Source organism: Streptococcus infantis (assembly GCF_047463275.1).
GTDB classification, from domain to species: domain Bacteria; phylum Bacillota; class Bacilli; order Lactobacillales; family Streptococcaceae; genus Streptococcus; species Streptococcus infantis_AF.
Window position 1 is genome coordinate 173,014 of sequence record NZ_JASHEE010000004.1, and the last position, 86,601, is coordinate 259,614.

At 39.6% G+C, this 86,601-nt stretch carries 81 protein-coding genes, 1 tRNA gene and 1 pseudogene; 64 read left to right on the top strand and 19 right to left on the bottom strand.

All coding sequences use genetic code 11. From position 1 onward, the window contains the following. Positions 1-253: 253 nt before the first annotated feature. The 5 genes from QM923_RS07315 to esaA all read left to right on the top strand — a co-directional run bounded on the left by QM923_RS07315 (position 254) and on the right by esaA (position 9,405). On the top strand, positions 254-739 hold the full coding sequence (locus QM923_RS07315; RefSeq protein WP_414291403.1) for a type VII secretion protein: 486 nt from the start codon (positions 254-256) through the stop codon (positions 737-739). After that, positions 708-965 carry a ubiquitin-like protein gene (locus tag QM923_RS07320; RefSeq protein ID WP_414291404.1) on the top strand — a complete coding sequence of 86 codons (258 nt, stop codon included), beginning with the start codon at positions 708-710 and terminating at the stop codon, positions 963-965. The genes QM923_RS07315 and QM923_RS07320 overlap by 32 nt, the downstream gene beginning before the upstream one ends. Beyond that, positions 955-2,091, top strand: coding sequence for a type VII secretion protein EssB (gene essB, locus QM923_RS07325; protein WP_414291405.1), 1,137 nt, complete (start codon positions 955-957; stop codon positions 2,089-2,091). Before QM923_RS07320 ends, essB begins: the two co-directional genes overlap by 11 nt. After that, positions 2,084-6,523, top strand: a complete 4,440-nt coding sequence (gene essC / locus QM923_RS07330) for a type VII secretion protein EssC (RefSeq protein ID WP_414291406.1) — start codon at positions 2,084-2,086, stop codon at positions 6,521-6,523. The genes essB and essC overlap by 8 nt, the downstream gene beginning before the upstream one ends. 143 nt (positions 6,524-6,666) lie before the next feature. Then, on the top strand, positions 6,667-9,405 hold the full coding sequence (esaA, locus tag QM923_RS07335; protein WP_414291407.1) for a type VII secretion protein EsaA: 2,739 nt from the start codon (positions 6,667-6,669) through the stop codon (positions 9,403-9,405). Positions 9,406-9,477: 72 nt separating this feature from the next. Here the strand turns inward: esaA and QM923_RS07340 are convergent. Further along, positions 9,478-9,885 (bottom strand): annotated as a pseudogene (locus QM923_RS07340) (transposase); the annotation flags it as partial. Between the two features lie 624 nt (positions 9,886-10,509). On the opposite strand from QM923_RS07340, the gene QM923_RS07345 reads away from it, so the two are divergent. From QM923_RS07345 to QM923_RS07355, 3 genes are all read left to right on the top strand, one after another. Further along, positions 10,510-11,799, top strand: a complete 1,290-nt coding sequence (locus tag QM923_RS07345) for a hypothetical protein (RefSeq protein WP_004250748.1) — start codon at positions 10,510-10,512, stop codon at positions 11,797-11,799. 9 nt (positions 11,800-11,808) lie between these two features. After that, positions 11,809-12,897, top strand: coding sequence for an AI-2E family transporter (locus tag QM923_RS07350; RefSeq protein WP_004250750.1), 1,089 nt, complete (start codon positions 11,809-11,811; stop codon positions 12,895-12,897). 761 nt (positions 12,898-13,658) lie between these two features. Beyond that, positions 13,659-14,003, top strand: a complete 345-nt coding sequence (locus QM923_RS07355) for a lipopolysaccharide assembly protein LapA domain-containing protein (protein ID WP_004250751.1) — start codon at positions 13,659-13,661, stop codon at positions 14,001-14,003. Between the two features lie 701 nt (positions 14,004-14,704). Here QM923_RS07355 and QM923_RS07360 read toward each other — a convergent pair. The 4 genes from QM923_RS07360 to QM923_RS07375 all read right to left on the bottom strand — a co-directional run bounded on the left by QM923_RS07360 (position 14,705) and on the right by QM923_RS07375 (position 17,558). Then, the gene (locus QM923_RS07360) at positions 14,705-15,220 is read right to left on the bottom strand and encodes a DUF308 domain-containing protein (protein ID WP_414291408.1); all 516 of its coding nucleotides are present in this window, start codon (positions 15,218-15,220) and stop codon (positions 14,705-14,707) included. 218 nt (positions 15,221-15,438) lie between these two features. Continuing rightward, on the bottom strand, positions 15,439-15,855 hold the full coding sequence (locus tag QM923_RS07365; protein WP_414291454.1) for a helix-turn-helix domain-containing protein: 417 nt from the start codon (positions 15,853-15,855) through the stop codon (positions 15,439-15,441). Between the two features lie 96 nt (positions 15,856-15,951). Then, positions 15,952-16,024: transfer RNA gene (locus tag QM923_RS07370), tRNA-Lys, on the bottom strand. A gap of 262 nt (positions 16,025-16,286) precedes the next feature. Then, positions 16,287-17,558, bottom strand: coding sequence for a replication-associated recombination protein A (locus QM923_RS07375; protein WP_414291455.1), 1,272 nt, complete (start codon positions 17,556-17,558; stop codon positions 16,287-16,289). A gap of 115 nt (positions 17,559-17,673) precedes the next feature. Here QM923_RS07375 and QM923_RS07380 point away from each other — a divergent pair, with 115 nt between their 5' ends. The 5 genes from QM923_RS07380 to QM923_RS07400 are packed head-to-tail and all read left to right on the top strand — an operon-like array spanning position 17,674 to position 20,654. Next, positions 17,674-18,144, top strand: coding sequence for a DUF3013 family protein (locus QM923_RS07380; RefSeq protein WP_075229765.1), 471 nt, complete (start codon positions 17,674-17,676; stop codon positions 18,142-18,144). 9 nt (positions 18,145-18,153) lie between these two features. Further along, the gene (locus tag QM923_RS07385; protein ID WP_414291409.1) at positions 18,154-18,582 is read left to right on the top strand and encodes an NUDIX hydrolase; all 429 of its coding nucleotides are present in this window, start codon (positions 18,154-18,156) and stop codon (positions 18,580-18,582) included. Continuing rightward, positions 18,579-18,980, top strand: coding sequence for a hypothetical protein (locus QM923_RS07390; RefSeq protein ID WP_036758379.1), 402 nt, complete (start codon positions 18,579-18,581; stop codon positions 18,978-18,980). Before QM923_RS07385 ends, QM923_RS07390 begins: the two co-directional genes overlap by 4 nt. Then, positions 18,959-19,909, top strand: a complete 951-nt coding sequence (prmA, locus tag QM923_RS07395) for a 50S ribosomal protein L11 methyltransferase (protein WP_004250761.1) — start codon at positions 18,959-18,961, stop codon at positions 19,907-19,909. The genes QM923_RS07390 and prmA overlap by 22 nt, the downstream gene beginning before the upstream one ends. 1 nt (position 19,910) lies before the next feature. Then, positions 19,911-20,654 carry a 16S rRNA (uracil(1498)-N(3))-methyltransferase gene (locus tag QM923_RS07400; protein ID WP_414291410.1) on the top strand — a complete coding sequence of 248 codons (744 nt, stop codon included), beginning with the start codon at positions 19,911-19,913 and terminating at the stop codon, positions 20,652-20,654. A gap of 311 nt (positions 20,655-20,965) precedes the next feature. On the opposite strand, the gene QM923_RS07405 is transcribed toward QM923_RS07400, so the two are convergent. Beyond that, a complete protein-coding gene (locus QM923_RS07405) occupies positions 20,966-21,730 on the bottom strand; it encodes a (S)-acetoin forming diacetyl reductase (RefSeq protein WP_004250763.1) in 765 nt (254 codons plus the stop codon). Between the two features lie 270 nt (positions 21,731-22,000). Here QM923_RS07405 and QM923_RS07410 point away from each other — a divergent pair, with 270 nt between their 5' ends. Continuing rightward, positions 22,001-22,669 carry an MIP/aquaporin family protein gene (locus QM923_RS07410; RefSeq protein WP_004250764.1) on the top strand — a complete coding sequence of 223 codons (669 nt, stop codon included), beginning with the start codon at positions 22,001-22,003 and terminating at the stop codon, positions 22,667-22,669. Positions 22,670-22,890: 221 nt separating this feature from the next. On the opposite strand, the gene queF is transcribed toward QM923_RS07410, so the two are convergent. The 7 genes from queF to QM923_RS07445 all read right to left on the bottom strand — a co-directional run bounded on the left by queF (position 22,891) and on the right by QM923_RS07445 (position 26,434). Continuing rightward, positions 22,891-23,382: a preQ(1) synthase gene (gene queF, locus QM923_RS07415; protein WP_000082589.1), complete on the bottom strand. Its 492-nt coding sequence runs from the start codon at positions 23,380-23,382 to the stop codon at positions 22,891-22,893. 18 nt (positions 23,383-23,400) lie between these two features. After that, a complete protein-coding gene (queE, locus tag QM923_RS07420) occupies positions 23,401-24,117 on the bottom strand; it encodes a 7-carboxy-7-deazaguanine synthase QueE (protein WP_006153171.1) in 717 nt (238 codons plus the stop codon). Beyond that, entirely contained in the window at positions 24,110-24,553 is a 444-nt protein-coding gene (queD, locus tag QM923_RS07425) for a 6-carboxytetrahydropterin synthase QueD (protein ID WP_000464566.1), read from the bottom strand. Before queD ends, queE begins: the two co-directional genes overlap by 8 nt. Then, positions 24,553-25,206, bottom strand: coding sequence for a 7-cyano-7-deazaguanine synthase QueC (gene queC / locus QM923_RS07430; protein ID WP_414291411.1), 654 nt, complete (start codon positions 25,204-25,206; stop codon positions 24,553-24,555). Before queC ends, queD begins: the two co-directional genes overlap by 1 nt. A gap of 202 nt (positions 25,207-25,408) precedes the next feature. Continuing rightward, entirely contained in the window at positions 25,409-25,723 is a 315-nt protein-coding gene (trxA, locus tag QM923_RS07435) for a thioredoxin (RefSeq protein ID WP_001029581.1), read from the bottom strand. 14 nt (positions 25,724-25,737) lie between these two features. Next, the gene (locus tag QM923_RS07440; protein WP_004250771.1) at positions 25,738-25,959 is read right to left on the bottom strand and encodes a DUF4649 family protein; all 222 of its coding nucleotides are present in this window, start codon (positions 25,957-25,959) and stop codon (positions 25,738-25,740) included. A 100-nt stretch (positions 25,960-26,059) separates the two neighbouring features. Beyond that, entirely contained in the window at positions 26,060-26,434 is a 375-nt protein-coding gene (locus tag QM923_RS07445) for a MarR family winged helix-turn-helix transcriptional regulator (RefSeq protein WP_414291412.1), read from the bottom strand. 180 nt (positions 26,435-26,614) lie between these two features. On the opposite strand from QM923_RS07445, the gene QM923_RS07450 reads away from it, so the two are divergent. Beyond that, entirely contained in the window at positions 26,615-26,989 is a 375-nt protein-coding gene (locus QM923_RS07450) for a CidA/LrgA family protein (protein ID WP_235083450.1), read from the top strand. After that, complete coding sequence (locus tag QM923_RS07455; RefSeq protein WP_414291413.1) at positions 26,986-27,681, top strand: LrgB family protein; 696 nt, start codon at positions 26,986-26,988, stop codon at positions 27,679-27,681. The genes QM923_RS07450 and QM923_RS07455 overlap by 4 nt, the downstream gene beginning before the upstream one ends. Positions 27,682-27,750: 69 nt before the next feature. Here QM923_RS07455 and QM923_RS07460 read toward each other — a convergent pair whose 3' ends face one another. Genes QM923_RS07460 through QM923_RS07470 form a run of 3 tightly spaced genes read right to left on the bottom strand, consistent with a single transcriptional unit; the run spans position 27,751 to position 29,562 of the window. Next, the gene (locus QM923_RS07460) at positions 27,751-28,482 is read right to left on the bottom strand and encodes a hypothetical protein (RefSeq protein ID WP_414291414.1); all 732 of its coding nucleotides are present in this window, start codon (positions 28,480-28,482) and stop codon (positions 27,751-27,753) included. 15 nt (positions 28,483-28,497) lie between these two features. After that, entirely contained in the window at positions 28,498-29,193 is a 696-nt protein-coding gene (locus QM923_RS07465) for an ABC transporter ATP-binding protein (protein ID WP_006154572.1), read from the bottom strand. A 3-nt stretch (positions 29,194-29,196) separates the two neighbouring features. Beyond that, positions 29,197-29,562 carry a GntR family transcriptional regulator gene (locus tag QM923_RS07470; RefSeq protein WP_006149409.1) on the bottom strand — a complete coding sequence of 122 codons (366 nt, stop codon included), beginning with the start codon at positions 29,560-29,562 and terminating at the stop codon, positions 29,197-29,199. A 142-nt stretch (positions 29,563-29,704) separates the two neighbouring features. On the opposite strand from QM923_RS07470, the gene nrdR reads away from it, so the two are divergent. From nrdR to QM923_RS07590, 24 genes are all read left to right on the top strand, one after another. Beyond that, positions 29,705-30,178, top strand: coding sequence for a transcriptional regulator NrdR (nrdR, locus tag QM923_RS07475; RefSeq protein ID WP_004250782.1), 474 nt, complete (start codon positions 29,705-29,707; stop codon positions 30,176-30,178). Beyond that, the gene (locus QM923_RS07480) at positions 30,179-31,348 is read left to right on the top strand and encodes a replication initiation and membrane attachment family protein (protein WP_414291415.1); all 1,170 of its coding nucleotides are present in this window, start codon (positions 30,179-30,181) and stop codon (positions 31,346-31,348) included. Beyond that, positions 31,349-32,245, top strand: a complete 897-nt coding sequence (gene dnaI, locus QM923_RS07485) for a primosomal protein DnaI (protein WP_414278403.1) — start codon at positions 31,349-31,351, stop codon at positions 32,243-32,245. It begins immediately after the preceding gene. After that, positions 32,242-32,955: an NADPH-dependent oxidoreductase gene (locus QM923_RS07490; protein ID WP_414291416.1), complete on the top strand. Its 714-nt coding sequence runs from the start codon at positions 32,242-32,244 to the stop codon at positions 32,953-32,955. The genes dnaI and QM923_RS07490 overlap by 4 nt, the downstream gene beginning before the upstream one ends. Positions 32,956-32,968: 13 nt before the next feature. Then, positions 32,969-34,279: a ribosome biogenesis GTPase Der gene (der, locus tag QM923_RS07495; RefSeq protein WP_004250788.1), complete on the top strand. Its 1,311-nt coding sequence runs from the start codon at positions 32,969-32,971 to the stop codon at positions 34,277-34,279. A gap of 192 nt (positions 34,280-34,471) precedes the next feature. Beyond that, on the top strand, positions 34,472-35,311 hold the full coding sequence (locus QM923_RS07500) for a TPM domain-containing protein (protein WP_414291417.1): 840 nt from the start codon (positions 34,472-34,474) through the stop codon (positions 35,309-35,311). 38 nt (positions 35,312-35,349) lie between these two features. Further along, positions 35,350-35,943: a LemA family protein gene (locus QM923_RS07505; RefSeq protein ID WP_414291418.1), complete on the top strand. Its 594-nt coding sequence runs from the start codon at positions 35,350-35,352 to the stop codon at positions 35,941-35,943. A 178-nt stretch (positions 35,944-36,121) separates the two neighbouring features. Then, entirely contained in the window at positions 36,122-38,635 is a 2,514-nt protein-coding gene (gene secA, locus QM923_RS07510) for a preprotein translocase subunit SecA (protein ID WP_414291419.1), read from the top strand. An 80-nt stretch (positions 38,636-38,715) separates the two neighbouring features. Continuing rightward, positions 38,716-39,747, top strand: coding sequence for a 3-deoxy-7-phosphoheptulonate synthase (locus tag QM923_RS07515; RefSeq protein ID WP_414291420.1), 1,032 nt, complete (start codon positions 38,716-38,718; stop codon positions 39,745-39,747). Position 39,748: 1 nt separating this feature from the next. Further along, positions 39,749-40,780 (top strand): 3-deoxy-7-phosphoheptulonate synthase, encoded by a 1,032-nt coding sequence (locus tag QM923_RS07520; protein WP_414291421.1) that lies wholly within the window; start codon positions 39,749-39,751, stop codon positions 40,778-40,780. 45 nt (positions 40,781-40,825) lie between these two features. Beyond that, the gene (acpS, locus tag QM923_RS07525; protein ID WP_414291456.1) at positions 40,826-41,188 is read left to right on the top strand and encodes a holo-ACP synthase; all 363 of its coding nucleotides are present in this window, start codon (positions 40,826-40,828) and stop codon (positions 41,186-41,188) included. Beyond that, entirely contained in the window at positions 41,178-42,281 is a 1,104-nt protein-coding gene (gene alr, locus QM923_RS07530) for an alanine racemase (protein WP_414291422.1), read from the top strand. Before acpS ends, alr begins: the two co-directional genes overlap by 11 nt. Positions 42,282-42,305: 24 nt before the next feature. Further along, on the top strand, positions 42,306-44,321 hold the full coding sequence (gene recG / locus QM923_RS07535; RefSeq protein WP_414291423.1) for an ATP-dependent DNA helicase RecG: 2,016 nt from the start codon (positions 42,306-42,308) through the stop codon (positions 44,319-44,321). 310 nt (positions 44,322-44,631) lie between these two features. After that, on the top strand, positions 44,632-45,615 hold the full coding sequence (locus tag QM923_RS07540; RefSeq protein WP_414291424.1) for an acetylxylan esterase: 984 nt from the start codon (positions 44,632-44,634) through the stop codon (positions 45,613-45,615). A gap of 347 nt (positions 45,616-45,962) precedes the next feature. Continuing rightward, the gene (locus tag QM923_RS07545; RefSeq protein WP_414291425.1) at positions 45,963-49,871 is read left to right on the top strand and encodes an SIALI-17 repeat-containing surface protein; all 3,909 of its coding nucleotides are present in this window, start codon (positions 45,963-45,965) and stop codon (positions 49,869-49,871) included. Between the two features lie 291 nt (positions 49,872-50,162). Further along, complete coding sequence (locus QM923_RS07550; protein WP_006152943.1) at positions 50,163-50,861, top strand: N-acetylmannosamine-6-phosphate 2-epimerase; 699 nt, start codon at positions 50,163-50,165, stop codon at positions 50,859-50,861. Between the two features lie 116 nt (positions 50,862-50,977). Next, entirely contained in the window at positions 50,978-52,309 is a 1,332-nt protein-coding gene (locus QM923_RS07555; protein WP_414291426.1) for an ABC transporter substrate-binding protein, read from the top strand. Positions 52,310-52,541: 232 nt separating this feature from the next. After that, entirely contained in the window at positions 52,542-53,408 is an 867-nt protein-coding gene (locus QM923_RS07560) for a carbohydrate ABC transporter permease (protein WP_414291427.1), read from the top strand. Between the two features lie 16 nt (positions 53,409-53,424). Continuing rightward, positions 53,425-54,264 (top strand): carbohydrate ABC transporter permease, encoded by an 840-nt coding sequence (locus tag QM923_RS07565; RefSeq protein WP_004250812.1) that lies wholly within the window; start codon positions 53,425-53,427, stop codon positions 54,262-54,264. Positions 54,265-54,519: 255 nt separating this feature from the next. After that, entirely contained in the window at positions 54,520-54,972 is a 453-nt protein-coding gene (locus tag QM923_RS07570) for a NanQ anomerase/TabA/YiaL family protein (protein WP_414291428.1), read from the top strand. Positions 54,973-54,991: 19 nt separating this feature from the next. Continuing rightward, a complete protein-coding gene (locus QM923_RS07575; RefSeq protein WP_004250816.1) occupies positions 54,992-55,642 on the top strand; it encodes a YesL family protein in 651 nt (216 codons plus the stop codon). A 163-nt stretch (positions 55,643-55,805) separates the two neighbouring features. Further along, on the top strand, positions 55,806-56,723 hold the full coding sequence (locus QM923_RS07580) for a dihydrodipicolinate synthase family protein (RefSeq protein ID WP_006149428.1): 918 nt from the start codon (positions 55,806-55,808) through the stop codon (positions 56,721-56,723). A gap of 15 nt (positions 56,724-56,738) precedes the next feature. Beyond that, positions 56,739-57,623, top strand: a complete 885-nt coding sequence (locus QM923_RS07585; protein ID WP_414291429.1) for an ROK family protein — start codon at positions 56,739-56,741, stop codon at positions 57,621-57,623. A 312-nt stretch (positions 57,624-57,935) separates the two neighbouring features. After that, a complete protein-coding gene (locus QM923_RS07590) occupies positions 57,936-64,850 on the top strand; it encodes an alpha-L-fucosidase (RefSeq protein WP_414291430.1) in 6,915 nt (2,304 codons plus the stop codon). 113 nt (positions 64,851-64,963) lie between these two features. On the opposite strand, the gene QM923_RS07595 is transcribed toward QM923_RS07590, so the two are convergent. Further along, positions 64,964-65,815, bottom strand: coding sequence for a MurR/RpiR family transcriptional regulator (locus tag QM923_RS07595; RefSeq protein WP_414291431.1), 852 nt, complete (start codon positions 65,813-65,815; stop codon positions 64,964-64,966). A 192-nt stretch (positions 65,816-66,007) separates the two neighbouring features. On the opposite strand from QM923_RS07595, the gene pbp2b reads away from it, so the two are divergent. The 24 genes from pbp2b (at position 66,008) to rpsI (ending at position 84,467) form a co-directional block, all read left to right on the top strand. Then, complete coding sequence (pbp2b, locus tag QM923_RS07600) at positions 66,008-68,050, top strand: penicillin-binding protein PBP2B (protein ID WP_414291432.1); 2,043 nt, start codon at positions 66,008-66,010, stop codon at positions 68,048-68,050. 10 nt (positions 68,051-68,060) lie between these two features. Further along, a complete protein-coding gene (recR, locus tag QM923_RS07605; RefSeq protein WP_036753812.1) occupies positions 68,061-68,657 on the top strand; it encodes a recombination mediator RecR in 597 nt (198 codons plus the stop codon). Positions 68,658-68,860: 203 nt separating this feature from the next. Next, on the top strand, positions 68,861-69,136 hold the full coding sequence (locus QM923_RS07610; RefSeq protein WP_414291433.1) for a TIGR04197 family type VII secretion effector: 276 nt from the start codon (positions 68,861-68,863) through the stop codon (positions 69,134-69,136). Positions 69,137-69,139: 3 nt separating this feature from the next. Continuing rightward, positions 69,140-69,496 (top strand): hypothetical protein, encoded by a 357-nt coding sequence (locus QM923_RS07615; protein WP_414291434.1) that lies wholly within the window; start codon positions 69,140-69,142, stop codon positions 69,494-69,496. Beyond that, positions 69,487-71,082, top strand: coding sequence for an LXG domain-containing protein (locus QM923_RS07620; protein ID WP_414291435.1), 1,596 nt, complete (start codon positions 69,487-69,489; stop codon positions 71,080-71,082). Before QM923_RS07615 ends, QM923_RS07620 begins: the two co-directional genes overlap by 10 nt. A 14-nt stretch (positions 71,083-71,096) precedes the next feature. Then, complete coding sequence (locus QM923_RS07625; RefSeq protein ID WP_414291436.1) at positions 71,097-71,723, top strand: hypothetical protein; 627 nt, start codon at positions 71,097-71,099, stop codon at positions 71,721-71,723. Further along, on the top strand, positions 71,720-72,337 hold the full coding sequence (locus tag QM923_RS07630) for a hypothetical protein (protein ID WP_414291437.1): 618 nt from the start codon (positions 71,720-71,722) through the stop codon (positions 72,335-72,337). Before QM923_RS07625 ends, QM923_RS07630 begins: the two co-directional genes overlap by 4 nt. Further along, positions 72,334-72,963, top strand: a complete 630-nt coding sequence (locus QM923_RS07635; RefSeq protein ID WP_414291438.1) for a hypothetical protein — start codon at positions 72,334-72,336, stop codon at positions 72,961-72,963. Before QM923_RS07630 ends, QM923_RS07635 begins: the two co-directional genes overlap by 4 nt. Further along, complete coding sequence (locus QM923_RS07640) at positions 72,960-73,574, top strand: hypothetical protein (protein WP_414291439.1); 615 nt, start codon at positions 72,960-72,962, stop codon at positions 73,572-73,574. The genes QM923_RS07635 and QM923_RS07640 overlap by 4 nt, the downstream gene beginning before the upstream one ends. Further along, a complete protein-coding gene (locus tag QM923_RS07645; protein ID WP_414291440.1) occupies positions 73,571-74,200 on the top strand; it encodes a hypothetical protein in 630 nt (209 codons plus the stop codon). The genes QM923_RS07640 and QM923_RS07645 overlap by 4 nt, the downstream gene beginning before the upstream one ends. Beyond that, positions 74,197-74,814: a hypothetical protein gene (locus QM923_RS07650; RefSeq protein WP_414291441.1), complete on the top strand. Its 618-nt coding sequence runs from the start codon at positions 74,197-74,199 to the stop codon at positions 74,812-74,814. The genes QM923_RS07645 and QM923_RS07650 overlap by 4 nt, the downstream gene beginning before the upstream one ends. After that, positions 74,811-75,440 (top strand): hypothetical protein, encoded by a 630-nt coding sequence (locus QM923_RS07655; protein ID WP_414291442.1) that lies wholly within the window; start codon positions 74,811-74,813, stop codon positions 75,438-75,440. Before QM923_RS07650 ends, QM923_RS07655 begins: the two co-directional genes overlap by 4 nt. A 51-nt stretch (positions 75,441-75,491) precedes the next feature. Next, positions 75,492-76,019 carry an adaptor complexes medium subunit family protein gene (locus QM923_RS07660; RefSeq protein WP_414291443.1) on the top strand — a complete coding sequence of 176 codons (528 nt, stop codon included), beginning with the start codon at positions 75,492-75,494 and terminating at the stop codon, positions 76,017-76,019. 179 nt (positions 76,020-76,198) lie between these two features. Further along, the gene (locus QM923_RS07665) at positions 76,199-76,825 is read left to right on the top strand and encodes a TipC family immunity protein (protein WP_414291444.1); all 627 of its coding nucleotides are present in this window, start codon (positions 76,199-76,201) and stop codon (positions 76,823-76,825) included. Between the two features lie 98 nt (positions 76,826-76,923). Continuing rightward, positions 76,924-77,529, top strand: coding sequence for a hypothetical protein (locus tag QM923_RS07670; RefSeq protein WP_414291445.1), 606 nt, complete (start codon positions 76,924-76,926; stop codon positions 77,527-77,529). A 49-nt stretch (positions 77,530-77,578) separates the two neighbouring features. Continuing rightward, entirely contained in the window at positions 77,579-78,109 is a 531-nt protein-coding gene (locus QM923_RS07675; RefSeq protein WP_414291446.1) for a hypothetical protein, read from the top strand. 181 nt (positions 78,110-78,290) lie between these two features. Then, positions 78,291-78,923 carry a hypothetical protein gene (locus tag QM923_RS07680; RefSeq protein ID WP_414291447.1) on the top strand — a complete coding sequence of 211 codons (633 nt, stop codon included), beginning with the start codon at positions 78,291-78,293 and terminating at the stop codon, positions 78,921-78,923. Between the two features lie 39 nt (positions 78,924-78,962). Then, on the top strand, positions 78,963-79,451 hold the full coding sequence (locus tag QM923_RS07685) for a hypothetical protein (protein ID WP_414291448.1): 489 nt from the start codon (positions 78,963-78,965) through the stop codon (positions 79,449-79,451). Between the two features lie 102 nt (positions 79,452-79,553). Then, a complete protein-coding gene (locus QM923_RS07690; RefSeq protein WP_414291449.1) occupies positions 79,554-80,597 on the top strand; it encodes a D-alanine--D-alanine ligase in 1,044 nt (347 codons plus the stop codon). A 53-nt stretch (positions 80,598-80,650) separates the two neighbouring features. Further along, a complete protein-coding gene (locus QM923_RS07695; protein WP_414291450.1) occupies positions 80,651-82,024 on the top strand; it encodes a UDP-N-acetylmuramoyl-tripeptide--D-alanyl-D-alanine ligase in 1,374 nt (457 codons plus the stop codon). Then, complete coding sequence (locus QM923_RS07705; protein ID WP_462217786.1) at positions 82,011-82,622, top strand: NUDIX hydrolase; 612 nt, start codon at positions 82,011-82,013, stop codon at positions 82,620-82,622. The genes QM923_RS07695 and QM923_RS07705 overlap by 14 nt, the downstream gene beginning before the upstream one ends. Positions 82,623-82,743: 121 nt before the next feature. Beyond that, entirely contained in the window at positions 82,744-83,442 is a 699-nt protein-coding gene (locus tag QM923_RS07710; protein WP_414291451.1) for a YwaF family protein, read from the top strand. Positions 83,443-83,609: 167 nt separating this feature from the next. Then, on the top strand, positions 83,610-84,056 hold the full coding sequence (gene rplM, locus QM923_RS07715) for a 50S ribosomal protein L13 (RefSeq protein WP_001044624.1): 447 nt from the start codon (positions 83,610-83,612) through the stop codon (positions 84,054-84,056). Positions 84,057-84,074: 18 nt separating this feature from the next. Further along, on the top strand, positions 84,075-84,467 hold the full coding sequence (rpsI, locus tag QM923_RS07720; protein ID WP_002893764.1) for a 30S ribosomal protein S9: 393 nt from the start codon (positions 84,075-84,077) through the stop codon (positions 84,465-84,467). A 671-nt stretch (positions 84,468-85,138) separates the two neighbouring features. On the opposite strand, the gene QM923_RS07725 is transcribed toward rpsI, so the two are convergent. Beyond that, positions 85,139-85,609 carry a hypothetical protein gene (locus QM923_RS07725; protein WP_000252743.1) on the bottom strand — a complete coding sequence of 157 codons (471 nt, stop codon included), beginning with the start codon at positions 85,607-85,609 and terminating at the stop codon, positions 85,139-85,141. A gap of 214 nt (positions 85,610-85,823) precedes the next feature. After that, positions 85,824-86,444 carry a hypothetical protein gene (locus QM923_RS07730; RefSeq protein WP_414291452.1) on the bottom strand — a complete coding sequence of 207 codons (621 nt, stop codon included), beginning with the start codon at positions 86,442-86,444 and terminating at the stop codon, positions 85,824-85,826. Positions 86,445-86,601 lie beyond the last annotated feature (157 nt).

Below are 86,601 nucleotides of genomic sequence, written 5' to 3' on the forward strand. Positions count from 1 at the left end.
ATACAAGAGTTTAACTTGTATTTAGGTGTGTTTTTAGAGATTGCAGAAGTTAGAAGGATATTCTTTTTAGTGAGTCAGATTATTTGCAAATATGTCTACTTGAACAATTGAATATTAAGTCAATTCATGATAAACTTAAATAAGATATCTAAGAAGGAGAAATTATCATTAAAATGGTGAAATTACTGGTAATTTAAGTTCTATTAAAGAATCTATTTACCGGATCTTCTATAATAGAAAGCGTGATGAAGTATTGAAAAAAATAAGTCAACTATTTATGCTATTTTCACTCCTATGTTTGTTTTTTATAGGTACAAAAGCCTTTGCAAAAGAGGGGGCATTAGAATTTAAAACGGATTCAGTAACTCAAAAAAAACAACGATCGCAGGGGAATGAAATTGAGCATATTTATGCACCGAATTTATTCATGGATAGAATTGAACAGGAAGCAACGAAGTCTAAGACAAATGCTCAAGAAATGATTAAAACTGCTAATCAATCAAACTTTAGAAAAAAAGAAATTGTAAGTGGGGATGGTTTAGATACAAAGGTATACCGCCAAGCTCTGTTTAAGAACTACCAAGTTGCTGACAATATAAAAGTGGATCAATCGGAGTCGGAAACAACAATGTTTTGGTCAATTATAGGTCTTGTCGTGTTTGTTGCAACAATGATTATCAGTGGAATCTATTTAGGAAGGATTTTTCATGGGGGAAGGTTATTTAAACTCAACGGTTAGATATAAAGATAAGGAAATAGATATTCGTTTTTCAAAAAAATTAACATTAAAAGATGTTAAGGATTTGATATGTTCAAATCAACTAGATAAGTTTTTATCCATTCACAGAGAGGATTGGCATTTGGATATTCGAGGGAAACTATTACAGATAGAACAACATAGAGCATTAGAGGAGTATCCATTAGGCGATGGAGATGTGTTGGAGGTGATAATAAATGACAGATAAAATTGAAATTAAACATAGCGAGGAGAAGGTTAAGGTCATTTTGTCTCCAAACCAATTTTCGCGTCTAAAAATAGATACGATAGAAAATTATGTGGATGCTACTGTGACTTTAGAAGACAACGGGTATTTAACATTGCTATATCAAAAACCTAAGCTTTCTTATAGTCTTAAGGATCTTATCGCTGAAGATTTGTCAGAAGTTAAGCGTTTAGAATTGGCTCAAAAGATGGAATCAATTTCATTTTCTGAGCATAATTTTAAAATACCTTTTATCCATCCCAAAAATATATTTTTACAAGGAAGTGTTGTTAAGATTCTCTATTTTGGTTTAGAAGGAATTATGGAACCAATTCCTTATACTTCAGAGACTTTTTTAATGACCTATAAAGCTCTAATAGTTTCTATTTTAAGACCAAAACTTGATTTCGAGTTGCTGGTTAATGGAATTGCGGCTATAAGTGATTCACTAGTACAAGATATTGTGGCCTGTGAGTCTTATGATGATGTCATAAAATATATCCATGAAGCTTATGATAAAGCTTATCAGGAGGAAAAAAAGAAAAAGATAGCCGTTTCAAAATTGACTTGGCGAATCTTATCAATTGGAATAGGGATTTTTTCGGTAGCAACGATTACTTTGGGTGTGCTAGCAGCATATTATCATTTTTGGTCCAATCCTATTCAAAAAGCAACAATAAATGCACAAAGTCATTTTATTAATAAGCAGTATGACAGTGTAGCAGATGACTTGCAAGGAGTCGCTGTCAATCGTTTAAGTAAGGAAGCCAAATTTGTATTGGCATCAGCTTATGTTCGCTTGGATAATTTGTCTGAAGAACAGAAGTCAAGTGTTTTAAATACAATTACTCCCTCTAGTGAAGATAATCTTTTAGATTACTGGATTTATCTTGGAAAGGGAGATTATAAAAAATCTCTAGATTTAGCTCAGAACATTGGAGATGATCAATTGACCCTTCACGCCTATACGAATCTATATGAGCAGACCCGTGAAGACAAGAACATGAATGGTGCTGAAAAACAAAAGAAATTAGGTGAATATCGTAAGGAAATTGAAGAGCTCTCTAAAAAACTAGGGGTTAAAGTGGGTAATAAGAAAGATGAGTAAGGAAGAAAAAAGTTTTATTGAAAATATTGAGAAAGATTCCGCATCTAGAAAAATGTCAAGTAAAATCAATGTACTGATACTTGGAGATAGGTTTTCTTTGCTCACCTTTACAGAAGGAGATAGTACCGAAGAACAAGGCCTTTCTTTTAATATCAGAGATAATAATGTCTACATTAATGAAAGAAAGTTAAATATAGGGAAGAATATTCTAGGAGATAAAAAAGTCTATGTGATTCAAGAAGCTGAAAATATCATTGATAGTTATATGCTTCCTCCTACTCAAGATTTTGTAATCTCAAAAGAAAAAGAAGCAGATTTACAAATTCAATCAAATTCCTATGTTCTGTTTTCTAATGGAAAAGTCAATGTATTTCCTAATGGTGAACCATGTTACCTTAATGGTCAAGTGATTTCTTCAGATATTCTTTCGGAATTCAAACGAGGAGATAGTCTTTTTATAGAGAACTACTATATAGTATTTTTAGACAATCAATGGAAGGTCTCATCCTTTTTTGGAGAACCGCAATTTAATAGTCATTCTGTATTGCTAGAAGATAAGAAATCAATTTATCCATCTAATTTTCCGATCTATCGTCGAAGTCCTCGTGTACTTCCAACTATTTATGATAAGAAACAGAGGGTAGAAAAACCCAAAGCTCCTCCTACAAAACCCAAAAATGCTATTTGGCGAGCTATCGTTCCACCAATAGGAATGGTTGCACTGTCAGGATTAGTTGTAGTTTTGATGGGAAGAAATGCAATCATGATGCTTAGCATGGGTGGAATGAGTATCCTGACAGCAGCGTTTTCAATCACGAGTTATTTTTCTGACAGGAAAGAATATAAACAAAATGAGATTACTCGACTTGAAGATTATGAAGCTTATCTACTAGAACAAGTTTCGACATTACAAAAGCACTATGCAGAAGAGAAGGAAATTCTATTTTACCAACAACCCAATATAGAAACGTTGATTGAAATGATTTTGAATTACGATGAGCGCATTTATGAACGGTTGCCATTCAATGAGGATTTTATGACAGTTTCTCTTGGATTGGGGGATATTGATAGTCAGCTTAAAATCGACTACAGTAAGGATTATTTGACCAAAGATAAGTTGACAATCTTTTCTCAGGATTTATTGAAGACTTATGAGAAACAAAAGGGTGTTCCTATCACGACCTCGCTGGCTGGGAATATTATTGGACTTGTTGCCAAACATGACATGGGTCAATTGTTTATCCAACAACTTTTGCTACAAGTCGCAACTTTTCATTCCTATCATGATGTGATATTCGTTAATGTGACATCTCAGGAAGACTATGATAAGATATGGGAAAAATGGAGATTCTTACCTCATTTCCATCTACCGATGATTAATGTTCGTGGATTTGTTCATGATGATCGAACAAAAGATGCCGTATTGACAAGCCTTTATCAAGTATTGCAGTCTCGTTTTCAAGAATCAGATAAACAGAAAAAAACTTTTTTACCTCAGATTGTTATTGTCGTTTCAGATGACCGTTTGTTGTCTGGTCACGTAATTAATGAAAGTCTCTCTAAACCAGATTTGGCTTCTTATGGAGTGACAGTCATTTGGGTAAAAGAGAGTCGTCGTCAATTGCCTGAAACAGTAACGACTCTGGTCGATCTCAAAAATGGAGATACAGCGACTTTAATTAATAATGCAGGTTTGTATGTTAACCAAGACTTCACGCCTTATCCAATGCAAAATAATTATGAAGTTGCAGTTCGTTGCTTAAGTAATCTTATTCATGAAGAAACTCAGAAAAATGCTCTACCTGATGCGATTACATTCTTAGAACTTTATAACGTAGAAAAAGTAAATGATTTAGATATTGCTAGTCGATGGGGTCAAGGTGATACATCTAAGAGTCTGGCAGTTCCACTTGGTGTGCGAGGGAAAGATGATATTGTCCAATTAAACTTGCATGAACGTGCCCATGGTCCTCACGGACTTGTTGCAGGTACTACAGGATCAGGTAAGTCCGAGATATTACAATCCTATATGTTATCCTTAGCATTAAATTTTAGTCCAGAAGATATTGGTTTCCTTCCAATTGACTTTAAGGGTGGAGGGATGGCAAATTTATTTAAAGATTTGCCACATCTTTTGGGTGTTATCACTAACTTAGATGGTGCAGGGATTCAACGTGCCTTAGCATCTATACGTGCAGAATTACGAAAACGTCAACGCTTATTTGGTAGATTTGGAGTTAATCATATTAATGGTTATACAAAACTTTATAAGGAAGGGCGTTTAGGAATAGAGGGTGATTTTCCAACAGAACCTCTACCACATCTATTTTTGATTTCGGATGAGTTTGCTGAGTTAAAACAAAATGAACCTGAATTTATGACAGAACTCGTATCTGCAGCCCGTATTGGACGTTCTTTGGGAATCCATTTAATCTTAGCAACGCAAAAACCTTCAGGGGTTGTCAACGACCAGATTTGGTCCAACTCTCGCTTTAAGTTGGCTTTAAAAGTAGCAGAAAAAGCTGATTCAAATGAGATTATTAAAACACCAGATGCTGCAAGTATTACGCAGCCAGGTCGTGCCTATTTACAAGTTGGGAATAATGAAATTTACGAACTCTTTCAATCTGCTTGGAGTGGTGCGCGCTATGCACCTAGTGAGGAAACTAAAAGCGAAGAAATTGACAATCGTATTTGGATAATCAATGAATTGGGGCAGTATGAACTAGCGACTACAGATTTATCATATGCAGAAGAAGAGAAGGTTAGTATCACTCCTAATGATGACAAGACAGAACTAGATGCGGTCGTTGAATATATTGCTCAATATGCAAAAAGTATTGAACTTCGCATGCCTACAAAACCGTGGTTGCCTCCTCTGGAAAATGAACTTATTTCTCCTATTTTAGATACTAAATGGACGGATAAAAAACATCATAAGGCACCTTTTGCTTTAATGGATATTCCTTCAGAACAGGCTCAACATGTGTTAGAGTTTGATATAGTGGAGTTTAGTCATAGCCTAATCTATGGTTCACCAGGATTTGGAAAGTCACAAACTCTCCAAACGATTGTGATGAACTTTGCCCGACTAAATAGGCCTGATCAAATGCATTTTAATTTATTTGATTTTGGAACAAATGGACTATTCCCTCTAAAGGGGTTACCACATGTCGCAGATATTGTATCATTAGATGAACCAGAAAAACTATTGAAGTTATTAAAGACTGTACAAAATGAAATCCAAAAACGTCGAGATTTATTAGCTGAATATGGTGTAACCTCTATTGAACAATACGAGCAAAAAACAGGGAAATCAATGCCATTTATTTTAAATGTGGTAGATTCTTATGATACTGTCCGTGATCATTCGCTAGAAAATTCTATTGAGGCTACTTTCCATCAAGTATTGCGAGAGGGTGCTAGCTTAGGAATCTATCTGATAGTAACAGTTCTTAGAAATACTTCCATGAAGATTAGTATGAGAAGTAATTTCGCTACACAATTAGTCTTGTACTTAGTGGATAAAGATTCCAAGAAAGATATTATCGGATTTGATGCTCTAGCTGATCAGGTTATTCCGGGTCGTGGGCAAATTAAGCTAGAGGAACCGACTCGTTTCCAAGTTTACCTTGCAACGGAAGGAAATTCAAACCTTGAGCAGTTGCAAAATCTGGAAAATGCAATTGAACTAATGGATAAGGAATGGGTAGGTCCTCGACCAGAACCAATACCGATGCTTGCAAATGAAATTACATTTGAAGATTTTGAGAATGATAGAACAGTCAAAGAAGAACGCCAAAAACTCAATATTCCAATTGGATATGACAAAGAAACAACATTAGTACGTTCTATTGAACCAATGAATCATGACTTTATCCTTCTTATGGATGATACACCATCTCAAACCTATAGTCTTGAACGAACAATTCTATCAGCTTTTGCTGAATTGTCAGGAAAGGTCAATCGCGTTGTAGTAGATACCGATGGTCGATTTGAAGGTATGAGTGAATATTTTGATACTAGAATTGAGGAATCATCAATTGGTCAATTCCTTAATGAGTTGCTAAGTATTATCCAATCTGGTATTCGAAGAGAGCAACCAATGTTCGTTTATCTACCAGATATCAACTTGACTGGGGATAAGATTACATTGATGGATAAAGAAGTGAACACTCTGTTTACCAAAGCTTCAACGGTTAATATTCATTTAATTTTCCATGGATATCAAAGTGGTGTTCTTTCTAAATATACACCATTCTTCAAACGACTTCGTCAGAATGTTCCAATGGGAACCTTCGGTACAATTTTCAATGAACAAAAGGTTGTTCCAGGTCGTACTGTCTATAATGAACCTTTGGTTGAACTTAATGAGACACAGTTCTTTATCGGAAGAAATGTTTATCGTATAAGGATACCACAAGATAAATAAAAAAATACAAAATAGTTTTTAAATATGATATAATGTAATGTGTTCTTTAAATGTGTATTCTTGATTGCACACTAGAAATCTCATCGAAAATAGTTTAGGATTTTTATGAGGTTTTAACAAATATTTTAGGAGAAAAAGACATAATGAGTATAAAAAGTTTTAAAAATACTTTTCTTGGCAAAGCTTTGATTATCCTATGTTTGATAATCGCAGCAAGTATTCTCATCTTTATGAAACAATCAGATAGAATTTCGTTTGCTTTGGGAAGTAAAGAAAAGACACACATGCGTATTGGTATTGTCAATCAGGATGAAGGGGAACAGTTTAATAGTACTCAATACAATTTTGGTGAAGATTTTACAAAATTACTTGCAAAGGATGAGAACAAGAAAACTAGTTGGAAAGTTATGTCTAGAGATCAGGCAGAAAGTCAATATAAGGATGACTCTCTAGAAGCTATTATTTACATTCCAAAAGATTTTTCGCACAATATTCTTCAGTTATCGAGTTTTAATCCAGAAAAGGCCAAAATAACATATAAAGTAAAAGAATCAGTGGATAAAGAGCAGTCACTTGAGATGGCTCAGCAAGTTGGAGAGTATGTAAATACCTTGAATCAAGAAACGATTCGTTTGTATTTTACAAGTGTCATTAACAATCTAGATAGTGCTAAACGCCAAATGAATACAATTGTGAGTGATGGATCAGATATTTTTGACTCATTGAATACTTCAATCTCCCAGCCTGCCGAGAGAAGTATACAATCACTAGATACTATACCAACAATCGCTGAAGGTGTACAGTCTTCTAATAAAACATTTGAAGAGTCTGTAGCTAGTTTCAAAAAATCAACCGCAGATTTATTAAATAATAATGCGGAGTCCTTGCTTGGACAGACAGATCCAATTTTAAAATATAAGGAAGCTCAAAGCCAGGTTACAAATCATAATGCACAGGTTGCAAGTAACTTTGCAAAAGCACAATTTGATAAGGATAATGAGTTATATCTTAATCTTTATAAGAACCTAAATGGCTACTTATATAATTTAGGGAACAGAGAATCATCAGCTGGATCAAATGAATCTGAATCTTATTTAGTTCGTTTAGAGAAGAGTATCAATGCCTACAATAAAAAAGTAGAAGCTTCTCAAGAACAAATAGCTCAATCTCGAAAAGACTTGGAAACCTTGAAAGCCTCTCTTGAAGCTTCTCGACTACAAGTTGCTCAGAACTATTTTGATGGAACAACAGTTGATACGTCGTCCTTTGCTGAAAATGATGCTGAGATTTTAAAAGCACTTGATTCTGCTATAGATAAAAATAGTGTACGACAAGCTTTAGCTAAGCAAGTAGTATCTACCTTATCTAATTCAGATCAATTACCTGGAGATTATGATAATCAAGTTAATAGTACAATTGCTTCTATTAGTGTTAATTCTGCTGATTACGTAGCTTTATTTGCTAAACTAAAAGAGTTGGGAGTATTAACAGATACACAAATCAGTGCTTACAGTTCAAAATTAGACCTACTAGCTCAGTATGCTAGTGTTAAAGGTTCTACAACTGGTTCAATGCCAGCCTATAGTTTTATTACAGTGGCGAATGATGCATTACCGTCATCTGAAACCAAAACGATTTCAATGTCACATGTCTATCCTACTGTGACAAATGAAAGAAATGGAGCTAATAAATATACCGCTACTCCAATTCGCGTAACCAATATTCAGTTGCAAGGTATTAAATCAGCTACGATAGTTCCAAGTAAAGATACAATTTTAGAACCAACAGATCTTCAACTTCAAATTCAGTATAGTCCTAGCTTTGGTCTTAATACGATTTCATTTGACTTAGAAGTTGGTAACGAAAAAATACCATTACAATATACCTTCTATTTTGATAAGAACAAGGGAAGTAATGCATTAGTTCAGACAGATTTATCTAATATTTTTGAACAACTGTCTCGTATTGATACAGCGGCGACAACTATTAAGAATATTTATGGTAGTCCATCGTCATCAACTACTATTGATATCTCAAACCCTGCAAAAGACTCTGTTGCAAAAATGTATGGTAATATCTCGACTTCTACTGTGGCTGAGAAATTGAAAGAGGATGATGTCGATAAATATCGACAATCAGGAATTGATTTATATGCTAAATTGAGTAAACAAATCAATCAACTGAATTTACAAGCCTCTTCTCTTCCAAAACTTGAAAAATCAGAATTACCGAATGATTATTTTGCTACAACGATTGATGAGTTATCTAACTGGTATGAATCAGCTACTAATAAACTAAATGAAGAGTATGAGGTATGGAAGAATAATATTCCACAAATCTTGGAAGTTTCTTCAACAAGTTCAGGGGTTGGATTATCAGCTACTACAGTTTATACAACTGAAGATACAAGTAACGGTCTACTTGATATTGTTACAGGGCTTTCTTCAAACACTAAAAATATTTCTGAAACCATTACTGCTAATGGGGATAAAATCGGATCTATGGATGCACAATTTACTAGTCTAGCAGAACAATCTAAAAAAGTTCAGGAAGAAGTGAAGCTAGTACGCCAAGAAACGGAAACGGTCATCAAGAACCAGAGCAAGAATATCGAGGAGGGTACGGAATTTAATAAAAACTTCCAAGGAGTACTATCAAACGCACGCTCTAATGGTACAGATAATCAGGCTGTTTTGAACTTTTTGTCTAATCCGATTATAACTGAAAAGACTAACCAATCTAGTGTATTGTCAACTACACCAATCTGGATATACTTACTTGCATTTTTACTGTTTACAAATATTGCTACTGGTCTTATAGTTAGAGAATATATTCGTAAGCGTAGAGATAAGAGTGATGAAACAGTGGAAAAATTTGAGTAGATAGTTTTCTAGTTTATGCCGTTGATTTCTTAAAGTTGAAAGTACTGAAATAAAAAATATTATAGAGAGAATCTAATTGATTCTCTCTTTTTTGATGTTCAAAGTAATGAGAAGTCTAGTTTTGAAGTTGTCAAAGTTGCGGAAGTCAAAAGCATTTCGCTTGATGACTTTGATGATATTATTGATCGCCTCTAGTTTTGCGTTTGAGAAGGGAAGCTCCAGTACGTTCATGATTTTGTCCTTATCTTTCAAAAAGGTCTTAAAAATAGTTTGAAAAATAGGAACTATAGAAGAAATTGTTTCTTCAATAAGATCAAAGAAATGGTCAGCTTGTTTCTCTTGAAAATGAAAGAGTATGAGTTGATAGAAATCATAGTGGTGTCTAAGTTTTTGAGAGTAGGAAAGCAGTTTTTCGAGAATTTCTTTATTTGTCAAGTGTAATCGAAAAGTTGGGTGATAAAATCGTTTATTAATCGTTTTTCAGTGCTAGGACTACACAAAAAAAAGCCTTGTAAATCAAGGCTTTTTCCTGTTGTTTAGATGCCCCCTGCAGGCTCTTTGAAAGAAACTTAGAAAAATCTAAAATGAAATTATTTCAAAATGGGGTAAAAGCAAAATTTCCCTCCCTACTTTCTCAATTATTCCTAATTTTAGTTCCAAAAAGCTTCAATTCATAATCTAATTATAATATGGGTAATGGGTACTATCTTATTACATTCAGATTTTTGTTCTTTTCAAAGCGTTATGAGGACTTGAAACTTCTTTTATGATTTTTAATTAGTAAAATGTTGAACTATAGTGAGTATTGTGTCATAATAGATAGTATATAAATCATTAATAGAATAGAAATAATATTTTCTTACCTTTACAAGTAGTATTGGTTAGACATTTTTTCGTCTCAATTGTACTTATCTCTCAAGTTTAGCTAGTTTTTATAAGCTCTGTTTTCGAATCAATAAAACAAATTTTAGAAGTGCATAAGACAAGATGGTGACATTGCTACAGTCAGTCGCCATGTCTTGCTGGCACAGGCTGTTTGTGCCGTCAGCTATTTACCAGTCAATTTGATCAAAGGGCTTAATTATTATTTTTGAAAGGTCTTTTATGGAAAAAATTCTTTCTTTAGGTCTGACAGGTAAGAAATTACTTGTTCAGGGTTTCTTGTTTGTTCTGCTAGGTCTTATCTTGATGGTCACGGGAACTTGGTTGCCAGTGACGGTTATTCGACTGGTTCTGTTTTTAGCTTGGATAGCAACGGTCTTAGATTTAGTATTACGTATTTTCAAAAAAAGTCAGTCAACGGACACCTTGGGAGTTGCACTGGTTAAATTGTTAGTGATGGGATATTTGCTAGGCTCGAATCTTGCTACTGATGTGCCAATTTATATTTTGGCTCTTGTGATTGGAATTTCTCAGATTTTTCATGCTAGTATCAACCTTGTCACCTATGTTCTCTACCGCAAAAACAAAATTCGACCTCGTTTTCGTTTCTTACTAGATGGTCTCGTACTAGTTTTTCTTGGTGGGACTAGTCTTTTGTCCTCTACAGGAAATTCTGTCTTTCAACTCTTTGTATTAGGGGCTTATTTTTTCCTTTATGGTGTGTCCAATATCCGTGATGGTTTCTTGTTTGAGGAGGAAATTGGGAAAAACCATCTCAAACGTCGTGTCAGAATGAGCTTACCTATTGCCCTAGCCGCTCTCATCCCTGCAAGTACTTTAGCAAAAATCAATAAATTCATGCAGGAAAATGCTGATGAGGAAGAGGAAATCTATCTTGGAATGGTGAAGTTTGGTAAGACAGCAGATCTTGAAATTTTCGTTCATACAGCGGAGACTTCTCTATTTTCAGCTATTGGTCATGTGGACCTTTGTTATCAAGGACGTGTGATTTCTTATGGAAACTATGATCCGTCATCTGAGACCTTATTTGGTATGGTTGGAGATGGTGTTTTATATTTTTGCGACCGTGATAAGTACATTGACTTATGTAAACGGGAGAGTCAAAAAACGCTATTTGGTTACGGAATAGATTTGACACCGGAAATGGAAGAAGCGGTTCAGGAAAAATTAGCTGAATTAAAACAACTAACGATTCCTTGGGAGCCAAGCGCAGATAAAATTAAAACGGAAGATGGTAAGGAAGACTACACCTACGCTTATAAAATCAGACATGAGACGGATGGGGAACTTTATAAATTTATCAAATCTAAGTTTAAATCCTACTTTGTCTTATCTACAAACTGTGTGCTCTTGGCTGATACCATAGTCGGTCAGGCTGGCACCGATATCCTCTCACCCAAAGGATTTATCGCTCCAGGAACTTACCAAGCCTACCTTAATCGAGAGTTTGAAAAACCAAATAGTATAGTCGTATCTAAACATGTTTATTAAGGAGAATTTATGAACTTAGTAAAAAAATACACCCCGTTAATACTTTTTATAGGGCTGGTTGCTCTTGTAATTCTGAATGCATCGAGCTTTATATCAGGAGCAATCTCTCTCTTTGATGTAATATCAACCTTGATTTATGGTGCTGTTATTGCTTTTGTGCTCAATGTTCCCATGAAAAAAATTGAACAGTACTTAGTTAAATTGAAGGTAAAGGCAGAGTTGCGTCGTCCGATTGCCATGGTACTTGTTTTCCTAGCTCTTATCTTAATCGTGATTGCTCTTTTGGTTTTGGTGCTGCCAACCCTAGCCCAGACTATTAGTCAGCTGGGAACAGTCCTTTCAACAGTCCTTACTCAACTTGGGAAATTGCTAGGCAGCTCGGAATTTGTAACCAAAGACATGTTGTCAACTATCGTATCAGGAATTCAGGGACAGTCTAGCTCTATTAGCCAAGCTTTGATAGGTTTTTTATCAGGTCTGACTAGTAATATCGGCAATATTTTTTCAAGTTTGATGAATGCCTTTTTGATTATAGTCTTCACCTTTTTATTTTTATCCAGTAAGGAACATTTGGCAGCGATGACGAGTCGACTTCTAAAAGTTTTTCTTCCAGAGAAGGTGGTGATAAAGTTGACTTACATTGGACAAGTAGCACTAGAGACTTATGACCAATTTTTGATGAGTCAGCTGATTGAAGCAGTTATCATAGGAGTTATGATAGCGGTTGGTTACAGCGTGTTTGGGATACCCTATGGAGTAATGACAGGTATCTTTGCAGGAGTGCTATCGTTCATTCCTTATGTAGGGCCTATGATTGCTTGTGTTGTGGGAGCGATTTTTATCTTCACAGTGAGTCCTACTCAAGCCTTACTTTCTCTTCTTCTATATCAAGTTATACAGCTGATTGAAGGAAACCTTATTTATCCTAGAGTTGTAGGTCAGTCTATTGGTTTGCCAGCCCTTTTCACGCTTGCGGCTGCTAGTATTGGAGGCAATCTCTTTGGCTTACTTGGGATGATATTCTTTACACCCATATTTGCTGTTATCTATCGATTGGTTAAAGAATTTGTCGTTGCAAAGGAAAATCAGGTAGATTGAGAAAGACTGAATTTAATAAGATATACTAAGAAGAGAGTGAAAGATTCTCTTCTCTTTTATTTCTAAATGACTTGCTCTTGTTCTGTTGCGAAAATTTATGAATTCATAATAGCCCATTTTAATCTCTATGCGGATTGGCCATGTAATATGGGCACAAATTAGTATAGTTTAGTTAATTATAGACTAGCTCTGTACTGTAAAAAACAGTTGGTCTTATCAAATATTGCTAGCAATTGATTGAGAATAAATGATAAGTTTGATAAGGTTGGAAAACCTTTATAATGATTTGCTACAAAAAGTTATTTGACATCAAAAAAGTCTTGGTTTCAAGGCTTATTCCTGTTGATTTAGATGCCCCCTACATGAATTTGTAAGAACTTTTCATATTGAAAATAAACAAAAATGTTGAAATATAGCTGATTTTAGGGAAATACTTTTAGGTATTTTCAATGTCAGGATTTAAAAATGGGGCAAAAGTGGGGCAAAAATAACGAATGACTCATATAGGTTTCCTATTTGGTTTGAAAACCTATAATACCTAATGATTATGCTATACTAGATATATAGTGTTGTTATAAATAAATGTCAGTGCGAGATCAAATCGGGATACTGTCAATAATTATGTGTAAATACTCAAGTAGAGTTACGGAGTGTTAATCAAATAATTATTGACAGTATCGAATTTTTCTGGTAGAATGGCTTCGGTTAATGTCTAAATGTTGTGTAGTTTTCTATCAACATAGTCAGGAGGAAAGGAACTTATGCTAAAAAAATTTAATGAATTGTCACTGAAAGATAAGGCTTATCTAATTGGCGGTTTGATCTTATTAGTCATTGTGATCTGCTTTGGTCTGCTCAATCGTCAAACAGTAACTGTCAGTCTTGTCTTTACACAACTATCTGCTTCCTTGATTTTGGTGATTTTTACTTGTCTAGTAATCGGAATCATTGCTGGTAGTGTTATTGGTATTAGCTATCACCATAGCAAGACTCAAGATCTGAGAAGCCGCATTGCTGAAGCAGAAGCGACTATCAATATAAAAGACAAGGAGCTTGTCCAGTACGAGGAACAGGTGCAACAATTAAAACAGGAAGCCAAACAATAAGTGTAGAAATCAAAAAGTTCCAGAGTCAGGTGAGACTTTGGAACTTTTTTGGGATAAGAGTGTCCCGTCTTAACAGAGCAGGTGTTTATTAGCAAGGATGAAGTCGATAAACCGTTGGCTGGCTAAGGGAAGAATACTCCTATCTGTAAAAGCAATAGAAAAAGGTCGGCAAATAGGTGGTTTGGTACTGCGTTGGACAATATTATAATTGACTTTCCGACTCAGAAAGATGCAAAAGATTTTCAGTTATTTTTCATTACACAAGTTAATGAAAAATAAACATATGTGGCTTTCGTGTTAGATAAAGACCTTATTTTAATTTATTCTAACTATTCTCAGGATAACGACATGAATTTGTAAGAACTTTTCATATTGAAAATAAACAAAAATGTTGAAATATAGCTGATTTTAGGGAAATACTTTTAGGTATTTTCAATGTCAGGATTTAAAAATGGGGCAAAAGTGGGGCAAAAACGAATGACTCGTATTTTGTTTGAAAACCTATAATACCTAATGATTATGCTATTCTAGATATATAGTTTTGTTATAAATAAATGTCAGTGCGAGTTCAAATTGGAGAATAAAATGGAAAAACAAATTTCTACGTAGAATGGAATGCGAAAAAGTGATAATTAAAGAGACGAAAAAGCTGAGAATATGATTTCCCAGCTTTTTTGAATGCGATAGAAATAGCAACTAGACTATCTACGAAAGACATCAATAATGTAGGTGAAGCCAGTAACTAAAAATGAAAAGGCAATGACATAAACGACAAAGACACCTGTAGCCACTGGATTGAACAGAATCACTAGACCTAGTAAAAATTCAAGCAAGGCTACCCACATGATATTGCTACCAATAATAGGGAAAATCAATCCTAGACGATTGCCTTTAAAGAAAGCAATAATGGCTTCTACAATTAACCAAATTCCTACAATGGTCGGAATGACGACCGGCAGGGTCACAAAGCCATAAGCAACGAGGTAAAGAGCTAAGAGAAGACTAACAAATCCTTGGAAAAGATAAACAGGTGAGCGAAGCTCTTTTGGTGCAGAGAAATAGCCTAAAATAGCTGCTATAGAAGAAACCAGTAAACCAAATGAAATCCACCAGCTGTAAGCAACAAGATTAGCTACTGGGTTTGTAAATAGGAAAAGTCCTAAAAGGACAAAAACAACTCCTGCAAGGAATAGCAGTAAACGATTAGAAAATTTCATTTCAATACCCCCTATATAGTATAGTTTTCTAATAAAACTATTGTACTTATTTTTATAGAAAATGTCAATAAAATAAATAAACAATTTGGAAGTTTCAGTCTGACTTACAAAAAGAAAAGGAGTTTTCACTCCTTTTCACAGATTGAAGACAAAGTCCTTATAAAAGTGTCTTCTAAAGATTTTAACTTCAATCTGAAGCGAGGTTATCCTCGCTTTTTCTATTTATCAAACAATTCCTTATTTTCAATTAAGAGTTCTAGTGGAGATTTATCCCTTGCTTCAATAAAACCAGGTTCATATTGGTTATGAAGTGTTCTTTTCTGAGAAGTTGGATCAATATACAACTCTTTTCCATCTTCTGTGTATAGTTGGTTGCCTCTTGTTAGGTAAAGTAAATCCTCTAAGTACTGTCCATCAGTATGTAGGAAATGCTCGATGTATTTAACAGCTTTTAAGATTTCACTTACTTTATCAGAGTATTCATTAGATTCAAGAACACTCTTTTCTAACTCAATCTCTTTACTCGTTCCAAAGAGTTGGGTTGGAGTTGCATTAAAATATTCCGCTATCTTATCCAAATTTGCAAAGGTAGGATAGCTTTTTTGTTTTTCATAATCAGAGATGTCTGGAAAGATTGCTCATAAAAAAAATGTGGGGCAAATGATGGGGCAAATCAGTTATAGACAAGCAAAAAAGCCTTATAAATAAAGGCTTTTTCCTGTTGATTTAGATGCCCCCTACAGGGCTCGAACCTGTGACCCATAGATTAAGAGTCTACTGCTCTACCAACTGAGCTAAGGAGGCAAATAAAAAGCTGTATTGGTGCCGAAACTTCACGGTTTGTATTGAACCCGCGCAATTAAGCAGGTGGGCAACTCGCTCTAACTGAAGCTGTTTCCGTGTGAGACGGCCTACATGCTGTTAGAAGACTTTTGTTTCCCTAATAATACAAAAAATAGTCGGTCAACACTTAAATGTGAAGTCGTACACCACAGCGTTTCTATGATTATATGATACCACTTTTTCAAAAAAAATCAAGGGAAAATTAAAAATTTTGAAAAGGATTTCATAAGTTTCGTAATTTATCAATGGTTTCCTTGCGTTGAGCCAGGGCACGTTCGTATTTTCCACTATCTTCTGGTGAGAAGTAGCTATGGTTGCGGATTTTTTCTGGCAAGTACTCTTGTTTGACCCAGTGACCTGGGTAGTTGTGTGGATAGAGGTAGTTTTGGGCATTGCCTAGTTCCTTGCTACCGCTATAGTGACCATCTCGCAGGTGACGTGGGATTGGTAGGTGACCGGATGTTTTAAGGTCAGCTAGGGCCTTATCCATAGCCACATAGGCTGAGTTGGACTTGGGTGAAAGTGCCAGATCAATGACGACATTGGCAATGAGGATGCGGGCTTCGGGGAATCCGATCCTTTGGGCAGCATCTAAGGCAGTTACGGTATGAATCTGGGCTTCAGGATTGGCCAAACCGATATCTTCATAAGCAATCACAGTCAAACGACGAGCTAGGCTAGGAAGGTCACCAGCCTCTATCAAGCGAGCAGCATAGTGGAGACTAGCGTCCACATCTGAACCGCGAATAGACTTTTGAAGGGCAGAAAGGACATCATAGTGTCCGTCTCCATCCTTGTCCATAGTAATGTAACTCCGTTGCAGACTATTTTCCATGATGTCAAGCGTGATATGACGTATACCTTTGTCAGTAGCTGGAGTGGAGAGAACTGCCAAGTCCAGCGAGTTAAAGGCAGAACGGAGATCTCCGTTGGTCGATGTTGCTATAAAATCAAGGGCATCCTCATCTAATTCAACAGGGAAATCAAAACCACGTTCAGGATCTGTCAGGGCTATTTGAATGGCCTCTTTAACATCTTGGTTAGACAAGGGTTCCAACTCAAAAATCTGAACACGACTGCGGATGGCTGGAGTGACAGAAAAGAAAGGATTTTCAGTTGTCGCCCCGATCATGATGACCAGTCCACTTTCTAGGAGAGGCAAGAGGAAGTCTTGCTTGGTCTTGTCAAGACGATGAATCTCGTCTAGTAGCAGTACAAGGCCACCTGAGAATTTAGCTTCTTCAGCAATTTCTTGGAGACGTTTTTTACTATCAACAGTTGCATTGAAGGTTCGAAAGGCATATTTGGTCGTTCCAGCGATGGCCGAAGCGATACTGGTTTTTCCGATACCCGGAGGCCCATAGAGAATCATGGAAGACAGGCGGTTAGCCTCTACCATGCGGCGGATGATTTTTCCTGGGCCTACCAGATGCTCTTGACCGATGACCTGGTCGATGGTTTTGGGGCGCATACGAAGCGCGAGATTGTCTGGCATAGCAGTCCTTTCTAACATGGATTTTCTGATACGAATGTGGTAATATGGTAGTATCTATTTTAGCATATTTCCGAGTATTCGGGGCGATTTAAGAGTCGTATAGAAAGAGGACAACATGGCAACATACGGATTTTTAGATGTTTTACAAGAAGAGTTGGACAAGAACTTTCCTTTTGACTATGAGATTAGCTGGGACAAACGCAATCATGCAGTTGAAGTGAGTTTTCTGCTAGAGGCGCAAAATCCTGCAGGAGTGGAGATGCTAGATGAGGATGGAGAGGTGTCATCAGACGATATCCTCTTTGAAGAAGCGGTGCTTTTTTATAACCCTGCCAAGTCAACAGTTAATGCAGAAGAGTATCTCACAGTCATCCCTTATCTGCCGAAGAAAGGTTTTTCTCGTGAATTTTTAGCTTATTTTGCACTATTCCTCAAAGATACTGCAGAGGTTGGACTAGATGCCCTCATGGACTTTTTGGAAGACCCAGAAGCAGAAGAATTCGTCATGGAATGGAACCAAGAAGTCTTTGAAGAAGGGAAAGTCGGTTTGGAAGAAGGAGAGTTTTACCCTTATCCGAGATATTAGGAGTCTAGCATGGAGCTAGAGATTTCTGATTTCACAGGCTGCAAGATTGCCTTACTTTGTGGAGATAGTGTCCTAACTATTCTGCGTGATGACAAGCCCAGCATTCCTTGGCCCAATATGTGGGAGTTGCCAGGTGGAGGTCGTGAAGGGGACGAAACTCCTTTTGAGTGCGTAGCGCGTGAAGTTTTTGAAGAGTTAGGGATTCATCTAACTGAAGATAACCTGCTTGGGAGTAAGGTCTACCCAAGTATGCTTTTTGAGAGGAAGCAGTCGGTCTTTATGGTTAGTCAGTTAAGTCAAGAACAATTTGACAGTATCGTCTTTGGAGATGAAGGCCAGGGCTATAAATTGATGAGCATTGAGGAATTTTTGACATCCAGTCAAGTAGTTCCGCAGTTGCAGGGTAGATTGAGGGATTATTTGGAGGAAGTGAAATGATTTTTGCGATTGCAACAACCACGTTAAACAAGGAAGTTAAACGCAAACTAAAAACTGGACAATACTCTAGGGAAGAAGCTACATTCATTTACATGGAATATTTAAAGTTAAAGAAGCAGAGAGAAAGTGGTACGAAAGTAGCTGGGATCTCTATGGCTGTTATTTGGGGATTAATGCTTGTTTTACCCTTACTGAGTGGTGAAGGTCTCGTACTGCCCCTTTCAGTACATTTTTTATTACTGCTACTGCTTGCAGGAATTGTTCTATTTGTTTATTATCTTATGTTTGGTATTTTTAAACAGCAGATTCATAGCGCAATGAAAGAACACTATACAGATGTGATTGAAGAATTTAAGAAGAATAAGGAAAATACAAAATGGAAACATGGCAAGAGTTAAAAGTAACGGTTAAGCGTGAGGGAGAGGAATTAGTTTCCAATCTCTTGATCGAGTTAGGCGCCCAAGGGGTAGCGATCGAAGACAGCATGGACTATGTGGGAAATGTCGACCGTTTCGGTGAGATTTTCCCTGAGGTCGAGCAGCAAGAAGAAATCGTGGTGACTGCCTACTACCCTGACACAGTTGATGTAGCAGCGGTGGAAGCGGACTTGCAAACTCGTCTTGCAGAATTGACCGACTTTATGGATCTGGGTGAGGTTAAGATTGGCACGACTGCCTTGGCTGAGGAAGACTGGGCAGATAATTGGAAGAAATACTATGAACCAGCTCGTATCACCCATGATTTGACTATCGTTCCGTCTTGGACAGACTATGAGGCGACAGCTGGAGAAAAGATTATCAAGCTAGATCCAGGGATGGCCTTTGGGACAGGAACGCATCCGACGACCAAGATGAGTCTCTTTGCCTTGGAGCAGGTTCTTCGCGGTGGAGAAACAGTCCTGGATGTAGGGACAGGTTCAGGCGTCCTTTCTATTGCTAGCTCGCTTCTGGGTGCCAAAGAAATCTTCGCCTATGACTTGGACGATGTAGCGGTTCGTGTCGCTCAGGAAAATATTGAACTCAATCCTGGCATGGAAAATATCCATGTAGCCCCAGGTGATTTGCTCAAGGGCGTGGAGATTGAAGCTGACGTCATCGTGGCCAACATTTTGGCGGATATCCTTATTCATCTGACAGAGGATGCTTATCGCTTGGTCAAGGACGAAGGCTATCTCATCATGAGCGGGATTATCAAGGACAAGTGGGACATGGTGCGTGAGTCAGCTGAGTCAGCTGGATTTTTCCTTGAAACTCACATGATTCAAGGAGAATGGAATGCCTGTGTCTTCAAGAAAACCAAGGATATTTCAGGTGTGATTGGAGGCTAGCATGCAGCAATATTTTGTAAAAGGCAGTGCAATCTCTCCTGTCACTATCGAGGACAAGGAAACCAGCAAGCATATGTTTCAGGTCATGCGCCTGACAGAAGATGATGAGGTGACCTTAGTCTTTGATGATGGCATCAAGCGTTTGGCGCGCGTGGTCAATGTAGAAGCCCGTCAGTTGGAGCTGATTGAGGAATTAGCAGACAATGTAGAACTGCCAGTTCAAGTGACCATCGCATCGGGCTTTCCCAAAGGAGACAAGCTGGAGTTCATCACTCAGAAAGTAACAGAACTTGGTGCTAGTCAAATCTGGGCCTTCCCGGCTGACTGGTCAGTCGCCAAATGGGACGGTAAGAAATTGGGTAAAAAGGTCGAAAAACTAGAAAAAATCGCCCTTGGAGCGGCCGAGCAAAGCAAGCGGAATCATGTCCCTAGCATTACCCTTTTTGAAAAAAAAGCAGACTTTCTAGCCCAGTTCGACCAGTTTGATCGTATCGTGGTGGCCTATGAAGAGTCGGCTAAAGAAGGCGAAAGCGCTGCTCTTGTACAAGCTGTGAGTGGTCTTGAAAAAGGAGCTAAACTGCTCTTTATCTTTGGTCCAGAAGGTGGCCTTTCACCTGCGGAAATCGAAAGTTTTACAGCCAAGGGAGCGGTCCTTGCAGGACTTGGTCCTCGCATCCTACGAGCCGAAACAGCGCCACTTTATGCCTTATCTGCCATAAGTGTTTTGCTTGAATTGGAAAAATAAGAGACTATGAAAAAATCACCTAGAAAAGGTGTTTTTTTATGCTCTTGAAATGGCGCGTGAAAGAGTCAATAAACGTATCCATGGCGGCAATGGAAACTTTGATTTTTTGATGATTTCGCAGAAAAAATGGATATCCAAACTGTTCCTAATCTTGTGTTCTATTAAAAAAGGGCAAATCACACTATTTAGAGCAGGAGAGTATTTCTTGTCTTGAAGAAAGATTGTTTTCACTAACAAAAAAATGACTCTGGAAATTGAAATCGTAGAGATGATAAAAGAGGTTGGATTATTTTCCAACCTCATTTTTTATCTTAATGGAATTGCATACCACCATCGACGATAATGGTTTGACCTGTAATGTAGTTTGAATCTGGTCCAGCAAGGAAGCTAACCGCTGCAGCGACATCTTCTGGCTCAGATAGGCGTTTCAATGTAATATCTTTTGCGAATGTTTGCATACCCCATTCGTCGTCTTTTCCTGCATTTTTCCCAACTTCGTGAGCGATATCATACATCATTGGTGTTTTAACGATACCTGGAGCATAAGCGTTAACAGTGATGCCTGAGTCAGCTAAATCACGCGCCAATGTTTGAGTAATACCACGAACAGCGAATTTTGTACCACCATAAACAGTCAAGTTTGGATTTCCAACAACACCTGCTTGAGAAGTAGCGTTGATGATTTTACCACCGTGACCAAGTGCTTTGAATTGAGCTTGAGCAGCTTGTGCGCCCCAGATTACCCCACCGACGTTAATAGCAAAGGTACGATTGAACTGTTCTTCTGTAATCGTATCTAGAGGTGTAGTCGGAGCGACACCAGCGTTGTTTACCACAACGTTCAAGTCTCCGAAATGGTCTACAACTTTTTGGAAAGCTGCAGCAACCTCCGCTTGTTTAGACACATCTGCTACAACAGCTAAAGCATTCTCTGCTGACAACTCAGCAACTGCTTTTTCAGCTGTTTCAGCATTGTAGTCTAATACTCCAACCTTAAAACCATCTTGGACCAAGCGTTTTGCGATTGCAAAACCGATTCCTTGACCTGCACCTGTAACAATAGCTACTTTAGACATATGATTCCTCCTTTGGTATCCGTGATACCATTTAAACGTTCATAAAAGAACAGCAAAGGGTTATAAGTGAGTTGTGATAGACTCTAAAAGAAGTCCTATCGCTTTTTAGTATACAACTTTGTGAAATTTTTGTCAAACAAAGACTGTTTTTTAGAAAAATAAAACTATCGTGTAAAAGGGGAAAGCGCACGATATTTTCCAAGCACTTTTCTTGAAACCCTTTCCTTCTTCTGATAGACTAATACATAGTTTGAAAAAAGGAGACTTAACATGAAAAAATTTGTTGCTGAATTGATCGGTACTTTTATGCTTGTGTTCATCGGAACAGGAGCTGTTGTTTTTGGAAATGGTGTTGAAGGTCTTGGACACCTTGGAATTGCTCTTGCCTTTGGTTTGGCAATCGTAGTTGCAGCTTTCTCAATCGGAACTGTTTCAGGTGCTCACTTGAACCCAGCTGTTTCTATCGCTATGTTTGTTAACAAACGTTTGTCATCTTCAGAACTTGTAAACTACATCCTTGGTCAAGTAGTCGGTGCTTTCCTTGCATCAGGATCTGTGTTCTTCCTCTTGGCAAATTCAGGTATGTCAACTGCAAGTCTTGGTGAAAATGCCTTGGCAAACGGTGTAACTGTCTTTGGTGGTTTCTTGTTTGAAACAATCGCAACATTCTTGTTTGTTTTGGTGATCATGACTGTAACTTCAGCAAGCAAAGGAAATGGCGCAATCGCTGGTTTGGTGATCGGTTTGTCATTGACAGCTTTGATTCTAGCTGGCTTGAACATCACTGGACTTTCAGTAAACCCAGCTCGTAGCTTGGCTCCTGCTGTATTGGTAGGTGGCGCAGCTCTTCAACAAGTTTGGATTTTCATCCTTGCACCAATCGTTGGTGGAGTTCTTGCAGCCCTTGTTGCTAAAAACTTCCTTGGAACTGAAGAATAATTCAACTAGATTGAAAAAAACCTACTCTCCATCTTGGAGGGTAGGTTTTTTTCGTATTATACTCTTCGAAAATCTCTTCAAACCACCTCAGCTTCCATCTGCAACCTCAAAACAGTGTTTTGAGCTGACTTCGTCAGTCTTATCCACAACCTCAAAGCAGTGATTTGAGCAGCCTGCGGCTAGTTTCCTAGTTTGCTTTTTGATTTTCATTGAGTATGAGTTTAGCGGTTGTCAATTTTCTCTGGATAGAGGTCATGTTGGAAGAGGCGTTGTTCTGCCAATCCTTCATACTTGGTTCCAGGTCTACCGTAGTTGTAGTAGGGGTCGATTGAAATGCCACCGCGAGGTGTAAATTTTCCCCAGACTTCTAAATAGCGAGGGTCTAGCAAGTTGACCAAGTCTTTCCCGATAGTGTTGATACAGTTTTCATGAAAATCTCCATGGTTTCGGTAGCTAAAGAGGTAGAGTTTGAGGGATTTTGACTCGACACAGAGCTTGTCAGGAATGTAGGAAATATAAATAGTTGCAAAGTCTGGCTGAGCAGTGATAGGACAAAGTGAGGTAAATTCAGGGCAGTTGAACTTGATGAAATAGTCATTTTCCACATGACGATTGTCAAAGGATTCGAGGACTTCGGGTTGATATTCGAAAATGTAGTTGGTTTCTTTGTTGCCGAGGAGGCTGAGGTTTTTCATTTCTTCTTGTTGTGACATGATTTTTTCTTTCTAATCTTAAACACCACGTTGGTTGTCGTAGAGGAGGGTATGGAGTTGAGGAAGGACGCGGACATTGCCCCAGCTATCGTCGGCAGCGACACGTTCCCAGAGTTCTTTGAGGCGGTCCAGTTGGTCTTGGACAATATTGCCTGTAGCCTTGGGCTCAGGATTTCCCGCTGATAAGAAGATGACATCTGGTTGGTAGCGTTCTTGAATACTTTTGGCAAAGGCTAGATCTGCATCATCAAAGACAGGGATTTTAAAGGTGACTTTGTCTGGGTCTAGTTGGGAAACGATAAAGTCCAAGGTCTCAAAGTTGACTTCCATCTTGGAGGAAGGAGGCTTAGGACTCAGAGTGACTTGGTCGATATCTTTTAACCAATTTTGCCAGCGAGATCCCTGGGTTTCAACGGCAAGAGTGACACCACGTTTCTTGAGTTTGGTGACCAATTCTGCCATGTTGGCTGCTAGGATAGCAGGATTTCCCCCAGATAGGGTGACATAGTCGTAGCTTCCTAGTTTATCTAATTCAGCGATTACTTCATCAGCTGTCATGCGAGTTGGTTTTTCAGAACCATCCCAAGTAAAGGCGGAGTCGCACCAGTCGCAGTGGTAGTCGCAACCAGCAGTGCGGACAAACATGGTTTTCTGGCCAATAGCTCGACCTTCACCTTGAAAGGTAGGCCCAAAAATTTCTAGAACTGGTAGTTTGAGGACACGTTCCTTAGTCATCTAACCACTCCCGTCTAAACTCTGCAAAGGCAGTCGGAGTTTCATAGAGGCGAACATATTCCAAACGGAGACCGCGCTCGTCTGGCAACTCTTGGCTCATGGTTTGGAAAATCCAGTAAACCATATTTTCAGCAGTCGTATTCATGTAGGGCAGGGTTTCATTGAGATAGCGATGATCCAAGTGGGGCTCTAAGTAGTCCTTGTAGATAGCTTTGATGTCTCCGAAATCGTAGGTCATACCTCTATCATCTAAAAATCCACTGACAGCGATTTGCAGATGATAGGTGTGACCGTGTAGGGATTTGCATTTTCCTTCATAGTGAAAGAGGTGGTGGGCAGCATCGAAGGTAAATTCTTTTGAGACTAAGGTTCTGTGAGGATTGTAGACAAGAGATTCCCCAGTTTCTTGTTTGATTTCTTTGGGGGCAAAAAACATCAGGCCTCTCCTTTCTGAGAGAGATAAACCTCTAAACCATGTTGGCGTAGATGGCAGGCAGGACAATCTCCGCAACCAGTACCGATAATCCCATTGTAGCAGGTCAAGGTCTTCTCACGAACGTAGTCAAAGGCACCGAGTTGGTCAGCTAATTCCCAAGTTTCAGCCTTGTCTAGCCACATGAGAGGCGTTTGAATCACAAAGTCGTAATCCATAGCAAGGTTGAGCGTGACATTGAGTGATTTGACAAAGACATCCCGACAGTCAGGATAGCCTGAGAAGTCTGTTTCGCACACCCCTGTCACGATATCCGTAATTCCACGCTGTTTGGCAAGGACTGCCGCAAAGGACAGAAAGAGATGATTGCGACCGTCAACGAAGGTATTAGGAACCTCTCCTTCTTTTTGCTCAATTTCTAAATCTGAAGTCAAGGCATTTTCAGTAATTTGTCCTAGCAGAGACATATCTAGGATATGATGACGAATTCCTTGTTCATCAGCGATTTCTTTGGCCACTTGAATTTCTAAATGGTGGCGTTGGCCGTAGGCAAAGGTAACGGCTTCGACCTTTTCATAGTGTTGCTTGGCCCAGAAAAGGCAGGTTGTTGAATCTTGACCGCCACTAAAGACGACCAAGGCTGATTGACGTTTCATAGTACTCCTTCCAAAATGGGAAATGTTCAGAGCACGCAAAAAGCTCCCCAGAGGGAGCTAAAAAATACCAAGTAAAGGTTTTTTTTAGCGATGGCATGTCCCAAACATCGTAATATTCTAGTTACAGTCTAGCATATTTTTTTAAAAATGGCAAAGGGCAAGAAAAAAGAGACCAAATGAATGCACTTGGTCTCTCTTTTGATTAGCTTAATTCAGCAACGATGGCTTTGATTTGTTCTGCAGTGTGGACACCAGCCACTTGTTTAACAACTTGTCCATCTTTCTTGAAGAGAAGAGTAGGGATAGACATGATACCAAATGCACGAGCTGTGTTTGGATTTTCATCAACGTCCATTTTAACGATCTTCAAGACATCTTCTGAAAGTTCTTCAGACAATTTGTCCAAGATTGGACCTTGCATACGACATGGACCACACCAAGTAGCCCAGAAGTCTACCAAGACCAATCCGTCTTTAGTTTCTTGTTCGAATGTTGCATCTGTAATTGCTTTTGCCATAGTATTTCTCCTTTTTAATTATATTGGCTTAAATCTTGTTTCATGAGATAGAAGAAAACATCTCCATAAGTCCCATGGTAGTCCAAATCATGTCCCTTGTAGGTTACTTTTTGGACAGGGTAGTAGTCTGCGACACCAATCAGGCAGGCATGTTGAGAACGTTCAAATTCTTCGTATGACTCGAAGGTCATGGTTCTCTCTTGCTTGCTGGCATCAAGATAAGTGATTTCAATCATAGGGTTCTCCTTTGCTAAATCATATCTTCATTTTACTCCTTGGAAAAAGGAATGTCAAGAAAATTGCTTGCGCACGCAAGTTTTTTGTAAAAAATTAAAATTACCAGTCTGTATTTGTAGACAGGCTTTCTTCTACAGCTTTTTGTAGATAGGCAAGAGTTGTCTGACCCTCCTTAGTGAGGCAGATAAAACTAGCTCGCTTATCCTGGTCACAACATCTCCGACTAAGTAAAGCACAGTTTTTGGCTTCTAGGCGTGCCACCATTCGTGATACGGCACTTGGACTCAGATGGAGTTTGTTAGGCAGGTCAATCTGTCTCAAAGACTTTTCTTGAGCCTGATTTAAAAAGTGCAAGAGATAGAATTCTTTGAGCGTTAGGCTTTGGTCACTCTGCTCAGCAATCGTTTGCTCTAAAAGAGCTTCTAGCTCTACTTGTCGGCGGTTGAAGTCAAACCATTTTTCTAAGTAAGTCATATCAATCTCCTTTCTATATGGTAATTATAAACAGATTTGCCTATCTGAGATGCTTGCGCACGCAATTAGTATACAACTTTTTAGATGAGATAGCAAGAAGGAGGTTTCTTGTGTATTTCCTTGAAATTTTCTGAAAAAAGAGTAAACTGGTATGCAGAAAGTCTATTTGTGGAGTATACGATGAAGTTATATGTTCAGTTAATGATTCTCTTTGTCATTTCGTTGATTGGTGAGGGAATTTCCGTTCTTTTTCATTTACCTATCCCTGGAAGCATTATTGGTTTGATTATTTTATTTTTGGCCTTGCAGTTTAAGTGGTTGCGGGTACGTCATGTCAACATGGTTGGGAATTTTCTCCTAGCTAATATGACCATTCTCTTTCTACCTCCTGCAGTTGGGATTATGGAGAAATTTGATGTGATTGCTCCCTATTTATTGCCCATTGTCTTGATTGTCTTTTTTGCGGCAGTCATTAATATCATCTTGATTGCGTTGGTTGTTCAATTTATCAAAAAGCGTTATGAAGGTGATTACGAAGAAAGAGGTGCCAAATGAGCGAATTTGTATCCAATCCACTTTTTGGGATAGCCTTGTCAATCCTAGCTTATCTCGGAGGGATGATTATCTTTAGACGCTACCCTCATCCTCTGACGACTCCCTTACTGCTAGCAACCTTGTTTATCATAGCATTTCTGAAAGTGACGGGTATTTCTTACGCTGCCTATTATCAAGGTGGGGTTTATCTGAATAACCTGATTGTTCCTTCGACAGTAGCACTCGGGATTCCTCTTTATAAGAGTTTTCACCTCATGAAACATCATGTTAGAAGTATTCTACTCAGTAGTTTCCTTGCTGTTGTTGTAAATACAGTTTTTACAGCTTTAGTTGCAAAATTTTTCGGTATGGATTTCTTCTTGGCGATTTCGCTTTTCCCAAAGTCTGTAACGACGGCAATGGCGGTTGGGATTACGGATAAACTTCAAGGGATTACGACAATTACCTTGGTCGTAGTAGTGGCGACTGGTATTTTGACCAGTGTTATCGGACCAACACTTTTGAAATGGCTAAAAATTGATGACCCAGTAGCTGTTGGTCTTGCTCTTGGAGGAACTGGTCACGCAGTCGGAACGGGGACAGCCTTTCGCTATGGACCAGTTGCAGGTGCTATGGGAGGACTAGCCATCGGTGTCACCGGTATTCTCTATGTATTTGTAAGTCCCATCGTAGCAGGTTTGATATTGAGTTGAGAAATAAGAATGTTATATTTCTTTGTGTAAAAAGAAGCCCCTAGCTTTATTTGCTAGGGGCTTCATTCATTATTGTAAGTTTACTTTGTTCTTTAAAATATAGTAGGTTCCGAGATAGAAGCCGACGCTAAGGATTAAGTCTTTGAAAATTTCAAAGGATAATACCCAATTGTAGTCGAAATCGATGCGAAGATTGAGAGTGACAAAGCCAAGAACAACTTGGATGGCGATGTAGGCGACGACCGCAAGAGCTGTACGGTATTCATTAAAGAGTTGACCGATAGAGATAGACAAGTAGATACAAAGAATACCTGCAAGAGTGTTAAAAATATAGGAAATCAAGGCTAACCAGAAATCATCTGTATAATTTTTTAGCATATACTCGGCAAAGTTGGATATGAAGGCGTCTGGTTGAATCATAGCAATGATAATGTAAAGACTCAAAAGAAAGACTACTGTACTTGATAAAGACCAGACAAAAGCTCCAAGGAGTTTAGAGGAGAGAATCTGGTGCTCAGATACTGGCAGGGTGAGGGTTAAATAGCCACGACGATCATAAACGCTTCCTTTAAATCGTTGAATAATCAAAATCAAGGTTGAGATGCCCAAAGTAATAACCAGACCCCCAAAAACCAGAGATAGAAAGACTAACATGACAACGCCCTTGTCTTGATAATAGGTGCTTGAGAGGGTGCTGCCCTGAATTCCTATGATGACAGAGAGGGAGAGTACAGCAGCATAGAGGGCTAAAAACCATTTGTTGACATTTTTAAATTCATAACGAACTAAATTCCAAAACATAAGAATCTCCTTTAACTAGGCTTTGAATTCGTGACGGAAGAGCTGGTCGATAGACTCTCCTGATTCGTAGCGAATATCATCCACATTTCCTTGACGGACGACTTTTCCGTCCTTGAGGAAGACAATCTCATCCAAGATTGGTTCGATGTCTGAAATCAAGTGAGTTGAAATCAAGACAGTCGAAGTTGGAGAGTAGTTGTTGATGATGGTGTTCAAGATATAGTCACGAGCTGCAGGATCGACACCACCGATTGGTTCATCAAGGACGTATAGACGAGCATCACGACTCATGACAAGGATCAACTGAACTTTTTCTTTATTCCCTTTTGAGAGTTTCTTGAAACGGCTATTCTCGTCGATACCAAGGTCACGAAGAAGACCTTGAGCACGTTCCAGATTGAAATCTTTATAGAAGGTCTTGAAAAAGGTAAGAGCTTCTTTGACCTTCATCTGTTCGTTGAGATAGGTCGTATCAGGTAGATAAGAAACGATAGCCTTAGTTGCTGGGCTTGGTTCCATGCCATTGATGAGGATACGCCCTTGCTCTGGTTGGAGTAAACCGTTGATTAGTTTAATCAGGGTTGTTTTTCCGGAACCGTTTGGGCCAAGGAGACCCACAATCTTTCCTGCCGGGATTTCAAGGGAAACATTTTGAAGAGCAGGGCTTGCTCCATAGAATTTTGAAACATTTTCAAATGTTAACAAGGTCATAGTCTAAACTCCTTCGATATAATCTCTCAAAACAGTTGGTAGTTCTTCTTTTTCATAGCCAAATTCTACCATACCTGTTACAAACTGCTGCAGTTGTTCTTCAGATAGTTGCTTCCGGGATTGGAGGATTAGGTCCAAATCCTCGGTGACAAAACGCCCTGCAGTCCGCTTGGTGTATACGAAGCCTTCTCTTTCTAGGTCTGATAGGGCACGTTGGATGGTATTAGGATTGACGCCAGCCTCGCTAGCCAGTTCTCTGACAGTTGGCAGTTGTTGGTTGGGTTCTAGTTTATGAGAAACGATTTGCAGTTTGATCTTATCCATTATCTGCAAATAAATAGGTTTGTTGTTATCAAATGTCCAGGACATCACGGTCTCCTTTCAACAATTTCTTTTTGTGTCACTTAAATAATACAACTAAACAAAAAACTTGTCAAGCTAAAAGGAGAATTATTTTGGGAATTGCTTAAAAAATGATATAATGAAAAGAAAACGACAAGGAGGGGAAGGCATGCGTTGTCCAAAATGTGGCGCTACTAAATCAAGTGTTATCGATAGCCGTCAAGCTGAAGAAGGAAATACGATTAGAAGAAGACGTGAGTGTGAAGAATGTCAGCATCGTTTTACGACCTATGAACGTGTAGAAGAGAGAACGCTGGTTGTGGTCAAGAAGGATGGCACACGGGAGCAGTTCTCCAGAGATAAAATCTTTAACGGGATTATTCGTTCGGCTCAAAAACGTCCGGTGTCTAGTGATGAGATTGGCATGGTGGTCAATCGTATTGAACAAAAACTCCTCAGTCGCAATGATAATGAAATTCAAAGTGAGGATATTGGTTCACTGGTCATGGAAGAATTGGCTGAACTGGATGAAATCACTTACGTTCGTTTCGCCAGCGTCTATCGTAGCTTTAAAGACGTGAGTGAGCTTGAAAATCTTCTTAAACAAATTACGCAATCTTCAAAGAAGAAAAAGGAAAAATAAATGAAGCCTAATGATCGTTTTTCTTTTCTAAAGAATAATCGGGTGTCGCAAGATCCCACAACTTTGGTGCAGTGCTACCTCCCGATTATAGGTCAGGATGCGCTCAGTCTGTACCTTTATACCTTAGCTTTTTGGGATGGTGGACAAAAAGAACACCTGTTTGCAGCCATCCTCAATCATCTCAATTTTGGGATGGACAGGCTTTTAAAGGCTTTTAAAATCTTATCAGCCTTCAATTTGGTTACCCTCTATCAAAAGGGTGACGGCTATGAACTTGCTATTCATCCAACGCTTTCTAGCTCAGATTTCTTGCGTCATACGGTTTATCGCACCTTATTGGAGAAAAAAATCGGTGAGCCAGAAGTTTCTGATCTGCGCCAAGAGCAGGCAAGTGGAGAGCCTTTGACTGTTCCTTTGAGTCAGGCCTTTCCAGAGATAGAAGACTTGGCTAGTCATGATGAGACACCAGTAACAGCTGATTTTAAAAATGATTTTGATTTGGAGCATTTTCGTCAGCTCATGGCGAGAGATAATCTCCGTTTCCAAGATGAACAGTCAGATGTTTTAGAGTTATTTAAAATTGCTGATGAGAAAAAATGGACCTGGTTTGAAACCTATCAATTGGCCAAATCAACAGCTGTTTCGCAAGTTATTTCTGTCAAGCGCATACGTGAAAAATTAGCGCAAGAGTCTGTTTCATCGGACTTTAGTCCCCAAGAAGCAACCATTATCCGAGAAGCTAAAAGTAAAACTGCCTTGCAATTTTTAGCGGGGATCAAACAAACCCGAAATGCTGGAATTATCCAAGCTGAACGCGATTTGCTAAAACAGATGGCAGACTTGGGCTTGCTTGATGAAGTTATTAATGTTGTTATACTTTTGACCTTCAACAAGGTTGATTCGGCCAATCTCAACGAAAAATATGCCATGAAAGTGGCTAATGATTACTCTTATAACAAGATTCGTTCTGCTGAGGAAGCTGTACTTCGAATCAGAGAGAAAAATCAAAAGGGGCAAGAACAAAAATCAGCCAAGCCAAGCCAAGCCAAAAGCAATGTTCCAAAATGGAGTAATCCAGAATATAAAAATGAAACCAGCGAAGAAACTCGCTTGGAGTTAGAACGTAAGAAAAAAGAAATGTTAGATCGATTAGGAAAAGGAGGAGACTAGATGGAAAGTGTAGGAGATGTGCTTAAAGATCATCCCAGCCGTTTTCAATACCAGGACCTGGTCCAGCAGATTGTAAAAGATCCTGATGTTGCGGCTTTTATCCAGAAGGAATCTCTCAGTCAAGAGGAATTGAATCGTAGTATCTCTAAGTTTAATCAATACATCACCGAGCGAGATAAGTTTCTTCGCGGAGATACTGACTATATCGCGCGTGGCTATAAGCCAATTCTAGTTATGAATCATGGTTACGCAGATGTATCCTATGAGGAAACTCCGGAACTGATTGCGGCTGAAAAAGAAGCGGCTATCAAGAACCGTCTAAGACTGATTAATCTTCCAGCTAGTCTTAAAAAAGCTAGTTTGGCTCAAGTTGATTTGGATGATTTGGGACGTATGCCAGTTTTTGAAAAACTCTTTACCTTTGTTGAGCAATATCCAGAAGTCCGTAAAGGTCTCTATCTCTATGGAGACTTTGGAGTTGGAAAGAGCTTTATGGTGGCTGCCCTAGCCCATGATTTGTCAGAAAAACGTGGTGTTTCATCAACCCTTCTTCACTATCCTAGCTTTGTCATTGATGTCAAAAATGCTATCGGTGATGGGAATGTTAAGAATTTGGTGGATGAAATCAAGCAAGCTGAAGTCTTGATTTTGGATGATATTGGCGCCGAGCAATCAACACCTTGGGTTCGTGATGAAGTCTTGCAAGTCATTCTCCAGTATCGTATGCAGGAAGATTTGCCAACCTTCTTTACCTCAAATTTCAATTTTGAAGATTTGGAAAAACATTTTGCTAAAGGCAAGAACGGAAACGATGAAACATGGGAAGCTAGACGTGTTATGGAGCGTATCCGTTATTTAGCAGAAGAAACACGACTAGAAGGAGAAAATCGCCGATGACAGAAACGATTAAATTAATGCAAAGCCACTCATCAGTGCGCAGATTTAAGGAGCAAGAGATTCCTCAAGAGGACTTGAATGAGATTTTGAAGGCTGCCCAAATGGCTTCAACTTGGAAAAATTTCCAATCTTATTCAGTGATTTTAGTAAGAAGTCAAGAGAAGAAAGATGCTCTGTATGAACTAGTTCCTCAGGAAGCTATTCGTCAATCAGCAGCATTCTTGCTCTTTGTTGGTGATCTAAACCGTGCAGAAAAAGGAGCTCGTCTCCATACAGATACTTTCCAACCACAAGGTGTGGAAGGTCTCTTGATTACATCTGTGGATGCTGCACTTGCTGGGCAAAATACCTTGCTTGCGGCAGAGAGTCTAGGTTACGGTGGGGTAATTATTGGATTGGTGCGTTACAAATCTGCTGAGTTAGCAGAATTGTTCAAGCTTCCTGACTATACTTATCCTGTTTTTGGGATTGCACTGGGTGTGCCCAACCAAAAACATGATGTAAAACCAAGATTGCCACTAGAGAATGTTGTTTTTGAGGAAGAATACCAAGAACAAACAACTGAGGTTATTAAAGCCTATGACCGTGTGCAGACCGAATATGCAGGAGCTCGTGCGACGACCACTTGGAGTCAACGTCTTGCAGAGCAATTTGGTCAGCCTGAACCAAGCTCAACTAGAGAAAATCTTGAACAAAAGAACTTATTATAGAAAGTGAGAAAACATGGCCTTACCAACTGTTGCCATCGTAGGACGTCCCAATGTTGGGAAATCAACCCTGTTTAACCGTATTGCAGGGGAACGCATCTCAATCGTAGAAGATGTCGAAGGAGTGACACGGGACCGTATCTATGCTACTGGTGAATGGCTTAACCGTTCTTTCAGTATGATTGATACTGGAGGGATTGATGATGTTGATGCTCCATTTATGGAACAAATCAAGCACCAGGCAGAGATTGCCATGGAAGAAGCTGATGTCATCGTTTTTGTAGTTTCTGGAAAAGAAGGAATTACGGATGCTGACGAATACGTAGCCCGTAAGCTATATAAAACTCATAAACCTGTTATCCTCGCTGTCAACAAGGTTGACAATCCGGAAATGCGAAATGATATCTATGATTTCTATGCTCTTGGATTGGGAGAACCATTGCCAATTTCATCTGTGCACGGGATTGGTACAGGGGATGTATTAGATGCTATCGTCGAAAATCTACCACATGAAGTCGAAGATGAAAATCCAGATGTCATTAAATTCAGCTTGATTGGTCGCCCCAATGTCGGAAAATCTAGTTTGATTAATGCCATTTTGGGAGAAGACCGCGTGATTGCCAGTCCTGTTGCTGGTACAACTCGTGATGCCATTGATACACATTTTACAGATGCGGATGGCCAAGAGTTTACCATGATTGATACGGCTGGTATGCGTAAGTCTGGTAAAGTCTATGAAAACACAGAAAAATACTCAGTCATGCGTGCTATGCGTGCTATTGACCGTTCAGATGTAGTCTTGATGGTCCTCAATGCTGAAGAAGGCATCCGAGAGTACGATAAGCGTATCGCTGGGTTTGCCCACGAAGCTGGTAAAGGGATGATTATCGTAGTCAACAAGTGGGATACTCTTGAAAAAGATAACCACACCATGAAAAACTGGGAAGAGGATATCCGTGAGCAGTTCCAATATCTGCCTTACGCACCGATTATCTTTGTTTCGGCTTTGACCAAGCAACGTCTCCACAAACTTCCAGAGATGATTAAACAAATCAGCGAGAGTCAAAATACCCGTATCCCATCAGCAGTCTTGAATGATGTCATCATGGATGCTATCGCCATCAACCCAACACCGACTGATAAAGGGAAACGCCTCAAGATCTTCTATGCGACTCAAGTGGCAACCAAACCACCGACCTTTGTGATATTTGTCAACGAAGAAGAGCTTATGCACTTCTCTTACTTGCGTTTCTTAGAAAATCAAATCCGCAAGGCCTTTGTATTTGAGGGGACGCCAATCCATCTCATCGCAAGAAAACGGAAATAAAATGATAAAAAGAAGAAGGTTAACAGACCTTCTTTTTTGTAGATGATACCAAGAGCGTAGATTTAAATTTGTCATCAAATTAACACGACTTTCTTTGTTCTTGTCATGGTTTTGTAATGAAAAGGTACTTTCTTTGTAAGATTCAAAATGCTATAATGCTCTAAACAATTTTCCTTGCATAAGGAGGTTATTATGAAAAAAGATAGATTGTTAAAGAATCCTTTCTTGGTGCGTCTACTCGGCTTGCTGATGGCATTTTTCTTCCTATCAGCATTCACTGCACCTGAAAAACCAGACTATGGTATCTATGATCCAAATCATTATTTGACAGAGGAAACCATCACTCAAATTCGAGATTTGAATGAAGCCAATAGTCAAAAGGCAGAAAAGCTTCAAATAGGAGTCTATATCGTAGACAGTTTGGAAGGAGAAAGCATTGAAACGGTGGCTAATGAAACTGCCAGGGCTTGGAAGATTGGCTATTCAGGAGATAATTTTGGAAGTCTCATTGTGGTAGCTGTTCAAGACCGTAAATCAAGAATTGAAACCAGTAATAACACCGCCATTAGAATAACGGACTATCAAACCAAGCAGATCTTGGCAGCCAGCCGTACAGATTTTAAAACTGGTGACTATAGTAAAGGAATTCTAGCGATTGCCAAAGGCTTGGACAATCAATTTTATAAAGGAACTGGAACTCTTCCGTCTGATGAATCCTCTAAAATCAAACGTTATTCTGAAAACTTCAGTGGAAAAAAATCGAGTCGCAATAGTAGCTCGTCTAGTCATCGTAAGAACAGTGACCCTATGGACAATGTGTTCGGAGTCGGGATAATCATTTATTTCATTATCGTATTTATAGCCATTATTAGAGGAGGCGGCGGTGGCCGAGGAGGAGATTCCTCTGACGGAGGATGGTGGTTTAGTGACTCATCTGACTCAGGTTCATCTTGGTCCGACTCAGGATCTGACTCCTCTAGTAGCTGGGACGGTGGCGGCTTCGATGGCGGTGGTTCATCCGATGATTGGTGATGCTCGTATAAAATTTAAGGAAATAAGTAGGTTTAGATATGAAAAATAAAGGAATTATTTATGTGTTGAGCATTTTGCTGGCTATTATCTTACTTGGCGGTTGCTCAGCAGTAGGCACTTATAACGGTCTCGTCTCCGAACAAACCAAGGTCGAGCAAGCGCAAGCTGATGTAGCGACAGCTCTTCAACGTCGTTCTGACTTGATTGGAAATTTGGTAGAGTCTGTAAAAGGGCAGATGAACCATGAGACAGAGGTTTTCACCAAGATTTCGGAAGCTCGTGCTAAAATTGGGAATGGCTCCGTAACTTCAAAAGAAAATCAAGAGGCTCAAGGAGAGTTGAGCTCAGCCATCTCACGTTTGATATCGCTAACTGAAAATTATCCTGAGTTGAAAAGCAACCAAAATGTAGAACAACTCATGGTTGAACTGGCTGGAAGTGAAAATCGTATTTTTGTGGCCCGTAAGGACTATAACCAAGCGGCAACGGAATATAATCAAAAATTAAGAAGCTTCCCAACAGTTCTTTTCGCTAATATGATGAATTTTAAAGAGGCAGAAACCTTTAAAGAAAGCGAAGAAGCTAAGACGGCTCCAAAGGTTGACTTTGGCAATTCTACAACCAAAGAGTAGATTTGATATTGCAAAAAGAAAATCGATGACTCAAATAGTTTAAACATTTACAAAAAAAGGCTTTAAATGAGCCTTTTTTAGCTTGTAGAAACACGGATTCTTTCTTGAAAAAACTTGGCAAATATGTTACAATGAGAAGAACGTTTTAAAATATTAAGAATTCGAAGTAAGGAAAAAAATGGCAAATTTACTAAAAACAATCATCGAAAATGATAAAGGTGAACTTCGTCGTCTTGAAAAGATGGCTGACAAGGTTTTGAAATACGAAGACGAGATGGCTGCAATGACAGATGAGCAACTTCAAGCGAAAACGGATGAGTTTAAGCAACGTTATCAAAATGGTGAAACGTTAGATCAGCTCTTGTATGAAGCATTTGCGGTTGTTCGCGAAGGTGCTAAGCGTGTCCTTGGTCTCTTCCCATACAAGGTTCAGGTTATGGGTGGTATCGTTCTTCACCACGGTGACGTTCCAGAAATGCGTACTGGTGAGGGTAAAACCTTGACAGCGACTATGCCTGTTTATTTGAATGCCTTAGCTGGCCAGGGAGTACACGTAGTTACAGTCAACGAGTACCTAACAGAACGTGACGCTACTGAAATGGGTGAGTTGTATTCATGGCTTGGTTTGTCAGTAGGGATCAACTTAGCTGCAAAATCTCCAATGGAGAAAAAAGAAGCTTATCTCTGTGACATTACTTACTCAACGAACTCAGAAATTGGTTTCGACTATCTTCGTGACAACATGGTTGTTCGTGCAGAGAATATGGTTCAACGTCCGCTCAACTATGCCTTGGTCGATGAGGTTGACTCTATCTTGATCGACGAAGCTCGTACGCCTTTGATCGTCTCAGGAGCTAATGCAGTTGAAACAAGCCAACTTTACCATATGGCTGACCACTTTGTGAAGTCTTTGGATAAAGATGACTATATCATTGATATTCAGTCTAAGACAATCGGTTTGTCTGACTCTGGTATCGACAAGGCTGAAAGCTTCTTCAAACTAGAAAATCTTTATGATATCGAAAATGTGGCTTTGACTCACTTTATCGACAACGCCCTTCGCGCCAACTACATCATGATTCTTGATATTGACTATGTGGTCAGCGAAGAACAAGAAATCTTGATTGTCGACCAATTTACAGGTCGTACCATGGAAGGTCGTCGTTACTCTGATGGCTTGCACCAAGCGATTGAAGCTAAAGAAGGTGTGCCAATCCAAGATGAGACCAAGACATCAGCATCAATCACTTACCAAAACCTTTTCCGTATGTATAAAAAATTGGCAGGTATGACAGGTACTGGTAAAACAGAAGAAGAAGAATTCCGCGAAATCTACAACATTCGTGTTATTCCAATTCCTACTAACCGTCCAATCCAACGTATCGACCATTCAGACCTTCTTTACGCTAGTCTTGATGCAAAATTCAAGGCTGTAGTAGAAGATGTTAAGGCGCGTTACCAAAAAGGTCAGCCTGTCTTGGTAGGTACTGTTGCCGTTGAAACCAGTGATTTTCTTTCTAAGAAATTGGTTGAAGCAGGCGTACCTCACGAAGTATTGAATGCTAAAAACCACTACAGAGAAGCGCAAATCATCATGAACGCTGGTCAACGTGGTGCGATTACTATCGCAACCAACATGGCCGGTCGTGGTACCGATATTAAGCTTGGTGAAGGGGTTCGTGAACTTGGTGGCCTTTGTGTCATTGGTACAGAACGTCACGAGAGCCGTCGTATTGATAATCAGCTTCGTGGACGTTCAGGTCGTCAAGGTGATCCAGGTGAGTCACAGTTCTACTTGTCACTCGAAGATGATTTGATGAAGCGTTTCGGTTCAGAACGTTTGAAAGGTGTCTTTGAACGTCTGAATATGTCTGACGAAGCCATCGAATCTCGTATGTTGACACGTCAGGTCGAAGCAGCGCAAAAACGTGTTGAAGGAAATAACTACGATACTCGTAAACAAGTCCTCCAATATGATGATGTTATGCGTGAACAACGTGAGATCATCTACGCACAACGCTATGATGTTATCACTGCAGAACGTGACTTGGCTCCTGAAATTCACGCCATGATTCGTCGTACGATTGGACGAATTGTCGATGGGCATGCTCGTTCTAAACAAGATGAAAAACTTGAAGCAATCTTGAACTTTGCCAAGTACAACTTGCTTCCAGAAGATTCGATTTTACTTTCAGACCTAGAAGGTTTGTCTGACCAAGCTATCAAAGATGAACTATACCAACGTGCATTGAAAGTCTACGATAGCCAAGTTGCTAAACTTCGTGATGAAGAAGCTGTGAAAGAATTCCAGAAAGTCTTGATTCTACGTGTTGTAGATAACAAGTGGACTGACCATATCGATGCCCTTGATCAGTTGAGAAATGCAGTTGGTCTTCGTGGTTATGCCCAAAACAACCCTGTCGTGGAATATCAAGCGGAAGGCTTCCGTATGTTTAATGATATGATTGGTTCGATTGAGTTTGATGTGACTCGCTTGATGATGAAAGCACAAATTCATGAACAAGAACGACCACAAACTGAGCATCATATCAGTACGACAGCAACTCGAAATATTGCTGCGCAACAGAAAGATCTTCCAGCTGATTTGGACCTCAGTCAAGTAAAACGTAATGACTTATGTCCATGTGGATCTGGTAAGAAATTTAAAAACTGTCACGGTAAACGACGTTAAGAATGATTAATTTTCAGGCGGATGCCTAGTGAAAAGTGAATTTTCGCTTGGCGTCCGTTTGCTTTATAAGGAGATGGATAATGGTATTTACAGCAAAAAGCCCTAAAATTAATATTGATGAAGTTCGTAGTTTGTCTAAACTAGAAGGACAAGTACTTGCGAACAAACTCCAACGTGATCAAGAACTTGAAGCAATTATTCGTGGGGAAGACCAACGCATCTTGTTGGTGATTGGTCCTTGCTCGTCTGACAATGAAGAAGCAGTCCTAGAGTACGCCAAGCGTTTGTCAAAACTTCAGGAAGAAGTCAAAGACCGCGTCTTTATGGTCATGCGTGTCTATACTGCTAAACCACGTACTAATGGTGATGGATATAAGGGATTGATTCACCAACCAAATGCCAAAGAAGCGCCTAGCCTCATCAATGGAATCAAGGCGGTTCGTCATCTGCACTACCGTGTTATTTCTGAAACAGGAATGATCACGGCGGATGAAATGTTGTATCCAGAGAATCTTCCCTTAGTAGATGATTTGATTTCATATATGGCAGTTGGAGCCCGTTCAGTTGAAGACCAACAACACCGTTTTGTAGCCAGCGGAGCAGATTTTGCAACAGGTTTTAAAAATCCAACCTCAGGAAATCTCAATGTCATGTTTAACGGTATTTATGCAGCTCAAAACAAGCAGAGTTTTCTTTTCCTAGGGAAAGAAGTCGAGACTACTGGAAATCCTCTATCGCACGCTATTCTCCGTGGAGCTCTGAACGAGTACGGGAAGAACATTCCTAACTACTACTACGATAATTTGATGGATACTATTGCTCAGTATGAAAAGATGGGACTTGAGAATCCATTCATCATTATTGATACCAACCATGACAACTCAGGTAAACAGTATATGGAGCAGATTCGTATCGTTCGTCAGACCTTGATTAATCGCGACTGGAATGAAAAGATTAAAAAATATGTTCGTGGATTCATGATTGAGTCTTATCTAGAAGACGGTCGTCAAAACGAACCTGAGGTCTTTGGTAAATCTATCACGGATCCATGTCTAGGATGGGAAAACACTGAAGCTCTTGTTCGTGAAATCTACCAAAGGCTAGGAGAATAATATGGCATTTATTGAGAAAGGTCAAGAAATCAATATTGAAGCGATTAAGGCGGAAACACAATTATCTGCAGAAGCCTTACAGCATAAGGAAAGTCGTGACCAAGAACTAGCAGATATTCTTTCAGGGGAGGATGACCGCGTTCTATTGGTCATTGGACCTTGTTCGTCTGACAATGAAGAAGCAGTCCTTGAGTATGCTCGCCGTTTGGCAGCCTTGCAGAAAAAAGTTGAGGACAAGATTTTCATGGTCATGCGTGTCTATACTGCAAAGCCACGTACCAATGGTGATGGATATAAGGGTTTGGTTCATCAGCCAGATACTTCTAAAGCTCCAAGCTTGATTAATGGTCTGCAGGCTGTTCGTCAGCTTCATTATCGAGTGATTACGGAAACTGGATTGACCACAGCGGATGAAATGCTCTACCCAGCCAATCTGGTTTTGGTTGACGACTTGGTAAGCTATCACGCGGTGGGTGCGCGTTCAGTAGAAGACCAGGAGCACCGTTTTGTAGCTTCAGGGATTGATGCACCAGTAGGGATGAAGAATCCAACCTCTGGAAATCTCTCTGTTATGTTTAATGCCATCTATGCTGCACAAAACAAACAAACCTTTCTCTTCCATGGTCAAGAAGTTGAAACTTCAGGAAATCCTCTGGCCCACGTCATCCTTCGTGGAGCTATGAATGAATACGGGAAGAATGAACCAAACTTCTACTATGAAACTCTCTTAGATGCTATCGGTCTCTACGATTCTATGGGCCTTGAGAATCCTTTTATCATGATTGATACCAACCATGATAATTCAGGAAAACAATATATGGAGCAAGTTCGAATTGTTCGTCAAGCTTTGCTCAACCGTGACTGGAATGAAAAGATTAAGAAGACAGTTCGAGGCTTCATGATTGAATCCTACTTAGCGGATGGTCGCCAAAACCAACCAGAGGTTTTTGGTTGCTCTATTACTGACCCTTGTCTAGGTTGGGAAAATACAGAAGCATTGGTAGAAGAAATCTATACTACCTTAACAAAATAAGTGAAAAGGATGGAGTTGGGGGAATCTCAACTCCTTTTGATGAAAATGATAGTTGGACACGGAATCGATATTGAAGAATTAGCTTCCATACAAAATGCAGTTGAAAAAAGAGAAGGATTTGCGCAGCGTGTTCTGACAGACAAAGAATTGAAGCGCTTTGCCAATCTCAAAGGTCGTAGACAGATCGAGTATTTGGCTGGTCGTTGGTCAGCTAAAGAAGCTTTTTCAAAGGCTATGGGAACGGGTATTGGAAAGCTAGGCTTTCAGGACTTGGAAATTTTGAACAATGAGAGAGGGGCTCCCTACTTCAGCAAATCCCCGTTTTCAGGAAAAGTCTGGCTATCGATCAGCCATACAGATCAGTTTGTGACAGCTAGTGTTATTTTGGAGGAAGATTATGAAAACTAGTCCACATAGACCAACTAAGGCCCTCATTAATCTAGGAGCAATTCGCTACAATATTCAACAAATGGGAGCGCACATTCCTGAAGGCACCCTCAAATGGGCGGTTGTGAAAGCCAATGCCTATGGACATGGGGCTATAGCTGTTGCGACTGCTATCCAGGATGATGTAGATGGTTTTTGCGTTTCTAATATCGATGAAGCCATCGAGCTCCGTCAGGCAGGGATTTCTAAGAAAATCCTCATTTTAGGAATATCCGAGGTGGAATCAATTGCGCTAGCGCAAGAATTTGATATTACTTTGACAGTAGCAGGATTGGAATGGCTTGAAAGTCTCCTTGCTACTGAGTCAGATTTAGCTGGTTTAACCGTTCACCTTAAGATTGACTCAGGTATGGGACGAATTGGTTTTAGAAGTGCTAGTGAGGCTCAACAAGCCCAAGCTTCACTCAAGAAACAAGGAGCCAATGTTGAGGGAATCTTTACTCACTTTGCAACAGCAGATGAAGAGTCGGATAGCTACTTTAAGCAACAGTTAGATTGTTTTAAGGGAATCCTAGATGACTTGCAAGAAGTGCCAGAAATCGTTCATGCAAGCAACTCTGCAACGACTCTATGGCATGCGGAAACGATTTTCAATGCAGTCCGTATGGGAGATGCTATGTATGGACTCAATCCAAGTGGTCAGGTATTGGACTTGCCTTATGAACTAAAACCAGCCTTAACTTTGGAGTCAGCCATCGTTCATGTCAAAACAGTAGAGACTGGTGCTTGTATGGGCTACGGAGCGACCTATCAGGCAGACAGTGAGCAAGTCATTGCCACTTTGCCAATCGGTTATGCGGATGGTTGGACACGAGACATGCAGAATTTCTCAGTTCTGGTTGATGGGCAATTGTGCCCCATCGTAGGGCGTGTATCCATGGACCAAATCACCATTCGCTTACCTAAGCTTTACCCATTGGGTACCAAGGTAACTTTAATTGGCTCAGACGGTGATAAAGAACTTACTGCAACAGATGTAGCAGCCTACCGAGGAACCATCAATTATGAGGTGGTTTGTCTCCTCAGTGATCGAATTCCAAGAGAATATTATTAAGAAATAGAAGGAAAGGAGTAGAGCATGAATTTACATCAACCCTTGCATGTCTTACCAGGAGTAGGACCTAAATCAGCTGAGAAATATGCCAAACTAGGGATTGAAAACTTGCAAGATCTCTTGCTCTACTTCCCTTTCCGTTATGAAGATTTTAAGACTAAGCAGGTGCTAGAGCTAGAAGACGGTGAAAAGGCTGTTTTATCTGGTCAGGTAGTGACACCAGCCAGTGTTCAATATTATGGTTTTAAGCGTAATCGCCTACGCTTTAGCCTCAAGCAGGGAGAGGTTGTTTTTGCAGTTAATTTCTTCAACCAACCCTACCTAGCTGACAAGATTGAACTAGGAGCAACCTTGGCTGTCTTTGGCAAGTGGGATCGTGCCAAGGCAAGTCTCACAGGAATGAAGGTTTTAGCCCAAGTCGAGGATGACCTCCAGCCTGTCTATCGCCTAGCGCAAGGCGTCAGTCAAGCAGGACTTGTTAAAATCATTAAAACCGCCTTTGATCAGGGGCTGGACCTCTTGATAGAAGAAAACATCCCCCAGTCCTTGCTAGAAAAATACAAACTCATGCCCCGTAGGCAGGCTGTTCGTGCCATGCACTTTCCTAAAGATTTGGCAGAATACAAACAGGCTCTCCGTCGAATCAAATTCGAGGAACTCTTTTATTTCCAAATGCAATTACAGACCCTCAAGTCTGAAAATAAGGTTGATGGAAGTGGTCTGGTCTTGAACTGGTCTCAGAAAACATTAACTGCAGTTAAAGAGAAATTGCCTTTTGCCTTGACCCAAGCCCAAGAAAAAAGCCTGCAAGAAATTCTAACAGATATGAAGTCGAACCATCACATGAATCGACTTTTACAAGGGGATGTAGGAAGTGGGAAGACAGTGGTTGCAGGTCTTGCTATGTATGCAGCTGTAACGGCAGGGTATCAGGCTGCCCTCATGGTTCCAACAGAGATTCTTGCAGAGCAGCATTTTGAAAGTCTAGAGAGTCTTTTTCCGGATTTGAAATTAGCTCTCCTAACAGGCTCATTGAAAGCTACAGAAAAACGCAAGGTCTTGGAAATTATTGCTAAGGGGGAAGCTGATGTGATTATCGGAACCCATGCTCTTATACAAGACGGCGTGGACTATGCCCGACTCGGCTTGATTATCATCGATGAGCAACACCGCTTTGGTGTAGGGCAAAGGCGTATTTTACGGGAAAAAGGTGAAAATCCAGATGTCCTCATGATGACGGCAACTCCCATACCTCGGACCTTAGCTATTACTGCCTTTGGAGATATGGATGTTTCTATTATTGACCAGATGCCTGCTGGACGCAAACCCATCGTAACTCGCTGGATCAAGCATGAGCAATTACCACAGGTCTTGACTTGGTTGGAGGGTGAGATTCAGAAAGGCTCCCAAGTCTATGTTATTTCACCTTTGATTGAAGAATCTGAAGCCTTGGATCTTAAAAATGCCATTGCTCTGTCAGAAGAGTTAACAACTCATTTTGCTGGGAAAGCAAAAGTTGCTCTCTTACATGGGAAGATGAAGAGTGATGAAAAAGACCAGATTATGCAGGATTTCAAAGAGAGAAAGACAGATATCCTGGTCTCTACAACGGTTATCGAGGTCGGGGTAAATGTGCCAAATGCGACAGTCATGATTATCATGGATGCTGATCGTTTCGGACTTAGTCAACTTCACCAGCTCAGAGGTCGTGTCGGTCGTGGAGACAAGCAGTCCTATGCAGTTCTAGTGGCCAATCCAAAAACTGACTCTGGGAAAGACCGCATGCGTATCATGACGGAAACGACCAATGGTTTTGTCCTTGCAGAAGAAGATTTGAAAATGCGAGGTTCTGGTGAAATTTTTGGGACCAAACAGTCAGGCCTACCAGAGTTTCATGTGGCTGATATCATCGAAGACTTCCCAATTCTTGAGGAAGCTAGAAAGGTAGCTAGCTATATCAGCTCCCTCCCAAATTGGCGAGAGGATCCAGAGTGGCACATGATTGCCTTACATCTAGAGAAGAAAGAATATCTGGATTAAGCTTTTTCTAAGATAATGTTAAGTTTGCTTTTAGGGTGAGTATCTATACTAGAGTCATCCAAAAGAAACGAGGACTCTCTCATGACTATTAAAGTAAATTACCAAAAGACATTTCAAAAGGAAACTCAACCTTCTCCTAAATACTAAGAAAAGAGTGAAATCGCTCTTTTTTATTTTTTTAAAACTACTTTCAGAGGGATTCTTGCTGGGGTCGGACATTAAATCCACTTTCCGTTTCCCTTTCTTTCTTGCATTGCTTCCCCATATGTGCTACAGTTATGATAACGGTTACAAAATAAAGGAGAATTCTATGAGAAATCCAGCATTAGTAGAAGAAATGAAAACATATAAAGGAAGAGATGAAGTACCTCAGGATTTTGATGCTTTTTGGGATGGTGAGATTGAGAAAGTTTCTGTCTTGCCAGAATATCAATTAGAGGAAGGCGACTTTCATATCCCAAATGTGAAATGCTATGAACTTACTTTTAAAGGTACACGTGATGGCCTTGTCTATGCGCGTGTGGTCTTACCAAAATTAGATAAGAAAGTACCAGTTATTTTCCACTTCCATGGCTATATGGGACGTTGTTGGGATTGGACAGATATGCTAGCCTTTACCGTCGCTGGTTATGGGGTTGTATCGATGGATGTTCGTGGGCAATCTGGTTACTCACAAGACGGCTTGCGTTCGCCTCTCGGAAATACAGTTAAGGGTCAAATCATCCGTGGTGCAGTAGAAGGAAAAGAGCAACTCTTCTATAAGGATGTTTATCTTGATATTTATCAATTGATTGAGATTGTAGCTAGTCTCCCTCAAGTGGATGAGGGGCAATTGGCTAGTTATGGAGCTTCGCAAGGAGGAGCCTTGGCTTTAGTGGCTGCTGGTCTCAATCCACGTATCAAGCGAACAGTTGCCATCTATCCATTCTTGTCAGACTTTAGAGGAGTGCTAGAAATTGGCAATACCAGCGAAGCTTATGATGAGCTTTTTCGTTACTTTAAGTTTCATGATCCTTTCCATGAGACAGAAGAACAGATCATGGAGACGCTTGGTTATATCGATGTGAAAAATCTTGCCCATCGAATAAAAGGTGAGGTGAGAATGATTACAGGGCTTGATGACGATGTCTGCTATCCAATCACCCAGTTCGCTATTTACAATCGTTTGACTTGTGAAAAGAGCTATCGTCTCATGCCAGAATATGCCCACGAGGCTATGAATGTCCATGTCAATGACCAGGTTTACAACTGGTTGTGTGGTAGTGAGATTCCCTTTACCTATGTAGGTCATTAAAAAAATGAAAAAGGGCCCTGCTAAAACAGGGCTTTCTTTTTGGGAAATTAAAGAAAGTAGTTTCTAAAAGTTTGAAACATAGAAATATATCTGAAAGTAAATTCTATTATAGTTTATTAAGGCTATTATTTAGAATATTTATTATATAATAGGTGTAACATCAAGTCGAAAGGAGTAAAATGGTTGCTTACTGGAAGGAAGTAAATAAAGGCAGCCACAATTCAGATGAAAAAGAATGGGGAAACCCGTCAATAATACAGTTTCTTTACATGATTTATGCCCTGGAGGCAAAAAATTTTAAGTAAAAAAGAAAGCGCTTTATTTTTGTGGAAAATGGAAGGAAATATATGACACAGAGAGATTTTGAACGGAAACAACGTTTTGGAATTAGAAAGTTTACAGTAGGAGCTGCATCAGTAGTCATTGGGGCAGTTGTTTTTGGTGCGTCGCCAGTTTTAGCTCAAGAAGCTCCAGCAACCAGTGGTGAAACAGCTGGACAAGCTTTGCCAGAATTGCCAAAAGAAGTAGAATCAGGAAATCTGGCTAACATAGATAAGGAACTTGCTGATAAGTTGGCAGCAGCGACAGATAAAGGAACTGAGGTAAACCGTGAGGAGCTGCAAGCAAATCCAGGTTCTGAAAACCCAACAGAAACTGAAACTCCAGCAGCTGAAACTAATAAGACGGAAGAAACTGAGAATCAAGAAGCTATCGCTCGTGATTATTACTCAAGAGAATTGGAAAATGTTAATACTGTCGTAGAAAAAAATGACCTTGACATTAATGCAACAAATAATCAACGAGATGATCTGACAAGTGACTTAGAGAAGTTAAAGAAACTTCAAGATGCAACAGTGCATATGGAGTTCAAACCAGATGCATCGGCACCACGTTTTTACAATCTTTTCTCTGTATCAAGTGATACCAAGGAAAATGAGTACTTCACCATGTCAGTCTTTGATAATACAGCCCTTATCGAAGGCCGTGATGCAAATGGTGCGCAATTCTATGATAAATACACCGATGCGCCATTAAAGGTTCGCCCAGGTCAGTGGAATTCAGTTACCTTTACTGTGGAAAAACCAACAACTGAAGTCCCTACTGGAAGAGTTCGTCTATATGTAAATGGTGTCTTGTCCAGAACAAGTCTAAAATCTGGGAAATTCATCAAAGATATGCCAGATGTTAACCACGTTCAAATCGGAGCAACCAAACGAGGAAGTAAGACAGTTTGGGGCTCAAATCTACAAGTTCGTAATCTAACAGTCTATGACCGTGCCTTAACACAAGATGAAGTTCGAACACGAAGTCAATTATTTGAAAGAGGAGACTTGGGGCAAGAACTTCCAGAAGGGGCTGAAATTTCTAAAAAAACAGATGTTTTTACAGCGGGTAAAAATGGGCAGTCAAATCCAGATGGTATTAATAGCTATCGTATTCCAGCCCTCCTTAAGACTGACAAGGGAACTTTGATTGCTGGTGCTGACGAACGCCGCTTACACCACTATGACTGGGGTGATATCGGTATGGTCGTTAAACGAAGTGAAGACAAGGGCCAAACATGGGGCGATCGCATCACTCTTACGAATCTACGTGACAATCCAAAAGCCAAGGATCCAAACATTGGTTCACCAGTAAACATCGATATGGTTCTGGTCCAAGATACGCAAACTAAACGAATCTTCTCAGTTTACGATATGTTCCCAGAAGGTAAAGGAATCTTCGGAATGTCTTCTGAAAGAGAAGTTGCCTATAAGGAAATTGATGGAAAAACTTATCAAATTCTATACCGTGAAGGAGAAAATGGAGCCTATACGATTCGTGAAAATGGTGTTGTCTACACACCAGATGGTCAGGCAACAGATTACCGTGTTGTTGTAAATCCTGTCAAACCTGCTTATAGTGATAAAGGCGATCTTTATCAAGGTGAGCAGCTACTAGGAAATATCTACTTTACAAGTAATAAAACTTCTCCATTTAGAATTGCTAAAGACAGCTACCTATGGATGTCTTACAGTGATGATGATGGTAAGACTTGGTCTGCGCCACAAGATATTACTCCAATGGTCAAAGCTGATTGGATGAAATTCTTAGGTGTGGGACCTGGAGTGGGAATTACCCTCCAGAATGGACCTCATAAAGGTCGGATTGTTGTCCCTGTCTATACGACAAACAGAACCAACCACCTCGACGGTTCTCAATCATCTCGTATCATCTATTCAGATGACCATGGTAAGACTTGGCATATGGGTGGCGGTGTCAATGACAATCGTACACTTTATGATGGCGCAGTAATTGATTCAAGCAACATGAAAAATTACTACGCTCAAAATACAGAAGCTTCTGTTGTTCAGTTGAACAATGGTCAGTTAAAACTCTTTATGCGTGGTTTGACTGGTGATTTGCAAGTTGCGACAAGTAATGATGGTGGTATTACATGGGACAACTATGTAGCACGCTATGATGTACCCGATGTTTATGTTCAAATGGCGGCGACTCATACGGTTCAAGATGGTAAAGAGTATATTCTTCTAGCAAATGCTAATGGACCAGGTCGTAAGAATGGCTACATTCGAGTGGCTCGTGTAGAAGAAGATGGCGAGTTGACTTGGTTGCACCATCATTTGATTCAAGAAGGTGAGTACGCTTATAACTCACTTCAACAAATTGGGCCAAAAGAATTTGGTCTCTTGTATGAACATCATGAAGCTGGTGGCAATCCATATACTCTATCCTTCAAGAAATTCAACTGGGATTATCTAACTAAAGAGAGAGTTGCTTCTAAAGAAGTGAAAGTTACAACGGCTATGGAAAAATGGCCAGGCATTATTGCTATGGAATTTGATTCAGAAGTCTTGGTAAATCAAGCTCCAACTCTCAAACTAGCTAATGGTAAGACTGCAACCTTCATGACTCAGTATGATACTAAGACTCTCCTATTTACAATAGCTCCTGAAGATATAGGTCAAAAAGTTACATCTATTGAAGCGGGTGCAATTGAAAGTATGCATAACTTGCCAGTATCTGTGGTCGGTACTAAACTTACGAATGGTTTTAATGGTGACGAACCGGCAATCCATGAAGTCCCAGAATTTACAGGTGGTGTCAATGGTGACGAAGCAGCTGTAACAGAACTTCCTGAGTACACTGAATCTATTGGAACAGTAGGTGACGAAGCAGCACCAACAGTAGAAGTCCCTGAGTTTGAAGGTGACGTAAATGGTGAAGCATCATCTGAATCTGAGCTTCCTGAACACTCTGTTCCTAGCGCAACAGTAGGTGATGAGGCGGCACCAACAGTAGAAGTCCCAGAATTCGAAGGTGGTGTCAATGGTGACGAAGCAGCTGTAACAGAATTTCCTGAGTACACTGAATCTATTGGAACAGTAGGTGACGAAGCAGCACCAACAGTAGAAGTCCCTGAGTTTGAAGGTGACGTAAATGGTGAAGCATCATCTGAATCTGAGCTTCCTGAACACTCTGTTCCTAGCGCAACAGTAGGTGATGAGGCGTCACCAACAGTAGAAGTTCCAGAATTCGAAGGTGGTGTCAATGGTGACGAAGCAGCTGTAACAGAACTTCCTGAGTACACTGAAGCCATTGGAACAGTAGGTGATGAGGCGTCACCAACAGTAGAAGTTCCAGAATTCGAAGGTGGTGTCAATGGTGACGAAGCAGCTGTAACAGAATTTCCTGAGTACACTGAAGCCATTGGAACAGTAGGTGACGAAGCAACACCAACAGTAGAAGTCCCTGAGTTTGAAGGTGACGTAAATGCAGTCGAAGCTGCAGTTCATGAGCTTCCAGAATTCACAGGTGGAGTAAATGCAGTTGAAGCGCTCAAGAATGAGCTTCCAGAATTCACAGGCGGAGTAAACGCAGTTGAAGCGCTCAAGAATGAGCTTCCAGAATTCACAGGCGGAGTAAACGCAGTTGAAGCACTCAAAAATGAGCTTCCAGAATTTGCAGGTGGAGCAAATGCAGTTCAAGCCCTTAAGCATGAACTTCCAGAATTCACAGGCGGAGTAAATGCAGTCGAAGCAGCCAAAAACGAACTTCCGGAATATAAGATTGAAGAAAAACCGCTTGTCACTTTAGTAGCACAGCAAGACAAGACATATCAAGCTCCAGCAGCTCAACCACAACAACCAACCCTCCCTGCAACAGGAAGTGAGGTTTCACCTCCTCTAGTATCTGTAGGAATGGTTGGAATGCTTCTCGGCTTGTTTGGAATGGCTAAGAAAAAAGAAGATTAATGGCAACATTGAATCTAAAAAGTCTCTATAAAAAAGGTTTAGACTTATATTAGAAGGGTCTGTAACGTTCATTCGTTACAGGCTCTTTATTTGTAGAAAGCGAAGATTCTAGTGGAAATAAGCGGATGGAAGGCGATTCAAACTCTGGTATTTCTCCCTGAAACTACTTTCAGGAGATTCTGTTTCATAAAATTGTTTTGAAACTTCAATCTATTCTAGTACAAGTTATTGAAAGCGCTTTAAAAATGATATATAATAGGCTCATAAGAAAAAAGAAAAGGAGGAAAGTGGATGCCACAGATTAGTAAAGAAGCCTTGATTGAGCAGATTAAAGATGGAATCATCGTTTCTTGTCAGGCACTTCCTCACGAACCGCTTTATACAGAAGCGGGAGGTGTAATGCCCTTGCTAGTCAAAGCGGCTGAGCAAGGTGGAGCAGTCGGTATCCGAGCAAATAGTGTTCGGGATATTAAGGAAATCAAAGAGGTCACAAATCTTCCGATTATCGGAATTATCAAACGTGATTATCCACCACAGGAACCATTCATCACAGCTACTATGAAAGAAGTTGATGAACTAGCAGCTCTAGATATTGAGGTGATTGCTCTTGATTGTACAAAGAGAGAACGCCATGATGGCCTAGAGATTCAAGAATTTATCCGTCAAATCAAAGAAAAATATCCAAACCAACTCTTGATGGCTGACACAAGTACCTTTGAAGAAGGACTAACAGCAGTTGAGGCGGGAATCGACTTTGTCGGAACAACCTTGTCAGGCTACACATCTTATAGTCCAAAAGTGGATGGTCCAGATTTTGAACTCATCAAGAAACTATGCGATGCAGGTGTAGACGTCATCGCAGAAGGAAAAATTCATACACCAGAACAGGCTAAGCAAATCCTAGGTTACGGAGTGCGAGGCATCGTAGTTGGTGGCGCTATTACTAGACCAAAAGAGATCACGGAACGATTTGTTGCGGGTCTCAAATAAGACAATTAAAACATGAGGAGAGTGGTTGATTAGTAAAATAAAATGTAAACGTATACAAAGTTGTCAATACTCATTATCCGTTTCGGATACGCATACCATCATTTAGGAGAATACTAATGAAATTTAGAAAACTAGCTTGTACAGTACTTGCGGGTGCTGCTGTTCTATCTCTTGCTGCTTGTGGCAAATCAGACGCTAACAAAGATGCGGCTAAATCAGGTGGCGACTCTGCTGCAACTACAGAAATTACTTGGTGGGCATTCCCTGTCTTCACACAAGAAAAAACAGGTGACGGTGTAGGAACTTATGAAAAATCTATCATCGAAGCTTTCGAAAAAGCAAACCCAGATATCAAAGTTAAACTAGAAACAATCGACTTCAAATCTGGTCCAGAAAAAATCACGACAGCTATTGAAGCTGGAACTGCTCCAGATGTACTTTTCGATGCACCAGGTCGTATCATTAATTACGGTAAAAATGGTAAATTAGCTGAGTTGAATGACCTCTTTACAGATGAATTTGTTAAAGATGTTAACAATGAAAACATCATTAAAGCAAGTAAAGCTGGTGATAAAGCATACATGTATCCAATCAGTTCTGCACCATTCTACATGGCTATGAACAAGAAAATGTTGGAAGATGCTGGTGTAGCTAACCTTGTTAAAGAAGGTTGGACAACAGATGATTTTGAAAAAGTCTTGAAAGCACTTAAAGACAAAGGATACACTCCAGGTTCATTGTTCAGTTCTGGTCAAGGGGGAGACCAAGGAACACGTGCCTTCATCGCTAACCTTTACGGCGGTTCTGTAACAGACAAAGAAGTTACTAAATACACAACTGACGATCCTAAGTTCGTCAAAGGTCTTGAAAAAGCAACTAGCTGGATTAAAGATGGTTTGTTGAACAACGGTTCACAATTTGACGGTGGAGCAGACATCCAAAACTTTGCAAATGGTCAAACATCATACACAATCCTTTGGGCACCAGCTCAAAACGGTATCCAAGCTAAATTGTTGGAAGCAAGTAAAGTTGAAGTGGTAGAAGTTCCATTCCCATCTGATTCAGGCAAACCAGCTCTTGAGTACCTTGTAAACGGATTTGCAGTATTTAACAACAAAGATGAAAAGAAAGTTGCTGCTGCTAAGAAATTCATCCAATTCATCGCTGATGATAAAGAATGGGGTCCTAAAGACGTAGTTCGTACAGGTGCCTTCCCAGTTCGTACTTCATTTGGAAAACTTTATGATGATAAACGTATGGAAACTATCAGTGGTTGGACTCAATACTACTCTCCATACTACAACACAATCGACGGATTTGCTGAAATGAGAACTCTATGGTTCCCAATGTTGCAAGCAGTATCTAATGGTGACCAAGAACCTGCTGCAGCTTTGAAGGCATTCACTGAAAAAGCGAATGAAACTATCAAAAAAGCAGCTAAACAATAAGCCCTAAATAAAAAGTAAAATCCCCCCTTTTCCCTGTGCATATCTGTGTACGAAAAGGGGGACTTTTGTTTGAAAATGTAAGGAACTGACAGGTCAAAATTAAAATGAAGTTCTTACATAGGCTTTTCTTGGAAAAAATTTCATTTTGATTTTACATCAATGTCAGACAACAATCAAAAAACAAAAACTATTTGAAAGTGAGGTGCCGACTGTGAAAGTCAATAAAATTCGCATGAGAGAAACAATTGTTTCTTATGCTTTCTTAGCACCAGTATTAATCTTCTTTACCGTCTTTGTCCTAGCTCCAATGATCATGGGATTCATCACTAGTTTCTTTAACTACTCGATGACAAGTTTTGAATTTATAGGATTGGACAACTATATTCGTATGTTTAAAGACCCAGTCTTTATGAAGTCTTTAATTAATACCGTAATCTTAGTTATCGGATCTGTACCAGTCGTTGTACTCTTTTCACTATTTGTGGCATCACAAACTTACCAACAAAATGCAGTTGCTAGATCCTTCTATCGTTTCGTATTCTTCCTTCCTGTTGTAACAGGTAGTGTTGCCGTAACGGTTGTATGGAAATGGATATATGATCCTCTATCAGGTATTTTGAATTTCGTGCTTAAGTCAAGCCATATCATTAGCCAAAACATTTCTTGGTTGGGTGACAAAAACTGGGCTTTGATGGCGATTATGATTATTCTTTTGACAACATCAGTTGGTCAACCAATCATCCTTTACATCGCTGCAATGGGTAATATTGATAACTCACTTGTAGAAGCGGCGCGTGTCGACGGAGCAACTGAGTTACAAGTTTTCTGGAAGATTAAATGGCCAAGCCTTCTTCCAACAACTCTTTATATCGCAATCATTACAACAATCAACTCATTCCAGTGTTTCGCTTTGATTCAGCTTTTGACTTCCGGTGGTCCAAACTACTCAACAAGTACACTTATGTACTACCTATACGAAAAAGCCTTCCAATTGACTGAGTATGGCTATGCCAATACTATTGGTGTATTCTTGGCAGTTATGATCGCAATTGTCAGCTTTGTTCAATTTAAAGTACTTGGAAACGACGTAGAATATTAATAGAAAGGAGACAGCTATGCAATCTACACAAAAGAAACCTTTAACAGCCTTCACTGTTATTTCAACCATCTTCTTGCTTTTATTGACTGTACTCTTTATCTTTCCATTCTACTGGATTTTGACAGGTGCATTCAAATCACAACCGGATACCATTATGATTCCACCACAATGGTTCCCTAAAGCTCCAACAATGGAGAACTTCCAACAATTGATGGTGCAAAACCCAGCCTTGCAATGGATGTGGAACTCAGTCTTCATTTCGTTGGTAACTATGTTCTTGGTTTGTGCGACCTCTTCACTAGCAGGTTATGTATTGGCTAAGAAACGTTTCTACGGTCAACGCATCCTCTTTGCTATCTTTATCGCTGCCATGGCTCTTCCAAAACAAGTTGTCCTTGTACCATTGGTACGTATCGTCAACTTCATGGGAATCCATGACACTCTTTGGGCGGTTATCTTGCCTTTGATCGGATGGCCATTTGGGGTCTTCCTCATGAAACAGTTCAGTGAAAACATTCCAACAGAATTGCTTGAATCTGCTAAGATTGACGGATGCGGTGAGATTCGTACTTTCTGGAGCGTAGCCTTCCCTATTGTGAAACCAGGATTTGCAGCTCTTGCAATCTTTACCTTCATCAATACATGGAATGACTACTTCATGCAGTTGGTTATGTTGACATCTCGTAACAACTTGACCATCTCACTCGGGGTTGCGACTATGCAGGCTGAGATGGCAACCAACTATGGTTTAATTATGGCAGGGGCTGCTCTTGCAGCTGTGCCAATCGTAACAGTCTTCCTTGTCTTCCAAAAATCCTTCACTCAAGGGATTACTATGGGAGCGGTCAAAGGTTAATACTCTGCGAAAATTGAATTCAAACCACGTCAGCGACTCCTTGCCGTACTCAAGTACAGCCTGCGGATTGCTTCCTAGTTTGCTCTTCAATTTTAATTGAGAATAGGAAATCTATTTATTGAAAACGATATAGTATTATAAGTGTCTACAAAATGGAGAGGAGTTGCTTACTTCATGAAGTTTTGTTAGACACTTATAAACTTACTGGCTAGACATTTTGTGTCTGAAGATAACAATCAGGTAAAGGAAATTACTATGATTTTTGATGATTTAAAAAACATTAGCTTTTACAAGGGAATTCACCCAAATCTGGATAAGGCTATTGATTATCTCTATGAGCATCGTAAAGATACTTTTGAATTGGGTAAATACGATATTGATGGAGATAAGGTCTTCTTAGTTGTACAGGGAAATGTTCTCAATAAAGAAGAAAATGATCGCTTTGAGCATCATAAAAACTATGCAGACTTACATTTGTTAGTTGAAGGACATGAGTATTCTAGCTACGGTTCTCGCATCAAAGATGAGGCTGTAGCCTTTGATGAAGCTAGCGATATTGGCTTTGTTCATTGTCACGAACAATACCAACTCTTGTTGGGATATCACAATTTTGCAGTTTTCTTCCCAGGAGAACCTCATCAGCCTAACGGTTATGCAGGTATGGAAGATAAAGTTCGCAAATATTTATTTAAAATTTTAATCGATTAGTCAATTAGGAGGAGAAACAATGGCACATAAAGGATCTGGATTGATAAAAGCGGCATTCGATACGGATAACTTTCTGATGCGTTTTTGCGAGAAAGTTTTAGATATCGTGACGGTTAACCTACTCTTTGTTGTGTCTTGTTTGCCTATTGTGACTATTGGAGTAGCTAAAATCAGTCTCTATCAGACAATCTTTGAAGTGAAGCGCAGCCGTCGTATTCCTGTTTTCAAAATCTATATTAGAGCCTTTAAGCAAAATTTGAAATTAGGTTTTCAGTTAGGTTTGCTGGAATTAGGAATCTTTTTGATCAGTGTGGTTGACTTATCACTATTTTGGAGTCAAACTGGTGTTGCCTTTCAGCTCATTAAAGCTATTTGCTTGGGAATTCTGATATTTTTAACCCTAGTTATGTTGGCTAGCTATCCAATTGCTGCACGTTATGAATTAACTTGGAAAGAAGTTCTTCAAAAGGGCTTACTTTTGGTCAGCTTTAACTTCGTTTGGTTCTTCTTGATGCTTGCGATTATTTTATTAATTATTATGCTTCTCTATCTATCAGGCTTTACTCTAGTGCTTGGTGGTTCAGCATTTCTACTTTTTGGCTTTGGTCTTCTTGCCTTTTGCCAAGCTGGACTAATGGAAAAATTGTTTGCTAAATATCAAGCAGATTGAAAACGACATGAAACTACTTTCAAACAAGAAAAGCTATGGGAGATGAATAGAAATTAAAATCTAAGTGGCTGAGATGTATTGAAAGCGCTTTTTACAAGGTGTATACTAAAATAGTAAAAAATCATCTGCTCAAAGCAGAAAAAAGAAATCTTAGGAGAAATCTATGTCAGATTTAAAAAAATATGAAGGTGTCATTCCTGCCTTCTACGCATGTTATGATGATGCGGGTGAAGTTAGCCCAGAACGTACTCGTGCCTTGGTACAATACTTTATTGATAAAGGTGTTCAAGGACTTTACGTTAATGGTTCTTCAGGTGAGTGTATCTACCAAAGTGTAGAAGACCGTAAATTGATCTTAGAAGAAGTTATGGCAGTTGCCAAAGGTAAATTGACCATCATTGCTCACGTAGCTTGTAACAATACCAAAGATAGTATTGAATTGGCTCGTCATGCAGAAAGCTTGGGTGTTGATGCTATTGCAACAATCCCACCAATTTACTTCCGTTTGCCTGAGTACTCAGTTGCTAAATACTGGAACGATATCAGTGCTGCTGCACCAAACACAGACTATGTCATTTATAACATTCCTCAATTGGCAGGTGTTGCTTTGACTCCAAGTCTTTACACAGAAATGTTGAAAAACCCACGTGTCATTGGTGTTAAAAATTCTTCAATGCCAGTTCAAGATATCCAAACATTCGTTAGCCTTGGTGGCGATGACCATATCGTCTTTAACGGACCAGACGAGCAGTTCTTAGGCGGACGTCTCATGGGAGCAAAAGCTGGTATCGGTGGTACTTATGGTGCTATGCCAGAACTCTTCTTGAAACTCAACCAATTGATTGCGGATAAAGACCTAGAAACAGCGCGTGAATTACAATACGCTATCAACGCTATCATCGGTAAATTGACTGCAGCTCATGGGAATATGTACTGTGTGATTAAAGAAGTCTTGAAAATCAATGAAGGACTTAACATCGGATCAGTTCGTTCTCCACTTACACCAGTGACCGAAGAAGATCGTCCAGTTGTAGAAGCAGCTGCTCAATTGATTCGTGAAACTAAGGAGCGTTTCCTCTAATCAATAGGAGGCTTTATGACTAATTACGTTGCAATTGATATTGGTGGAACTAATATCAAATACGGTTTAATTGACCAAGATGGACAACTTGTAGAGTCTAACGAAGTAGCGACTGAGGCTCATAAGGGTGGTCCACACATCTTACAGAAAACAAAAGATATCGTAGCTAGCTATCTAGAAAAAGGACCAGTGTCAGGTGTAGCCATTTCCTCAGCGGGAATGGTTGATCCTGATAAGGGTGAAATTTTCTATGCTGGTCCACAGATTCCAAATTATGCCGGAACCCAATTTAAAAAGGAAATTGAAGCTAGCTTTAATATTCCTTGTGAAATTGAAAATGATGTTAACTGTGCAGGGCTTGCTGAAGCTGTCTCTGGTTCAGGAAAGGGTGCAAGTATTACCCTTTGTTTGACAATTGGAACAGGTATCGGTGGTTGCTTAATCATTGATGGCCAAGTTTTCCATGGCTTTAGTAATTCTGCCTGTGAGGTTGGTTATCTGCACATGCAGGATGGAGCCTTCCAGGATTTAGCGTCTACGACAGCTCTTGTTAAGTATGTAGCAGACGCACATGGAGATGAAGTGGAACAGTGGAACGGTCGCAGAATTTTCAAAGAAGCTACCGAAGGCAATAAACTCTGTATGGAGGGGATTGACCGTATGGTGGATTACCTTGGTAAGGGTCTCGCAAATATTTGTTATGTTGCCAATCCAGAAGTTGTCATCCTTGGTGGTGGTATCATGGGGCAAGAAGCAATTTTGAAACCAAAAATCCGTAAGGCTTTGAAAGATTCGCTTGTTCCAAGCTTGGCAGACAAGACTCGACTTGAATTTGCCCACCATCAGAATACTGCTGGTATGCTCGGAGCATATTATCATTTCAGAACCAAACAGTCCTAAATTGGCTTTGCCAATTTAGGTTTTTTTGGCAGGAAAAAAGTTAGGTAAAACTTTAATAAAACTTTGGAAGCCCTTGCATTTCTTGGAATAATATAGTATATTTATTATACTGAGAAATCTCGAAAAAGCATTTGCAAAATCAAGTCATTTTTTTATTTAGAAAAAATGTAAGCGATTTCTAAAAATGAATTTAACAGAAGATAAGAGTGGGAGGAAGAAGAGTTTTATAGTAGGTACTGAGAAATAAAATTGTCGCCAGCAGAAACTGGGCTCTTGCAGTAGCTGACTGCTTTTGTTCATTAGGAGAATTTGATGAAACAGTATTTTTTTGAAAGAAGTCGTATATTCAGTATTCGTAAACTAACGGTTGGTGTAGCCTCTGTGGCAGTTGGACTGGCTTTTTTTGCATCTGGAAATGTTGCCGCTAACGAAGTTGTGACAGAGCCAAAACTGGAAGTAGAAGGTCAAGTCAAAGAAGTAATCGATGTCGATAAAGAAAAAGCGGAAGCAGTTAAGGAAACTAAAGAAGTAGTGAGTCCTGTTAAAGAAGAAGTTGCTAAACAAGCAGCTCCTGCTTCAGAAAAAGTAACAGAAGAAACTAAAACTACTGAAGAGGCTGGAGATTTACTTCCAGAAGAAATTCCTGACCGTGCCTATCCTGATACACCAGTGAAAAAACTGGATACCTCAGCTATTGTATCAGAAAAAGATAGCCCGAAAGTTGAAACTAAAAGTATTTTAAAAGCTGAAGAAGCAAGTACAACTGAAGGTGAAAAAGAAAATAGAGCCATTATCAATGGTGGTCAAGACCTTAAGCATATCAATTATGAGGGGCAACCAGCTACATCGGCTACCATGATTTACACAATCTTCAGTTCACCTCTAGCAGACGGTGGAACTCAGCGTTACCTCAATTCAGGTTCAGGTATCTTTGTGGCTCCAAATATCATGCTGACAGTCGCTCACAATTTCTTGAAGAAGGATGCCGAAACCAATGCTGGTAATATCTTAGGTGGTGATACTGCTAAGTTCTACTACAATGTCGGTTCTAATACTCCAAAAGAAAGATCTTTGCCAACTTCAGGAAAAACTGTTTTGTTCCAAGAAAAGGATATTCATTTCTGGAATAAAGAAAAGTTTGGCGAAGGGTACAAAAATGACCTAGCCTTGGTCGTAGCTCCAGTTCCAGTACAGATTGCAAGTCCCAATAAGGCAGCAACCTTTACTCCGTTAGCAGAGCATCGGGAATACAAAGCTGGAGAACCTGTGAGCACAATTGGCTATCCTACAGATTCAACTTCTCCAGAATTGAAGGAGCCGATTGTGCCAGGTCAATTGTATAAGGCAGACGGTGTCGTTAGAGATACTGAAAAGTATGATGATAAGGGAACAGTAGGTGTTACCTATCGTTTGACTTCTGTATCAGGTCTTTCTGGTGGTGGGATCATCAACGGTGATGGTAAGGTCATTGGGATCCACCAACGTGGTACTGTTGATAATGCGAACATTGCTGAAAAAGACCGCTTCGGTGGAGGTCTAGTCTTGTCTCCAGAACAATTAGCATGGGCTAAAGGCGTCATTGATAAATACGGTGTTAAAGGCTGGTATCAAGGCGATAACGGTAGCCGTTATTATTTCACTCCAGAGGGAGAAATGCTTCGAAATAAGACAGCAGTTATCGGTGAAAACAAATATTCATTCGATGAAAGTGGTGTAGCAACTCTCCTTGAAGGCGTTGACTATGGCCGTGTAGTTATCGAGCATGTGGACCAAAATGATAACCCAGTCAAAGAAAACGATACTTTTGTAGATAAGGCAGAAGTTGGCGCTCAATTCAACTATAACTATAAAACAGAAATTGAAAAGACTGACTTCTTCAAGAAGAATAAAGAAAAATATGAGATTGTGTCGATTGATGGCAAAGCTGTCAATAAACAATTGAAAGACGCTTGGGAAGATGATTATAGTGTTGTGAGTAAGGCTCCTGCAGGAACTCGCGTCATCAAGGTGGTTTATAAAGTGAACAAAGGTTCCTTTGAGGTTCACTATCGCTTAAAAGATTCTGATAAAGAGTTGACAACTGCAGATGTGGATAATAACGAAGGTAAAGAATACGATGTTTCCTTTGTTCATAATTTCCAAGCCAAAGAAATTGCAGGTTATCGTGCAGTAAATGCAAGTCAAGAAGCAACTATCAAGCATAAAGGGGTGAATGAAGTTATTTTTGAATACGAAAAGATTGAAGATCCAAAACCAGCAACTCCTGTAACTCCAGTAGTTGATCCAAAAGATGAAGAAACAGAAATTGCTGCTTACGGTCCACTTCCAAGCAAGGCTCAATTGGACTACCACAAGGAAGAATTGGCTGCCTTTATCCACTATGGTATGAACACCTATACCAACTCTGAGTGGGGGAACGGTAGAGAAAATCCTCAGTACTTCAATCCAACAAACCTTGATACAGATCAGTGGATTAAGACTTTGAAGGATGCTGGATTCAAACGAACAATCATGGTTGTAAAACACCATGACGGATTTGTGATTTATCCATCTAAATATACAGACCACACGGTGGCTGCAAGTCCATGGAAAGATGGTAAGGGTGACCTTCTCGAAGAAATCTCTAAATCAGCGACTAAGTATGACATGAATATGGGTGTTTACTTATCACCATGGGATGCCAACCATCCTAAATATCATGTTGCAACTGAGAAAGAGTACAACGAATACTACCTCAACCAACTCAAGGAAATTCTTGGCAATCCTAAATACGGAAACAAAGGTAAATTCATCGAAGTTTGGATGGACGGTGCGCGTGGTAGCGGAGCTCAAAAAGTAACGTATACCTTTGATGAGTGGTTCAAGTACATCAAGGAAGCTGAAGGAGATATCGCTATCTTCTCTGCTCAACCGACAAGTGTCCGTTGGATCGGTAATGAACGTGGTATCGCAGGAGATCCAGTTTGGCATAAGGTCAAGAAAGCTAAAATCACTGATGATGTGAAGAATGAATATCTCAACCATGGAGATCCAGAAGGAGATATGTACTCAGTTGGTGAAGCAGACGTTTCTATCCGTTCAGGTTGGTTCTACCATGACAATCAACAGCCAAAATCAATCAAAGATTTGATGGATATCTACTTCAAGTCTGTTGGTCGTGGAACGCCACTTCTCCTCAATATTCCACCTAATAAAGAAGGTAAATTCGCAGACGCAGACGTCGCTCGCTTGAAAGAATTCCGAGCAACCTTGGATCAAATGTATGCGACTGACTTCGCCAAGGGAGCAACTGTAACTGCAAGCTCTACTCGTAAGAATCACTTGTATCAAGCAAGCAACCTAACAGATGGTAAGGATGATACTAGTTGGGCATTGTCAAATGATGCCAAGACAGGTGAATTTACTGTGGATCTCGGTCAAAAGAGACGCTTTGACGTAGTCGAACTCAAAGAAGATATTGCTAAAGGTCAACGTATCTCTGGATTTAAGGTTGAAGTTGAGCTTAATGGTCGCTGGGTTCCATATGGAGAAGGTTCGACTGTTGGTTATCGTCGTCTTGTCCAAGGTCAACCCGTGGAAGCACAAAAGATTCGTGTGACTATCACGAATTCACAAGCAACTCCTATTTTGACAAACTTCTCTGTTTATAAGACACCAAGTAGTATCGAAAAAACAGATGGCTATCCTCTAGGCTTGGATTACCATTCAAACACAACAGCTGACAAAGCAAATACAACCTGGTATGACGAATCTGAAGGCGTTCGTGGAACATCCATGTGGACCAATCAAAAAGATGCTAGCGTAACCTACCGTTTCAATGGAACTAAGGCTTATGTCGTATCTACAGTGGATCCAAATCACGGTGAAATGTCAGTTTATGTGGATGGTCAAAAGGTTGCAGACGTACAAACCAATAATGCAGCTCGTAAACGTAGCCAGATGGTTTATGAAACTGAAGACTTGGCTCCAGGTGAACATACCATCAAACTCGTTAACAAAACTGGTAAAGCTATTGCAACGGAAGGTATCTACACGCTCAACAATGCTGGTAAAGGTATGTTTGAGATGAAAGAAACGACCTATGAAGTTCAAAAAGGCCAACCAGTTACTGTAACCATTAAGCGTGTTGGTGGTAGCAAAGGAACAGCAACAGTCCATGTTGTAACAGAGCCAGGAACAGGGGTTCATGGTAAAGTGTACAAGGACACAACAGCTGACTTAACCTTCCAAGATGGTGAAACTGAGAAAACAATCACGATTCCAACTATCGACTTTACAGAGCAAGCTGATTCAATCTTTGACTTCAAAGTGAAAATGACTAGTGTTTCTGACAATGCCCTTCTTGGTTTTGCTTCAGAAGCTACTATTCGAGTGATGAAGGCAGAATTGCTCCTAAAAGACCAAACAAGCTATGACGATCAGGCAACTCAGCTTGACTATAGTCCAGGTTGGAACCATGAAACGAACTCAGCTGATAAATACCAAAATACAGAATCATGGGCGTCATTTGGACGTTTGACAGAAGAGCAGAAGAAAAATGCCAGCGTAACAGCCTACTTCTACGGAACAGGTCTTGAGATCAAAGGATATGTGGATCCAGGACATGGTATCTACAAAGTAACCTTAGACGGTAGAAAAGTCGAGTATCAAGATGGCCTAGGTAATGCTTCTGAGTACAACGGTAAGAAGTACTTCAGTGGTACAGCCACTACTCGTCAAGGTGGTCAGACTCTTGTTCGTTTGACTGGACTCGAAGAAGGTTGGCATGCTGTAACCTTGCAATTGGATCCAAAACGTAATGATACTACGAGAAATATTGGTATCCAAGTTGACCAGTTCATCACTCATGGTGAAGGTAGTGCTCTTTATACCAAAGCAGAGTTAATCCAAGCCATGAAGAACTGGAAGGATGAGTTGGTTAAGTTTGACCAGACAAGCTTGAAGAATACTCCAGAGGCACGTCAAGCCTTCAAGTCAAACTTGGATAAATTATCTGAGCAACTTTCAGCAAGTGAAGCCAATGCACAAGAAGTTCTGAAGACAGCAGCAGCTTTGCAAACGATCCTTGATAAGGAAGAAAATTATGGCACAGATGATACGCCAACACCAGAACAGCCAGAAGAACCAAACTATGACAAGGCTATGGCAAGTCTGACCGAAGCGATTGAAAGAAAAACAGCTGAACTTGGTGATGACAAGGAAGCTAAGAAGAAGCTAGTTGCATTAACAGAGCAAGCCTTGACAGCTATCCAAGAAGCTAAGACTCAGGATGCAGTAGATAAGGCCTTGCAAGCAGCTTTGGCATCTATCAACAGTCTTCAGGCGACTCCGAAAGAGGAGCCGGCTCCAGAAGAACCAGCGCAACCAGAAGAACCAAACTACGACAAGGCCATGGCAAGTCTGACAGAAGCAATTGAAAGAAAAACAGCTGAGCTCGGTGATGACAAGGAAGCTAAGAAGAAGCTAGTTGCATTAACAGAGCAAGCCTTGACAGCTATCCAAGAAGCTAAGACTCAGGATGCAGTAGATAAGGCCTTGCAAGACGCTTTGACATCTATCAACAATCTTCAGGCGACACCAAAAGAGGAACCAGCTCCAGAGGATCCTGCAAGACCAGAGGAGCCAAGTAAGCCAGAGGATCCTGCAAGACCAGAGGATCCAAGTAAGCCAGAGGAACCTGCAAGACCAGAGGAGCCAAGCAAACCAGAAGAACCTGCAAGACCAGAGGAGCCAAGTAAGCCAGAAGATCCTGCAAGACCAGAGGAGCCAAGTAAGCCAGAGGAACCTGCAAGACCAGAGGAGCCAAGTAAGCCAGAGGAACCTGCAAGACCAGAGGAGCCAAGTAAGCCAGAAGATCCTGCAAGACCAGAGGATCCAAGTAAGCCAGAAGATCCTGCAAGACCAGAGGAGCCAAGCAAACCAGAGGAACCTGCAAGACCAGAGGATCCAAGTAAGCCAGAGGAACCTGCAAGACCAGAGGAGCCAAGTAAGCCAGAGGAACCTGCAAGACCAGAGGAGCCAAGCAAACCAGAAGATCCTGCAAGACCAGAGGAGCCAAGTAAGCCAGAAGATCCTGCAAGACCAGAGGAGCCAAGCAAACCAGAAGAACCAAGTAAGCCAGAAGAGGAAGTGAAACATTCAAATCTTCCAACTGAAGGTGTTAAAGAATTGAGTGTAACTCAACCAAGCCTTGAAGTAACGACAGATCCGATTGCCTTCAATACGATTCGTCGTGAAAATTCTCTCTTAGCTAAAGGTAAGGAACAAGTCGTTTCTGAAGGAAAAGACGGACAAGTAACGACCTATGTAGAAGTTGACGGCAGCGATCGTAAGGTTGTTAAGGTTGAACGTGAGGAAGCTCAAGACCGCATCGTTGAAGTAGGTACTCAAGAAGGAACTGCTATGCCGACAGAAGGCGTTATGAATTTGGACTTTAACCTACCAAATCTAAAAGTAGAGAAAGAACCAATCGCCTTCAAGACTGTTCGCCGTGAGAATGCTGATTTAGCTAAAGGTAAGGAAAAAGTCGTTTCTGAAGGAAAAGACGGACAAGTAACGACTTATGTAGAAGTCGATGGTGACAACCGTAAGGTTGTTAAGGTTGAACGTGAGGAAGCCCAAGATCGCATCGTCGAAGTTGGAACTAAGGAAGAAAGTCCATCAACTAATAGCACATTGAAGGTCTTGAAAGATTCATCAACAAACTTGAAACTGATTGCTCGAGAAGGGGACCTCAATGGTGGTTCTGTTCTAGAGGTCGATAAGGTTGCTAATCAGGTCTTGGAAGGTCGCCGTTTCGATGCTTATCAAATTCAATTGAAGAATGAGAAAGGCGAACTTGTTCAATTGAAAGGTGCAGTCCTTGTTCAAGTTGCTGTGGCGTCTGATGTAGCCAATGTCTATGCCATGAATGCAAATCAAGAATTGCAGGAAGTGAAGTTTGAACAGAAAGGTTCAGCACTTGAATTTGTAGCTCCACACCTAGGTGTCTATGCGGTAGTATACAAGGATGCAGCTCAACCAAGTGCACCAGCAAATGTAGAAACTCCTGCTCCACAACCTATGGGAGAAGATAAGCCTTTAGCAGAGGCTAAGGGAACTGTAGCAGATTCTTCACGCAAACAGTTGCCGGCAACAGGAGAAGAAGTAAGTTCAGCTCTCTTGCCTGCCCTCACTCTTGTTTCAGGAATGATGCTATTCCTCTTCAAAAAAGAGATGAAGGATTAGCAGAGACTAAATCAAAGAAAGTGTTTTAAAACACTAAAAAAGGGAGTCCCATAGTGGACTCCCTTTTGTTGATAAAGTTATTCCAAACAGAAAACCCTGAATGGTTTTCAATTTCAGGGTTTTCTATTTCTTGTGTTTCTGCGATAACCATTTAATCGATTATTTTCCCAGTAGCTATTAAAGATTTTTTCTTTACTTTCGCGATCAATCTCTAGGAAATAAGCGTAGAGTAAATCAATGATAATCAGCATTGGAAGCTGAGCAGAGATTCGTTGGATATAAGAGGCCTGGCTTTGGCTTGCGACTAATACTGTTTCTGTAAATGCTTGGGTATCCTTATTCGGTGCACTTGTAAATAGAACTGTCTTAGCTCCCATATCCTGGGCATCTAATAAACTATCGATGATAGACGGTGTTGTTCCTGAGAGGGAAAAACCAAAGACCAAACATTTTTCATCAATGATACTAGTCGTCCAGGCAAAACCGTCTGGATCTGTTAAGGCTTCACAGACGACACCCAATCTCATAAAACGTAGCTTCATCTCACGTGCGACTAGACCAGAACTCCCAGTTCCGAAAAAATACACGCGTTCTGATTGCTCAATCATCTGAGCTACACGTTCCAACTGCTCATCGTCAATCAATCCTTGAGAAATTTCTCGCACATTTGCATAACTTCTGAGAACTCGTTGAGTCAAAGGATTCATATCCTGTTGAGGAGCAGAAAGAGTGTCTCTTTGTTGCTGATATTTGAAGATGAATTCTCGATAGCCCTTAAAACCACACTTCTTGGCAAAACGAGTGAGCGCCGCCTGGGAAATATGAAGTTTTTGCGTGACTTGTTGAGAGGATAAGTCATCATTTATGGTATCTGCCTGCAGAAAATAGCGGGCAATTTCTTGCTCTAAATCGGTCATCTCTTCAAAGTGAAGGTCGATAATCGTAGAGATATCTTGCTTATTCATGGAACTCCTTTTATAGCTATTTGCCAAAATTACTTTGGCAAATCTAACAAATAAAATAGCGCTTACCTTAATTATATCATAGAAAATACTTTTTGGACCAAAAAGGAAAAGTCTTTTCTTTTTCCATAATTTTCTACCTAAATTATGGTACAATGAAGAGTGTGATTTTGATTAGAAATGAGATTGATGTGTATGAGAAAATTCAATAGCCACTCGATACCGACACGGCTTAATTTGTTATTTGCAATCGTCATTTTGCTCTTTTTAGCAATTATTGGTCGTTTGCTTTATATGCAAGTTCTTCATAAGGATTTTTATGAAAACAAACTCGCTTCTGCTAGCCAAACTCGAGTAACCATGGGTTCCGCTCGTGGAGAAATTTATGATGCAACAGGAAAACCTTTAGTCCAAAACACCGTTAAACAAGTTGTTTCCTTTACACGAAGCAACAAGATGACTGCGGCTGATTTGAAGGATATTTCAAAAAAATTGTTGACCTATGTTACAGTCACCTCTCCAGAGTTGACGGACCGTCAAATGGCTGATTACTACTTGGCTGATGCTGAAGTTTATAAGAAGACAGTTGAAGCTCTTCCAAAAGATAAACGATATGATTCAGATGGCAATCAACTTTCCGAATCTGAACTCTATAACAACGCTGCTGAGAGTATTACTTCCAGTCAATTAGACTACTCAGAGGATGAAAAGAAGGCAATCTATATCTTTAGTCAGCTCAATGCAGTAGAAAATTTTGCGACAGGAAATATTCAAACGGATCCTTTGAGCGATACACAGGTAGCTGTGATTGCTTCTGCATCTAAGGAATTGCCAGGTATTTCCATTTCTACTTCATGGGACCGAAAAGTCTTAGAAACTTCTCTTTCATCTATAGTTGGAAGTGTTTCGAGTGAAAAATCTGGTCTTCCTGCAGAAGAAGTGGACGCTTATTTGAAAAAAGGCTACTCGCTCAATGACCGTGTTGGGACATCCTATCTTGAAAAGCAATACGAAGAAGTCTTGCAAGGAAAACGTACCGTCAAGGAAATCCATTTGGACAAGCACGGAGACATGGAGAGTGTAGAAAATATCGAAGAAGGAAGCAAGGGGAAAAATATCAAATTAACCATTGATTTAGCCTTCCAAGATAGTGTAGACAGTCTCTTGAAGAGTTATTTCAACTCAGAACTTGCAAATGGTGGAGCTAGATATTCAGAGGGTGTCTATGCAGTAGCCCTCAATCCTAAGACAGGTGCTGTATTAGCCATGTCAGGAATGAAGCACAATGTAGAGACTGGAGAACTGACCACGGACTCACTTGGAACTGTCACCAATGTCTTTGTACCAGGATCTGTCGTTAAGGCTGCAACCATCAGTTCAGGTTGGGAAAATGGGGTTTTGTCAGGGAATCAAACCTTGACAGATCAACCAATCGTCTTCCAAGGTTCTGCGCCTATCAATTCCTGGTATACCCCTTATTATGGTTCTTTCCCGATTACAGCCGTTGAGGCCTTGGAGTATTCATCCAATACTTACATGGTCCAAACTGCTCTTGGAATCATGGGGCAAACTTATCAGCCTAATATGACAGTAGGAACCAACAATCTTGAATCTGCCATGGGAAAACTTCGTTCAACCTTCGGTGAGTATGGTTTAGGAGTTTCTACAGGAATCGACCTACCGGATGAGTCAACAGGCTTTATTCCTAAAGACTACGATTTGGCTAACTATCTAAATAATGCTTTTGGACAGTTCGATAACTACACACCGATGCAGTTAGCTCAGTATGTAGCAACGATTGCCAATAATGGTGTCCGCTTAGCTCCTCATATCGTGGAAGGAGTCTACGACAACAACGAACAAGGTGGTCTAGGAGAACTCATTAAGCAAACGGACAGCACAGAAATGAATAAGATTAATATTTCTGAGTCTGACATGTCTATCTTGCAACAAGGTTTTTACCAAGTATCTCACGGGACAAGTGCTCTCACGACAGGTCGCGCCTTTTCAAATGGGGCAGCAGTCTCCATCAGCGGAAAAACCGGTACAGCCGAAAGTTACGTCAATGGCGGACAAAAAGCCAACAATACCAACGCCGTAGCCTATGCGCCAACCGATAATCCGCAGATTGCAGTCGCAGTTGTTTTCCCGCATAATACCAATCTAACTAACGGTGTCGGACCTTCGATTGCTCGCGATATTATCAATCTATACAACCAACACCATCCAATGAACTAGAAAGGAAGCCATGCTTTACCCAACACCTATAGCTAAGCTGATTGACAGTTATTCTAAACTTCCAGGTATCGGGATTAAGACAGCAACCCGACTGGCCTTTTATACCATTGGGATGTCGGATGATGACGTCAATGAATTTGCAAAAAATCTCCTTGCAGCCAAGCGAGAATTGACCTATTGCTCTATTTGTGGACGATTAACAGATGATGATCCTTGCTCTATCTGTACCGATCCTAGCCGTGACCAGTCTACGATTCTGGTTTTGGAGGATAGCCGCGATGTCGCTGCTATGGAAAATATCCAGGAATACCACGGGCTTTATCATGTCCTACATGGCCTCATTTCACCTATGAATGGGATTAGCCCAGATGACATCAATCTGAAAAGTCTCATGACTCGCCTCATGGAGAGCGAAGTTTCAGAGGTTATCGTGGCCACCAATGCAACAGCAGATGGTGAGGCGACCTCCATGTATATCTCTCGACTTCTTAAACCTGCAGGTATTAAGGTTACTCGTCTAGCACGAGGTCTAGCAGTCGGAGCTGATATCGAATATGCGGACGAAGTAACGCTCCTAAGAGCCATTGAAAATCGTACCGAACTTTAGGAGTTCATGTCAGTCAAACTAACTCATCTATTAAGACAAAGTCCTAAGAATTTTTCTTAGGACTTTGTCTTTTATAATCATCGTGTGAGATAAGTCAGGCCTGTCATTACTAGTGTTTAATGCTCATAAGATTTATTGTGAAATCATCATGTTTTTGTGATATGATAGAGTCAATATAGATTTTATGAAAAGGAGTTTGAAGTATGGCTGGAAAGATAAAATCTAGTACGATAGCAGCAGAGGTAGCTATTCATGAATTGGTCGGGTATGACACGAGTGACAAGCAAAATCAGCAGGTAGAATTTTCATATACTTCTGAAATTGCTGGGATGGAAGCGGGACGTCAGGCCTGTAATCAAATGCTTCAGGCAGTCAGTGATTTCAGCTCGGCTGTTTTGGCACAAGCAAATAAGTTTCCAGAAATTGCTCATAGAATTGAAAAACGTGATATAGAGCAAGCTAAGAGATGGAGTCACTAAGGAATGGAAGATAAGAACGAAGAAAAACGCTACAAACTTTGGCGAGAGATTGTCAAGATTGACGATAAGGAAGAAAGTCTTCAGACTCTAAAAAGACAATATGAACAGCAGGTAACTGACTTTCACTCAGAAATCCAGAGTATCCACCATCGTATGGCAACTCTATTGTCTCTCTCACCCAGTTCTCGTCAAGTGATAGAGCAAATCGAAAGTGAAAATAGAACCATTCAGCGACAGGTCAACTCTTATGTAGAAGAGGAACTGGATGCCTTGGAAAAACAAACGAAGAAGGCTCGTCGGTCTTTCGATGAAGCCAGAGAAGAACTGATAGCGGAAAGGAATCGGCTACCATGGGAGTAAAATACAGCGCACAAGAATCCCAAGAATTGATTCAGGCCATGACTAACAACCTCCGAGTCGCAAATGAAGTCACGGACCGCTTATCTAGTGGATGTGACCACCTGATTTCCTCCTTAGACTCAGGTGAGCTGACAGGAGCAGCTTACACAGCTGGTAAAGGTCTCTTTACAGAGATTATCATCCCCAGCATCAAGAAGCTCCAAGCAGCGATAGATGACATCCAACTAGAGTTGACCTCCTACAAAGATGCGGATGCTCAGGTCTCTGGATATGGAGATTTGGACTTGGACCAACTCAAGGAACTGAAAAAATTGAGAGAAGAGCAGTTAGCTATCGTAGAAGCTCAGATTCAAGTGAGGGAGAATTGGCTTAATCAAATCACGGACCTCTTTAGTCTCAATTGGGGGAAAGCCTTCTCTGAAAAGACCATCCTCTACAACACCAAGTCTCAAATTGAGTCAGGTATTCAGGATTTGGATGACAAGATTGAAAAACTAGAATTTTTTGTCTCACAGGTTTCCCAGTATTTCAGCGATAGTCTAGAAGTCCTTAGCTTAGCTATCAAAGGAGCTACACAACTGAGTAAAATCATTGTCGATAGTGATGGTAACTACTCTGCGGACGGTCTGGACATGAGTTGGGTACAGAAGATGAAGGATGTGAAGATTGTTTCGCATGCCAAAAGAGATTATCAAGACTCTGAAACTCGTGCCATTAATAAAGCTTCTAGGGATATGATGCTATCGGAAGATGGTGATGCCTACTATCGCGCCGAATTAAAGAAGCGCTTAAAAGGCCACAACAAGTCCGAATGGAATAAGATAATCGACGACTACAATCACACTCTTAAGATTGACGAGACAGGGAATATCATTGATATTTATCCATTTGAACAAGGCTATGTCGTATCAAAAAATGGAAAATATGATGCGGACTATACTCATTTGGTTAATAAAGAGTTTGAAGAACTGAAGGCGAAAAATTTTGAGGCAAATTCAGTCGAATTTTGGAGTGGAGTAGCTCAAATATTCTCTGGTTTAGGAGTTTACTTTGCGAGTGGCGCCCTTGAAGTCTTGAGTATCATGGCTGGTCCACCAACAGCAGGGACAAGTATCGTAGCTGGTACGGCAGTATCCGTAACAGGGGTACAATATGGAAATGTACTGATATCTAGTGGAGCAGTAACTAGCTTATCAGCTATTACAAATACGGCCTTACTAAATGGCGAAATTCAGGTTAATTATTCTAGCAACTACGACAGCTGGCAGGCCAATAAACCTACGAGTAAGACCATTTCTGGCAGGGGTGGTAAACTAATTGAAGCCCGAGTAGGAAATCGAAAAGTGAAGCTTCGTGTAGATTGGGAGCCAACTAGTGGTACTAATGGTGATGGAGTATTTCAGGTTCAATCTGGAAGTGGGAAATCGGGGTACGGAGTGAACGAGCATATTGATATAGGAAAAATTTCAGATAGAAATTCAGTAATGAATTGGGTAAACAAAACAAGGAGACTGAAAAATCTTAATGAGAGTGTCAAAAATGAAATTGTAGATAGAATTTGGAAAACTTATCAAAATAATTACTGAAATTAGGAGAGAACATGAGATTATATATCAAAAGTGATTTTAAGAAAAAAATAACCTTTACGACAAGAGAGTTACTCTGGAAAATGTGGTTTAAGGAATGGCATGGTTATCCTATTACATACTCGAACGTCGGTGATGATGAGATGTTACAGGATGATTTCTTTTTTGGTGTACAATTTGATAAATGGCGATTTAATGATAAACGGTGGAATCATATACCATATGACAAGAATAATCCATGGAATTCGTTTTCTGATGAAAATATTCAATTGGAATTTGAAAATGATTTTATTACTGATGGGAGAGAACGTGGAGAATACCTTAGGATTGCGACTACCCATACGGACATTTTAACGGTTGATAAACGTGCTATGTATATCATAGCAGTCGAGGTGGCTTCTGCTATTGATGGGCAGATCAGCGAGGATGACAAGCTGACTTGGATAGATGTAGAGACTTTTAAGGAGTTGCACAAGGATGTCTTATCACTAACCTATGATCAAGCAACTGACATCAGCGTGGAGGAACTGAAAAGTATAAAACCTGTAGAAGACCCTCTATGGGAAGAGGAAGAACGCCTTCGTGAAGAATACATCAAAATCCATGGCGAACGAGTTTACGACGATGAGGACGACGAGTGAGACTATATCTTAAAGGTGATTACACCAAGACTGATTTTTATGAAGAGTTTAAAGAAATAGCTCAAAATATGTGGTTCAAAGAGCGAAAAGGAATTCCGCTCGATTTTTCCTATGCTTGGGATGAAGATTTACATTTAAATTTACGGTTGGATAAATTTAAATATAATGACGAACGTTGGGAGAGTGCAAATTTTAATACAAATATAAACCCTTGGAAGACATTTGAATATGAAAACTTGACATTGGATCTAGAAAATTCTTATGAAAGCGATGGGCGTGAGAAAGGTGATTATTTGCGAATTATTTCTACTCATCAAGATATTCTAACGGTTGACAAGCGTGCGATGTATATTATGGCGATTGAGGTAGCATCTGCCATTGACGGTCAAATCAGCGAAGACGACAAAGAAACATGGCTGAGTATTGAAGAATTTAAAACGAAACATATAGACTTGCTGGATTTGACCTACGATGAAGCGGTTGATATTAGTTTGGAGGAACTAGAGATTATGGAGGCGGTTGATGAACCACTTTGGGATGAATTACACAGAGGATGGGAAGAATACATCAAAATCCATGGTGAACGTGTTTATGACGATGAGGACGACGAGTGAGACTATATATCAAAAGTAATTTTCAGAAAAAAATAAGCTTTACGACAAGTGAGTTACTCTGGAAAATGTGGTTTAAGGAATGGAATGGACATCCTATTACATACTCAAACGTCGGTGATGATGCCATGTTACAAGATGATTTTTACTTTGTTGTAAGCTTTGATAAATGGCGATTTTGTGACTCAAGATGGAATAATATTCCCTCTTATGATTTAAAAAATCCGTGGAATTCATTTAAATATGAAAATATATCCCTTGAATTTGAAAAAACTTTCATTACAGAGTGGAGAGAACGTGGGGATCATTTACGTATCGCAACTTCTCATACAGATGTTTTAACAGTTGATAAACGTGCTATGTATATTATGGCAGTCGAGGTAGCTTCTGCCATTGATGGTCAGATTAGCGAGGATGACAAAGAGACATGGTTGGATGTAGAGACTTTTAAGGAGTTGCACAAGGATGTTCTTTCACTGACTTATGATGAAGCGGTTGAAATCAGTTTGGAAGAATTAAAGACAATGGTACCGGTAAGAGATCCTCTTTGGGAAGAGGAGGAACGCCTTCGAGAAGAATATATCAAAATCCATGGCGAACGTGTTTATGACGATGAGGAAGATGAGTGAAACTTTATATAAAAGGCAACTACGAGACTAGTATTTATCAAGCCTGTATGGAATATCCTTGGAAAATGTGGTTCAAGGAACGCAAGGGAGTGCAGGTTAGTTTTTCTTATGCACGTGATGATGATTTTTATTTAAGTTTAACTTTAGATAAATTTTCTTCAAACGATGAGCGTTGGGGAATGGCTGATTTTAGTGTTGGCAACGATCCCTGGGCGACTTTTAAGCGTGAAAATTTAAATTTAAATTTTGAATATTCTTATGAAAGTGATGGACGAGAAAAAGGAGACTATCTACGAATCATCACGACTCATAAAGATATTCTGACGGTTGATAAGCGAGCTCTTTATATCATGGCGATTGAGGTGGCGTCTGCCATTGACGGTCAAATCAGTGAAGACGACAAAGAAACATGGCTGAGTGTTGAAGAAATCAAAACGAAACATAAAGACCAACTGAATTTGACCTACGACGAAGCAGTCGATATTAGTTTAGAAGAGATAAAGGTTATGAAAGCCATCGACGAGCCCCTCTGGGAAGAATTGGATAGGAAGCGTGAGGAATATATCAAAATCCATGGTGAACGTGTTTATGATGATGAGGAAGACGAGTGAAACTATATATTAAAAGTGATTTTACGAAAAAAATAGACTTCACAACTAGAGAGCTTGTTTGGAAGATGTGGTTTAAGGAACGGAATGGCAAGAAAATAAGTTTCTCCAATGTTGGTGATGATGCTATGTTACAGGATGATTTTTACTTTGGTGTTCGGTTACACAAATGGTCTTCAGTTGACGAAAGATGGGATAAGGCTCCTTTTATAATTCCTAGTAATCCTTGGTTGTCTTTGGAATATGAGAGTATAACACTTGAATTTGAAAAAACTTTCATTACAGAGTGGAGAGAACGTGGAGATTATCTACGTATCGCAACATCTCATATAGATGTTTTAACAGTAGATAAACGTGCTTTATACATTATGGCGGTCGAGGTTGCGAGTGCAATAGATGGTAATATCAGCGAGGGTGACAAAGAGACATGGTTAGATGTAGAGACTTTTAAGGAACTACATAAGGATGTTCTTTCACTGACTTATGATGAAGCGGTTGAAATTAGTTTGGAAGAATTAAAGACAATGGTACCGGTAAGAGATCCTCTATGGGAAGAGGAAGAAAAGCTTCGTGAGGAGTACATCCAAATCCATGGTGAACGAATTTATGACGATGAGGAAGATGAGTGAAACTTTATATAAAAGGCAACTACGAGACTAGTATTTACCAAGCCTGTATGGATTATCCTTGGCAAATGTGGTTCAAAGAACGTAATGGAGTGGAAGTTGGTTTTTCTTTCGCACGTGATGATGATTTCTATTTTAGCGCTAGTTTGGATAAATTTTCTTCGAATGATGAGCGTTGGGGGATGACTGATTTTAAAATAGGAGATAATCCCTGGAATTCATTTAAATACGAGTATCTAATATTGGATTTTGAAGATTCCTATGAAAGCGATGGTCGTGAGAAAGGTGATTATTTGCGAATTATGTCCACTCATTTAGATATTTTAACGGTTGACAAGCGTGCGATGTATATCATGGCGATTGAGGTGGCGTCTGCCATTGACGGTCAAATCAGCGAAGACGACAAAGAAACATGGCTGAATATTGAAGAATTCAAAACGAAACATGCGGATCTATTACATTTGACCTACGACGAAGCGGTTGATATTAGTTTAGAAGAGATAAAGGCTATGAAAGCCATTGATGAGCTCCTCTGGGAAGAATTGGATAGGAAGCGCGAAGAGTACATCCGAATTCATGGAGAAGTGGAGTTGGATGACGATGAGGACGACGAGTGAGACTATATCTTAAAGGTGATTACACTAAAGAAATTCCGTTTGATTATTTAGAATTAGCGAAGAGAATGTGGTTTGATACTAAAGATGGTAAGCGAGTAGATTTTTCTTATTTTGGAAATACTCGCCCATTTAAAACAGACCCAACTATTCATTTAAAATTAAATAAGTGGATGCATGATAATAGATGGAATAATGTTCGGTTGAAAGAAGGGATTACCAACGAATTTGGAAGTCATGTATATGAAAACCTTGAATTAGATTTTGAAGATAATCCAGCAACAGACTATCGAGAAAAAGGAGACTGTCTACGCTTAGCTTCTACCCACCTTGACCTTCTCACTGTTGATAAACGTGCTTTCTACATTATGGCTATTGAAATCGCAACAGCAATTGACGGTCAGATTAGCGAAGATGATAAAGAGAGCTGGATAAGTGTGGAGGAATTTAAAAAACGGCATGAGGATATCCTTTCGATGAGTTATGAAGAGGCTAATGAGCTGAGTTTGGAAGAAATTCCGTTTATGGACGATGTAAGAGACCCTGTTTGGGAAGAAGACGACCGCAGGAATGAAGAATACATCAAAATCCATGGAGAAGTGGAGTTGGATGATGAGGACGATGAGTGAGAATTTATAATCCCACCTATTTGAAAGAGAGTGTTGATAGAGGAAAGGCGAATGTTAGATAAAGTAAAACAGTTTAAGTGGTTGATTGTATTGTCCTTTTTCCTATTAGCGATTCCTTTATATTTTGTTTACAATCATTCCCAACAATCTAGTGCTTTAAAAGAAGCTTTTGAAAAAAATAAAAGAATTGAAGTTCTTCAACGTTTGATGGCATCAGAAAAATATGCGTCTGATATCCGCAAGGCAGGCTATACTATTCCTCCTGACGGAGCTATTCGCTTGGATGGAGGAATTGACTCCATAGAGATAAAAGGAGACATCGATTTGAAAATATCGCATCCTGGAAGGAATGAAGTCACTGTATTATTTGAAACAACAGTAAAAGAGGAAAAAATAGATGTCCACTATATTTTAGATAATCAGTTAACCATAAAACGTAGTTACTATTCTGACATTAGTAATCAAAAAACAAATGATGGAGTGACTATCCCCCAAGCTGAAGAAGATTACTTATTGAGAAGTGTTCAAAGCGAGATTGAAGGCTTCATGGAAAAGATGTATCAGACTTTGTATGGATAGTTTACCAGAGAAAGAAGCTTCTTGCTCAACACAATGTCGTATGAACAACTGGGCGTGTTGAGAAATTTTTCTAGAAAAAGATACCGTAGATAAGCTACAAAAAAATTACCCAAGTACTTATAATTTCATTCGAAATATTGAAGCAGGTAATCAAGAGTTGATAGAGATGAGGTGATTAGATGAAGAAGAGGAAATTTGCAATTTTTTCGTTGCTAATAGTTTTATTTTTATCTTTCTCTGGTTTTCAGTACTATAAATATCAGAGAGTTCATAATATTTTTGATGAAATATACTACGAAGAAAGTGATTATCACAATTATACATTTCTATGGAAAGGACGAGCTTTTTATAAGTTAAAAGGTTTAAAAATTGTGGACAACGATTCTCAAGAAATTTCTATTCATTCTATTGATTATAAAAGTGTAGATTTACCAAATACTATTCATTCTCTAGGTTACTATTTTTATTTTGGATTTCAGGAGATGACGAAAGTTGGGATAGAAATGCGTTTGAGACTACCAAATACAGAGACAACCATAAATGTAGATTACCTGTACGATTTAAACAATCAACAATTAGAACGATTTATGTGGTATCACGATGAGAAAAGCGTGAGATATTATCGTCAGTCTCAAGTAGAAACCTTTCTAGCGCAGCATGGAAAGACTGTTGAAGACATTCGTAAGGAAGCAGATGATGTACTCCGTAATAAAGTCCTGAAAGATTGGACCTCCATCTACTCTAGTCGTTTTAGCCCAGATAATTGGGGAGAAGTGACAGTTAAGGATATATGGAGAACAGAATAACAAACGGAACGATGAGGTAATAGTGTTATATAGGTAGGTTGTCATGACAGAGTTCTTAAGAACATTTTGTAAAAAAAGGAGTCACTTTGGAGAATTAAATGAGAAATAGAAGTAAGTATATCCTTTTTTCCCTATTTTTCTTTTGTTATACTGTATTGTTCATCGCTAAGCCAATCTATCAATATTATTCATTTTCTAATATGGAAGTTAAAAGCAGTATGATTGAATTGATTCAAGATAAATATGAAAAGTACTGGAATGATATTGATAGACATATTCATATAGAAAAATCCAAAGAGAACGGTCAAAACATAGGAATTATTTATGTTATTGATAACGATAATCAAATTGAAAGTAAGATTTCTTCTGAGAATCAAGCGGTATCCATCAGTTACAATAATCGATTACAAGGAGACAAGAGTGTTGAAATTAGTTGGTTAAATGGGGAAAAGCGGTTGTATCATGCTGGGAGATATTTGAAATTAGCAAGTGAAAATCAAGCTGTGATTGAAAGTAACACAGGTTCTTCAGTGACCGTTTGGGAACAACGTTCGGACAATGCGATGAATCAGTTATATACAGTTGTGAATCAGATGAGAAAGAGAGTTTTAAATCATTTGCTTCAGAAAATCTTATGCTACTCGATAGCTTTGGTCTGCTTTCTTTTGGGTTGGAAAATATATTATCATTTAAGGAGGGATTGAAGGCCACAGATCTTCTGAGTTTTAATAGTGATGAGAGAGGAAAACTAAAATGCTAACACCATTGTTATTTATTGTGTCTTTATTTCTACTTTTAAGGCGCTTTAAAAGCAGTCTCTCAAGAATGACCATCGGATTGTTGTATGGTTCGTTTGCGGTAGTCTTTATTTGTGTGGTTTTAAATGCTGGTAAGTACACTCTGCAGCCAGGTCAAAGTGTTGAATTGAAAGTTTTTTCTAAAACAGAGCAGCTGGAGTATAATTCGGAATTGATTTTAGAAAAAAAGGATGATGCTAAAGTAAAACTATCTGGCCGAAAAGGATGGGGGATGAAAGGAAGTAACACGGTTTATAATGTTGAGAAGCAGTCAATAACTGAGATTGTTATTTCCAAAGATGGCACAGAGCGCAGAGACTTACCAAATGATAAGAGTAAAAGTATCTATTTAGAAAGTGATGGAATAGTTCTTCAAGGGAAAATAAAGGAAGTGTTTGGGGTGACGGAAGAAACTCCTTATACGATTACTATCACCAATGTAGATGACCAACCAGCGCACTTTGAAGCTCAAGTGGTGGATCGGTAGATTTAAGAACCGTAAACTAAGCCTCTCTCGATGCAATTGTTTGGTAAAGGAGCTTTATTTGCTCTGATAGTGACAATCGACTTGTTGCTTTCGGATATGCAAGAGAGGCTCTAGTGGCGAATACTAGTCAAAATTTCAAAAAATGATTTAATCAACCCCAATCCCTCTATCGGAGAGCAAAATGTTAAATAAAATGAAAAACTATTATACAAACAGACCAACTCAAGCTGTCTTAATGCTCATAGTTCTTATTTGGTCAGTATATGAGATTGGTGCGACCAGTTTGGCAAGTAACTCGGCATTAACTAAGGAATTCATGCATAGTCGGTATGTTATGGTTTGGCCAATGGTAGATAAGAAAGTGAAATTATACCACTATGCGGAAGAATGGACTAATGACGTTTTAGTTGGAATTATGCATTTAGACTATGGAAATATTAGAATAACTAGTTTTCCTAAAAAATGGGAGAGTGAAGCTGAAGTATACTATACGCTGTCTCAGGATGAGTATGCTGATAGAGTATATTTTTTCTTAGACAAGCCAATTTCTAAAGCCTATATCAGCAGTTTAGAACAAAATTATTATTTGATTTCAAAGAATGCAGTTGCTATTGAAGAGGAAACAGGTAAGACGGTTGAACAGTTAGGCCAAGAAGTGGGGAATGCAAGGAAAAACTTCTTATCAGCGCTTGGAAAGATGAAAATCCTTCGTTTGGTCTATTTGATTCTTCGTTTGATGGTACTGTTGCAGTGTATCAGGTGGTCGGGTCAGCGTAGAAAAAGGAAAGAGAACGAAATTTTGCAGAATGGATAGGACTCCAAAAAGTTATGACAACTATAAGGAGAGTTACAAATGAGCATGAAGAAAAAATCGAATTGGAATTTAGGTTGTAGTTTAGTACTTGTTGTAGTCCTAGCAGCTAGTTTTCTGTTTTATCTATGGGCACGAAATCTTGGTAAATACACTCTGCAGCCAGGAGAGTCGGTAAACTTCACAGTAAATCCTCGGATACAAGATGTAGAATACTACTCAGAATTAATCTTGAAAAAAAATGATACTAATAAGCTTAAATTATCAGGTAAAAAAGTTTGGTTTGAGATGCATGGCGATATTTTTTATGATGTTGAAGGGCAAAAACTTCTTCGAAGCCATCATTTAGAAGATGCTGATGAAGAGTTACCCAATAATCAAAAAGATATCCATTTAGTCCAGGATGGAATTGTTGTCAGTTACAAAGGGGAAAAAGTTTTTAATGTAACCAATAACAAGTCCTACACAATAACCATCACCAATGTAGACGACAAACCAGCACGCTTTGAAGCTCAAGTGGTGGATCGGTAGGAGCCTCGCTATTAAATGAGCTTTATTGCTATTCAAGTTTAAAAAAATAAACAAATGTGATATACTAAAAAGCGAGTATTCTAGTAGAAATAGGACAATCATATGAAACAAACAATTATTCTATTATATGGTGGACGCAGTGCAGAGCGTGAAGTGTCTGTATTGTCAGCTGAGAGTGTCATGCGTGCGGTTAACTATGACCGTTTTGAAGTCAAAACTTTCTTTATCAGCCAGTCTGGTGATTTCATCAAAACCCAAGAATTTACCCAAACTCCTGGCCAAGATGAACGTCTCATGACCAATGAAACGATTGATTGGGACAAGAAAATTGCTCCAAGTGCCATCTACGAAGAAGGCGCAGTTGTTTTTCCAGTTCTTCATGGACCTATGGGAGAAGACGGTTCCGTTCAAGGTTTCCTAGAAGTCTTGAAAATGCCTTATGTCGGTTGCAACATCTTGTCTTCAAGCCTTGCTATGGACAAAATCACGACTAAACGTGTCTTGGAATCTGCTGGGATTGCCCAAGTCCCTTACGTAGCCATTGTTGAAGGGGATGACTTAGCTTCTAAGATCGCAGAAGTTGAAGAAAAATTAAGGTATCCAGTCTTTACCAAACCATCTAATATGGGTTCTAGTGTTGGTATTTCTAAGTCTGAAAATAAAGAGGAACTCCATCAAGCTCTCGAACTCGCCTTTAAATATGATAGCCGTGTCTTGGTAGAGCAGGGTGTCAATGCGCGTGAAATCGAAGTTGGTCTCTTAGGAAACTACGATGTCAAGAGCACGCTTCCTGGTGAAGTTGTCAAGGACGTAGCCTTCTATGACTACGAAGCAAAATACATCGATAACAAGATTACTATGGATATTCCAGCCAAGATTAGTGATGATGTAGTAGCAGTCATGCGTAAAAATGCAGAAGCTGCCTTCCGTGCTATTGGCGGGCTTGGTCTCTCACGTTGTGACTTCTTCTATACAGATAAGGGAGAAGTTTTCCTAAATGAGCTCAATACCATGCCAGGATTTACCCAGTGGTCTATGTATCCCTTGCTCTGGGACAATATGGGGATTAGCTATCCAGAACTAATCGAGCGTTTGGTTGACCTTGCTAAAGAAAGCTTTAACAAGCGTGAAGCGCACCTATTGTAAAGATAGCTATAAGGGCGGGGCAAGACTCCCTGCCCCTTTTTAAAGGAGTAAACATGAAACTTACGATTCACGAAGTTGCGCGTGCTGTCGGTGCAAAAAATGATGTGACCAGCTATGCGGACAGTCCACTAGTTAAGGCAGAGTTTGATAGTCGTTTGATTGGGCCTGGTGATCTATTTGTGCCACTCAAGGGGGCGCGTGATGGTCATGACTTTATCGAGATGGCTTTTGAAAACGGCGCTGCTGTAACCTTGTCAGAGAAGGAAGTAGCAGATCATCCTTACATTTTAGTAGAGGATGTTTTGACTGCCTTTCAAGCTCTTGCAGCCTATTACCTTCAAAAAACAGGAGTAGATGTCTTTGCTGTTACAGGTTCAAATGGGAAGACAACGACCAAGGACATGTTGGCTCATTTACTTTCTACAAGCTACAAAACCTACAAAACGCAAGGGAATTACAATAACGAGATTGGACTACCTTATACAGTTCTTCATATGCCGGATGACACTGAGAAGTTAGTCTTGGAAATGGGACAGGATCACTTGGGAGACATCCATCTCTTGTCTGAACTGGCTCATCCGAAAACAGCTATTGTGACTCTGGTCGGAGAGGCACATTTGGCCTTCTTCAAGGACCGTTCTGAGATTGCCAAAGGTAAATTACAGATTGCTGATGGTATGGAGAAAGGTAGCTTGCTCTTGGCGCCAGCTGATCCCATTGTAGAGGAATACCTACCTGCTGAGCAAAAAGTGGTTCGTTTTGGACCAGGTGCAGAACTCGAAATTACAGACTTAATTGAGCGTAAGGATAGCTTAACATTCAAGGCTAATTTTTTGGAAAAATCCCTTGATTTACCAGTAACAGGTAAGTACAATGCGACCAATGCTATGATCGCTTCTTATGTAGCTCTTCAAGAAGGAGTGACTGAGGAGCAGATTGGTCAAGCCTTCCAGAATCTAGAGTTGACCCGCAATCGTACCGAGTGGAAAAAAGCATCCAACGGTGCAGATATCTTATCAGATGTTTACAATGCCAATCCAACTGCTATGAAGTTGATTTTAGAAACTTTCTCTGCTATCCCAGCTAATGAAGGTGGCAAGAAAATTGCAGTTCTGGCGGACATGAAAGAACTTGGAGACCAGTCTGTTCAACTCCATAATCAAATGATTTTGAGCATTACACCCGATGCCCTTGATACCGTTATTTTCTACGGTGAAGACATTGCTGAATTGGCTCAATTAGCCAGTCAAATGTTCCCCATCGGCCATGTTTACTACTTCAAGAAAACAGCTGAGGAAGACCAATTTGAAGCCATGGTTAAGCAGGTCAAGGAAAGTCTTGGTGCAAATGACCAAATTCTACTTAAAGGTTCCAACTCTATGAATCTAGCCAAGCTAGTAGAAAGTCTAGAAAATGAGTGCAACTAATTTTGCTAAGTATCTACAGAGGATGTTGGCTATCACTGATACTGGTTTAACCTATACAAAGGACCCCTTTGACCGTGAACGTTATGAGGATTTACGTCAGATTTTATGGAGCCTATTACAGGATCAAACAGAGCTTAATAAAGAGGAATTGACTGCAATTTTTCAGCCGTCAGGTAGCTATGCAACTCCTCTGATGGATGTAAGGGCTTGGATTGTTCAAGACCAGAAGATTTGTTTGGTTAGAGGACAAGGAGAGGATACTTGGGCTTTACCTGGTGGCTTTGGTGAAGTTGGCTATTCTCCTAAGGAGAATATTCGGAAAGAAATCCAGGAAGAAACAGGATTTTTTTCAGAAGTAGGTTCTTTATTGGCAGTTTTTGATACCAATTGCTTTCAACTTCAGAACAAGCAGTATGCAAAGTTCGTCTTTGACTGTCAGTTATTAGATGGACGCTTTCAGGAAAATCAAGAAGTTGCAGAACTTGGATTTTTTAATATTGAGAATCTCCCTCCCCTTTCTGAAAAACGAATAACCAAAGAACAAATGGATATTCTATGGCAGGTCTATCAGGGTGAGCGGGAACAGTATGTCGATTAGAAGCTTTGTTTTATATTTAGATCGACAGTTTCTTTTTACACAAAAATATTAGAAATAAATGTAAGCTATGATCTATAGAGATAAGTAAGAGAATGGCTTATATGAAAATGAGGAAAATTATATGAATGTTTGGGATGCTTTATTTACCATCCATCCGACGGAGCCACCCCAATTTGACCTTCTTTGGTATGGAAGTCTATTTACATTATTAGCATTGACTGTATTTCTCGCTTATCGTTATGGGGAGAAGAAAGCTTGTCAGCGCTTTTTCCAGATTTTACAGGCGGTACAGTTAATCGTGCTTTACAGCTGGTATTGGATCAATCAGTTCCCGCTGTCAGAAAGCTTGCCTTTTTATCATTGTCGTTTGGCTATGTTTGTAGTGCTTTTGACCCCGGGTGTCTCTAGAGTCAAACAGTATTTTGCTGTATTGGGAACTTTTGGAACGCTAGCAGCCTTTGTTTATCCAGTACCAGATCCCTATCCCTTCCCCCACATTGCTATCCTGTCTTTTGCTTTCGGACACTTAGCCCTCTTTGGAAATTCCTTGATTTATCTCTTGAAGGACTACGATGCCAGTTTATTGGATTTCAAACGAATCCTAGTTATCACATCTTCCCTTAACGCTTTGATTTTTCTTGTCAATGTAGTAACGGGGGGTGATTACGGCTTTCTGACAAAACCACCATTGGTAGGAGATCATGGTCTATTGGTCAATTATATTGTTGTAACTCTATTTCTGACTTGTGCAATTTACTTGTCATCCAAAGCTTTTCAGATAATCCTCCAGGAAAAGGGCGAAAGAAGATTAAAAATCTAGCAGAAATAAAAAATATTTTCCCAACCGCTTGACTTTTATCTGAGAATTTTGATACAATAGTAGGCGGTATTGTTTACCCCATTTGTAAGGCCCCGGAACCTTTCAAATACCCTGCGGACCGGAACATCCGCCCTGTAAACAAAAACGACATTCATATAGGAGAAATCATGAACAAAACTACATTCATGGCTAAACCAGGCCAAGTAGAACGCAAATGGTACGTTGTTGACGCAACTGATGTACCTCTTGGACGCCTTTCAGCAGTTGTTGCTAGCGTGCTTCGCGGAAAAAACAAACCAACATTCACACCTCACACTGATACAGGTGACTTCGTAATCGTTATCAATGCTGAAAAAGTTAAATTGACTGGTAAAAAAGCAACTGATAAGATCTACTACACTCACTCAAACCACCCAGGTGGATTGAAACAAATCTCTGCTGGTGAACTTCGTTCTAAAAACGCAGTACGTTTGATCGAGAAATCAGTTAAAGGTATGCTTCCACACAATACTCTTGGACGCGCTCAAGGTATGAAATTGAAAGTATTCGTTGGAGCTGAGCACACTCACGCTGCACAACAACCAGAAGTTCTTGATATTTCAGGACTTATCTAAGGAAAGGAACAATAAAGTATGTCACAAGCACAATATGCAGGTACTGGACGTCGTAAAAACGCTGTTGCACGCGTTCGCCTTGTTCCAGGAACTGGTAAAATCACTGTTAACAAAAAAGATGTTGAAGAGTACATCCCACACGCTGACCTTCGTCTTGTCATCAACCAACCATTTGCAGTTACTTCAACTGCAGGTTCATACGACGTTTTCGTTAACGTTGTAGGTGGTGGATACGCTGGTCAAGCAGGAGCTATCCGTCACGGTATCGCTCGTGCCCTTCTTCAAGTAGACCCAGACTTCCGCGATTCATTGAAACGCGCAGGACTTCTTACACGTGACTCACGTAAAGTTGAGCGTAAGAAACCAGGTCTTAAGAAAGCTCGTAAAGCTAGCCAGTTCTCTAAACGTTAATTCGTTGCTGGACAGCAGAATACAAACGAAAACACTTTGCATATTGCAAGGTGTTTTTTTCTATGAGAACTGGCGGTGCGCAATTAGGATAGCTCTAGCGACTTTAGTCGCATAGAGATATGCTATGCACAGTTGCCTCAAGAAAACAAGCGAAGCGATGTTTGATTGGATGGCAACCACTGCACTCAAAACGTTCTTCGAAAGAATTACTATACTTACAGAGAGCACCTTTCGGGGTGTTCTTTTTTATGCTTCCATACTAAATTGGTGCAATTGACACAGTTGTTACGACTTTAGTCGCTTACAAATGTGGCTGCAACCTGACGAAGTCAGTTGCCTCAAAACGTTAATCAATACGATACTATCAACGTTTACAGACATTCAAGAATTATTTCTTGGATGTCTTTTTTTGTTTAAAAATCAAGAATTTCCCTGAAAATTTCCCTGAGATTTCCCTGAGTCATTTTTTGAGATTCCTAAAAGCAATTTCACCGACTGTCTGATTAACAGTATCATCTGTATTTACATACATTTTTGTTACCTGTTTATTGTTATGAGTAAGAGTTTCTGACATAGCTTCTTTTTTAGTTTAAACATAAACAACACTCTAGTAAGTGGTAAAACAACTATACAATTATTTGTATAGGGAACCTAAGCAAGATTTGCTTAGGTTATTGTTGTGTCTTCCAATAGGAATATACAACGAGTTTAATGATGTAGCTAAGTCTTGGTAATCTAGTAGCGCCATCTTCTTTCATTAAATGATATCGAAATTCATCAATACCATTTAGAACATTTTCATCTAAATAGAGTCTAGGGGTTACTGATGTTTCTAAACTAGGATTGACATTTTTGATATCCTTTTCCATTTCTTGACGTAATTTTTGCCATCTGTCAATGGAGTAATGTTTTGTATTTCTATATGCTTCTTCAATTACGCTTCCAATAGAAGCTTTCAAAACAATATTGAAAGAGAGACCATTTAATTCATCGTAATGATTTGATAGAAGTGTTTGTTCTAGAGTATTTAGAAAATTATCCTGACTTAGTTCTTTGATTTTACGTTCATTCTTTTGAATAAGTTCATCTATCCACACTTTAGCTTCATATGCAAGACGCACAGTTTTATATACTCTAACCATATATCCTCCTTTTAAAATTGTCTATTATTTCGTTGTTCCTCATTTATTAAGTTGGTTTTAAATAGACTAATTAAAATTTATGTAAAAAACTTGAATCTCAATTTTAGTAAAAAAGATAGTTATGATAAAACGCATAATATTAAGTTTAACCTAAATATTTTAAGTTATTACAAATTTTGACTTTTTTCTAGTCTATGGCATTAGTGAATGAAAGTTATACTTTTAATTTTTTAATGTTATAATAATCAAAGATTTTCTCAATGTGTTTTTCCCACCATTTATCTGGTGTAAAGTTTTGGTGAGAATATTTGTTAAGTATTGCTATTTTTTGTTTTAAAAGGTATTCTCCTATATACATTTCAATTACATTTCTGTATTGTAAGTCATGATCTGTACTAATTGAACCACAATCTTCGCAGTCGTTATCTGTCTCAAATTTAAGTCCAGTTATAAAAATTAAAATGGCATTATTACTCCATTTGTTACCTAATTCATTTATAATATTTGCACTAATAAAAGTATTAGAGGTTGGCATTCCGTAATCATGACCTGCACCGACAACTACAACATGCCCAGTTTCGCAAAACTGAACAAAGATGCATTCACCTTTTTCATCTTCATAGTCTTTTTTTATATTAAAGTCAGCGTCTATAATCTTATAGTTAATGCTCTGTGTTTTGTAACCGGGCAATTCATTTAAAGGTTTTAGGCAAGTTTCAACGTGTTTTCTAACTTCCGAATAGTAATCATTAAAACTTTTATCTATTGGGTGATTTTTAAATGTCTCGATCCCAATTTTTACTCGTTCTTCTCGATTTGGTCTCCAAGTTCCCATAAAATCCTCCTATTGATTAGATATAAAAAAAGAGCAACTGGTGTGGGTGAAGAAGGTAAAACTGTAGCATGGAAATACTATGGAAGCGCAGACTTGAAGACAGGTGGTTTAGGAACAGGCGTATTTGGTCCTAACGTTTCTGCAAGCACGATTGCCG

Bases quoted from the DNA above. Each gene is read 5' to 3' on its own strand.
- QM923_RS07320 (WP_414291404.1), top strand. From the start codon at position 708: ATGGGGGAAGGTTATTTAAACTCAACGGTTAGATATAAAGATAAGGAA.
- essB (WP_414291405.1), top strand. From the start codon at position 955: ATGACAGATAAAATTGAAATTAAACATAGCGAGGAGAAGGTTAAGGTC.
- essC (WP_414291406.1), top strand. From the start codon at position 2,084: ATGAGTAAGGAAGAAAAAAGTTTTATTGAAAATATTGAGAAAGATTCC.
- esaA (WP_414291407.1), top strand. From the start codon at position 6,667: ATGAGTATAAAAAGTTTTAAAAATACTTTTCTTGGCAAAGCTTTGATT.
- QM923_RS07345 (WP_004250748.1), top strand. From the start codon at position 10,510: ATGGAAAAAATTCTTTCTTTAGGTCTGACAGGTAAGAAATTACTTGTT.
- QM923_RS07350 (WP_004250750.1), top strand. From the start codon at position 11,809: ATGAACTTAGTAAAAAAATACACCCCGTTAATACTTTTTATAGGGCTG.
- QM923_RS07355 (WP_004250751.1), top strand. From the start codon at position 13,659: ATGCTAAAAAAATTTAATGAATTGTCACTGAAAGATAAGGCTTATCTA.
- QM923_RS07360 (WP_414291408.1), bottom strand. From the start codon at position 15,220: ATGAAATTTTCTAATCGTTTACTGCTATTCCTTGCAGGAGTTGTTTTT.
- QM923_RS07375 (WP_414291455.1), bottom strand. From the start codon at position 17,558: ATGCCAGACAATCTCGCGCTTCGTATGCGCCCCAAAACCATCGACCAG.
- QM923_RS07380 (WP_075229765.1), top strand. From the start codon at position 17,674: ATGGCAACATACGGATTTTTAGATGTTTTACAAGAAGAGTTGGACAAG.
- QM923_RS07385 (WP_414291409.1), top strand. From the start codon at position 18,154: ATGGAGCTAGAGATTTCTGATTTCACAGGCTGCAAGATTGCCTTACTT.
- QM923_RS07390 (WP_036758379.1), top strand. From the start codon at position 18,579: ATGATTTTTGCGATTGCAACAACCACGTTAAACAAGGAAGTTAAACGC.
- prmA (WP_004250761.1), top strand. From the start codon at position 18,959: ATGGAAACATGGCAAGAGTTAAAAGTAACGGTTAAGCGTGAGGGAGAG.
- QM923_RS07400 (WP_414291410.1), top strand. From the start codon at position 19,911: ATGCAGCAATATTTTGTAAAAGGCAGTGCAATCTCTCCTGTCACTATC.
- QM923_RS07405 (WP_004250763.1), bottom strand. From the start codon at position 21,730: ATGTCTAAAGTAGCTATTGTTACAGGTGCAGGTCAAGGAATCGGTTTT.
- QM923_RS07410 (WP_004250764.1), top strand. From the start codon at position 22,001: ATGAAAAAATTTGTTGCTGAATTGATCGGTACTTTTATGCTTGTGTTC.
- queF (WP_000082589.1), bottom strand. From the start codon at position 23,382: ATGTCACAACAAGAAGAAATGAAAAACCTCAGCCTCCTCGGCAACAAA.
- queE (WP_006153171.1), bottom strand. From the start codon at position 24,117: ATGACTAAGGAACGTGTCCTCAAACTACCAGTTCTAGAAATTTTTGGG.
- queD (WP_000464566.1), bottom strand. From the start codon at position 24,553: ATGTTTTTTGCCCCCAAAGAAATCAAACAAGAAACTGGGGAATCTCTT.
- queC (WP_414291411.1), bottom strand. From the start codon at position 25,206: ATGAAACGTCAATCAGCCTTGGTCGTCTTTAGTGGCGGTCAAGATTCA.
- trxA (WP_001029581.1), bottom strand. From the start codon at position 25,723: ATGGCAAAAGCAATTACAGATGCAACATTCGAACAAGAAACTAAAGAC.
- QM923_RS07440 (WP_004250771.1), bottom strand. From the start codon at position 25,959: ATGATTGAAATCACTTATCTTGATGCCAGCAAGCAAGAGAGAACCATG.
- QM923_RS07445 (WP_414291412.1), bottom strand. From the start codon at position 26,434: ATGACTTACTTAGAAAAATGGTTTGACTTCAACCGCCGACAAGTAGAG.
- QM923_RS07450 (WP_235083450.1), top strand. From the start codon at position 26,615: ATGAAGTTATATGTTCAGTTAATGATTCTCTTTGTCATTTCGTTGATT.
- QM923_RS07455 (WP_414291413.1), top strand. From the start codon at position 26,986: ATGAGCGAATTTGTATCCAATCCACTTTTTGGGATAGCCTTGTCAATC.
- QM923_RS07460 (WP_414291414.1), bottom strand. From the start codon at position 28,482: ATGTTTTGGAATTTAGTTCGTTATGAATTTAAAAATGTCAACAAATGG.
- QM923_RS07465 (WP_006154572.1), bottom strand. From the start codon at position 29,193: ATGACCTTGTTAACATTTGAAAATGTTTCAAAATTCTATGGAGCAAGC.
- QM923_RS07470 (WP_006149409.1), bottom strand. From the start codon at position 29,562: ATGTCCTGGACATTTGATAACAACAAACCTATTTATTTGCAGATAATG.
- nrdR (WP_004250782.1), top strand. From the start codon at position 29,705: ATGCGTTGTCCAAAATGTGGCGCTACTAAATCAAGTGTTATCGATAGC.
- QM923_RS07480 (WP_414291415.1), top strand. From the start codon at position 30,179: ATGAAGCCTAATGATCGTTTTTCTTTTCTAAAGAATAATCGGGTGTCG.
- dnaI (WP_414278403.1), top strand. From the start codon at position 31,349: ATGGAAAGTGTAGGAGATGTGCTTAAAGATCATCCCAGCCGTTTTCAA.
- QM923_RS07490 (WP_414291416.1), top strand. From the start codon at position 32,242: ATGACAGAAACGATTAAATTAATGCAAAGCCACTCATCAGTGCGCAGA.
- der (WP_004250788.1), top strand. From the start codon at position 32,969: ATGGCCTTACCAACTGTTGCCATCGTAGGACGTCCCAATGTTGGGAAA.
- QM923_RS07500 (WP_414291417.1), top strand. From the start codon at position 34,472: ATGAAAAAAGATAGATTGTTAAAGAATCCTTTCTTGGTGCGTCTACTC.
- QM923_RS07505 (WP_414291418.1), top strand. From the start codon at position 35,350: ATGAAAAATAAAGGAATTATTTATGTGTTGAGCATTTTGCTGGCTATT.
- secA (WP_414291419.1), top strand. From the start codon at position 36,122: ATGGCAAATTTACTAAAAACAATCATCGAAAATGATAAAGGTGAACTT.
- QM923_RS07515 (WP_414291420.1), top strand. From the start codon at position 38,716: ATGGTATTTACAGCAAAAAGCCCTAAAATTAATATTGATGAAGTTCGT.
- QM923_RS07520 (WP_414291421.1), top strand. From the start codon at position 39,749: ATGGCATTTATTGAGAAAGGTCAAGAAATCAATATTGAAGCGATTAAG.
- acpS (WP_414291456.1), top strand. From the start codon at position 40,826: ATGATAGTTGGACACGGAATCGATATTGAAGAATTAGCTTCCATACAA.
- alr (WP_414291422.1), top strand. From the start codon at position 41,178: ATGAAAACTAGTCCACATAGACCAACTAAGGCCCTCATTAATCTAGGA.
- recG (WP_414291423.1), top strand. From the start codon at position 42,306: ATGAATTTACATCAACCCTTGCATGTCTTACCAGGAGTAGGACCTAAA.
- QM923_RS07540 (WP_414291424.1), top strand. From the start codon at position 44,632: ATGAGAAATCCAGCATTAGTAGAAGAAATGAAAACATATAAAGGAAGA.
- QM923_RS07545 (WP_414291425.1), top strand. From the start codon at position 45,963: ATGACACAGAGAGATTTTGAACGGAAACAACGTTTTGGAATTAGAAAG.
- QM923_RS07550 (WP_006152943.1), top strand. From the start codon at position 50,163: ATGCCACAGATTAGTAAAGAAGCCTTGATTGAGCAGATTAAAGATGGA.
- QM923_RS07555 (WP_414291426.1), top strand. From the start codon at position 50,978: ATGAAATTTAGAAAACTAGCTTGTACAGTACTTGCGGGTGCTGCTGTT.
- QM923_RS07560 (WP_414291427.1), top strand. From the start codon at position 52,542: ATGAGAGAAACAATTGTTTCTTATGCTTTCTTAGCACCAGTATTAATC.
- QM923_RS07565 (WP_004250812.1), top strand. From the start codon at position 53,425: ATGCAATCTACACAAAAGAAACCTTTAACAGCCTTCACTGTTATTTCA.
- QM923_RS07570 (WP_414291428.1), top strand. From the start codon at position 54,520: ATGATTTTTGATGATTTAAAAAACATTAGCTTTTACAAGGGAATTCAC.
- QM923_RS07575 (WP_004250816.1), top strand. From the start codon at position 54,992: ATGGCACATAAAGGATCTGGATTGATAAAAGCGGCATTCGATACGGAT.
- QM923_RS07580 (WP_006149428.1), top strand. From the start codon at position 55,806: ATGTCAGATTTAAAAAAATATGAAGGTGTCATTCCTGCCTTCTACGCA.
- QM923_RS07585 (WP_414291429.1), top strand. From the start codon at position 56,739: ATGACTAATTACGTTGCAATTGATATTGGTGGAACTAATATCAAATAC.
- QM923_RS07590 (WP_414291430.1), top strand. From the start codon at position 57,936: ATGAAACAGTATTTTTTTGAAAGAAGTCGTATATTCAGTATTCGTAAA.
- QM923_RS07595 (WP_414291431.1), bottom strand. From the start codon at position 65,815: ATGAATAAGCAAGATATCTCTACGATTATCGACCTTCACTTTGAAGAG.
- pbp2b (WP_414291432.1), top strand. From the start codon at position 66,008: ATGAGAAAATTCAATAGCCACTCGATACCGACACGGCTTAATTTGTTA.
- recR (WP_036753812.1), top strand. From the start codon at position 68,061: ATGCTTTACCCAACACCTATAGCTAAGCTGATTGACAGTTATTCTAAA.
- QM923_RS07610 (WP_414291433.1), top strand. From the start codon at position 68,861: ATGGCTGGAAAGATAAAATCTAGTACGATAGCAGCAGAGGTAGCTATT.
- QM923_RS07615 (WP_414291434.1), top strand. From the start codon at position 69,140: ATGGAAGATAAGAACGAAGAAAAACGCTACAAACTTTGGCGAGAGATT.
- QM923_RS07620 (WP_414291435.1), top strand. From the start codon at position 69,487: ATGGGAGTAAAATACAGCGCACAAGAATCCCAAGAATTGATTCAGGCC.
- QM923_RS07625 (WP_414291436.1), top strand. From the start codon at position 71,097: ATGAGATTATATATCAAAAGTGATTTTAAGAAAAAAATAACCTTTACG.
- QM923_RS07660 (WP_414291443.1), top strand. From the start codon at position 75,492: ATGTTAGATAAAGTAAAACAGTTTAAGTGGTTGATTGTATTGTCCTTT.
- QM923_RS07665 (WP_414291444.1), top strand. From the start codon at position 76,199: ATGAAGAAGAGGAAATTTGCAATTTTTTCGTTGCTAATAGTTTTATTT.
- QM923_RS07670 (WP_414291445.1), top strand. From the start codon at position 76,924: ATGAGAAATAGAAGTAAGTATATCCTTTTTTCCCTATTTTTCTTTTGT.
- QM923_RS07675 (WP_414291446.1), top strand. From the start codon at position 77,579: ATGCTAACACCATTGTTATTTATTGTGTCTTTATTTCTACTTTTAAGG.
- QM923_RS07680 (WP_414291447.1), top strand. From the start codon at position 78,291: ATGTTAAATAAAATGAAAAACTATTATACAAACAGACCAACTCAAGCT.
- QM923_RS07685 (WP_414291448.1), top strand. From the start codon at position 78,963: ATGAGCATGAAGAAAAAATCGAATTGGAATTTAGGTTGTAGTTTAGTA.
- QM923_RS07690 (WP_414291449.1), top strand. From the start codon at position 79,554: ATGAAACAAACAATTATTCTATTATATGGTGGACGCAGTGCAGAGCGT.
- QM923_RS07695 (WP_414291450.1), top strand. From the start codon at position 80,651: ATGAAACTTACGATTCACGAAGTTGCGCGTGCTGTCGGTGCAAAAAAT.
- QM923_RS07705 (WP_462217786.1), top strand. From the start codon at position 82,011: ATGAGTGCAACTAATTTTGCTAAGTATCTACAGAGGATGTTGGCTATC.
- QM923_RS07710 (WP_414291451.1), top strand. From the start codon at position 82,744: ATGAATGTTTGGGATGCTTTATTTACCATCCATCCGACGGAGCCACCC.
- rplM (WP_001044624.1), top strand. From the start codon at position 83,610: ATGAACAAAACTACATTCATGGCTAAACCAGGCCAAGTAGAACGCAAA.
- rpsI (WP_002893764.1), top strand. From the start codon at position 84,075: ATGTCACAAGCACAATATGCAGGTACTGGACGTCGTAAAAACGCTGTT.
- QM923_RS07725 (WP_000252743.1), bottom strand. From the start codon at position 85,609: ATGGTTAGAGTATATAAAACTGTGCGTCTTGCATATGAAGCTAAAGTG.
- QM923_RS07730 (WP_414291452.1), bottom strand. From the start codon at position 86,444: ATGGGAACTTGGAGACCAAATCGAGAAGAACGAGTAAAAATTGGGATC.